Below are 115,343 nucleotides of genomic sequence, written 5' to 3' on the forward strand. Positions count from 1 at the left end.
GTGAGTTATCAACCACGAATTTAAGCTCAGGCATAATGCGAGCACGAATACGCTTACCTAATAACGAGCGAATATACCCAGTCGCTTCATTAAGTACTTTGGCACTTTGCTTAGCGGCGTTTTCATCTTCAGTATTAAATACCGTGATAAATACTTTGGCATAAGACAAGTCACGTGATACTTCAACGGCCGATACCGTCACCATGCCTAAACGTGGATCTTTAATTTCGCGTTGTAATATAACAGCAATTTCTTTTTGAATTTGCTGAGCAACACGATCAGTGCGAGAAAATTCTCTCATTGTTCTTTACTCTAATTTTATAACTTATTGAGAAACAAGAATAAGTTAATTTAATAATGGATACACAAATGGGGGCTGAGCCCCCATTTATCATCTTAATATGCTAACAATTAAAGTGAACGTTGTACTTCAACTGTTTCGAATACTTCGATTTGGTCACCAACGCGAACGTCATTGTAGTTCTTAACGCCGATACCACATTCCATGCCATTACGAACATCTTGAACGTCGTCTTTAAAGCGACGAAGTGACTCAAGTTCACCTTCGTAAATAACCACGTTTTCACGTAATACACGAATTGGTGCGCTACGCTTAATAGTACCTTCAGTAACCATACAACCAGCAATTGCGCCAATTTTTGGAGACTTAAATACGTCACGTACTTCAGCAAGACCAATGATCTCTTGCTTAAACTCAGGAGCAAGCATACCAGACATGGCTTGCTTAACTTCTTCGATTAAGGCATAGATTACGCTGTAATAACGAAGGTCTAGGTTTTCAGTATCAATTACTTTACGCGCTGATGCATCAGCACGAACGTTGAAACCAACTACGATTGCGTTTGAAGCCGCAGCAAGTGTCGCATCAGTTTCTGTGATACCACCTACGCCAGAGCCAACAATCTTCACTTTTACTTCATCAGTAGAAAGCTTAGTTAGTGAATCTGAAATTGCTTCAATTGAACCTTGAACGTCAGCTTTAAGTACCACGTTAACTTCTGATACATCGCCTTCAGCCATGTTAGTAAACATGTTTTCAAGCTTCGCTTTTTGCTGACGAGCCAATTTAACATCACGGAATTTACCTTGACGATAAAGAGCAACTTCACGCGCTTTACGCTCATCTTTAACAACAGTCGCTTCATCACCTGCAGCTGGGATACCAGAAAGACCTAAAATCTCTACTGGGATAGATGGGCCAGCAGACTTAATGTCTTTACCGTTTTCATCTTTCATTGCACGTACACGGCCGTATTCTAAACCACATAGTACGATATCACCTTGGTTAAGCGTACCTGACTGAACAAGAATAGATGCAACCGGACCACGGCCTTTATCAAGACGTGATTCGATTACAACACCTGCTGCCATACCTTCACTTGGTGCAGATAGCTCAAGAAGCTCTGATTGCATAAGAACAGCTTCTAACAGCTCATCAATACCTAAGCCTGTTTTAGCTGAGATATGAACGTACTGCGTATCACCGCCCCAATCTTCAGGGATAACGTCTAGCTGTGCTAATTCGTTCTTAACGCGATCTGGATCTGCGCCTTCTTTATCCATTTTGTTTACAGCGATAATTAAAGGAACGCCAGCTGCACGAGCATGCTGTACTGCTTCTTTAGTTTGTGGCATTACACCATCATCTGCTGCAACCACTAGGATTACGATATCAGTCGCTTTTGCACCACGTGCACGCATTGATGTAAACGCGGCGTGTCCTGGTGTATCTAAGAACGTGATCATGTTGCCGTTAGTTTCAACGTGGTAAGCACCAATGTGCTGCGTGATACCACCGGCTTCGCCTGATGCAACTTTCGCTGAACGAATGTAATCAAGTGTTGATGTTTTACCATGGTCAACGTGACCCATTACAGTAACAACTGGTGCACGTGGCTCTGACTTACCATCTTCATGGCGGTCATTTAGCACTGTTTGCTCTAATTCGTTCTCTTTAACGATGATAACTTTGTGACCCATTTCTTCAGCAACAAGCTGTGCTGTTTCTTGGTCAATCACTTGGTTAATGGTAACCATGTCACCCATTTTCATCATTGTTTTAACAACTTCAGCGCCTTTAACTGCCATGCGTGATGCAAGCTCAGCAACTGTGATTGTTTCGCTAATACGCACTTCATTTTTAACGTCAGCAGTAGGTTTTTGGAAACCATGCTGTAACGACGTTGGTGCTTTTAGCTTGCCTTTACGGCCTTTAGCTGCAGCAAACTTATCTTTTGCTGGCGCCTTTTTCTTTTTCTTCGCACGGCGTGAACCCTGCTCATCACGCGCATCAGCAACATCTTCTGCTTCACGTGCGTAGGTAGAAGTCGTAAGATGGTGATCCGCAGTTTCTTCGCGTTTCTTACGTTCTTCTTCTTCTTTCTTCCAGCGCGCTGAATTCTCTTCAGCTAGCTTTCTTGCCTCTTCTGCTTGACGTTTCGCTTCTTCTTCAGCTTTCTTCAATGCGGCCTCTTCTGCTTCTTTTTGCAGACGCTCAGCTTCGATGCGATCTTTCTCAGACTTAGCACTTTGCTCAGGGGTCATCTGCTTCTGTTTTGCTACACGTTCAGCATCTGCTTTACGTTTAGCTTCCTCTTTTGCTTTACGATCAGCTTCTTCTTTAGCTTTACGTTCTGCATCTTGTTTCGCTTTAAGTTCAGCGGCTTCTTGAGCAGCTTTTTGCTCAGCTTCACGACGTGCTGCTTCTTCAGCGGCTATGCGTGCTTGCTCTTGCTCCTGCTCAATTGCACTCTTCTTAACATAAGTACGTGTTTTACGTACTTCTACTTGCACTGACTTTGCTTGACCTGTAGAGCCGGTCACACTTAATGTGCTTTTGCTCTTACGTTGCAACGTCATGCGAGCTGGGCCTTCAGAGCCCGTGCCACCATGTGACTTGCTTAAATGATCGAGTAACGTTGCTTTTTCTGCTTCAGTTACATTATCACCTGCTTTTTTGGTAATACCGGCTTGCGATAATTGTTGAAGTAATTTATCAACAGTTGTACCAATATCCCCGGCTAGTTTTTCAACATTTACTTCTGCCATAGTTTCTAATACCTCCGTTAATAAATTACTCGTCTGCGAACCAACAAATGTTACGCGCAGCCATAATCAGTTCACCTGCTTGTTCAGGTGACAGCTCAGTGATATCAACTAATTCGTCAATTCCCTGCTCTGCTAAATCTTCAAGCGTTACTACACCTTTACTTGCCATTACAAATGCAAGGTGACGCTCTAATCCTTCAAGTGCTAATAAGTCTTCAGCAGGCTCAGCACCTTCTAGGCTTTCTTCAGTTTTCAATGCTTTAGTTGTTAACGCATCTTTTGCACGAGAGCGTAACACATCAACTGTTTCTTCATCTAGGCCGTCTATTTCTAAAAACTCTGACGCTGGTACGTAGGCTACTTCTTCAAGCGTTGAGAAACCTTCGTTAATAAGCAATGTTGCAAAGTCGTCATCGATATCTAAGTTTTCAGTGAATAAGTTAATTAACTTATCAGATTCAGCTTCATTCTTCTGACGCATGTCTTCAACAGTCATAACGTTTAGTTCCCAACCAGTTAACTGGCTAGCAAGACGTACGTTTTGACCATTACGACCAATTGCTTGCGCTAGGTTATCTGCTTCAACAGCGATATCCATTGAATGCGTGTCTTCGTCCATTACGATAGACGCCACTTCTGCAGGTGACATTGCATTAATAACAAACTGTGCTGGGTTGTCATCGTAAAGTACGATATCAACACGCTCACCGCCCAACTCTGTTGAAACAGCTTGCACACGTGCGCCACGCATACCAACACACGCACCAACTGGGTCAATACGTTTGTCGTTAGATTTAACAGCGATTTTAGCACGAGAACCTGGATCACGCGCCGCTGCACGTAATTCAATCATCTCTTCGCCAATCTCTGGCACCTCAATGCGGAACAGTTCCATTAGCATTTCTGGCTTCGAACGCGTTACAAATAACTGCGCGCCACGTGCTTCTGGTTTTACTTCGTAAAGTAGACCACGGATACGGTCGCCTGGGCGGAAGTTTTCGCGTGGTAACATGTCGTCACGGTAAATAACCGCTTCTGCGTTGTTACCTAAGTCAAGCACGATTGCATCACGTGTTGCTTTTTTAACAACACCCGTTACAAGCTCGCCTTGCTGATCTTTGTATGCATCTACAACTAAAGCACGCTCAGCTTCACGTACTTTTTGTACGATTACTTGCTTAGCCATTTGTGTTGTAATACGGTCAAATTTGATTGACTCGATTTGCTCTTCAACAAAATCACCAAGCTGCAAGCTTTCATCTTCAACTTGCGCAGCTTCTAATGTAATTTCACTGTATGGGTTTTCTAGTGAACCATCTTCAAGTACTTCTGCAATTTGCCAGCGACGGAATGTGTCGTAGTCACCGGTTTTACGGTCAATTGCTACACGTACTTCGATTTCACCTGTGTGTTTTTTCTTGGTCGCAGTCGCTAATGCGAACTCTAACGCTTCGAAAATCTTTTCTTTTGGAACCGCTTTCTCATTGGAAACGGCTTCAGCAACCAATAATATCTCTTTTGCCATGGGTAATGCCTCGCTTGCCCTATTCCTTCGCACTCGAACTAAAACTTTGCGATGATGTTCGCACGTTCGATGTTACTAAGCATGATCATATGCTCAGCACCATCACTTGATAGTGTGATCATATCACTGCTAACTGATACTAAGTCGCCTTTAAAGTTACGACGACCATCTTGTGGAAGCTTAGTACGTACACGTACTTCCTCTCCTTGCGCCTTCTCGTAGTGATCTTGTTTGAATAATGGACGATCAACACCAGGAGACGATACTTCCAAATCATATTCATTTGTAATCGGGTCTTCGACATCTAAGATTGCGCTTATTTGACGACTTGCGTCAGCACAGTTATCAACCGAAATCCCCGCTTCATGGTCAATATAAACCCTAAGCGTAGAATGGCGACCAGCTTGTACAAACTCAAGACCATGTAGTTCAAAGCCTAACATTTCAACAGACGGTGAAAGCATGGTTAGTAAATCTTGCTCAAGTTTTGTCACGAAAATCCTCCATACAAACAAAAAAAGGGCTTATAGCCCTAAAATACTTAGCTTATTTTTTGGTAAAAAACCAAGTGGTGCAGATACAACAACGCCCCGAACCAAGCGGGGCGTCACACCTAAAGCATAAAACTGTGTGGCCATGGGCCAAGCTTGGCTGCGGGTAGCTAACGCCACCTAAATAAACCTAATAGCTTAAACGCAAAACGCGCATTACTTAGAATGCGCGACTTCAATTTGGTAACAATAAAATCGCTACTCAAAAGTTTGGTTTTAAAATATGACCTTATGTAGTAAAACAACATAACAATCTTAAAACATTCTAATGCTAACCAAATAAAAAATTGGTTGCGGGAGCCGGATTTGAACCGACGACCTTCGGGTTATGAGCCCGACGAGCTACCAGACTGCTCCATCCCGCGCCAACTGATATCAATATCGCTTTAAAAAGCTGTTTGATATCTATTTAGCAATTACAAAGTAAGCTAAACAATGGCGGCTATTATAAAGACTATTGACATAATTAGCAACCAAAAACCTGTAAAGAATTAGCCTCTTTTAAGGCCCTCTTAATAGTACAAAATAACGCCAATCTAGTTCCTACTCACCCTATTTAGCCCCCCAACAGATAAAGAAATTGAAAGACGAAACGAATGAGGTATTACCTAAAATGTAAAGATTTGTGAATATAAAATTAGTTTTTAAACAAGACGATATTTCCCAATACCAGCTCTAAGATGCGTTATTGCTGAAAAAACCTCAGCACTTTAAGAGTTACAAGCTATAATTAGCGAGGTTGAAACAGCCTAACTAGCGGGGGGATTATGAAATTTAATACAGAAATTAAAAAACAGTTACTGAGAAGTATTAATATAATCAAACCAAACTTTCATTGTTTTACATTTACTTTTCAGATGCAGCTAAAACGACAGCCACTGTTAATGCAATGTCCATCTAGTGAGGCATTGAATGAAAATAGTTATTTACTGTACTGTGCATTAGAGCGAACAATTATGCATATAGATAATTTACGTTCAGTGACACCGTTTATTCATCATCATGCAAATAATTTAAGTAAATTGGGAATAAGCCACCAAGACGTTACTTTATTGTGTAATGCATTTTTAGCAAGTTTGAAAATTCACTTAAAAGATTACATGACGCCAACACTTGAACAAAATTGGCGCCAAGCAATACGTATTTTTACTAATATAATAACAAGCTATTTGTTTAAAACCAGTAACGTGGTGTCACTAACTGACTACTCGCAAAAACAACTTAGCTCCTAATTGCTATTGTAGCTGCGCCATTTCATCATGAAGCCTGTCGATTTGGCGCTGCTCAATTTCAATTAAAGTATTATATTTTGAGGTCAAGGCCGTCATTTTCCTGGATAATGAATTATCATAAGTAGCATCAGCTAAATTACTCGGTTGATTTTTAGCCTCTGAATCTAGAGTATTTATTTGCTGATTCATTTGAGCTTGATAGGTATCAATTTTAGACTCTCTTTCTTCAACTTCACGCTTGATAGCTTGTCTACGAATGAATGAATCTATTTCTTTACTCTCTTCGCTTTGTTCAATAGTTGTATCAACCTGAGCTTGGCCTTGCTGTAATCGTAACTTTTCTTTTTGCAGCCTATCAATATCGCGTTGCTCCCGCTCAATCTGTAAATCGTACCTTTGTGTCACATTCACCATCTGGTTGGCAATAGCCGTTTCTTTTTGTGCGCCTGTTAGATTATGCAACTGAGCATCTGATTGATTTTTTAACCCACCTATCTCTTTATTCATTTTAGCCGTTAAAGTATCTATCTTGTCTTGATGTTGGTTAATATCTACATCAATCTGCTTAATACGAATATAACTATCAATCTGCGTGGTATCCATTTTTCCATTAGTCACAATTTCACTTGGCGCGCCTGGATTTTGTTCTTCCACAGTAATTTTTTTAGCGTCTTTACCGCACGGAAACTGACTGAACTCAACTACCCCTTCTTTCTCGCATTTGTACACATTGGCATTGGTATTAGTAGCGCCAAAAAGTGTAAAAGCAATGAGTGAGTAAATAGTTAAATGGTGGTTAAAACGTAATATATTTTTCACTGAAACACAGTCCTTTGTTTGAAACTGATCTAGATATAGCACGGTTAAAAATAATAATAAATCAGATCTAATCAACTAAGTATGGCGTATAATTTAAATTTGGTCAGATTATATGGCATACAAAACCTTACGATTTATTTTTGGTGATCAACTAAACCCCAGCCATAGTTGGTACAAAGAGCCGAATCAAGAACACGTTTTATACGTCATTGCTGAGCTAAAACAAGAAACAGACTATGTAAAACATCATATCCAAAAAATTACAGCGTTTTTTTGCGCCATGAAAAACTTTGCCTCGGCGTTACAGCAAGCTAATTTGAATGTTCTGCATTTGACCTTAGATGACACCCACAAATATACATCTTTAAGTGATTTACTTAAACACCTAGCAGATCAATATCAATGCACACAAATTCACTACCAATATCCTGACGAATACCGCTTAAAACAGCAAATGAATCAACTTCACTCTACCAGCAACATAAAAATCATAGGGTTCGACAGTGAACATTTTTTACTGCCCTTTGATGAAATTAAAACGCACTTTAAAAAAGATAAACATGTAAAAATGGAGTTTTTTTACCGCATGATGCGCAAGCGCTTTGATATATTAATGAACGGCGACTCCCCTCTCGGTGAACAGTGGAATTTTGATCAAGCTAACCGTAACAAACTCAAAAAAGCTGATTTAGCTCAAATACCAAAAGCAAAAACGTTCCGCAATCCAGTTGGTACAACTATCAAACGAATTGAAGCCCATAATATTAATACCTTCGGCCATTGCCCTGAAAACCTGCTTTGGCCGACAAGCCGTAGTCAGGCCAAGCAATTATTGGCATATTTTTGCGAACATTTATTGCCATCTTTTGGTCAATTCCAAGACTCCATGACTTGTCAGAGTACAGAACAATGGAGTTTGTATCATAGCCGAATATCATTTGCGCTTAACACTAAAATGCTCCACCCGATGCAAGTCATAAACCTAGTGCTTAAAGAATTTGAATCGCGTCCCGATGATATCAACCTTGCACAAGTTGAAGGATTCATTCGGCAAGTCCTAGGGTGGCGTGAGTATGTACGTGGTATTTACTGGCAAAACATGCCCGACTACGCATCTAAAAACGAATTAAACGCTAGCCGCTCTTTGCCTGATTATTTCTGGTATGGAAACACCAATATGAATTGTATGAAACATGCAATTAACCAAAGTTTAGATACCGCATATGCCCATCATATTCAGCGTTTGATGATAACCGGTAATTTTTGTTTATTAACTGAGATGGACCCAGCCCAAGTAGATAGTTGGTATTTGGGCATTTATATAGACGCTATTGAATGGGTGGAAATGCCTAATACCCGAGGTATGAGTCAGTTTGCCGATGGAGGCCTTATTGCAACTAAACCGTATGCGGCCAGTGGTAATTACATAAATAAAATGAGCGATTACTGCAAGGACTGTCATTATAACGTAAAAGAAAAAACTGAAGATTCTGCATGTCCATTCAACAGCTTGTATTGGCACTTTATGAATAAGCATGAAGAACGATTATCTCGAAACCCGCGTATCGGTATGGTGTATAAAAATTGGCAGAAGCAAGCTCCAGAACAACGCCAAGCCACCTTAGACAGAGCTAAATGGTGTTTAGATAATATTGAAAGCTTATAGCCAATATCTATTACTGAACCAGTAACAAAAAAACCGCCTCAAATGAGGCGGCTACTAAAAATAACAAGTCAATTAGGGGAAATAATGTTTAAGGGTTGGTTATTTCCCTTCTAGCAAGTTACCACTGCCAATTTCAATTTTGCGTGGCTTTAATGCTTCTGGTATTTCGCGTTCAAGGTCGATACTCAGTAAGCCGTTAGCTAAATCTGCGCCAAGTACTTTAACATGGTCGCCTAACTGAAATTTCCGCTCAAAGTTACGTTCGGCAATACCTTGATGAATAAATTTACGCTCATCAGATTCACCTTTATCGGCTTTTATACCAGCAACTTTTAAGGTGTTATTTTCTGACTCAATGGTCAGCTCATTGTCACTAAAACCGGCTACAGCCATAGTGATACGGTATTTGTCTTTATCAAGCGCTTCGATATTGTATGGAGGAAAACTCGGCTGCTTGTCTGTGCGAGCCGCGGCATCCATTAAAGATGCTAAATGATCGAAACCAATGAATGAACGATAAAGTGGTGATAAGTCTACTGTACGCATAATAATATCCTCATATTTAAGCGATATATTGCATGTGCTTTTCTGTCGAACAAGCGCAGGCAAAGTTAAATTAATAATATAAATTTCAATTACTTCTGTTTAATTTGGGACCCATCAGGCGTCCTCACTAAACTATATATGGACGGTAAAAATGTTTTCAAGTAAATAAATAAAAAAAGTTTAAAAATAATCATGAGGCATGCTTAAACATGCCTCATGCGCTAGTTATGACGCAAATGTGCCACGAATTGGATAGTCGTTTTCGCGGATGAATTTAATACCAGAAAGCAGCGCACTCAAATCAGGACGTGAGAATGGTGCATTCGACTTATCTAAAATCTGAATTTGATTTTTTTCATTAAGTACAAATATTGCGGGCTCTGAAAATGGGTGATCGGTCTCATTTTCATTACGCGGCTCACTAATATAAACGCCTAAATCTGTCATTTGCTCAAGTGTTAAGCCAGAATAAAGCGGGAAATTAACCTCTAAGTCCTGCAAATGTCCGCTCAGCTGCTCTTGGCTATCAGCACTGACGGCGGCAATCTCGATACCAGCCTGAGTGTAGTCATCTTTTATAGATGCCAAAGCGTTTAATTGCTTAGTACATAACGGGCAATGCTTACCACGATAAATAACTATCATCTTCCAAGGAAGCTCAGTTTGTCGCTCAGTTAAATCAACAGATTTGCCATCAATATCATTTGCCGTCAATGTAGGCATTATGTTTGCTGGTGCTGTAGAGTTGTTCATAATCATGATCTCCTTTGTAAAGTATAAATCTAAACATCTTCATGGTTTCCATTAATAGAGCTTAGGGTTAAACTTCATAATTCAACCACGAAAATGTAACTCAGTTTGGAGATATGCTTGAAGCTCATTCGCAGTACACTGATAAACATAGTTTTAGCAGCAATAATCTTTTTTCTGGTTAGCGCATTCCAAGAGCGTAATTTACTAAAAGCAGATAATAGCCCCGCGCCCTACTTTAGTTTGGCATTGCTCAATAACATCGATAACCGTGTGAGTATCGCTGAACTTAAAGGCAAAACAACTGTTATTTACTTTTTCGCGCCCTGGTGCACGGTTTGTAAATACAGCATGCCAAATTTAGAAGCTGCAATTAAAGGCCGTGACATTAATGCAATTGGTATTGCACTTGATTATAAAAGTACAACGCAAGTAGAAGAGTTTGTCAGTGATTTAGCGCTGACAATGCCAATATTGCTTGGCAATGATCAGACTCAAGCTAACTATAAAGTATCCGCTTTTCCTACCTATTATATTATCAATGAACAACTGCAGATTAGTGCCAGCTCTATGGGTTACTCCAGCCAATTAGGGATTAGATTAAGAACGTTGTAGTGTAATCATTTAAATAGAATCAACTAATCGTTTTTTTACACTGTTTATTTTGCTCTAGTTAGATAAGATAGACGAAACCAAATCGAGGAGAGCGATATGTTAACTGTAATTTTTGGCCGTGAAGGCTGCCCATTTTGTGTTCGTGCAAAAGACGTTGCACAAAAACTAGCTGATGAACGTGATGACTTTAAATTCCGTTATATTGATATTATCAAAGAAGGCATTAGCAAAGCGGATCTAGAACAGTCAGCTGGTAAGCCGTGCCCGACAGTTCCACAAATATTTGTTGATCAAGAACACATCGGCGGATTCACTGAATTTGAAGCTTACGCAAAAGAAAATCTTGGCTTATACAAATAAGTATTGCGCTATCATTATTAACCAGCTTAATTTGAACAAATATTAAGCTGGTTAAATTTCAATCAACATCAAGCACATACAAATTAGTTGTAATTTATACAAGCAATTGCCTCGTATTTCCTATACAATGCGCGCCTCTTTAAATTCGTTGAGGCGTATTAATGTCAGAACCAGTCACGTTTGAATCTCTAAATCTTTCTCCTGCAATTTTAAAAGCAGTTGAAGAGTTGGGTTACAAGACACCATCTGAAATCCAAGCTCAATGTATACCGTTATTGCTAGAAAGAAAGGACGTACTGGGACTAGCACAAACGGGTACAGGTAAAACAGCAGCATTTGCACTGCCATTACTAAACAATATTGACCCGTCTGTGAAACAGCCACAGATCCTTGTACTCACACCAACACGTGAGCTTGCGATCCAAGTTGCTGAGGCATTTGAACAATATGCAAAACACACTCGTGGTGTAGAAGTATTGGCACTTTATGGTGGCCAGAGCTACAGCATCCAATTAAGTGCACTTCGTCGTGGCGCGCAAATCATTGTCGCTACACCGGGTCGCTTAATCGATCACATTAACCGCGGTACAATCAAGTTTGATGCTTTACAAGCACTTGTACTTGATGAAGCCGATGAAATGTTACGTATGGGCTTTATCGATGATGTTGAAAACATCATGGAAAAAACGCCGCGTGAAAAGCAAACATGTCTTTTCTCTGCGACTATGCCTAAGCAAATTCAAAACATCAGTAGCAAATATATGAATAACCCTGAACAGGTTCATATTTCTGCACGTAACTCGACTGTATCTTCAGTTGAGCAAGTATTTTGGAATGCTCACGTACATAAGAACAAAGCTATCGTTCGCTTCTTAGAAGCTGAACAATACGAAGGTGCTATCGTTTTCGTACGTACACGTAATGACACGGTTCAACTTGCTGAATTATTAGAGCGCGAAGGTTTCTCTGCAGCTCCTCTTAATGGTGATATGAACCAGCAAGCGCGTGAACGTACTGTTGATCGCTTAAAAAGCGGCATGCTAAACGTTGTTATTGCAACAGACGTAGCAGCCCGTGGTCTAGATGTTGACCGCTTAAGCTTAGTTATCAACTACGATATTCCACAAGACTCAGAAGCCTACGTTCACCGTATCGGCCGTACAGGTCGTGCTGGTCGTACTGGTAAAGCAATTTTATTCGTTAAGCATAACGAGCGTTATTTACTTAAAAATATCATTCGTCATACTAAATCTGAAATTGCCCAAGTTGAACTACCAACAGCTAAAGTTGTTGAAGAAAAACGTATCAATGCATTACAAGAAAAGCTTACCCTTGCTCTTGAAAATAAAGATATCACTTTCTTCAATGAAGTTGCTGCTAACATGGCACAAAAACTTGACCTTGCTCCTGAAGACTTAGCGGGTGCATTACTGTGTTTAGCACAGCAACAATCGCCAATCAAAGTTGAAGAAGTTAAGATTCAACCACGTGAGCGCAATGAGCGTAACCCACGCAATGAACGTGGTGACCGTGGTCGTCGTAACGAACGTGGTGGTGAGCGCGCTGAGCGTAAACCTCGCGAGCGTAATAGCCGTGATGCAGGCCCTATGGATACTTACCGTATCGAAGTAGGTCGTGAACATGGTGTTCAAGTTAAGAACATTGTGGGTGCAATCGCTAACGAAGCTGATATCTCAAGCAAGTTTATTGGTGACATTCGTCTTCACGACAGTCACAGTACGGTACAATTACCGCAAAACATGCCTAAAGATGTACTTGATCACTTCCAAAAGGTGTTTATTTGTAAACGCCCAATGGGTATGACATTGACTCAAGATCAAGGCCCATCTGAGTCACGTGGCGAACGCTCTGAGCGCCCTAGCGGTGACAGAAAGCGTAACTTTAACAAAGACAACCAACGCGGTGATAAGCGTGGCGGTCCTCGTAAAGAACGTCGTCCAGTGAGCTTTACTTCTAACTAAACCTACCGTTTAGATTGAAAGTTAAAAACCTCGTCATGTAAATGCCGAGGTTTTTTTGTGTTTGGAGTAAAGAGCGAGTTGGCGAGTTGGCGAGTTGGCGAGTTGGCGAGTTGGCGAGAGTAAAGCTACTAGAGGTTAAGTTTGCAAGCATTACTGCGAATCTAAGGGTTATAAATGTAAAAGATCCACCTTCTAAAGAAGGTGGCTTTGAATTAGCCCCCTAAAAGGGGGCGTTGTTTACTCCAGTGTTAACTGAGCTTGCTCTTGCCTCTCTTCTTTCTGCTGATGCCTGACATATCTTCGTATTACTTCTTCATTTATGCCAACCGTGTCAACAAAATACCCTCGCTGCCAAAAATGATTACCCCATAACTTATTCTTTCTTAAATACGGATATTTACTAAACATTTTTAACGCTATTTTACCTTTCAATGCTCCCATTAATTTTGAAATTGACAGCTTTGGTGGCACTTTTACTACTAAGTGTACGTGATCTATTTGTACATTCAGCTCAACAACTTTGCATCCAAGCTGTTCACAATAGACCTGAATGCATCTGTATACATCCCTGCCTACTTTGTTTTTAAGGATCCTAAATCTATATTTCGGTGTCCAAACTATATGATATTGACATCGCCAATACACATGCGATGCTTTCTCGTATCTACTCATGTTTTTTCCTTTTGTGACTTCGCTAAAAATCAACTTAGGAATTAACATGAGTACTTTTTACAGGCAAAGCCTATTTGATGATAACCACCTACTGAAGTAGGTGGTTTAGGGGCTGAAAATAAAAAAGCCCGCAATTGCGGGCTCAGTTGTAACAACTTACGATTATAACTATTTACCAAACTCAGAAGGTGCAGCAGGCACTGTTAGCGGCTTTTTCGGGTTCGCTTTAAGCTCTTTTAGCAGCTCTTTCACAGCACGCTCTATCGATGGGTCCTGCCCTGCTTGAATAAGCTCAGGGCGGTCAATCACTTCGATATCAGGGCTTACGCCTTCATCTTCAATTATCCAATTACCATCGTTATCAAGTATTCTGAAGGTCGCTGCAATCACAGAGCCTCCATCAACAAGGCCTGGGTTACCTGAAATACCGATTAACCCACCCCATGTACGAGTACCAATTAACTTACCTAAACCCGCTTGGCGAAAGTAATACGGTAGCGCGTCGCCACCAGAACTTGAGTAGCCATTAATTAACATGGCTTTAGGTCCATCATGGGCAAACTGGGGGGTTTTGGTAGGTTCAACACCACGACGTTTCCAATAATTAAGTGGCTTACGCGCAAGCCAAGTGATCATATGCTCAGGAATAAAGCCACCGCCGTTATAACGGTCGTCGATTATCATGGCTTCTTTAGTGGTTTGCGGTAAAAAGTTTTTGAATAACGAACGATTTCCCTCGTAATGAGTATTTGGTAAGTGTACGTAACCAATACGACCATTTGAGAGTTTATCTACGTAATCAGCACGCGATTGTGCCCATTGTAAGTAACGTAAACCGGTTTCACTGGCGGTTGGTTTAACGGTTACTTTCCAGCTTTTTGTCAAGCTAGGTGATTTACTCAGTAATAGTTCTACAGGCTTTCCTTGGGTGTTCTCAAGTAGCTCATAAAAGTTAACCACGCCTTTTACCGACCGGCCATTCACTGCAACAATATAATCACCCACACTTGCATTAATACCGGTTTCGTTAAGTGGAGAGCGGAAGTTCTCGTGCCAGTTCTCACCTTTAAAGATGTTCTCAATTTTCACGAAGCCTGATTTATGAGCGCTAATTTCTGCACCGAGTAAGCCATGCTGTAAGCGTTCAGAGCGGGGCATATCACCTGAATTTACATAAATGTGGCCGGAGTTTATCTCCCCTGCTATTTCACTTAGTACATAATCAAGATCTGCTCGGTGTGCGACAGCATCAGCCATAGGTTGGTAGCGTTTTAAAATAGCGTCCCAATCTTGTCCATGGTGGTTTTCATCATAAAACCAATCACGCAGAGTACGCCAACCTTCGCGGTACATTTGTGCCCACTCAGTCTGTGGATCAATTTTTAATACCATGTCTTCAAGGTTTAGCTCTGAAGCTTTTAAATCTTGTTTAGCTGCGGGCTTAATAACACTAAACTTATCCCCTGCACGGGCAATAATATGCTCACCATTTGCTGACACTTTATAACTGCTGACGCCAGCGGCTACAGTTGCAACCTCGCCATCAACCGCATGTGGAATTAACTTAAGCTCACCACCAGTGAGTGTTAATACGCCCTCTTTTACGCCTACTAAGGCGTTATAGTTTCCTGCTGGCGCATTAAGTGCTACAACGCGCTCCATAAAGCCCTTACTTTCAAACTCTGTATTGGCTTTTTTTGCTGACTCTTTGTCGTCTTTTTTCGCTTTAGCGTCAACAATACTGATTTCATCTGTCAGTGGCGTATTTAGTGGTTTAATTTTATTATTTACTGCAACCGAATATAAACGGGTTGCATTGTTAAACATGTAATCAAACTCATAGCTACTAAAGGTTAAATTAAAATCACGCTCTGAGGTAAAATACAGATGCTGACCATCCGGCGAAAACGCTGGATTTCTTTCGCTGCTCATATCATCGGTTAAACGTGTCACGTCTTTGTCGTTAATATTGTAATGCCACAATGATGCATAACGGTTTTCGTTATTCTTAACAAATACGATATCTTCACTATTTGGTGACCAGATATACGAAGTTAAACTGTCTTCATTAAATTTTGCAGTATCAATTTTACGCTGCTTGCCGGTTTTTATATCAAGCCACCAAAGCGTATGATTTTGATCAGCAAACAATAGCTTCTTACTGTCTGGCGACCAGAGAGGATCAAAGCGCCAGATACTGCCATTACTGGTCAACTGTTTTATTTTATTGTTGTTTGCTCTATCTTGCAGGTAAATCTCATATTCGCCGCTTTCATCACTCATATAAGTAATATAACGGCCATTAGGAGACCACGACGCAGCAATTTCCCGCCCTTTTGGTGTGTGCGTTAAATTGCGGGTTGGTCCATGTTTAACGGGCACTGAAAAAACGTCACCTCGGGCACTAAATACCACGCGTTTACCGTCATGTGATACGTCCATTGAATCAATAAAGTTACTCACGTTTTTAGTATAAGGCATGGTGTATTCTCGGTTGCCTTGCACATTGATTGTAAGCTTTTCATTGCGCCCTGTCGCATCATCAAAGCGATACAAATAACCGCCATTTTCATACACGATAGCTTGTGGCCCTGCTGATGGCCAAAGTACGTCAAAGTTTTTATGGTTGGTGACTTTTTGTGGCGCTTTGCCTTCTTGATGCTTATAGAGGTTTAAGGTGTAATCCCTATCTGAGACATAATAAATATTATTATTCACCCAGGTTGGTTGCTGATCAGTCGCTCTATTGGTGGTTAGCCGCTGAGATTTATTGTTCTCTAAATCATACACCCAAACATCTTGAGCACGGCCACCACGGGTGCGCTTCCATGTACGAAACTCACGGTCTATTGGTGTATAAACGTATTTTTTACCATCTGGCGATAACATACCGCCGCCTGATTCTGGGATTGCTAACGGTTGTTCTAGCCCGCCATCAGCTGGCACCATATAAGGCCTGCCAACACGCTTACCAAACGGTGTGCGGTTAGCTCTGAACACGATATGCTTACCGTCAGGTGTCCAGTCAAGCACTCTGTAGTCAAATCCTCCACGCGGTGGCATAACGCCTACATCATTATAATAAGTTAATTGCTTTAGCTGCGAACCGTCACGGTTCATCACATATACTTGACGACTGCCGTTGTATTGCGCTGAAAACGCGATACGCTTACCGTCAGGCGAAAACTTCGGAAACGTTTCAAAGCCAACATGATCCGTTAAGCGTGTGCTTTTGCCCGTTTTTGTATTAGCGATGTAGATATCGCCCGCATAGACAAAAGTGACCGATTCTTTATGAATGTCGGGAAAGCGTAATAAACGCGTATCTTGCGTTTCATAGGCGAGCGCGACAGATGAGATTGCAGGCGTAACTGCAACAGCGATTGCCGTTAATAAAGTACGTAGTTTCAACGTGACCATCCTTCTATGCTCAACTAATGAGCTGTTGTTATTTTATATCATAATAACAACTTAAAGATGGATTGCAGCTTTGTTCGACGAAATACTGTAACAGAGTGTAAATGTCGTTACGCTCGCTTTAAAAATTATACTCTTCGTTATCTCGCTGTTTCAGCTCAGTGATTACCATATCGATCATCTGTTGCTTAACTTGTGCTTGTTTAGATTGCAGTTCATTGAGCTGCTTGAGCAAAATATCAACTTGCTCTTGTTGTTGAGAATCACGATATCGTTTAACGCCGGTGTGCTCAGACTGCATTGTTAGGCTTTGGCTTTTATTACTGCTTTGCGAGACTTGGTTGTGACTTTTAAGCTGTAACTGGCGCTGGATAGGGTCTTGATTGAGTTTACTAATTTGCTCTTGCAGCACATTAATCTTGCGCTCTAAATCATCGTAAACTTTTTCTAAGTTCTCATAATGACCTGCAAAGCTGGCATCTTCGTCACTGAATTGTTGCGCTTTGGCATCTAAAAACTCAGATAAAACATACTCAGGCTGATCATCCTTGGATTGCTTTTGCTCCAACCGCTTGTCGCTATTAGTTTGAAAGCCCTCAGTTTTAGGTAAGTTTATTACGGGTGATATCTTCATTATTTCATCCTGAAATGGTCCTAATAAAGGTATCGGCATTAAATAACAAAACTTTAAGATAACTACTTTGCCACTAAGCAATAAAATTAAAGGCAATGATTTAAATCGCCGCCTTTAAAAACCCGTTAAGATTCTATTTTCAGCAACTCTACTTCAAATATAAGCAATGACGCGGGTGGAATGCTCCCCACTCGCTTTTCGCCATACGCAAGCTGATGCGGAATATAAAAAGTGTATTTATCGCCTTCGCTCATCAATTGTAAGCCTTCGGTCCAGCCTTTAATTACTTGATGCAGACCAAAACTAATGGGGGTTTTTCGCTCAACAGAGCTGTCAAAAACACTGCCATCAAGCAAAGTACCGTGATAGTGAACGTTCACCATGCTTGTAGGATTTGGTTTTACATCAGAGCCACTGCTGTGCTCAATTCTATATTGTAGCCCTGAAGCGGTCTCTGTTATGCCTTCAACTTTACTGTTGGTGGCTAAAAAATCACTACTAAGCTGCGCATTCGCAAGGGCTTGCTGCTTCGCTTTTTTACTATTTTGAAAGATTAAATAGCAAAATATAGCGATAATTATCACTAAAATAATATTAATCATGACTCTTCACCCTGTTGTTCTTTTTCATCTTCATCACTATCACCATTTACGATACCGGCGATATTATTTAATCGTGCTAAGGCAATGCCATTTACTGAATCTTCAGGGTAATGACCATCAACCAGCTCACCGGCGTCTATATCCATTAACGCGTTAAGAGCTTGATCTACCGTTTCAACGGCATAAATGTGGAACTTACCTAGCTCGACCGCTGCAAGTATTTCGTCATCGAGTACTAAATTAACTTGGTTAGATTTGGGCACAATTACGCCTTGCTGACCGGTTAAACCGCGCATTTTACACAGTTTGAAAAAGCCTTCTATTTTCTCATTTACGCCACCAATGGCTTGTACATCACCATGTTGGTTTATTGAGCCTGTCAGCGCAATTGACTGGCTAATTGGTAAATTAGTAATAGCCGAAATCAGTGCACATAGCTCAGCTAGTGACGCGCTATCTCCATCTATGTAGCCATAGCTTTGCTCGATAGCAATATTCGCACTGAGCGTTAAACTAAATTGCTGAGCGTATTTATTACCCAAGTAACCCGTAAGTAACATCACACCTTTAGAGTGAATTGCTTTACCGAGCTCAGCTTCACGCTCTACGTCAATCACGCCATCAGCACCTGCGTACACTGTGGCAGTAATACGTGCAGGCGTACCAAACGATGTATCGCCAATGTGCAACACGGTTAAGCCATTCACTTTACCAACGGCTTGGCCGTCAGTGGCGATTAAGGTGTGCCCTTCTTTAATATCGCTGAGCATGTTTTCGCTAATTTGCCCTGTGCGGTACTGTTTCCCCTCAATCGCTTCATCAATATGGTGAGCGTCAATTAAGCTTAAATTATCTTGTTTGGTGTAAAAACTTGCCTCTGCTACCAGCTCTAGTACATCAGCAAAACGCGCTGATAGTTTATTGTGGTGCTCAGCTTGGCGATAACTAAATTTAAGTAGCCGTGCCATAGCAGATTCAGTCAAGCTGCATTTAAGCGTATTTTGGCAGTACTCAGTTACTTTAGTAATAAACTGATATTGCAGTTTATCGCTACTAGGTAGGTAGTAATCAAAATCTGCCAGTACTCTAAATAGTTCAGCAAACTCTTCATCATACTCACCAATGGTGTAGTACAAATCACGCGAACCTAACAAAATAATTTTCACGTCAAGGGGTATCAACTGCGGACGAAGTGTAAAGCTGCTGCCTACTGCACTGTCTTGATACGGTAAATCATTTTTGATTTGATGAGTCTTTAGTGACAGCTTTAGTCCATCCCACACTTGTGGGTTTGCCATCACTTTTTCGGCGTCCATAATCAAGTAACCGCCATTAGCACGGTGAAGTGCCCCGGGCTGGATTGACCGATAGCTAGTGATCAATGAGCCTTGCGACGCGGCATACTCTATTTTGCCAAAAATATTGCCAAACGTTGGGTTGGGCTCATAGACGACCGGTGCGGCATCACCTTCTTTAAATTCTACTAAGATATTGGGCGCAAAAAAGTCGGTCAACATACCTTTGCTATCAAAATCTTCTTTGTTTTCGTCGCTTACATCTTCGTCATCTAGCCACTCAAGAACTGCATCAATAATTTCAACTCGAATATCTTTTAAATAACGTAGTACACCAATATGGGCGGCATACTTATGTTCTAGATCTTTTAACAGCGGTTTAGTCGCAAGCTCTGCGGTGGATTTTTTTAAATTACGTAGTTTTTCTGAGGACTCACGCTTCCAACGTGGTAATTCAATTAACGCTTCAATCAAAGCATCTTCGAGTTTTTCGATAACCTCATAAAATTGCTCGCGTAAGTCATCATCAAGAGCTGCAAACTCAGCATCACTTAATTGTTTACCATCAATTAATGGCGCAAAGCCAACAACGCTTTTTTCTTCAATCAAAGCAACGCTTTGTTCAAGTGCAGCAATTTCAACTTCGGTGATTGCAGCGTCATAAGCGTCATTAAATTCACGGTCTATTTTTTTCTTTTTGCGCTGATAAGCAGGGTTATCAAATGCTGCTGGAAAGGTGTCGAGTACCTCGTCGATAAACGAGTCGATATCATCGGCCAATTGCTTGCTTTGCCCTGCTTGTAAAAATAGTGCGATTGGCTCACGGTGATCGTCGTAATTATTAACGTACAACCACTCGTTTGGCGTCGGCCGACCTTTACTGTGTGCCTCTAATTTGTCTTTTACTAAAGTAAAACGACCATGCGCAGCTTCACCCATAACATAAACATTATAACCAGGTAGTTCCATGCCTAATGAGAAGTCCAGCGCGCTTTGTGCGCGCTGTTGACCAATAAAAGTCAGTGTTTCAGGGTAAGGGTTACTCATGCAAGTTTGCACGTGATTGAGTGAAATCGTCGGCGCAAGGGCAGACACAGGTAATGGCAGCAATTTTTTCGTCATTCTAACTTCTTTTTGTATCAGCTAATTGGCTGATTTATTTAAATGCGCTCAACATATCTGTTGTGCACTATTTTACGGTTGTAATGCTCGGCGGGTAAAGTAGATGCCGTTACATTCTGAACAAGCTCTAATTTGCGCGGCATGATAAATATCATAACTATGGCTGCAATTCTTACACACTAATGTGCCCATGGCTATCCATTCACCTTGGTGATAAACACCATTGTGTTTAAAATCTTGATTTAATGCGTGCCATTCTAACTGGGTTTTATCTTCTATATGTGACAATTCAAACCACAAAGACTCTTTAAGCTCTTGCCATGCAAGAGAATCGTAATGTTTATCATGCTCTTGAATATGCTCAATATCACGCTTTAAATAGTTGCGATATAATTCCAGTTTTTCTTGGCCAAGGCTTTTTAGCGCTTGCTCAGATTCCACAAATTTGTCCATTGCATCTTTAAGCTCGTGATCTTTTACATCTTTAAGCCAGTCAGTTAAATCGGTTAACCAAGTTTTATAATCAGCCATTTTATACTCCTTCAAAACTGCGTTAAATCAAGTAATCAACATACTTGAGTATAGGTTAACCTGCCCTGAAAACTAATTTAGTAGTGAAATTATAAAATCCGTTTATTTGCTGCTGTGATTAGCGTTTATTTTGGGTTATCCTATTTAACAATTTTTTATTAGTTTGCAAGAAGTCTGGAATCGTTGATGCAAGAGCAATATAACCCGCAAGACATAGAGTCAAAAGTCCAAGCCTACTGGGAAGAAAACCAAGTATTTAAAGCCACCGAAGACGAGAGCAAAGAAAAGTATTATTGCCTTTCTATGTTCCCATACCCAAGCGGCCGACTGCATATGGGTCATGTGCGTAACTACACCATTGGTGATGTTGTTTCTCGCTTCCAACGCTTGCAAGGTAAAAATGTAATGCAACCTATGGGTTGGGATGCGTTTGGTCTACCAGCAGAAAATGCGGCTATTAAAAACAAAACAGCCCCTGCAAAATGGACCTACGAAAACATTGATTACATGCGTACCCAGCTTAAGCAATTAGGTTTTGGTTATGATTGGGATCGTGAAATCGCAACGTGCCACCCTGACTACTACAAGTGGGAACAATGGTTTTTCACCAAGCTTTACGAAAAAGGCTTAGTGTATAAAAAAATGTCGACGGTAAACTGGGATCCAGTTGACCAAACAGTACTTGCTAACGAGCAAGTAATTGATGGTCGTGGTTGGCGTTCTGGTGCAGTGGTTGAACAAAAAGAAATCCCACAGTGGTTTATTAAAATTACCGACTACGCACAAGAGCTACTTGACGACTTAGACAAACTCGAAGATTGGCCTGAGCAAGTAAAAACCATGCAGCGCAATTGGATTGGCCGCTCTGAAGGTTTAGATATCGAGTTCACGCGCACTGATAACAACGAAAAATTCAGCGTATATACGACTCGCCCTGATACTTTCATGGGTGTCACTTATCTTGCGGTTGCAGGTGCGCACCCTATTGCTCAAGAAGCGGCTAAAAATAGCGACGCTGTGGCAATGTTTGTTGAAGAATGTAAAAACACCAAAGTTGCTGAAGCAGACATGGCAACCATGGAAAAGAAAGGCATCGCTACAGGCTTTTATGCAACCCACCCACTAACGGGTGAGCAAGTACCAATTTGGGTTGCCAACTTTGTATTAATGCATTACGGCTCTGGCGCTGTAATGGCAGTACCTGCACACGATCAACGTGATTATGAATTCGCGACAGCGTACGGCCTAGATATAAAACAAGTTATCGCGCCTGTTGCGGGTTCTGAACTTGAAGTAAACCTTGATCAAGAAGCGTACACTGAAAAAGGCATATTAGTGAACTCAGGTGAGTTTGATGGCCTTGACTTTGACGGTGCATTTAACGCGGTTGCAGATAAGCTTGAAGCACTGGGTGTAGGCGAGCGTAAAGTCAACTTCCGCTTACGTGACTGGGGTGTAAGCCGCCAGCGTTACTGGGGTTCGCCAATCCCAATGCTTAGCGATGAAGATGGTAAAGAACTTGCTGCTACTGAAGATATGCTACCAGTGCGTTTACCAGAAGACGTGGTAATGAACGGTGTAACATCGCCAATCAAAGCTGATCCACAGTGGGCTAAAACCACGGTTAACGGACAACCTGCGTTTCATGAAACAGATACCTTTGACACCTTTATGGAGTCGTCTTGGTATTACGCACGCTACTGTAGCCCACGTCATGATGAAGGCATGTTAGACCCAGCAGCTGCTAATTACTGGCTACCAGTTAACCAATACATTGGTGGTATTGAACACGCAATTTTACATTTATTGTACTCGCGCTTTTTCCATAAATTATTACGTGACTTTGGGTTAGTAAACTCAGATGAACCGTTTGACCGCCTACTTTGCCAAGGCATGGTACTGGCTGAAACTTTCTATCGTAAAGATGAGAAAGGCGGCGATGTGTGGATTTCGCCAAGCGATGTTGAAACCGAAACAGACGACAAAGGCCGTGTAACAAAAGCATGGCATAAAGACGATGGCGAGCCGGTGTTCTCATCAGGCATGAGCAAAATGTCAAAGTCGAAAAACAACGGTATCGACCCACAACAAGTTATCGCTCAATATGGCGCTGATACTGTTCGTTTGTTTATGATGTTTACCGCACCACCTGAGCAAACACTTGAATGGTCTGACTCGGGTGTTGAAGGCGCACACCGTTTCATTAAACGTGTATGGAAATACGCGGTTGATGTAAACACAGTAGGTTACCAAGCACTTGATAAATCAGCGTTAACAAATCCACAAAAAGTACTTCGTCGTGAGCTACACAAAGCAATTGCAAAAGTGACTGATGATGTTGAACGTCGTCAAACATTTAATACTGCGATTGCCGCTATCATGGAAATCTCAAACAAATTGTTAAAAGCCCCTCTGGCTGATAAACAAGATGTTGCGATTGCTAACGAAGCACTTGAAGCACTATTAATAATGCTTGCACCAATCACACCGCATTTGTCACATCAATTATGGCAAGAGCTTGGCAAAGAAGGTGACATTCTTGATGCCGCTTGGCCAACAGTTGACGAGTCTGCTTTGGTTGAAGATGAGAAGCTTATCATCGTGCAAGTAAACGGTAAGTTACGTGCAAAATTAACCGTGCCGGCTGATGCAACTAAAGAGCAAGTTGAAGCACTTGCTTTTGAAGAGCCTAACGTGACTAAATTTACTGACGGTGTAACAATCCGTAAAGTTATTTACGTACCGGGTAAACTACTTAACGTGGTTGCTAACTAATATGGCATCATTCAATGCCTTTAAAAACGGACTAGCCTTAGTGCTAGTCTGTTTTTTACTTACCAGCTGTGGCTTTCACTTAAAAAAAGCATCGAGCTTGCCGGATGATCTAAAAATTATTACCCTCACCGGTGATGATGAAAAATCAGCACTATTCGCCATGCTTGAAAAAGAACTTACCCTCAGTAAAGTGGAGTTACTTTCAGCGCCGGAAAACAATGTCGCACAACTGTATTTATCAAAAGACCGTTTAGAGCGCCAAATTTTATCGCTATTTAAAAACGGACAAGTGGCTGAATACGAACTTGCATACAGTGTTGCTTACACATTAAAACGCCCAGGCCTTGATCCTATCAATCAAAGCTTTGAGCTGTATCGTAATTATCAAGACGATCCTGATAACGCTTTGGCAAAAGCAAAAGAGCTTGATTTGCTGCTAAATGAAATTCGTATGCAGGCAAGTCGTCGTATAGTACGAGAGCTTTCGCAACTATAATGCGCTGTTACGCTAATCAACTACCTAATGAGTTAAAAAAAGCGCTACAGCCTTTTTATCTAGTGTTTGGTGAAGAACCTTTTCAAATAGCACAATGTGCCCAGCAAATTCGTACATGTGCAAAACAGCACGGTTTTGACGAAGTAATAAAGTTTACATTAATGCCCGGCTTTGATTGGCAAGAGCTGATCGCGCAATATCAAAGCATGTCACTATTTAGTGCCCGTACTTTAATTGAGCTTGATCTCAATGGTCAAAAGCCAGGCACTGTTGGCAGCCAAACATTTAAAAAGCTCGTTGAACTAACAAATCCAGATACCCTACTAATTGTCACAGGCGCTAAAGCAAGCCAAGATATTCAACGCAGTGCATGGTTTAAAGCGCTAGATAAACACGGTGTATTTGTACCTTGCTACCCGCTTAGCGGTAATCATTTGCAGCGTTGGTTAGATGAACAATGTGCGCGACTCGCTATTAATATGCAACCTGATGCAAAGCGAACCTTAATTGACGCCACTGAAGGTAACTTACTGGCCTGTTTTCAAGAGCTCGAAAAACTGTCTTTACTGCATGGGAATGCTTTAATTGACCAACAACGAGTACTGCAAGGCTTACTTAATCAAGCTAAGTTCGATATTTTTGATTTAAGCGATGCTCTGCTTCAGGGAAATAGCCGCCAAGCAATTAAAGTTTTGACTAAACTCTCTGGTGATAACACCGAGGCAGTCAGCATTTTATGGACTATTAATAAAGAAGCTAACACCCTATTGAGTCTTCAATTAGGGTTGCAACAAGGCGAGAACCTAACGGCCTTGTTTAAACAAAAAGCCATTTGGAAAAACCAACAAGGGCCAATTAGCCAAGCGCTTAATCGTTTAACAGTACACACCCTTGAACATATTATTAGTTTATTAGCACAATTTGATGCCAGCTATAAGCAAGGTAATTTAATTAAACCCTATCAAGCCTTGGCTCATATATGTTTGGTTTTTTGCCAACCCGTTGCTGTTGCACTTCCTGCTCACCCGTTAGATCCATAACCAGGAGCTGAAGATGATTGCACTATTTGGTGGCACTTTTGATCCAGTTCATTTAGGCCACCTTAACATGGCGCAGCAATGTGTTGAGCATCTAAAGCTTTCACAATTGCGCTTTATGCCCTGCGCTATTCCCGCTCATAAAGCCCAACCGGGCATTAGCAACTCACATCGTATTGCCATGTTAGAAGCCGCTATAGCTCCTTTTCCCAGCTTCTCATTGGATTTACGCGAACTAAAGCGCAAAGGGCCTTCTTATTCATTGCTTAGTTTACAAGAGCTGCGCGATGAATATCCCAACGAGCCTATTCTATTTTTAATTGGCCTTGATTCATTTAACACCCTAGATAAGTGGTTTGAATGGCAAGCAATTACACAACTATGCCACATTGTGGTGTATCAACGGCCAAATCAAACAACCAATTTAAGTGCACAACTGCAACAATACCAAACTAACGCACAAACCACCTCGTTAGATACCTTGCACAGTGAGCTTGCTGGCAGACTGTATTTTTTACCTGGTCAAGTTATGGATGTGGCATCGAGTGATATTCGCCAGAAAATAAAAAAAGGCCAACTTTGCCGGGAACTTCTGCCAAGTACTGTGAGTCACTATATACATAGCCATGAACTTTATCTAAGTGATGAATAAAACTCATCAGCGTGATAAAATAGTAACTATTCCCTTTTTTAATGAGATAACACTTTGGATTCGAAACAACTACTCGCCTTTGCCTTAGACAAAATTGACGATATGAAAGCCCGTGATGTGGTTCAGCTTGATGTAAGAGGCAATTCTGACATTACTGACTACATGCTTGTGTGCTCTGGTAACTCTAAACGCCATGTACAATCGATTGCTGATCATGTTGCCAAAGAAGCCCGCCACGCAGGTGAAGAGCCGCTGGGATATGAAGGTCAAAACGAAGGCGAATGGGTACTGGTTGATTTAGGTGATGTAGTTGTGCATGTTATGCAAGATCAAGCACGTAGCTACTACGATCTAGAAAAGCTTTGGAGCTAACGGCAGCTATTTTAATCTGAGTTTGGAAGTACACGCGTGAAAATACAAATGATTGCCGTTGGTACCAAAATGCCAGCATGGGTTGAAACGGGTTTTGCTGAATATCAGCGCCGTTTTCCAAAAGATATGGCATTGGAGTTAATTGAGATCCCAGCAGGTAAGCGTGGCAAAAATGCCGATATAAAGCGGATTCTACATATCGAAGGTGAAAAAACCCTTGCTGCGATACCGAAAGGCAATCGGATTGTTACTTTAGAGGTAACAGGTAAAGCTCTTGATACCCATCAATTAGCAAAAAACATGGAAAAGTGGCAATTAGATGGCCGCGATGTCAGTTTGCTTATTGGTGGCCCAGAAGGACTGGCACCAGAATGTATCGCTGCTTCTGAGCAAAAGTGGTCGTTATCAAACTTAACCCTACCACACCCTTTAGTACGCATCATAGTGGCTGAAAGCTTGTATAGAGGATGGAGTGTAAACAACAACCATCCTTATCATCGCGAGTAATCATCTATGCTCAAAAGAAGACCCACAATTCGAGATCACTCAGCAGAAGCTAATCTGTTTGCTCGTCGCGCGTTTGTGGGTTTTGTTTTTGTCACTATTTTAGTCGCTGTATTGTTGTCTAACTTATACACTATACAGGTTGACGATCATCAAGATTATCAAACTCGCTCCAACGACAACCGCATAAAAGTCATTCCTATCGCGCCAAATCGTGGGCTTATTTATGACCGTAATGGTGTATTACTGGCAGAGAACAAACCGGTTTATAACCTTGAAGTAATACCTGAAGACGTTGATGATCTTGACACTTCTCTTAGCGAAATGAGTAAGCTAATTGATATTTCAGAGCAACAACGTAATGACTTTATAAAGGATATAAAGCACAACCGCCGTTTTAAAAGCCAAGTATTAAAAGCTCGCTTAAACGAGCAAGAAGTCGCAAAGTTTTCGGTTAATCAACATAAGTTTCCTGGTTTTAGTATCGAGGCACGGTTAGCTCGTTATTACCCTTATGCCGATACCCTCACCCATGCTTTAGGCTATGTGGCTAAACTAAACCGTAAAGAGCTCACTAAACTTGAATCACAAGACCAAGCAACTAATTACCGTGCTACCCACGATATTGGGAAATTAGGTATCGAAAAATACTACGAGCAATTGCTGCATGGTCAAGTGGGCTCCCAACGTGTTGAAGTAAATAACCGTGGGCGCGTAATTCGCACTTTAAGTATGACCCCGCCAGAGCCTGGTCACGACCTCGTGCTCACTCTAGATATTGGCTTACAGCAAATAGCCCAGCACGCGCTAAAAGATATGCGCGGTGCAATTGTGGTTATGGATGCAAAAGATGGCGGAGTACTCGCCTTGTATTCAAACCCAAGCTATGACCCAAATTTATTTGTGCACGGTATTAGTAGTAAAAATTATAAAGCCTTACTCAATCCAGATCGCCCATTAATAAATCGAACTACGCAGGGTCGATATGCCCCTGCATCAACAGTTAAGCCTCATATGGCCATTCTTGCTTTAGAAGAGGGCTTAGTCACTGAGCATACAAAAATGTGGGATCCGGGCTTTTTTCAAATCCCGAATGTAGAACACAAATGGCGTGACTGGAAGCGTTGGGGACATGGCCATGTGGATGTTTATAAAGCAATTGAAGAATCCTGCGATACTTACTTTTACGATGTCTCTTATCGATTGGGGATTACTAAAATCAGTGACTTTATGGCGCAATTTGGTTTTGGTGATTTAACGGGCATTGACATACACGAAGAAACAACAGCAATCTTACCCTCTAAAGAGTGGAAAGAAGGCCGTTTTCGTGAGTCTTGGTGGCGTGGCGATACGATATCTGTGGGCATCGGCCAAGGTTATTGGACAGCCACACCAATGCAAATAGCCAATGCAACCAACATTTTAGTTAATAAAGGGCTTAATCATCCCCCTCATTTAGTCCAAGTTGCGAAAAAAGAAAACGAAGTAACGCAAATTAACAATGACGAAAAGCCCCCTGTTGTTTTAAAGAACCCAGATCACTGGCGTATTTCGCTAGACGCTATGCATAACACGGTAAAAAAAGTAACCGGTACTGCCCATAGAGCTTTTAAGGGCGCAAACTACGACCCTGCAGGAAAAACCGGTACAGCTCAAGTGGTGAGTATTGCCCAAGGTGAACGCTATGATGCTAAATCTCTCAAGGAGCGCCAACGTGACAACGCCATTTATATTGGTTTTGCGCCATTTGACGACCCACAAATTGTGGTATCTGTGGTGGTAGAAAACACCGGTGGCGGTAGTTCTGTCGGTGCACCAATTGCACGCCAATTAATGGATTACTATTTTTCAGCGAACCCTGTAACCCTTGCTGGGAGTGCAAAACAATAATGCAATTAAACGATAAGCGCTCAATTTGGGACAAACTTCATTTAGATTTGCCATTGCTCATCGCCTTACTTGCCATGATGGGGGCAAGCCTTGCCATTGTTTATAGCGCTAGTGGGCAAAACTCCGCCATGATGGTACGTCACGCAACACGAATGGCCGGCGCAATTATTGGCATGTTTATTTTAGCTCAATTTAGCCCCGCGACCCTAAAGCGACTCGTCATCCCATTATACTGCGCAGGTTTACTGATGCTCGTTGGCGTATTGTTATTTGGTGTAAGCTCGAAAGGAGCACAGCGTTGGTTAGATTTGGGGGTGACGCGTTTTCAGCCGTCTGAACTGATGAAAATCGCCGTACCAATGATGGTAGCTTGGTACATAGGACGTAACCACTTACCCCCAAGAGCGTTACATTTGGTGGTTGGTTTTACCATTGTAATGTTACCAACCCTACTCATTAAAGAACAACCTGACTTGGGCACATCGATATTAATTGCCAGCTCTGGCGTATTTGTCCTGTTTTTATCTGGCTTGAGTTGGCGGCTAATCGGCTTTTTAACTGGCTTAGTTGCCCTTGCAGCATGGCCATTTTGGCACTACGGCATGCATGCCTATCAAAAACAACGTGTACTCACTTTGTTCAATCCTGAAAGCGATCCACTTGGTTCTGGTTATCATATTATTCAATCTAAAATAGCGATAGGCTCTGGTGGCATTGAAGGTAAGGGTTGGCTACAAGGTACCCAATCACAATTAGAATTTTTACCTGAGCGCCACACTGATTTCATTTTCTCCGTACTCAGCGAAGAGTTTGGTTTATTTGGCGTATGCATATTGCTGTGTATGTATTTATTTATCATTGGTCGCGGCTTATACATTGCTGTGAATGCCCAAGACGCCTTTGGAAAATTACTGGCAGGTGCACTTACGCTAACATTTTTCGTTTACGTATTCGTCAACATTGGCATGGTATCAGGGCTCTTACCGGTTGTCGGTGTTCCTTTACCACTCATTAGTTATGGTGGTACGTCAATGGTTACACTCATGGCTGGCTTTGGCATAATCATGTCAATTGCAACCGATAAAAGGATGCTTTTAAAATAATGAAGTGGATGTTGAAGTATATTAGTTTAGTGCTCTTTAGCATTGTTTTAAGTGGCTGTAGTAGTTCAGGCAGTAAAACGGATCACAGCAGCCGTTACAGCATGAAACATGACGCTGCACCTTTACGTGCGCCAACCGTGTTAGAGATGCAAGATGCTGTTGTAACTGAAGTAATAAAAAGTGCCAGCGCAGGCCGCCCTTATACTGTACTTGGTAAAAATTATACCCCCATGCTGGATGAAACTGGTTACAAAGAAGAAGGTATAGCCTCTTGGTATGGGCGCAAATTTCATGGCTACCACACATCAAATGGTGAAACCTATGATATGTTTGCCATGACTGCCGCACATAAGACACTGCCCCTACCGAGTTTTGTTCGGGTAACCAATACGGCTAACGGTAAATCAGCCATTGTACGAGTGAATGATCGTGGTCCATTTCATGATGATAGAATCATAGATTTATCATACGCTGCAGCTTATAAGCTTGGTTATTACAACCATGGTACAGCCAAGGTTAAGCTTGAGGCTATTACACTATCGGATTCGCCCACACGTCCAAGTTATATCCAAGTTGCAGCGGGCAGTACATTAGCAAATATTGAAGCCCTCGCCTCAACCTTGCGTCAGCAGTACCATTTACCTACAAGTATTGTAGAAAAAGATGCCATTTATAGGTTGCGACTAGGACCAATTAAAGACGCTGAACAAGCTCAGCTAGTGCTCGAAAAATTAAAACAAAACCAATTTCAAAACGCGTTCTTGCTTTACGGTCAATAACACCTTTAGAATAGCTCTACGCGAATCTTTAACTTTAACCATTAATGAGTATGATGAAATCATTTAAATACAAAATTCTCAACGGTGTGTGCGGCTTAGTCTGTTCTGCTGCCATTTTCTCCGCAACTGCACAAATCATCCCTGCGCCTCCACAAGTTAATGCAAAAGGTTATTTCCTTGTTGATTTTACCACTGGTAAAGTCATTGCTGAAGGTGAGCCAGATACTCGTCTAGCACCAGCTAGCTTAACAAAAATGATGACCAGCTACGTAATCGGTACCGAAATTGAAGCCGGCAACATTGCCCCTACTGACATGGTCACCGTGAGTGAAAAAGCATGGGCTAAAAACTTCCCTGATTCTTCTAAAATGTTTATCGAAGTAGGTAAACAAATTAGTGTTGAAGATTTAAACCGTGGCATTATCATTCAATCAGGTAATGATGCCTGTGTTGCTATGGCCGAGCACATTGCTGGTAGCGAAAGTGCTTTTTCTGATTTAATGAATGCCCACGCTGAAAAATTAGGCATGAGTAATTCTCATTTTATTAATAGCCACGGCTTAGATACTAACGAGCACTTTACTACACCACGTGATATGGCAACGTTAGGAGCGGCGCTAATTCGTGATGTACCTGAAGAGTATGCACTTTACGCTGAGAAATCATTTACCTTCAATGGCATTAAGCAATACAACCGTAATTCACTATTATGGGATGAAAGCTTAAATGTTGATGGTATTAAAACGGGTCATACATCAGAAGCAGGCTACAGCTTAGTTACCTCAGCAACGAAAGACGACATGCGTTTAATCGCTGTTGTTATGGGCACTTCGAGTGAGCGAGCGCGTAAAGTTGAAAGTAAAAAATTACTAAATTATGGCTTCCGCTTTTTTGAGACAACCACTCCTTATAAAGCGGGTGATAGTTTTGCCGAGCAACGTATTTGGATGGGTAACAAAGAAAATGTGTCGCTGGGTATTTTAGAAGATACACCTATTACGATACCACGCGGTCAACGTAAAAACTTAAAGGCTAACTTCGAATTAGACAAAACGCTAGAGGCACCTCTAGCTAAAGGCACGAAGGTAGGTACTTTGTTCTTACAGCTAGAAGGCGAAGAAATAGCTCAGTATCCGCTTGTAACGCTTGAAGAAGTTGAAGAAGGTAGTTTCTTTAGCAAAATTTATGATTACTTACGTTTACAAATAATGTAAAAGTAATCTAAGCGCCTTGCACTGCAAGGCGTTTTTTTTTGCCTGAAAAATGCTAGAATGCGCACCATATCTAACCTACAAGGTCGAGTGTAGGTTTATTAGTCAGTTATTAGAGCATTAAGTGAGGAGTCATCGTCGTGGCTACACCTGTAGAAAATACTAAATTTGATGAGTACTTAGAGTACCCTTGCCCGTTTACATTTAAAATCATGGGCTTAGCAAACGTTAATTTAACTGACCAAATTCTTGAAAAGTTACAGCCGCTTGCGCCTGGTGATTATGCACCTAAAGTAAAACCAAGTAGCAAAGGCAATTATGAATCAGTGACCCTCGTTGCAACGGTAACAAGTGGCAAGCACATCGAAGAAATCTACAACGTGATCAGCAATATCGATGACGTCCGTCACATGCTTTAAGCCATAATTGGAGTTTGCAGTGAGCGAAAATACGCTAATCGTACGCCAACTAGGCCGCCAGCGTTACATGCCGATATGGCAAAAAATGCAAGAGTTTACCGACACTCGCGATGACGCAATTGCCGATGAAATTTGGCTAGTTGAGCACGAGCCTGTATTTACCCAAGGCCAAGCAGGTAAAGAAGAACACTTACTTGCCCCAGGCGATATTGAAGTGATCAAAGTTGATCGTGGTGGTCAAGTAACCTATCACGGTCCAGGTCAGCAAATGATGTACGTATTATTTAATTTACGCCGCTTAAAAATTGGCGTGCGTGAATTAGTAACTTGGCTTGAAGAATGTATCATTGATACATTAAAAGAATATGACATCGATGCATACGCAAAAGCCGATGCGCCTGGCGTGTACGTAAACGATAGTAAAATAGCATCGCTGGGTCTTCGCGTTCGTCGCGGCTGCTCATTTCATGGCCTCGCCTTAAATGTAAGTATGGATTTAAGCCCATTCTTACGTATTAACCCATGTGGTTATGCAGGTATGAACATGGTGCAAACAACTGATTTAAACGGTCCACAAAGCCTAGATCAAGCGGGCAATGGATTAGTTAAACATATGATCAAAAAGCTTAACGCAACACAGGTTAAGCATACTGAAGGGTTTGAAAACGAATGAATAAACCAGTCAAGATGGAACCAGGGGTAAAACTACGCGACGCAGAAAAAATGGCGTTGATCCCAGTAAAAGTATTACCGACTGAAAAAACTGAAATGTTGCGCAAGCCAGAGTGGCTAAAAATACGTTTACCAAAATCAACTGAACGTATCGACGGCATTAAGCAAGCAATGCGTAAGCACGGCTTACACTCAGTGTGTGAAGAGGCGTCATGCCCTAACCTGTCTGAGTGTTTTAACCACGGTACCGCAACATTTATGATCTTAGGGGCAATATGTACTCGTCGTTGTCCGTTTTGTGATGTAGCACACGGTCGCCCTTTGAAACCTGATGCAGCTGAACCTGAAAAGCTTGCCCTGACTATCAAAGATATGAAGCTAAGCTATGTCGTTATCACATCCGTTGACCGTGATGATTTACGTGATGGTGGTGCACAACATTTTGCTGATTGTATCCGTGAAATTCGTAAGCATAATCCAACTATTACCATCGAAATCTTAGTGCCTGATTTTCGTGGTCGTATGGACCGTGCACTAGAGATCTTGATTGAAACGCCACCTGACGTATTTAACCACAACCTTGAAACTGCGCCGCGTTTATACAAACTTGCGCGACCAGGTGCGGATTATAAATGGTCATTAGAGTTACTTCGCCGCTTTAAAGAAGCGCACCCAGAAGTGAAAACTAAATCGGGTCTAATGGTAGGCCTAGGTGAAGAAATTAGCGAAATCGAAGAAGTATTACGTGATTTACGTGAACACAACGTCGACATGCTAACTGTAGGTCAATATCTACAACCTTCTAAACATCACTTGCCAGTAAAACGTTACGTGCCACCTGCAGAGTTTGACGCGCTTAAAGAATACGCTGATGAAATTGGCTTTACTCATGCAGCTTCTGGCCCGTTTGTTCGTTCAAGCTATCACGCTGATCAACAAGCCGCCGGTAAAGAAGTAAAATAATTACTTTTTATAGCATTGAAAAATCGTTAGTTATGTACTTTTAAAAGCATAGCTAACGGTTAACAAACCACAATTTTCACCTATGTTACTCGAGACTAATACGACTAACGTTTCGAAGCATTGTTTCTCAGTTGTGCCGAAACATTATCGTTTAACTTAAGCCAATTGGTTTCATAATCCCATGTTCCTTTAAAGTCTTCATTACTTCTTAAGGTTTCTAGCATTTCTCTAAAATCAAAAACTTCAGCAAAATTACTTTCATTTACGCGGTAATTACCCCACCCCCTAGGCTCCATCTTAATATACTTTAAATAATTAGCCTTAAAGTCATTAACAGCAGTGACTAACTCTTCATTACTATTTAGTTTTCTGCAATGATTGTCTTTTCATCATTAACAGAACCAGTTACTGTAAGCTCACCTGACTCATTGATAGCGATGCCCCAACTTTTATTTGCTAAAGAAGGTTGTTCATTTCTTAATTCAGCCATGACCTTATCATAGGGTGAAAGCATTTTTTCAACCGCTTTAGGGACTTCACCGCCTGGCATATACAAATGAGCTGTAGCAACTCCAATATCATACATAACATCTTCAATTTACGCGTACCGAATCACAGTCACAGTGTTTGCGAGCCTAATGTAAATTCATAAAAAACAATCAAGGTTTTATGTTTGGAACCGATAAAGGTAGTGACGCTAAGATTTTTCGTTATAAATGGAATTAAATATGAACATAGCCCATAACACTTTAACTAACATAGCAACCACACAGCATGAGAATGAATCAAAGCCCGTTAATGTTGGAAAATTGTCAGATAATCTCCCCGATGAAAAAATTAATAAACAGCAAAAGTTTACTAATGATATTTACCATAAAGATGAACATATCCCAAAAAATCAGAGCACTTATGAGAGGCCCCTTGGTATAACTGCCCATAAATCTGAATCTGAACTTTTAGATAAAATGACTAATACAATAAGTTTTGGTGAACTACCCAAAAAGTTAAGTCAACTTAGACCTAAATATGAAAGTTTCCTGAAAGAACTAGAAATATCATCTCCATCATTAGCTCAAAAAGATTGGGGGTTCTCTATTAATAGTGATGATAAATTAGTTGTTTCAGGTGATATTACTGATGAGGAAAAATCCTATCTTGAGGACAAGCTCAATGCAGATAAAGATGTAGTAAGTTTAGTTAAAGAATTACCTGACATTTTAATAAAAGGACAAGAGTATGACCGTGGGTATGATGGGAAAGGGAAATATTGGGGAAAATATGATGTTACCCAAGAAAATTTTAAAGACAATATTGATATAAAGGCACTTTTAGATAGTTCATACGGACCCAATGCAAAAGCATTTGATAATGGTTTTGATATATTTTCATACCAAGAAAATTTGCGCAGCCAATTAGCAAGTAAAGCAGAAGTTAAATATGCTTATTGATAAATTACTTTCGCTCTGCATTTCTTCTAAGTTGAGATGAGATATTATCGTTTAACTCAAGCCAGCTAAAGTCCTTATTCCAAGCCTGTTTAAAGCTTTCAGTGCCTTGTGAATTATCCAGAATTTCTTTTAAATCAAATGTTTTTGAGAAATTATCTTCGTTTACGTCGTAACTTGACCACCCCCGAACGCCCATGTCAATGTGCTCTAGCATGCTCGATTTAAATTTCTTAGCTGCGGCCACAAAATCCCCGTTGTCATTTAATTTTTTAGATATAAGACTTTTCTCTTTATCACTAATGGAACCTGTAACTTCTAGCTCACCTGATTGACTGATTGATATACCCCAGTCTTTATTCGCTAATGATGGTTGTTCGGCCACTATTTCAGCCATAATATCGTCATACTGGGTAAACATCTTTTCCACAGACTGAGATACTTCACCACCAGGCAGGTAGAGATTCACAGTAGCGAATCGAATATTAGTTAATGCTTTTTCTTCTGCTGCTCTAGATGTTAGAACGTGATTTGTTGCAATAGTCATTGGCTTATCATAGGTCGCTTCAGGCTCTTTAGGCTGATCTTTATGGTATGTATCCTTCGCTAGGCGCTCCATTTCACTATTTAATTGCTCTTTACTATTGACAGATTTATTGACTTTCACTTCTGAACTAGTCGATATAAACTGAGATGCTAAATTGGTATTATTTGAATTAACTTCCATATTATTTTACTTGTTAATATCGCTATTAGTTTATATCGGCTGTCAGCGCATTTTATTTAGCAAGCTATTACTATTGTGCCAAGGTACCTTTTTTAATCGAAAAGTCGGCGAACCTTACTTGCTCTTCTTCTGCTCTGAGGCTATCTGTTTCAACAATAGAGCGATAGATACCCCACTTAGGGCGAGCAAAGTCTTGCGCTAAAACACCACGCCACATATCAATGTGCTGCTCACTGATATTAAATATTTCTTCATTATCACTTAGCCGGGTTAATGTCATATCAAACTTACCATCTTCACTGAAAGTCGCTTGTACGAAAACGTGTACCCACTCATCTGTAATAAGTGACCAGTCAGTTTCAATTAGGTTTTTATCAAGCCCAGTACTGTTACCGTTTTCATCAAATCCAGCACTGTAACGGACCTGCAGTTGATTACCTGTACTGTTTTTTTGTGCACCTGAGAGTGTGATGATTGGCTGGTCGTCATTTCCGTTGCTGTTGTCATTATTGTCATTACGGGCTTTTAGTTGAAAAAAATGACTAAATTTACTCGTCAGTTCAAGCTCACTACTTACTTTAAACTTCCAACTATACTGAAAAGTATCTCCTTTATAAGCCAAGGTCTCTTGGGGGGATTTATCGTACGCTTTTATTTCATTACGTTGTCTGTCACTTAGCCCTTTATCTTTGTCTTGATCTGTATCTCTGTGAGCTAAAAATACAAAGTGATTGCCAATTACATCATCGGTATCTTCAATAATGTGCAGCACACCTTGATGATTGCCTTCATACATATCAGGGGCTTCTATCGCGCCTTGTGAAAATACATTCTCGATAAGCGTGTATGCATCAAGCCCAGTATTAGCCCCATCGGAATTAAGCGTCACTTCTGATGACATTACAAACCCCGTTGCTGATAGTTGTTTACTACCATTAATAGTAATTAACACTGTTGCCGTTGTGCCATCAAGCGAGCTAACGAGTATGCTATCTTGTAATGTATCCCCCTCGAGTAACTGTACAATACGGCTATCATTAATATTTAAGTTGTATGACCAATTACCTATACTACTTAAGGTAAAAGCACCATACTCAGTGCTAAAATTAGCTTGCTCTACAAATGCGGCTTCGTCACTTTGTTCATCCGTAACATTTAATTTCCCACTAACCGACACCGTTAATAGCGCTGTAATGCTCGAGCTTAAATCTCCCGTAATAGTCGCAGGAGCTTGGGCCGATACTTCGGCTTCTGCGTTGGTTTGAGTCGATGAACCCGAACTACCACATGCCATTAAAGTACTTGCTATAAGCAATGTAACTGACGCAGTTTGTAATTTAGATTTATAGTTGTTCATAGATAACCTGCAACATTTTGGTAAGAACAAAACCGAAAATACAAATTACCAACTAGCACTTTAAATAACCACAAAAAATCAACCAATTTATCGTATTTTTTACAACATTGAGTTTTCAGTAAAGTATTTAGTTGGTTTTTAATTAATCACTAGGTCAATTGAGGTTTCCTTGAGATAATTAGGGCAATTATTTTAAAACATGGTTTATTATGAAACTATTAGTTAGAAACCTTGCCCGCACAACAACTGAACAAGATATTCGTACTTTATTCACCGCTTATGGAAAAGTAGCTGAATGCACACTGGTACTTGATAAAGAAACGGGTAAATCAAAAGGCTTTGCGTTCGTTGAAATGCCAAATGAAGCCGAGGCTTCAGGTGTTATAAAAGCACTAAATCAGAGTAATGTTGATAAAAACAAAATCCGCGTAAAGTTAGCCGACTCTTAATAGATTAGAAACGATAAAAACCAGCACTAAGCTGGTTTTTTTATCTCTTCGATTTGATAGCGCACTGAAAACATGAGAGCAGTTTGTTGAACTCTTTTATCCCCATCGACTATATTTGGCTCATCCAGCTTTGACTCCACTTTGAACGTCAAAAACGTTTGCTGGAAAAGTTAATTTATTTAATTAATTAGCTTTACTTTGGCGCTGAGAGTTAAGCAGTAATGTCTCAGCCTTAGCGCCAAGGTAAACGTAAACGGCTAGAGCAACGAGTAAACCGACCACTGCAAGCATCATATAAATAGCAGGCAACAAATACTGAGATTGACCCAACGCTGCTTTAAACATCGTCAGTAATGCCTCTATGGAGACGGCGATTAAAATAGTCGAAATAAATCGTGTGATAGTTCGCCGTGTTGAGCTATGCCTAAAGATATCTTTATGCATCAAAATTTCTTCTTCAAGTATGGTTTTACCTAAATCAAAAATAGCCAAAGCCAGTGTTATAAAAATTATTATACTAAACGCCTCTAGTGGGTCATCCTCCATAGAGCTATTGAATAAGAGGGTATATATATCACCAAATACTTTATAAAGTAAAAACAGCACTAAGCAAAACAAACAACTAACGATAATACCGTAACCAGCCTTAAAAAATGGAGTCATATTGGCACGCGTACGATCCCCCATTATAAATTCAATTAATTGCGTTAAGCACACATCCACCACCAAATAACCTTGCTCGCTCTGAGGTGCACGCAGTGGCTTTATTGCAGAAATACATAAATGTTGTGTGGCAATGGAAATATAAGGCGCAGTAAAGCAGGTTTGCTGATGTGCGAGAATTTCTTGAAAGTAAGGACGATCACTTAAATCCTGCGCGTTCCCTTTGTTATTAAGCACTTTCATATACTCACGTTTAAAACAAACGTTATCACCTTGCTGTAAACCATCTTTATCTAAGCAATATTGTAATTCTAAAAACGGATATTGAGCTACCAGCAAACGGTTATCTTGCTGCTTTTTAATGCCATCTTCTAAGGTTGCGAGAATCGAGTTTAGTAAATCATGGATCACTGTTTGATATTCTTGATAACGCTCAACACTACTTATATAGCTCATTCTTGCCATAGTTGCTTCTCCAAACCGCTGTACAGAAGAGGTAGCAATAACAGAACCAACTTTTTAAAGCTAATATATATCAATGCATTAGCTTTATAAAAGTGAATGTATTTAGTTATATTGCACCGTATCTGTGCGGCTATGGTGCATTTTCGCAGATAGATTAAGGCCTAATACTGATATTTTTAACTGCAACTACCGCTTTGCCACCCATTGCATCCTTTAAATCTGGCACTAAATAAACTGCGTCAACATGCTCTTTTATTATACCTTTATCTACTGAACTGGTAGGCGTCCAGTTTGGGCGAGAGAAGTCGCTTAGATTAATACATTTAGTTTGCCAATGAGTTTGTGCCGGCAATGTATATTGATAATGAGCATAACTTTTATCGCCCTCACCACCATAGTCTTGTTGCGATAGTTTAACGACGAGATCGGTACTACTTTTGTATTCAAGCATAATGCCTGATTGACCTGCGAGGGTTTTATTCGGTAAGTCATAGATCAATTCAACCCAGGAGTTATTTTTAGCGTCGACCCGAGGCACCCTACTAAAAGCTATCCATACTTGTTCTTCGTGTAGTAATGCTTTTTTAATGGATGCTGTACTACCATGAGGGTCTGTCGCATAGCGCCAGTCACTGTCATTGAGGGGTTGGTTATTGTTTTTAGTAAAGCCACAGCTTTGTTTGGCCATTACTGAGAATGGAAGCAGCGAGCTCAAAACTAACACAGGTAAAATTCTAATGAGCATATCAATTCCTTTTCAATTTTTCACAAGCTTACCCTAAACTCGGTTTTATTTCAGACACAAAAAATGGGCACTCAAGCCCATTCCTTTAGCAATGAAAGCAGTTATTGCTTAATCATCTGCTTCGTCATCAAAATCATGTGACTGGCGCTGTGCTGGCCTTGCAATGATTTCGACATAAAAAGACGATAAACCCTGCTTTTCAATTTCGCTGATACAATTATTAATTTCGGCAACATGCACAATTTGCGCTTCTTCTACTGTGTTACCAAACTTACAATCAAATGCCCAATAATCAGCATCGAACGGCAACGTTTTGTTACGCTCTCTTTTCAAATATTTTTTCACTTCATGCTTTGCAGCGTCGACCATGCGAGGGTATTTGATTTTCTCGTGATTCAGCGTGAATGTTTTCTTCATTACTTTCCTAAATTACCTTGGTTTAATGATAATGGCATTTTTGAATCCCATTTAAGGGCATTATAGCAACTGCATATAAATTTGGGTGCTTTTTTTACACTTAACGAAATAAATTACTTTAACGACTAATTATTACAATACAGTGTCATGCTTGCGCTAAGTGAAGGGGCTGATGTAGGGCATCATTATTGAGGCTATCATAAAAGGCTGCTGCGTCCATCTGGGGGTTATCTAGTTGGGTTTCTTTATCAAGGTGGCGCTTACGAACCACGGGTTCACAGTTATCAATGATATGAAGTGGGATGTGATTTTTATCGTCTCGAACAGCAAGTGGCTCTGGTGATAAACAACTACGTAAGCGTATGTCACTCATGCCTGCTTGTTGCAAACGTTGCGCGTTATGCTCACCAATGAGCATATCAAACTCATCTGGGGCAAGTGGTTGTTTAGGTCCGGCCCCTAATTCTGCGCGCAGTTGTGATTCATCATATTCTTTTACATCAGCGCCAAATGGGGTTTTAGGTAAATGAAACTGACTAAAATCCAGAGCATCATGAGATAACATTGCTAAAAGTAACGCAAACTCGCCACGACGTGATTCACTCACGCTTTTCGCGAGGCGATTGTCGAGCTGACTCTCTGTGATTAACAATCCATCGATTTGCATAGACTTTAGCCGATTATGTTCATGAATAGATATTTATCGGCATTATTTGATATTTCTTTAGCTTTTTTCTTTACTTAAATAATAAGTTTGCTATTATCGGCGCCGTTGCATTGGAGGGGTTCCCGAGCGGCCAAAGGGATCAGACTGTAAATCTGACGGCTCAGCCTTCGCTGGTTCGAATCCAGCTCCCTCCACCACTTTTCTTACCGCTAAGTTAAGTGGGGCCAAATGTAACAAAAATAGTGTGGAGGGGTTCCCGAGCGGCCAAAGGGATCAGACTGTAAATCTGACGGCTCAGCCTTCGCTGGTTCGAATCCAGCTCCCTCCACCACTTTCCTACTAAGTATTATTTATTATCATTCACTTCTTCTATTTTATATCTCAAAAAAATTAATTAACTATTTAGTACATCCCTCAATCAGTTCTCTAAACCAGCCTATTGCAACTAAACAATTGAAACACTTTCTTAAGCGCATATGTTTTAACTCACTCAAATGGCGCCACCAAAACCACCCTAAGCCTTTCTATGCCTAGTTTGCTATATTCTATTTTACGATTACTTTAATCTGTCTCACACGGCCTCTGAGGCTGAGTTTACATTTGAGACACTGGTTGGTTCTAATTTAAAAAAACGGACGGGGATAAAATACAGCTTAAAAGCGTATTACGTATTTAGTGGATATTAATTGATGGAATAGATGTGGTTTACTCGACTAGCTTTACTTTTGCTAACTGCTTTAAACAATCACAGCTAAAGCTTGTTCCTACGGGGCTATTTCAACTCGCTAACTTTACTCTCGCACCCAAAAACCAAAACAGGTTGTAACCCGAAGGCTACAACCTGTTTTATCTGCGTTGATAAACAGCGCGTATTAGTTAAGTTTTTCTCTAATACGTGCAGATTTACCAGAACGCTCACGTAGATAGTAAAGCTTAGCACGGCGAACTGCACCGCGACGCTTAACTGCTACGCTATCGATAAGAGGGCTGTGCGTTTGGAATACACGTTCAACACCTTCACCGCTCGAGATTTTACGAACTGTGAATGCTGAGTGAAGACCACGATTACGCTTAGCGATTACAACACCTTCAAAGGCCTGTAGACGCTCTTTAGCACCTTCTTTTACACGCACCTGTACAACTACTGTATCACCAGGGCCGAATGCTGGTACGTCTGTTTTTAGCTGCTCATTTTCAAGCGCTTTAATAATATTTTGGTTTACTTTTGCCATTATGTTTCTCACTTTCCTAGGTGTAACTGTCTTCTAGCCACAAGCTTTTTGGTACTCTTGCTGAAATTTTGCGAGTAATACCGCTTGCTCCTCAGTCAGAGCTAGGTTATGCAACAAGTCAGGACGTCGTAACCAAGTTCTGCCTAGTGACTGCATTTGCCGCCATTTAGCTATCTCTTGGTGGTTTCCACTGAGTAATACAGCAGGAACCTGTTTGTCGTCCAATGTTTCTGGCCGTGTATAGTGAGGACAATCTAGCAAGCCATCCGAAAATGAATCTTGCTCTGCTGATTGGTTATGCCCTAACACACCTGGCACTAATCGCGCTACTGCATCAATTAATGTCATGGCTGGTAGTTCACCACCACTCAAAATAAAATCACCAATTGACCATTCTTCGTCAACGTATGACTCTATTATTCTCTCGTCTATACCTTCATAGCGACCGGCAATCAAAATCAGCTTTTCAGAGTTTGCGAGTTCGCTCGCTCCTTGCTGATCTAATTTGCGCCCTTGCGGGGACATATAAATTACTTTTGCACCATCACCTGCCGCTTTTTTTGCGTCAAGAATGGCTTGTTTCAATGGTTCAACCATCATTAACATACCCGGCCCGCCCCCGTAAGGACGGTCATCAACGGTTCTATGCTTATCAGTTGCATAGTCTCGCGGATTCCAGCAGTTAAAGTCGATTAAACCACTTTTTACTGCACGACCTGTTACACCTTGCTGTGTAATGGCATCAAACATGTCCGGGAAAAGGCTGATAACCCCTACCCACAACGAACTCGTTTGACTCATTAAAAGCCAGGATCCCAGTCTACGGTAATTTCTCTCGCTTCGTGTTTAACTTCTTTAATAACTGAATCAGTTAAAAATGGAATTAAACGCTCAGCTTGGCCAAATGCATCTTTATTATTTGCTTTCACAACTAATACGTCATTTGAGCCTGTCTCCATCAGGTCATCAACAGTGCCTAAGTTATAACCTTTATCAGTTACAACCGACATGCCAATGAGATCTCGCCAATAGAATTCACCTTGCGGTAATTCTGGTAGCTGCGCTGAATCCACAGAGATTTCAACATTGGTATACGCCATTGCTTGGTCTCTGTCGTTTACTTGCGCAAACTTAGCGATAAAGCCTTTGTTGTGGCGACGCCAGTCGACCACTTCTAAGGTCTGCCATTTACCTTGCTGCCCTATCAACCACGGGCTGAAATCGAAGATCCCTTGGGGATCATCAGTAAATGAATGTACCTTAAGCCAGCCCTTTATACCATACGGGGCACCGAGCTTTCCTACGACAATTATTGATGAGGTGTTCTCTTGACTCATGGTTACACTTACGCCTATTAAGCCGCTTTACGAGCGTCTTTAACTAACTTAGCTACACGATCTGAAAGACCTGCGCCTTGACCTACCCAGTGATCAACACGAGATAAATCTAAACGAACTTTTTCTTCCTGACCTGAAGCAATTGGGTTAAAGAAACCTACTTTCTCGATGAAGCGACCGTCACGCGAGAAACGGCTATCCGCAACCACAATTTGATAGAAAGGGCGTTTTTTAGCGCCACCACGTTGCAAACGAATAGTTACCATACCGTCCTCTAAATAGATTGACTGTTTTCATTAATAAGATTTACTCCCCAGTATGGGGAGCTGGGGAATTGTACGAGTTTTTAGCAACAATGCAAGTAAGAAGTGATCTAAAATTCCAGTTTAGTAGATTAAACACTGATCTGTGCGTCAAATAAGGAGTTGTAAGCAATTGAATGCATAAATTATCCACAAAAAAAGAGGCGTTTCGCCTCTTTTTAAAATTAATTTGCCTGTTTATTATGCAAAATTAACTACTGTATTAAAATTTAGGTCCGCCGCCGCCCATCATACCCGGTGGCATCATGCCTTTCATACCGCGCATCATTTTTTGCATACCGCCCTTACCTTTCATCTTTTTCATCATTTTTTGCATTTGGGTAAACTGTTTGAGCAATTTATTGATTTCTTGTACTTGCGTACCTGAACCTGCTGCGATACGCTTTTTACGCGACCCTTTGATGATTTCTGGACGCGCACGCTCTTGTTTTGTCATTGAGCTGATGATTGCTTCCATTTGAATTAAGGTTTTATCACCCATTTGGCCTTTGACTGCATCAGGTAAATTAGCCATTCCTGGTAATTTATCAAGCATTGACATCATGCCACCCATATTTTTCATCTGCTTTAATTGCTCTGCAAAATCATCCAGGGTAAAGCCGTTTCCTTTAAATACTTTTTCAGCAACCTTGGCTGCTTTTTCCTTATCGACTTTCATTTCGACTTCTTCGATTAATGAAAGTACGTCACCCATACCTAATATACGTGACGCGATACGGTCAGGGTGAAAAGGCTCAAGTGCATCAGTGCGCTCGCCCACACCCATAAACTTAATTGGCTTACCGGTAATGTGGCGAATAGATAAAGCAGCACCACCACGTGCATCACCGTCGGTTTTGGTTAAAATCACACCAGTCAGCGGCAATGCTTCATCAAATGCTTTAGCTGTATTTGCCGCATCTTGACCTGTCATTGCATCGACAACGAATAAGGTCTCGATAGGATTAATCGCACTGTGCAGCGCTTTAATTTCATCCATCATGTCGCTATCAACATGTAAGCGACCCGCGGTATCGACTAATACAACATCAATGAATTTCTTTTTCGCATGAGAAATTGCCGCATTGGCAATATCGACCGGTTTTTGTGAAATATCACTGGGGAAGAAATCGACATCAACTTCAGTTGCTAATGTTTCTAGCTGTTTAATCGCCGCAGGACGATACACATCGGCACTCACTACCAGAACAGACTTCTTCTTGCGCTCTTTTAAAAACTTCGCCAGTTTACCCACACTGGTGGTTTTACCCGCACCTTGAAGGCCTGCCATCATTACGACTGCTGGAGGTTGGGCATTTAAGCTTAATTCTTCGTTTGCCTCACCCATGGCTTTTTCAAGTTCTTCTCGTACTATTTTTACAAAAACTTGGCCTGGGCTTAAGCTTTTAGTGACTTCAACACCAACAGCACGTTCTTTTACTTGTTTTACAAACTCACGAACAACAGGTAACGCAACGTCAGCTTCTAAAAAAGCCATGCGCACTTCACGCAGCGTGTCTTTGATATTATCTTCTGTTAGGCGTCCGCGGCCGCTAATATTTTTTAAGGTTTTACCTAGTCGTTCTTGGAGATTCTCAAACATATAAAGGGTCCGATAAAACGTGATACCGATAGCATGTGAATCATGTAGCTCAAATTGTGAGCCAAAATTTATGCTTATCAGTATTAATTTAAATTTTAATTAAAAACAGTATACCGTAAATCTAGGCGCACAATACAGTATTCAAGTACTCTGTTTGAGTTTCTTTTTACAAAGTCTAGGCTTTTGCCTTGCTATAAAATACAATGGGCTAACTTTAACAAGGATTATTTGACTCAAATTGAGTGGCCAAAGCACTATGCTGATTATTAGTTTAACTATTATTGCCAGTTTATTTTACGTATTAGCGACATCTCATGTGTTGTCTCGGCTGTTTCATCAACAAGGACCGAGCCAAAAGCTCACTGTCATACTCAGTACAGTGGCAATCTTAGCGCATATGCTGTTGTTAGTTAATTCTGTGTTTCGTGCTGATGGGCAAGATTTAAGTATTGTTAATGTTGCTCTGCTTACATGTTGGGTCATTGTGGTTTCGGTCACAACTGTATCACTTAAATTTCCTGCAACACTTTTACTCCCCGTTGTTTATGGCTTTGCGGCAATTCTGACCTTTGCTAGTTTGTTTATTCCTCACCACATTTTACTGCAAAGCATTGAAGTAGAAATCGCTCTAGTCACCCATATATCACTGTCCTTATTAGCCTATTGCGTCCTGATCATTGCGACTTTATACGGTGTGCAATTTTACTTTATTGATAAGCGCTTAAAACGCAAAGACCTAGCGATTGTTCACAGCCACTTGCCGCCTTTAATGGTGGTTGAACGCCAGCTCTATCATTTGCTAACATTGGGCACTGTTTTATTAAGCGCAGCACTGCTTTCAGGCTTTTTATTTTTAGATGGCATGTTCGCTAGTGAGTTTATCCATAAGACTATTTTGTCATTAATTGCATGGGCAATATTTGCTATTGTAACGCTAGGGCATATAGTTAAAGGCTGGCGTGGAAAACCAGTTGTACTGGCTATTATGGTCGCGGCATTTGTCCTGACCCTCGCTTATTTTGGCAGCCGTTTTATACAAGAAGTTATTCTGAATAAGTTTTAACTTGACTCAGGCTGCTCACTACCGCTTAATACGCATTGATTTATAATAAAAGGATCCTTCTTTGGACAGCATATCGACGAGTGTTTTATTTATAATACTCGGTATTCTAATTTTATGTTCTGCATACTTTTCTGGCTCTGAAACGGGCATCATGTCAATAAACAGAATTCGTCTGCGCCACCTCGCTAAAGAAAATCATCGTGCTGCCAAACGCGTTAATAAGCTGCTGAGCCGTCCTGACAGACTCATCGGCTTGATCCTAATTGGTAATAACCTCGTTAATATCGCTGCTGCTCAGGTTGCCACTATCATTGGTATTCGTTTGTACGGTGATTTAGGTATCGCTATTGCAACTGGTGTACTTACACTTGTTGTACTTATCTTTGCTGAAGTTACGCCAAAAACCCTTGCTGCTCTCTACCCAGAAAAAGTCGCTTTCCCAAGCTCGGTAGTACTAAAAGGGTTACTTAAAATTTTGTTCCCGTTTGTTGTCGTAGTCAATTGGATGACCAACGGAATGTTACGCTTATTTGGTATTAGCGCTGAACAAATAGACGAACACAGCATGAGTAAAGAAGAGTTAAAGTCTGTATTAAATGAGTCCGGTGCACTAATCCCCGCTCGCCACCAGAGCATGTTGACCTCTATTTTAGATTTAGAGCAAGTCACCGTTGAAGATATTATGATCCCGCGTAATGAAATTATTGCTATCGATATCAATGACGACTGGAAACTAATTAGTAAACAGTTAACACACGCCCAGCATACCCGCGTGCTGTTATACCGCGATCAAATTGATGACGCTGTTGGCTTTATTCATTCACGTGATGCGCTACGCCTACTAACTAAAGAACAATTTGATAAACCCTCTTTACTACGGGCTGTTCGTGAAATTTACTTTATTCCTGAAGGTACATCTCTCAATACACAGCTGTTTAAGTTCCAACAATCAAAAGAACGCATTGGCTTAGTGGTTGATGAATATGGTGATATTCAAGGCCTCGTTACGCTTGAGGACATATTAGAAGAAGTGGTTGGTGATTTTACTACAACACAAACGCGAACCCCTAGCGAAGAAATTGTGCCGCAAGAAGACGGCTCATTCTTAGTGGATGGCAGTGCCAATGTACGTGATCTGAATAAAGAAATGGATTGGGAATTCCCGCTTGATGGGCCTAAAACTCTCAGTGGTTTAATTATTGAATACTTAGAAGACATTCCAGATACTAACTTAAGTTTACGTATTTCAGGCTACCCTATTGAAGTCGTTGAAGTTAAAGAAAACATGATCAAGTTAGTACGCATTCAAGCCAATAAACGTAACGTATAAGTCTCTAAAGTAGAGTAGTGAAATACTACTCTACTCCTCTTCACTTTAAAATTTCTGAATTTTCCGATCCAATTACTCATTTAAGTCATAAATATTAGACTATTATAGACTCTGCTAATTTTATGCTTAACGGAGAATCCTTAATGGACGAAATTTCTATCGAAGTCATTTACACCCAAGCTATCGAAATGCTGATGTTGTATGGCCCTAAATTTTTACTCGCAATATTTGTTTTAATTATTGGTTGGTGGTTTATTGGTCGCATTTCAAATATGGCTGAAAAATCAATGGCGCGAGTTAAATTTGAAGCAGGACTGACACACTTTTTAGTGTCGTTTATCTCTGTTATCTTAAAAGTATTATTGCTGATCTCAGTTGCCTCTATGATTGGCATAGAAACTACCTCATTTATAGCGATGCTCGGTGCTGCTGGGCTTGCAGTCGGTATGGCGCTACAAGGTAGCTTGGCTAACTTTGCCGGTGGTGTTCTTATATTGTTCTTTAAACCATTTAAAGTCGGCGACGTTATTGAAGCGCAGGGTCATATGGGTAAAGTGGTTGAAATACAAATATTTGTTACTGTGTTACTAACTTATGATAACGAAAAAATCATCATTCCAAATGGAGCACTATCAAATGGCTGCGTTAAAAACAAGTTTGCAGAGCCTACCCGCCGCATTGATATTGAGTTTGGTATCAGTTATGGCGACGATATTATAAGAGCTCGTGAAGTACTTATGAGCGTATTAAATGACTATGATTTAGTACTAAAGGAAGAGAATAAACAACCTGTGGTACACGTTAGCCAACATGGCGACAGTCATATAGGTATGTTGGTATGGGCTTGGGTTGATTCTGATAACTTTTGGCCAGTCTATTTTGGTTTATACGAACGCGTTAAAATTGCCTTCGATAAAGAAAATATCACCATCCCATTCCCACAACGAGATGTGCATATCCACCAGTTCCCTGGTAAGTAATTTTACTAGGATAATAATAAAGCCCGCAACTGCGGGCTTTTCGTTAACTTAAACTTGATAAATCAGCTAAATAAACGCTCTAACCAGCTTTTATCTAAATCATCTTCACATTTTTGTAGTTGCGCACCGTAGCGGCTGGCACGATTTTTAACTTTGTTAGCCACACTCATCAGCCACTTTTTCTTTTTATAAGTGCCACGCTTATAACCACCCCAGCCTTCGTGGTAGTTAAGGTATTGAGCGTAGGCGTCCCATTTTGATACCCCATTTACCTTATTGGTTTTATAAACAAACCATGCCATAAAATCGATAGCGTCATCAAAGTCATCACGATCAGCCCCACTATTCCCCGTCTCGCGAATATAATCAGACCACGTCGGTGTTTTTGCTTGTGAATAACCATAGGCAGAACTTGCACGACCGGTTGGAATTATCCACAAAAAGTATTCCATTGGTGGCGCTGCATCATGACGAAACGAGCTTTCTTGGTACATCATGCTCATAAGTACATGTTTTGGCGATCCCCATTTATCTTGAGCATCGCGTGCATCATAATACCAATCGTTTTTTTCTTCAAAAATTTTACAGATATCATTAGGTTGCTTGGGGGGAGCTGTGGCGCAACCAGTTAAAATAGCTCCCAGCGATAAAATAATTAATTTTTTTTTCATTTTTTTGAGTACTCGCTGAACTTTTTGTAAAAGTATGAGTCTTATTTTTTGAATGCGCAGTTTAGCATTGTTTCATCCCTGAAGAATTTTTACGCAGCCACCTTAGGCTGCGTTTTTTTGTCTGTTAATTAGCTTTAAAATAATCCGCTAAAAATGACTTAAACGACACACTATCAGCCGCGCTAATCGCTTTCTCATCGGCCATTGATTGTATAGCTTGTTGCTGTAAATAAGCATCGGAATAAACATGATAAGGCGTTACTTGATGGCTTTGTTTATACTTTTGGGCAAGCGCTAAAGCAAAGTGTCCATTATCAATGTTTGCGTCTTTTAGCTGATCAACGTATTGGCCTGAATAAGTTAAAGATGAATCATGTAACCATGTTTTTAAACGGTTCACGGTTGTTACATAATGCTCGGTACCATATGCATTATCCATATATGCAGCAACATCAGCTAACTGGCTAAATATTTCTTCACCCCAGTGTACTAAACTCGTTGCAACACCTGATTTATTTAACTCTAATGAGCTATCGCGCCCATTGTTCACAACGGAGTCAAGGTTTTCAGTGCTTCGAGTTTGCGAATCCCAATCCATATCTGGAGAGTCTTTTAACAAGCAATAGGTTAAAAACACATCTAAAAAGTGAATCTGCTCTAATGAAATACCCGTTTCACTAAATGGGTTAACATCCAGTGCTCGGATTTCAATATACTCGATACCACCGCGTAGTAATGCATCTGTTGGTGTTTCACCACTTTTTGCATTGCGCTTAGGACGAATTGGCGAGTAAAATTCGTTTTCTATTTGCAAAATATTTTTATTTAATTGCTTGGGTTGCTCGCTTTTATAGTCATCAATACTTTCGTAGATATCAGACGGTGTATTGATTGCACGTTTAAGCCCTGCGACATACTCTTCTAAAGAGTTATACATAACCTTTAACGACGATTGTGCGCTATTGGTATAACCTAAGTCTCCCAAACGCAAAGCAGTGCCTGTTTCTAAGTATAAAGTACCTTTACCTAATTTCTTAAATGGCAAATTGGTTTTACGCCCTTGTAAAAAGGAATTACATAGCGCAGGAGATGCGCCAAATAAATAACTTATAAGCCAAAGCTCTCGTTTGAAATTACGAATAAGGCCTAAGTAACCCGCTGATATAAAATCATCTAAAGAGCCTGAATCAGCTTTAATTGTTTGTAAACTTTGCCAGAAACTAGTCGGAAATGAGATATTAAAATGCACTCCAGCAATAGCTTGCATCATACTGCCATAACGATTTTTTAAACCTTCACGATACAAGGTTTTCATTCGACCAATATTTGATTCACCAAATTGCGCCAGAACTATATCGTCTTGATGTTCAATAAAGCATGGCATGCTAATCGGCCAAAGTAATTCGTCACCCATTTGCGATAAGGTGAATTTTTGTAAGTCTTGCAACTGCGCTAATGTTTCTTGGGCAGACTCACTAACAGGGGTAATAAACTCTAATAACGCTTCTGAAAAATCTGTGGTTATATGGCCATTTGTTAATGCACACCCTACGCCTTTGGGATGACCTTGCTGCGAAATAACTCCATTAGGCTTAATCCTTAGAGCTTCTCTTTCAATGCCACGTTGAATACCTTTAATTGCGTATTTATGTTGTTCTGGAGATAACGCTGTTAACGTTGAAGTTAGATCATGTGTTGTCAAAAAATGTTTCCTCGAGCCACGTGGCTTAATCCTAAGTCTATGGGGGCAAAATGATAATACTCAAGGCTTAATAGTTAAGAACACTCTCATTCCCACTATTTAGCATAATAACTATTATGCGTATTACAGCAAAATACTGACATTGCCAACACAATACCCAAAACCATTCAGAGCAGTTTGCTTCATTGTAGTAATCTTGCCATTGAAAAGGTGATTATACAATTGCTTTAATTGCACCACTGCTATGCGTTAAAATTATCTAGATAAGACAGACCGGGTAATAACCTATAACTGTTCAAAGTATTACTACGAGAGCTAAATAAATTTACTCCTTTATTGTTTCAGATCAGTAAACCTGCAATTAGTTACTTGAAAGCATTATATTTAGGTATTTTTACTTTATAAACTAAGTATTAACTTTATAATTGGCGTTAATAAAAAAGTATGTTTAAGGAAAGCCCATGCGTCGGGGTCACGAATTAATAAATGAAGAAGTTTCTTTTTCACAACAGCAAGAGCTCGTTTCTACAACGGATTTGCGTGGGGTAATCACCTACGCTAATGAGGCTTTTTGTGACATTGCAGGTTACAAATTAGAAGAGTTAGTAGGTAAAAACCATAACATTGTCCGTCACCCTGATATGCCCAAAGATGCATTTAAAGAAATGTGGGAAAAACTAAAAGCAGGTCATTCATGGCGTGGCATGGTGAAAAACCGCTGCAAAGATGGCCGTTATTATTGGGTTGATGCTTTTGTAACGCCTATTTTCGAAAACGGCCAACTTGTTGGCTACCAATCAGTACGAACGAAACCTTCAGAACAACTAAAACAACGAGCCATTGCGCTATACAAAAAAATAAATGAAGGTAAATCCGTCACCTCATTCAGAGAGCAAGTTGGAATCAGACAGCTACTTTGCGTTATTTTAGCCATCGTAAGTTTGCTAGCACTCGCTGTTTACACATCTATAGCAGTAGCACTTTTTGCGACGTTTTTTTTAGGTTTAATTATTTTACTCAATTACGACGAGCTAATTGTGACGCCACAGGCTTTAAAGCAACAAAAAGCAGAGTTTGACTCAGTCTCTCGCTATATTTACGTTGGTGTTCACCCTTTTAGCATTAGTGAGTATAACCGTGAAATGCTAAACGCCAAGTTACGAACCGTACTTGGTCGTGTAAAAGATGCCACGGTAACCTTTAATGCGATAGCCCAAAACTTAGATAATCAATCATCGCTTACAGAGCAAGGTATCTCAGCACAAGGTCAGCGTTTAAGCCAAATTGCTACCGCGATGTCGCAAATGAGTGCCACCATTGGTGAAATATCTAATAGTACTCAAGACACCGCCGAGAAAGTAAATGTAACTTATCAAAGTTGCTCTGATATAAAAGCCCACATAGCTGATAATAGTTCCATGGTCTCAGATCTGGCTTCTCAAGTGGAGCAAGCTGCGAGTACTGCAAATGCGCTGGCCACGGAAGCGGATAAAATTGGTCAAGTAATGACTGAAATTGAAGGTATCGCTGAACAAACGAATTTATTAGCTCTCAATGCAGCCATTGAAGCCGCAAGAGCGGGTGAACATGGCCGAGGTTTTGCTGTTGTTGCTGATGAAGTTCGTGCATTATCGTCTCGTACCCAACGCGCTACTTCACAAATCCACAGTTCAATTAAAGAAATTCAAGATACCTTATTTAATTGGTCTACAGTGATGAAAAACACCAAGGCACAAGCTGATGAATGTGTTAATACCACTGGACACACTCAAGTTGAGTTAGATAGCATTTTTGCGCAAATCAGTGAAATATCACAACTAGCAACACAAATATCCACTGCCGCAGAGCAACAACAAACAGTGAGTAGTGATATTGGTATTAATGTAGAGCAAATTAAAGGCTTTAGTGATGAAAACTTAAATTTGAGTTTTAATGTCGCTAAAGATGCAGCTCATTTGGTAGAAGGTTCACGTAAGGTGAAAGACATTTTACTTACTTTTAAAGTATAAAGTGTGTTACTAATCAATTAGCTCAATTGTAGTAGGCTAATAAAAAATCAGCCTACTGCTCCTTTATATTAATCGAGTACTTTTGCGTCATTTGCTTTATTAAGTAAGCTGCGGCTTTGAGTTAAAAAGTGCGCCGTTGAATCTGAGAAATACGCTTTTGCTTGTGCAAATGCATTCATCAATGCTTCTTTATCTCCTGCTTTTAACTTCTCTAAAGTTTGTGCGAAGGTATCTTGGTATTGAGCTAATAACTCCTCCACATTATCAAACTGCGCCAGCATAATATCTGAATACAACTCTGGTGATTGAGCAAATAAACGCCCGACCATCATTAATTCCAATTGGTAAATAGGCGACGAACAACTGCGAAGCTCCTCAAGTGTATGACCTTGTTTTGCTAAAAACTGTCCATAAACAAATGTAGTTAAGTGACGCATAACCTGAATTATCTGCATCGCTTCATCATGTTTCTTTGCGTTAAGCTCTACTAATTGACAGCCCCAAACTTGTAACTGCTCAAGTAAGCCTTTCGCTATGTGATGATCTCGCCCTTCACACACCACGACAGTTTGCTTCACCCAGTGTGATATATCAGGACCAAACATGGGGTGTAATCCAACAACTGGGCCACTATGGGCGGCTTTTAAAACGGCTAGCGGTGCCTGTTTCACTGACGTGATATCAACTAACAGACAATCTTCATCAAGCTTAGGTAGTGCCTTTACTACGGTCTCTAATGCATTGATTGGCACACTGACCATAACCAATTTAGCACCACGCAAGATCTCAGTAGCATTATGTTGCTGTGATTTATCGAGTATTTTTACTTCATAGCCAGAGCGCTGAAATTGCTTTGCAAATAATTGCCCCATAGCGCCTTCGCCACCCACAATTACGATCGGTGATAAGTTAGGTGCAGCGCAAGCAAGTTTAGCCTGTTGATTTTGATAAGCTTCGCGCATCATGCGCCTTAATATATCTTCGACTAATTCAGGGTTCACACCTTGATTTATTGCTTCTTCGCGGCGTGCAGCAAGGAGTGCAGCTTCACGATCAGGCGCGTGTAAAGGCGCACCAGTTTGTTGCTTAATCGCGCCGATTTGCCCAGTTATACTGTTACGTTTCGCCAGTAATGCCACTAACTGCGCATCACATTCATCAATCCCTGCTCTTAATTGATCTAAATCTCTTATATCTGCCACGAACTCTACCACCTATAAAACACCCAAACGCAAACTTAAGTTTACATAAAAGTAAACTAATCAATACGATGAATACTAACAGGATCGCTTACTTGATAAAAGTGAAAGAAGTAAAAATAACAACGGGTATGAAGAAGAGATTTATAACTGCAAGGTTAACCAAATAAAGAGGAAGAAGTTAACCTCGGGCATGCTTACTCACGCAACAAGTGTCTGGGCTCAGTAAATGCCCAGATAAATCAATCTTGCAGTGCAATTGATGCCATAACCATAACACTGGCAAATGACTCTGCACCTGCGATAAATAAACCATTATGGCAAAAAGTTGCATCTTCTAAGCCGGTCACAGCTTGAAATTCATCACCAGATAAACCAGCCCACTGCTGTGGTAATGGTTTTCTATCTTCGAAGGAACCAGGTTCTACCGGCACGGTTTGAATAATCCACTTACCCGAATGAGATGGATAAACCATATACAGAGCCTCATTTGATAAACTGTGAACTGTTTTTTTCCACGGCGTATATTGCTCAAGTACAATGACACGGGGATCATCTGCATCAGTAATAGCCTTAGCAACTATTTTTTTAGCGTCCGCACTACCATTTGCAGAAGCAATAAACCGTTTAAGTAAACGCACTGCAAATTCTACAGCTTCATTAAAGCAGCTATCAAAATCACTGTTTTCTTGCCACGTAGGATTAAACATTGAAATAGTTTGGCTTAAGCTAATCCCTTGCTCTACACCTTGAACATAACCGCAATCTATCGCATCAATAGTAGATACCAATCCAGCATCAACTGAATCTGCAACGGTTTGATTCCCTTGGCACAGATCTAAACCATATTTTTGCCAGATTAAGCCAAACGATGAAAAAGGAATACCGTTTTCGCGTGCCCCAGCTCCACCCCGTTGATGATGATCAAAGCGCCCTTTATCCGGGTCATATTCATTACCCACATCAATGACAATATCAGCTTGGCTAATTATTTTGGCATCTCGGGTGCGAATTAAATTAAAAGAAGGGAAAATAATTTTAAGTGCTGCGATGCTAAACACGTCATCGGCATGAAAATTACCATCGTGCGTAACTATTGTAATATCGGTCATTAATTCATCATTATAGAAGAGAAAAGAATTTTACTTATTTAAGTAAACGGACGCAGACAGTATACCCAAGCTAAAAGATAAAAACAGCTTTGTGTATACCCAAACCACCTTAAGATACGTGTTTCAGTTGGAATTAAAAGCGATTTAGGCAAGGCATTGATTGCAAGTAATAGTGGTTCTATTGTTAAAATCAATAACGCAGTATAAATCGCTTTTAAACCAACCCTTTGGGCGTTTCACAGAGACTTACTCTCATCGTTGTTACTTCTTAAAAGGGAGTGCCATTGTTGCAAAGTAACGCCTTGATATTAAGCCCCTGTTGAAACGCTGAATTCCGCATCTTGAGGTGGTTTGGGTATAATTATTCAAACACCCACTGCAAACTTGCACCATGTTGTTTTAACCATTGCGTTGCATGTTTATAATCAGGATAAAATTCACTAACACGGTGCCAAAATTGCTGGCTGTGATTCAAATACTTTAAGTGAGCAAGCTCATGCACAACAACGTAATCAATGACCCAATGTGGCGCACCTACCAGTAATAAATTAAAAGTCAGTTCACGACGTTGATTACAACTACCCCACCGGCGCTTGTAAGTGGTTATTTTTAAATTACTCGGTAACGCTTCGGCCATTTTCGAACAATAATGCTGTAACCGCATTTCAATATAGCCTTCTAACTGCTCGCGCATAAAGTCTTCAAACTGTGTTTGATACATAGCAGTATGTTTTTTAACGCGGCCGGAACAACTAACCTGTAACTGCGGTGGATTCATATTAGCAAAAAACTGCCAGCAGCTTGTTTTGTTTATTTCAAAGTGCAGTGTCAATAGCTCATCAAACAAACGAATTTGTAAACTATCCAGTGGAAACTGACGGAGATCCTGGTGCTGACTTTGCTTATATACTTGCTGATTAATCCACGCTTGTTTAGTCGCCAACCATTGCTCAATATATGCTATAGCAACGCCGTATGGCGCATAAACGGTTAATGATTGTTGGTGAACCTTGATAGCCACGGTTTTACGACGGCGACTGCGCTTTAATGTGTATTCGATCAATGCCAACTCTTAAACTGATTAATATAAGAAATTTACTACTTGTTATAATACCTTGCTCAATAACTGCTAATCTATAAATTTGTGGTTGTTTTTGTTAAGCAGATGACACGATAATTATTAAAAAAAATAAAACAATTATTAAAAAACAAACTGTAATTTTAGTTATTAATAGTGCTACAATTATAACCAATAACACTTAGTAACTTGATTCCATTGATATTTTACTTCTGTTAACCTATGGTTATCTTAAAGGTAACAAAAGCCTACATAAATATGTAATTAATTATTCCTATGAATATACTTCACAGTCATTACTTTCACTGATTGTAAAGTTTTGAGATTGAGCCACTATGCTGTCAGCTTTTTTTATCACCGATCAAGATCCAAGCCTCATAATCAATGGGGTTTATAACCCATATCTTGTTACTTTATCTGTCATGACAGCTATCTTTGCGGCTTATTTCGCAGCGTTATTAATCGATCTTGCGAAAGCAACTCGATTTCAAAGCTACCAAAAACTAGCAAACTCAACAGCAGCATTAGTTCTTTCTGGCGGCATTTGGAGTATGCACTTTATTGGTATGCTAGCGTTCTCATTATGCACAAATATTAGCTATGATCCGACACTGACCTTTTTATCTTTTATTCCTGCATTTTTAGCTTGTTGGACTGCAATATCGATGTTGGTCAGAAGTGACAAAACGATGTTGCAACTCATTGTTCCATCCATTTTACTTGGCGCTGGAATTGGAACGATGCACTACAGTGGCATGGCTGCCATGGAATTAAGCCCATTACTACGTTATGACCCATTAACTTTTGCTCTATCAATCCTTGTAGCAGTCGCGTTGGCTTATATATCATTGTATATGCGCTTTAATGTTAATAAATTTTTCTCAAAGCTAAGTGAAGTACAAACTCGGTTTATTAGCGCAATAGTACTAGGGTTTGCAGTTGCAGGCATGCATTACATGGGCATGCTAGCGACGCGTTTTGTTGCCGTATCGCCGATTCTCAATGACAGTCAAGACTCTGAACTAACCTTGATCGCTATTAGCGTTGTATTTTCTACAATCATTCTTACCGCAATTGTGGCGATTATAAATGGTATCGTTCGTTACCGTATGTTGCTTGAGGATAAGACAAGTAACGAATCTCGCTTGCAGGCAATTCTTTCAACAGCCATCGACGGTATTATCACTATTGATCACAAAGGTCATATTTTAAGCTTTAACAACGCTGCTGAACTCATTTTTGGCTGGAATAAGCAAGATGTTAAAGGTAACAATGTCAAAATGCTAATGGCCGATGATATTGCTGCACAGCATGATGGTTATCTATCAAAAGCAGGACATATTGATTTTGGTACTGTCATTGGTGTTAACCGTGATGTATTGGCAAAGCACAAAGATGGCCACTTATTCCCTATTCGCCTTGGCGTTGGTGAAGTAGATCAACCGGGCCAAGAACCACTCTATGTTGGGTTCATCACAGACTTAACTGAACAGCGAAAACTACAACAAAACTTGATAACTAAAGAGCAACAGTATCGCTCACTCATGGATAATATGCCTGGTGTTGTATTTCGTTGTGAGATTAATGAAAAGTGGAGCATGATGTTTATCAGCCCTAACATCTTTGAAATGACCGGTTATATCCCTAATGAGTTTATAAATAAGAATATCGAATACGGCGATTTACTATTCAAAGACGATATACCGCATATAAACAAAGCTGTTGAGCAAGCTATTACTAAAAAAGAGCACTACTCTATTGAATACAGAGTGCGCCACCGTAACGGCAAACTTGTGTGGATACTTGAAAAGGGCAGCTTTGAATTTAATAAACAAGGCGAAGCAATTTGGATTGATGGCGTTTTAGTTGATATAAGTGAACGACGCGAGTACGAAGACAAGCTAAAACAGGCCAAAGTTGCAGCAGAGGAAGCAGCTCAAGCTAAACAATCATTTATGGCCAACATGAGTCATGAGATCCGCACTCCTATGAACTCGATCATTGGTTTTAGTGACTTGCTGATGGATACGCCTCTCGATCAAGAGCAACAAAAGCACTTAGTAACGGTTAATAATGCCGCGCGGTCACTGCTGAGGTTATTAAACGAGATACTTGACTCTGCCAAACTTGAAAAAGGAAAGTTAACCATAGAACCTGTGCATTTTAATTTGCAACCTGTGCTCGACAGTATCATTTCAACTTTTTGGTTAGAGGCTAAGAAAAAGGACCTTGAAGTAACGTTAACAATTAAAGAGTCTGTCCATAAAGCTTATTATGGCGACCCCGATAGAATTCGCCAAGTACTAACAAACTTAATTGGCAATGCGATTAAATTTACTGAGCAAGGTTCAATCCAGGTCACAGTGAGTACAACACAAAATAATCATCTGTTTTTTGAAGTGCAAGATTCAGGTATTGGTATTGCACCAGAGCGAATCAAGGCTATCTTCCAGCCCTTTGAGCAAGCTGATGGCACGACGACTCGCCGTTTTGGTGGTACAGGCCTTGGTACAACAATCAGTAAACAATTAGTTGAGCTAATGGGCGGTACTATCAGCTTAGTAAGTGAAGAAAATAAAGGTAGCTGTTTCTTTTTCGCGCTTCCGTTAGAGCCTGGCGATGAAAACCTAATTAACTACTTTGACGGTTTACATACGCAATTACCAGCTCTGCGTATATTAGTTGTTGATGATATTGAACAAAATGTAGAGCTGCTGCGTTTATTGCTTTCTCGTGATGAGCATAAAGTCAGCACGGCGAGTAATGGCTTTGAAGCTTTAGAAATTTTTGAGCAGCAAGACTTTGATGTCATTTTGATGGACATTCATATGCCACAGTGCGATGGCATAACTGCAACCCAAAAAATACGTGAAATTGAACAACATAGACAGCTAAAAAACACCCCTATCATCGCACTCACCGCAAGTGTACTACAGCAAGATAAGTTGACAGCTAAGAAAGCTGGAATGAATGGTTTTGCTAATAAGCCTGTAGATATCAATCAATTAAATCAAGAAATATCTCAAGTTCTCGGCTATGGCCTGAAAAAAGAAGTGCTTATTGAACAAAGTGATCCTCAAGCGAAACATATCGACTTTAAAAAAGGTAAGCAGCTTTGGGGTAGTAAGTGTAAGCAAATAAACGAGATACAGCGCTTTATTGATGAGCAGCACACCTTATGTACGGTACTATTTGCTCATGGTCTTAGCGCATTAAATGACGTGCAAGGCAAGCTACACACACTTAAAGGGCTTGCTGGGAATTTAGGCTTGCCAACTATGATGTCGTTATTTTCAGAGCTTGAAAAATCAAGCTCTCAAGAACAGCAAGAAAAAGTTATTGCACAATTAGAAGTAGAGTTAACCGCTGTATCTTTATTGTTAGCTGAAAAAACTTTAACGTGTGTGCCAAGTGTTAATAAGCACGAATCTCAAGATGCACCGGCATTGTCGGCAACTGAATTTAAAGCGCTTTGTGAACAGTTATATATAGACGCTGAAAACGCTGAACTTAATGATGAACTGCTTGCAACAATTGTAACTAATGCGCCTACAAATTATAAAAATGATATCGATAATATTGTTGAATGTTTCGAACAATTTGATTTTGATACCGCCCAATCAAACCTAGAGTCGTTAATATCTTTACTCAAACAAGCACAAACAATGGAGGCAAATTAATGGATTTAAATATCGAACGCCCACGAATTTTAATCGTTGATGATGAGCCTGCTAATCTTAAGGTTATGCGTGAAGTATTGAGTAACCAATACCGATTATCGTTTGCAAAATCAGGCGAAGCTGCCCTTGCCTTAATTGAAAAAGAGCCACCTAAACTCATTTTGCTCGACATTATGATGCCAGATATGAACGGCTTTGAAGTTTGCCAACGATTAAAAGAAAACCCGCAAACCCAGCATATACCTATAATTTTTGTTACAGCCCTTGCTGACGAAAGCGATGAATTTAAAGGGTTTGAGATAGGTGCTGTTGACTATATAACCAAACCTATCAGTCCTGCAATTGTGCGCTCTAGGGTTAAAACACACCTATCACTGGTGCAAGCTGAGCAACTCAAGCTCGCTCATGTTGATTTGGTTCATCGCCTTGGCCGAGCGGCTGAATATAAAGACACGGATACTGGCGAACATATAATCCGAATGAGCAAGTACAGTAAAATTTTAGCTCTCGCTTATGGTATGGGTGAGCAACATGCTGAACTGCTCAAACAAGCAGCCCCGATGCATGACATTGGTAAAATTGGTATTCCTGATGCGATTTTATTAAAGCCAGGCAAGCTCACCTCTGATGAGTTTGACTACATGAAACAGCATGCTGAAATAGGTGCTAAAATCTTAGCAAACTCTTCGTCACCGTTATTGCAACTCGCTTATATTCTAGCCATGGAACATCATGAGAAATGGGACGGCACGGGTTACCCGAAAGGCTTACAAGAAGAAGAAATATCAATAGAAGGCCGGATTGTTGCTATCGCAGATGTATTTGATGCACTTACCTCTAAACGCCCTTACAAAAAAGCATGGAGTGTTGATGAAGCACTCTCGCACATGCGTGAACAAGCTGGTAAACACTTTGATCCACAGCTTATCGCTCTTTTTGAAGGCCAGTTTGATGCCATTATGAAAGTCTACTCAGCCTATCAAGATTGATTTATCGATAGATTGGCTAATATAGCTGTAATCATGAGAGGTTATCTCATGATTATTGCCGCTGTTATCTTTAAAATACATAGAAAACGTCACTCCGTGATCAGCAACAATCGTTTTGATTTTATGTGATTCAAAATGACTCAGCCAAGTAATAAATTGCTCACCTGTTGCACCAAACGCAACCCCTTTACTGACACCCGCGCGTTCAAACAATGCTAACCGTGTTGTTGCAGCGTCGTCTTCGAGCGTGAGCGGGCCTTTGCCCTCATCCCAAAAGGCAAGCTCAGGCACAATATTAAAACCGAGCACCTCTTTATACCACACAACAGCTTCGGCCAAGCTTTCTACATTAAGATGGCAATGATCTATACCTGATAATAATGGCGTGGCCATATTACTCACCTATTTCTGATTTTAACTGCTCGATAAATGCCAACATATAATCAGTGCGGCGCTGCGCTTCAGCTTTAGCTGACGGTGTATTCATGCTGTTGGCGACATGGAGTAGCTTGATAAAAAAATGATCAAGCGTATAAAGTTTGTCGTCTGCTTCGCGGTTTTGGCAAAAAGGGTCTTGTGGGTGATATAAATGGCGGCTTATTGAGCCCCCTACCTTCATACAGCGACTCACACCGATTGCGCCCAATGCATCCATTCTGTCTGCATCTTGAACAATTTGCGCTTCAACTGATTGTACTTTTATATTAGCACTGAAGCTATGAGCTGCAATTGCATGATGAATTGCATCAAAGTAACTCTCGTCATAGCCAATAGAAGTTAAAAAGATAATCGCTTTATCTGCGGCCATGGTTGAAGCTTTTGCACGATCAGGGTGATTTTTTGCCACTGCAACACAATCGTGTAACCATGCAGCAGGAAGTACCACGGCCATCTCGGCCTGCTCTGCAATACATAATTGTTTGGCTACTCTCACAACTCGCTCAATATGCGTTATATCATGCGCTACATCGGCGCAAATAAGTGACGAAATAAAACCCCGACATTCATTTTCAAGTTCTTGTAGTGACGCTGATAACGCTATTTGCTGTTCCATAAATTTCGCTGTTTCAATGTAAAACAATATATTACGGCTACTTTACCGCGGTTATAGGTCGTTGTGCAAAACATTCATTGTATGTTCGACCTTGCTTTACTAAAATAGCCGCTAATTAATCTGTCATGAGTATGCCAATGTCATCTGCTATTTACCTGCAAGCTGGTCGCGAAAAGTCGTTAAAAAGAAAACATCCGTGGTTATTTTCTAAAGCCATAAAAAAAATGAAGGGCAAACCGGGTCTAGGTGACACTGTTACTATTCACGATAGCGAAGGTAAGTTTTTAGCAACTGCGGCATATAGTCCACATTCACAAATTCGTGCACGTGTATGGAGTTTTGACGAAAAAGAGGTTATTGACCAAAACTTTTTTGAACGCCGTTTACGTCGTGCGCTTTTAGCCCGTGCACAAGTCATTGAAGAAGGTGGTTTAACAGGGTTTCGTTTATGTGCCGCTGAGTCTGACTTTTTACCGGGCGTAACCATTGATAAGTTTGACAACGTACTAGTCTGTCAGCTACTAAGTGCCGGTGCCGAGCGCCACAAGGGCGAAATTGTAGCTGCTCTTATTAGTATTTTTCCAGGTTGTGATGTGTATGAACGCTCTGATGTTGACGTACGAAACAAAGAAGGGCTAGAGCCAACAACCGGTGTACTTTGGGGCAATAAACCCGCGCAACCAGTATTAATAGAAGAGAATGGCTTAAAGCTCGAGGTCGATATTATCGAAGGCCATAAAACTGGCTTTTACCTTGATCAACGTGATAGTCGTGCTGCGCTAGAGCGCTTCTCTAAAGATAAAAAAGTACTTAACTGCTTTAGTTATACTGGTACTTTTTCACTTTACGCATTACGTGGAGGCTGTGAGCATGTTACTAACGTAGATGTATCACAACCTGCGCTTGATACAGCGAAACGCAACGTTGAACATAACAACCTTGATTTAAATAAAGTCGACTTTGTAAAACAAGATGTGTTTAAGCTATTGCGCCAATACCGTGAAGAAGGTGTTTTATTCGACACCATCGTTATGGACCCGCCAAAGTTTGCAGATAACAAAGCACAACTGACTGGCGCGTGCCGTGGTTACAAAGATATCAACATGATTGCCATGCAAATACTTAAACCCGGTGGCACATTACTTACATTCTCGTGCTCAGGCTTAATGGAACAAAACCTATTTCAAAAAGTGGTTGCCGATGCGGCCCTTGATGCGGGTAAAGATTTATTGATTATGGAACGTTTAAATCAAGCAGCAGATCACCCTATTGCAGGTAGTTATCCTGAAGGGTTTTACTTGAAAGGTCTTATCTGCAAGGTATTCTAGCTAGTTAAACTGCATAATCTCAAGTCCTGCGGTGATCGTGCCATCATCTTCTTTAGAAGCACGTATCACCTTCGCTGTTGCATCTAACGGTGCAATCGCAGGGCTTGTTGAATCAATATTTACTTTTACTATCGTACCAACTTCTAATAAATCATCTAAATGCAAGGATAGGCCTGTAGCACTTAAATCAACACACAATGCTTCATATTGCTGGTCTGGTATCGGCTCGAGCGTAATGAGCGTCGCCTTAGCATTAACTTGCATGCGTCTGAAATTGCGTTGGTCTTCATTAAACATATAAGCTCCTAGACAACTGTATTTATTTTATCAAGTAACCCAACCACTGAAAACGGCTTGATAACATAGGCATCGCACCCAGCTTCAAATCCAGCTTGTTGTTCTTGTTCTGATTCTAACCCTGACACCATAACAACAGGAATGTTATTCGTCTCTGGGGTGTTTTTTAGCATTCTACATGTATCGTAACCATCTAGCCCTGGCATACACACATCCAACAGAATAACATCCGGTGGGTTAGCAATGGCTGATGCTAAACAACTTTGCCCTGAATCGGCATAGCTTAACTCAAAGCTATTTGTTAGAGCTGCTTTGAGCATTTCAAAGTTAAAGTACTCATCATCGACAATAAGTAGACTTAACTGTTTATTTGCGGTTGTACGCATAGTAAGTGTCAGTTCCTTCTTTATTATTCCAATTTAGTCACATTCTTTTAATGCATTTAAAACCCGTTTAGCTGAAATAGGATAAGGCGTGCCTAGGGTTTGCGCAAAAAGCGATACGCGAAGCTCCTGTTGCATCCAAAAAATATCAATCAACGCCTGTGGTACTGGCAATCCCGGCGCTACTTTTTTAAGCTGTTTTTGATATTCTTGTGCGACCTTGTCTAATTCTAGTACACATAATCTGTCACGATTTGGGTCTACTGGCAACTTTTCTAAGCGTTTTTCTATGGCTTTTAGATAACGAATTAAGTCTCCTAGTTTTTCTGCGCCATGAGAAGAGACAAAACCTTTAAACACCAGCGACTCTAATTGGCTTTTTATATCGCCATGTGCGGTGATCATGGTTAAGTCCACTCGCCCTTTCATTTTTTTATGTAAAGCGTGCGCAATACTTAGCACTTGCTCAACTTGCGTTGCTATCGCAACAACGGTATCACCTAGTTCACCACGTACTTGCTCTTTAACTTGCTCAAATGCTTGCTCGGTTCTCACATCACCTAAGCTTTTAAGTAAGCTGTCTACGCCTGCGGCAATACAATCATCGATTAAATCAGCCACTTTACCAAATGGGTTAAAGTAAAGGCCGAGCTTGGCTTTATTAGGCAAATTTTGTTGTAAATATTTTATTGGCGAAGGTACATTTAATAACACCAAACGGCGTAGCCCTTGCTGGTGTGCTGCGTGTGCTTTGATTTCATTGTCAAATAACTCAACTGCGGTAGATGATTTTTTATCCACCAGCGCGGGATACGCTTTAATTTCGTACTGGCCTTGTTTTTTCACATATGAAGCGGGAAGCTTACCAAAATCCCACTGCGTTAAATCTGTTTTTTCAATTCCTTTATCAGCTACTTTAGACAGTGTTTGCGTTACTTTACCTTGTAGCTGCGCTTTTAGCTTAGCTAAGTCCATACCACGCGCAAGCAGAGTATTTTTATCATCACGCACTTCAAACTGAAACCGTAAATGAGTCGCGAGGGTTGATAAATCCCATGCATCAGGCTCAACGCGCACCCCCGTCATACGTAACAGCTGATGACTAAGCGCTTCAATGAAGTTACCTTGCATTGGCGTAATGGCTGCAAGCACAGCGTCGGCGTAATTTGGAGCTGGAACAAAGTTACGACGTAACGATTTCGGCAACGATTTTATTAAACCAGTAATAAGCTCATGGCGAAACGCCGGAATGTGCCAATCAAAACCTGTTTCTTCAACCTGATTTAGTAAAGCGACGGGTATTTGCACCGCAACACCATCGACGGCTTGGCCTGGATCAAAATGATAACTCAGCGGCAGCATTAAATTGTTTTGCTGCCAAACATCTGGATAATCAAACTCGGTGACACTGTCAGCACCGTGTTGCATTAAATCATCACGGGTCATATGTAAAAAGCGCTTATCTTGCTGCTTTTTGGTTTTGTACCACTTAGTGAATGCCGCACGGTTATTTATATCTTGCGGGATTTTTTTATCGTAAAATTCATAAAGCGTTTGCTCATCAACGAGTATGTCGCGGCGGCGGCTTTTGTTCTCAAGCGTTTGAATATCTTCTATCAGCTCACGGTTAAACTGTAAAAACCCTTCATTTTGACCCAACTCTTGTTCGACCAGGGCACTGCGAATAAATAGCTCACGGCTCACTTTTGGGTCAATATTGCTATACACACAACGGCGTTTAGAGACAATAATCAGTCCATAAAGCACTTGTTGCTCAAACGCGATAACAGCGCCTGGCTTTTTCTCCCAATGGGGTTCACTGTAGCTACGTTTAACTAAATGTTGCGCAAACGGTTCAACCCAATCAAGGTTAATTTTAGCGTTGATGCGCGCATAAAGCTTACTGGTTTCAACCAGCTCCACCGACATAATCCATTTAGGGCTCTTTTTAAATAACCCTGAACCTGGAAAAATATGAAACTGACTATTGCGTGCACCTTTATACAACTGCTTTTCGTCTTTAAAACCAATATGGCTTAGCATACCGCTCAATAACGCTTGGTGAATTTTATCGCCGTCAGCTACATTTGTAGTGGCTTTCATTCCCATTTCGTTACAAACCGTGCTTAATTGATAAACAATGTCTTGCCACTCACGGATGCGCATATACGCCAGCATGTCTTTTTGGCAAAGCTTTCTAAACTGACTGTTACTGAGCTCACTTTGCTGCTCTTCTAAATAATTCCACAAGTTTAAAAACGCAATAAAATCGGAATCTGGGTCGTCAAAACGCCCATGCTTTTCATTCGCTGCAGCGCGTTTTTCTTGCGGGCGCTCACGAGGGTCTTGAATAGACAGCGCTGCAACAATAATAATCACTTCGCGCAGTGCACCAAGCTTTTGCGCAGTCAGTACCATTTTTGCTAAACGCGGGTCTACTGGGAGTCTGCTTAAATCCATTCCCGATTTAGTTAATCGTGTTTCTTGATGGCGCTTGCTAGGTTTAACCGCTTCGAGCTCTTCGAGTAGAGTTAAACCATCATTAATATTGCGACTATCCGGTGCTTGTACAAATGGGAAGTTAGCCATATCGCCTAAGCCTAAACCAAGCATTTTTAAAATAACCGAGGCTAAGTTGGTACGCAGTATTTCAGGGTCGGTAAACTCAGGCCGCGAATTAAAGTCTTCTTCTGCATATAAACGAATGCATATCCCCGCCTCAACACGGCCACAACGCCCTTTACGCTGATTGGCACTTGCCTGTGAAATCGGTTCAATAGGCAAGCGCTGTACTTTGGTTCGGTAGCTGTAGCGGCTAATACGCGCAGTACCTGGGTCAATAACATAGCGAATTCCCGGTACCGTTAAAGACGTTTCAGCCACGTTGGTCGACAAAATAATATGGCGGCGATTATGCGGGGCAAAAATACGGTTTTGTTCAGCATTTGATAGTCGCGAATACAGCGGTAGTACATCGGCTCCCTTAAGGTTACGCTTACTAAGTGCATCGGCGGTGTCGCGAATTTCCCGTTCACCGTTTAAAAAGATTAAGATATCGCCAGGGCCTTCTTGGCACAATTCATCTACTGCATCAAAAATGCCTTGCAGTTGATCCCCTTCAGCCTCCATATCGTCTTTATCAATTTCAACTAACGGTCTGTAACGAACATCAACGGGGAAAGTGCGCCCTGAGACTTCAATAATCGGTGCATCATTAAAATGTTTTGAAAAACGCTCAGGGTCAATGGTTGCAGAGGTAATAATGACTTTTAAATCAGGGCGTTTTGGTAATAGGTTTTTTAAATAACCTAAAATAAAATCGATATTAAGGCTACGTTCGTGGGCTTCATCAATAATGATGGTGTCGTATTGATTTAAAAAACGGTCTTGTTGAATTTCAGCTAACAAAATACCGTCAGTCATCAGCTTGATATAACTATTATTGGACACTTGGTCGCTAAAGCGAATTTTAAAACCCACCTGTTGACCAAGTTCGCATTGCATTTCACTGGCAATACGATCAGCAACGCTGCGCGCTGCTAAACGCCTAGGTTGGGTGTGACCAATATAGCCATCAACGCCACGACCAAGCTCTAAACACATTTTAGGGATTTGCGTTGTTTTACCTGAACCGGTTTCGCCAGCGATGATAACCACTTGGTTATTGGCAATCGCTTCTTTAATGTCGTCTTTTTTCTGACTAACCGGAAGTTGCTCTGGGTAGGTCACTTTTGGTAGTTGAGCTAAGCGAACCTCACGCAACTGTTGGCTACGTGTTATATCTGCGGTTATTTTTTCTATAACAGCCGCTTGCTTTGCTTCATCGGATATTTTTTTTATGCCATGAAGGCGCTTTTTAAAGATGAATTGATCTTTTCTTAAACACGTTTTGAGTTCACCAAACAATTGACCTAGGTTTACCACCCGCGACTTCCTTAATAATTTTGAATAAAGACACCCAATTGTATCAAACTTTGCAGCAATATAAATTTTATCTATGAGTGCCGATTTTGGCTGAGCCTCTAATCAGACAATGCTATGCTTGGCGCTTACTTATCCAAGGTGTTTACTATGAGCTTAAAAAGTTTGATCCAACTATTTGCGCTTGCGGCTATTTGGGGCGCATCATTTTTATTTATGCGAATGGCAGCAACCAGTTTAGGCCCCGCTGTACTGATTGAATTTAGAGTCGGCTTTGCAGCCCTTACATTGTTTTTAGTAGCACTGTACATTAAACGCCAATCTGTTTTTAAGAGCTTAGCGTTTAAAGCCCATCGTAAACATTTTTTTATTATTGGCGCACTTAATTCCGCACTGCCCTTTTTACTCTTTGCGTATGCAGCCCAAACAATCAGCGCATCAACGTTATCTATATTAAATTCAACAACCCCTATTTGGGCAGCATTAGTAGGCGTAATATGGGCTAAAACAAAACCAACAAAGAGTATGATTTGTGGTTTAGTGCTTGGCTTAATTGGCGTTGTACTGCTTGTAGGGCAAGATAACTTTAGCCCAAGCTCAAACTCACTGATAGCTATTATTGCGGCACTTTGCGCATCATTAAGCTATGCCATTGCATCTCATTACACTAAACATGCACCTAAGTTAACACCTTTTAATAATGCACATGGCTCGATGTGGGCAGCAAGCATATTGGTATTGCCGCTCGTTTTTTTCATGCCGATTCGAGAAGTCCCATCCTCAGACATCATGTTAGGGGTTGTTGCTTTAGGCGTGATTTGCACTGGCGTTGCCTATATTTTGTTTTTTAATTTAATTGAAGAAATAGGCCCAACGTCGGCACTGACCGTGACGTTTCTAATTCCACTTTTTGGTATTTTTTGGGGTCATATAGTGCTTGATGAACAGATTGGTTCAAACACCTTGCTTGGTGCATTGTGTGTAATAAGTGGCACTATGTTAGTCACTGGCTTTTTACCTAAAAAACTGCCACTAGGCTCACCAAAAAACACGTAAAAAAAGGTGCATTTATAATGCACCTTTTGTCCTATGGGTAAAACAGGATTAGTTATAGCGCAGCAAAAACTTCGTCAGTTTTAGCTGCACAAATAAAATCATTTTTATGCAGACCTTTAATTGAATGGCTCCACCACGTTACCGTCACTTTTCCCCATTCAGTTAATAAACCTGGGTGATGGCCTTCGTCTTCAGCCATATCACCCACTTTGTTAGTAAAGGCAATAGCTTGTTTAAAGTTTTTAAATTTATAAACACGCTCTAACTGCATAATGCCATCGCGTACTTCTGGCACCCAGTCTGGGATCATTTTAATTAGTTCTGCTAGCTCTTCGTCTGACACTTTTGGAGCATCAACATGACAGGCTTCACACTTTTGTGCGCTTAATGATGACATTTTAAATCCTTAACTTGCTAATTTTTCTTTAGGAGGAAATTTTGGGTCGTGTAACCCTAATTCTTTTGCTTGCTCAACTATCGCCATAATATCCAACTGTGAAATATCAAATAAATCATGGATAGAGTTTATGGTGTAGTACAAAGGCTGCATTATATCAATGCGGTACGGTGTGCGTAATACATCAAGTACATTCATTGGGTTAATTTCTGGCGTATCAGAGTACACGTATTGTGTCTCGCCGGGGCTTGATAAAATACCACCACCGTAAATACGTAGGCCGTCTTTGGTTTGCATCAAACCAAACTCAACAGTAAACCAATACATACGCGCCAAATAAACTCTGTCTTTCTTTTGCGCCGCATAACCTAACTGACCATATTTATGAGTGAACTCAGCAAAATCAGGGTTAGTGAGCATCGCGCAATGGCCAAATATTTCATGGAAAATATCTGGTTCTTGTAAATAATCAAACTCTTCACGTGTTCTTATAAAAGTCGCTACAGGAAACTGCTTGTTCGCCAATAAACGAAAGAACTCATCAAAGTCAATCAATGCAGGCACCGGGGCGACTTGCCAACCTGTGGTTGCTAGCAACACTTCGTTTAACTCGCTTAGTTGCGGGATGCGATCATGAGGAAGGTTTATTTTTTTTAGCCCTTCCATGTATTCATTACACGCTTTGCCTTCGATGCATTTTAATTGACGGGCAACGAGTTCTGACCATATTTTATTTTCTTCATCGCTCCAATGAATCACCCCATTTTCATCGGGTGTTCTAGAGGTGTACTTGCTTGCTTTAGCCATAATTACCTTCTTGCTGTTAAACCGAATATCGGTATCAACGTGTTACCCAGATACTAAGCAAATGTAAGGCAAAGTTTAATAGCTGGGTTCACATCAGCCAATGGCCACAACGCCTATATTGTAAAGTTAAAATTACGATTTTAAAGCAAAATATTTACACCCCTAATTATAAAGACCCTAAGACCAACCTAAGTGTACACTTAAAGTTACATTCTACATAATTTGAGTAAATGCATGGTTGAGATCGTTAATTATGTCGTTAACATCTTCAAGCCCAACAGATAGTCGAATTAAGCCATCGCTTATACCCGCAGCCGCTCTTTCCTCTGGTGTATAGGGCGAGTGAGTCATAGAAGCAGGGTGTTGTATCAAGGTTTCAGCATCACCTAAGCTCACCGCTAATGTGCAAAGCTTGGTGCTATTAATAAACTGCTCGCCATCTTTTAAGCTGCCTTTTAACTCAAATGCGATAACCCCACCAGCCGCTTTCATTTGCGTGCCTATAAACTTATTACCCGGGTGTGACTTCAAACCTGGGTAATAAACGGTGTTGACATGTGGGTGTTGCTCTAAAAATTCAGCAACAGTTTGCGCGCTTTCACAATGGCGTTGCATTCGTATTGCTAATGTTTTTAAACCACGGTTTATTAGCCAAGCATCATGGGGACTAATGGTTGCCCCAATGTCTTTAAGTACCGTCATTTTGATTAAGTTGATATGCTCATCGGAGCCACACACTAAACCCGCCACTACATCGCCATGGCCGTTTAAGTATTTTGTTGCGCTGTGTACGATTAAATCAATGCCATAGTCAGTTGGTTTTTGCAGCAGCGGGGTTAAAAAGGTATTGTCGATAACACTAATAAGCTGATGCTGTTTGGCAACGTCGCTGATCAAATTTAAATCCATCACCGCCATTGTTGGGTTAATGGGGGTTTCAGCAAAAATCATTTTTGAGTTTGGTTTTATCGCCTCACGTAATGCTTGCTCATTGGTCATATCAACAAAGCTTACCTCAATTCCCCAGCGCGGTAGCATATGAGCAAAAAAAGCAAATGTGCAGCCATACAAAGCACTTGATGCAACAAGGTGATCCCCCTGTGAAAGAAAGCTTAACACCGATGCTGACACAGCCCCCATTCCGGTTGCTGTGGCCGCAGCGGCTTCGCAGTTTTCTAGTTGAGCAACCTTTTGCTCAAGCTCAGTGGTTGTTGGGTTACCTAAACGGGTATAAATATAACCGGGCTCTTCTCCTGCAAATCGAGCTGCACCTTGTGCTGCATCAGTAAAATGAAAAGTAGAGGTTTGGTATAGAGGGGATGTTAACGCACCATGCGGGTCGTTCGCTTTTTTTGGCCCATGAATACATTGACTGTCGATGTGGAGTTTGTTCATTGTTTGATCTTTTTTGATTATTATTAATATAATAATCAAAGCGCATCAGCTGGTAGATAACAAGCATGCCGGATGCACAGATGGCTATTTAGTGTTAAGCACCTAATAGCCACTGTACAGATATGTTGTCAGTTTTATTAGTCACCTTGCTCTTGGCTTGTCTTTTTACGAGACACAATTTTACTGGCAATAAGCTGGGCGGTGCCTTTGAGCAAGCTGCGTTTATGCTCTAAACGCGGTAACGGACGGCTCAACTCCATTGCTTTATAACCAATACGCGCGGTAAATATGCCAGCACTTAAACCTTGCGCCGCGCGACCAGATAACTTACCAAGTAACTCAGCGCTAAGTGCGGTTGCCGCTAAATCAGAGACCAGCTCTGCACTACCGACAAACATCACCTGCTTTATCAACATTCTATAAAGCTTAATACGGCTTGCGTAACCAAAGCCAATGCCATAAATGCGCCCTATTTGATCTATTAATTTAGTGCCGCGCCAAAGCACGGCCATCATATCAACTAATGCAAGCGGGCTAAGTGCCACCAGCAAGCCTGACTCTGTCGCAAAACGGTTAATTAATTTTTTTGCTTGAGCATCTTGTGCGACTAATAAGTTATCAGCGTACAAGGTCATGATTTCTTTATCGGTATGGTGCGTTGCAACACTTGCTTTAAATTCAGCAAAGCCTGTTAATTGCTGATGCTTATTAAGCTTTTCAAGCCAAGGTAATGCACCACCCACTTGTTCTGAGTTAAGTAACCTAGCGGCTTCGTGACGGTGTAATTGATTGCGCTTTAAACTGCGTAACATGCGGTATTCACGCCATAACAAGCGGCCAATTAGCAAAAAGCCAGTAACAACGGCAATCGAATAAACAGTGCCTAAAATAATGGATTGTTGAAATGCAACCACTAATGAAAATGCAAATTCCATCAGCACTAACGTTAAAAAGCTGACAACGAATAAGCCCTTTAGGGTTTGCCATTTAGATTTTTTATAAACCGGTGCTAAGTCAATACCCTCTTCTAACTCAGGCTCTTGCTCTTCTTGGTGCTCAAATTCACCGTGTTCAACGATTTTTGCAGTAACTAAATTTAATTCAGGATCGGCAACCGGCAGCTCTGACTCAATACGCCTTCCCGCTTGAAATGAAGTTGATTCACTCATGTAAGTTTATCTCCTAATAGGTACTGCATAACATGATCTAACCGAATATGCTTTAATTGTTTATCTGGGCAAGGCATAGGTGAGAATGACAAAAACTCAAACCCATTTGCAGGCCACTCTGCTTTAGTCAACATACGTGATGGTGGCTGTGGCGGTAAGTAAGTTAGCCATTGCTGCTCATTTAATGGTTTGCCATAAATACAATTTAGGGGGTTGCCTTGCTCAGTAATTTTTCGAGGTTGCGTCGCCGCGATAGAAGACATCGCGATGGTCTCTATTTTCACCCCGTCAAACTTTAGATGATTTGCTTGCTCATGCACCAATGAATCCAGTAATAAGGCTAAATCTTTATGGTGTTCACCACTGATATGATCTGATTTATTAGCCGCAAACAATAATTTATCTATATTGGGTTTGAACAAACGCTTTATAAAGCTATTTTCACCATAGTTAAAATGCGCCATTAATTGCCCAATAACAGCGCTTTGCTCATGCAGCGTTTCAGGCCCTTCATTTAATGCACTCAGTACATCCACCAGCACTATCTGACGGTCAAAATGACGAAAGTGCTGGGTATAAAATGGTTTCACCACTTCTTTTACATAGGCGGTAAAACGCTTATTTAAATGTGCCAAATTTGAGCCGGGTATTACTTCAGAGTCATATTCAGCCACAGGGAAAAACAACAAAAGTGGTGCCCCTTGCAGTTCACCAGGCATCAACATGCGCCCCGGTTGGAGCATGGCAAGTTTAGTGTCTTTTTTTAATCCAACTAACAAGCTTTGGTAGAGCTTGGCAAGTTCACTCAATGCATGCTCATCGACAGGTGCATTCAAATCAAGATTATTGAGTGCGGATAAAAAATCTTGCGCTTTATCAACACGAGGCTGCTGCACTAGTAACGTGTATTGTTGCTCACACCACTGCTGATAGCTTTGCTCAAGCATAGGTAAATCGAGCAACCATTCACCAGGGTAGTCAATAATATCAAGGTATAATGTTGATTGTGGTGCAATGTGCGAGCGTAAACCCGAGCCACTTTGGTATTTAATAGCCAAGCGTAAGGTATTTATGCGTTCAGTTGAGGCAGGCCACATAGGTTCGCCATCATGAGGCAGTAATGCCCCTAACGCATTTTGATAAGCAAACGTTGGGATAGTTAGCGCTTGCTGCGGCACTACCTTAGTCGCGATATGACGTTTTTGCTGCATAACATCAAAAAAAGGTAAGTTTTTATCGTCAGCTTGGCTGGTCAAATGTTTTACAAGTGCAGTTATAAATGCTGTTTTACCGCTACCACTTAAGCCTGTTACGGCAAGCTTTACATGTTGGTCTAAACTTCGGTGGACCGCTTTTTCAGCTTTCCCTTTGAGTTTATTGAAGGCTTTTTTAGCAGATGAAGTGTTTATCATAATGAGTGAGCACTTTATCTACTTACTTTACGAGTCTGATAAAGTGCTATTAAATCCTTTAAAGCTTATTGATTTCACGGCTAACCGTAAACTCTGTTGAAGTAACGTAACGTTCCATCTCTTGTAAGCGAGAATCTACACGGCCTAAACGATCTTTGAGATCTTGTAATGCGCGACGTGGTGGCTCACCTTTTTGCCATACTTTAAATTTGACTTCAAGTGGATCTTCATGCTGTGTTGCATAAGAGCTTGCCGGTGAATTTGCAGGTTTTTTATCTAAAATAAACCATGCTGCAATATACGCGACCACAAATAAGGGACCGCCGGCTAATAAAACTGCGGTGACAAAAATGATTCTGACTAACCACAATTCCATATTAAAATAATCACTGAGTCCTGCACATACACCGGCAATTTTGCCGCGTACTGGGTCTCTTAACAGTTCGCGTTTAGTATTCATACTTTACGTCTCCACTGTGGTGCCTCTTGATCAAGTAGTGCTTCTAGTGTTTCTACTCGGTCTGCCATTTTATCGGCTTTTTGCGCAAGCTCTAATAACTGGTGGTGTTCATGTTCACTCAAGCCTTGGCTTACCTGCTTTTTGCTACGATAATGTAAAATTAACCAAAGTGGCGCCACCACAATCATAAAAATGATAATTGGGGCAACCAGCACATCTGCGTCAATCATAACCTTCTCCTGCACAATCCGTTTATTTGTTTAAGCATAGGGGGAATGCTCCCCCTTAATTATTATATTTTATTTGTCTGCAAGCTTCTTTTTAAGCGCTGCTAATTCATCATCAATCTTCTCATTTTGCTGTAAATCAGCAATTTCATCAGACAATGATTTTTTGCCTAAGTCGTACGATTCTACTTGAGATTCTAGACCATCAATTTTAGTTTCGTAACGTTCAAAGCGATTTAATGCATCTTCAACTTTTGAGCTATCTAATGCTTTTTTCACTTCTAGGCGCGACTCAGCCGAGCGTTGACGTAAGATAATTGCTTTTTGACGTGCTTTAGCGTCAGCTAGTTTATCTTGTAATGTGCTCACTTCTTGTTGCAGTTTCTCGATGTGAGACTCAACATGAGTCAGTTCATCTTCAACGGCGGCTACAGCGTCTGCTGATTTTTGCTTTTCAAGCAATGCTGCACGCGCTAGGTCGTCACGATCTTTACTCAGTGCCAGCTCTGCTTTTTCTTGCCACTGCGATACTTGTGCTTTTAATGTATCAACGCGACGTACTAACTCTTTTTTCTCAGCGAGTGTTTTAGCTGATGTTGAACGAACTTCAACTAACGTGTCTTCCATTTCTTGAATGATAAGACGAACCATTTTTTCAGGATCTTCTGCTTTATCCAAAATGGCATTGATATTAGAATTAACAATGTCTGCAAAACGTGAAAAAATTCCCATAACATTTACCTCTGTGATGTTTAACTTAATTGGTCTGCACTCACTGTTACAATATGCTTGCCAACTTTATAAAACATAAAATACAGTAATATTTTCATAAAGTTAAACTAAAAATACAAATTCCTTTAGTTCTCCCGAATTATGAAATACACTAACTGTTAGTAAAAATGACTAAGAGTTAGGGAATATGAGCCAATTTCGTCAACAGGATAACTTACTCGGCCAATCAGACAGCTTTTTAGCTGTACTGGATCAAGTATCGCAGCTGGCAAGTTTAGATAAACCAGTGCTAATTATTGGTGAGCGCGGTACAGGTAAAGAGTTAATTGCTGCTCGTTTACATTTTTTGTCAAAACGCTGGGAGCAAAACTATATAAAGCTCAATTGCGCAGCATTAAACGAGAACTTACTTGAAAGCGAATTATTTGGTCATGAAAGTGGCGCATTTACCGGTGCCAGTAAACGCCATGAAGGTCGTTTTGAGCGTGCCAACTCCGGTACTCTGTTTTTAGATGAATTAGCAAACACCTCTGCCATGGTGCAAGAAAAGCTGTTACGAGTCATTGAATACGGCGAGTTTGAACGAGTTGGGGGCAAACAAACGGTTAAAGTGGATACCCGTTTAGTCTGTGCTACCAATGAAGACCTGCCCTATTTGGCCGAACAAGGCGAATTTAGAAGTGATTTACTCGACCGACTCGCCTTTGATGTAATTACTCTGCCGCCGCTACGTGAACGTCAAGACGACATAATGCTACTGGCTGAACAGTTTGCCATTAATATGGCTCGCGATTTGGAGTGGGAGTTATTTAGTGGCTTTACCCGAAGCGCCGTTGAAATACTGCAAACCTATGACTGGCCAGGTAACATCCGTGAGCTGAAAAATGTCGTGGAGCGTAGTTTATATCGTCATGGCAATGAACATATTCCCGTTCACCAGATTATTTTAGACCCATTCGAAAGCAAGTTTAGACCCAAGCAGCGAATTAAAGCACCACTAAAATCAGAGCAAACAGAGATAGTGGCCCCAAGCACAGTCGAAGTTGCCCCTGTGAATAAACCTGCGCAACACACCTTTCCATGCAGTTTAAAAGATCTCTCTAACGAGTTTGAAATTGATTTAATAAAAAAAGCACTCGAATTCAGCCAATTTAATCAAAAGAAGACTGCAGAAGTACTTGGTTTGACGTATCATCAACTTAGAGGCTATTTGAAAAAATATAATTTACTAGATCAACAACAATAGTCAGAGGTTGAACCGGTGTATAAATTATTACTTGGGCTATTTTCGCTGAGCTTAACAGGCTGCTTAGATACGAAAGAACCAACCCTAGAAGAAAAAAACCAAGGCTTAGTTTATTGTGCTGAGGCGAACCCTGTGTCGTTTAATCCACAAGTAACGACCACAGGTTCAACAATCGATATCATTGCTAATCAGCTTTATGACCGTTTGATTAGTATTGACCCTATAACGGCAGAGTTTCAAAGCGAGCTGGCAACCGATTGGAAAATCAGCCCTGACGGAAAAGCCGTCACCTTTACCCTGCGTAAAGGGGTTAAATTTCATAGCACCAACTATTTTACACCTACTCGTGATTTTAATGCCGACGACGTTATTTTTACCTTCAGTCGTTTATTTGATGTATACAACCCTTATCATTTTGTTGGTGATGCAAATTATCCTTATTTTCAAAGTGTGGGGATTGATCAACTTATTCGCCGTATAATACGTGTATCGGACTACCAAGTTCGATTTGAGTTATTTAATGCTGAGAGCAGTTTTTTAGCCAATATGGCAACAGATTTTGCAGTAGTATTATCCCGCGAATACGCAATGCAATTAAAAGCCCAAGAACAACTCGATTTATTTGATCAATACCCAATTGGCACTGGCCCGTATGTTTATAAAGAATACCGTCGTGATCATTTAGTTCGTTATTATCGCAATAACGCCTACTGGAAACACAAAGTCGACCTTGAACAATTGGTTTACGATATCACTCCTAATGGCACCACACGTATAGCCAAAATGCTCACCAAAGAATGTGATGTTACTGCACACCCAAGCAGTGCACAGTTAAGTATTTTAGCGAACCGCGCCGATATAAACGTGCAAAAAGAGACTAATCTTAATGTAGGTTATTGGGCGTTTAATACTGAACGCCCCCCATTTAACGACATCAAAGTCCGCCAAGCACTCGCTCACGCCATCGATATTGAAAAAATAATGCAAGCGGTGTTTTACGGTAATGGTATCCGTGCACAATCAATTTTGCCGCCTACCTCTTGGGCTTATCAATCTCAAGGTAACATGCCTGCGTTTGACCCCGAACTTGCCAAAAAATTGCTTAACGAAGCTGGTTTAGAAAATGGCTTTGATATGACAATTTGGGCTATGCCTGTCAGTCGTATCTATAACCCCAACGCCCGAAAAATGGCTGAGTTGATGCAAAGTGACTTACGTAAAATCGGAGTCAATGTCAGTATTGTTGAATATGAGTGGAATACCTTTATCCAACGTATTGGGGAGCACCGCCACGATAGCGTACTACTAGGCTGGGCGGCCGATACACCTGATCCTGATAACTTTTTTAGCCCATTATTAAGTTGTTCAGCCACATTTAGCGGTAAAAACCCAGCTAACTGGTGCAACCCAGCATTTGACTTATTACTCACTCAAGCACTTGATAGCACAGATTTAGAAATGAGGAAACGCTATTATCAACAAGCACAAGCTATGTTGATAAAAGAGCTGCCCTTATTACCATTGGCACATGGCATGCGCTTTCAAGCCAGTAGCAGTGATGTAGAAGGTATCCCGCTTGGCCCATTTGGCGCAATATCACTGGCTAATGCGAGGAAAAAATAATGGTGTTAGATTATTTTTTACGCCGCCTAGGCTTGTTACTATTTATGATGCTCACCTTGAGTATTTTTACGTTTTCATTAAGTTATTTGTTTCCCGGTGATGCGCTCAGTAATTTAAGCGGCATTACCAATACCAGCTTTTCGCAAACTAGCGAACTACAAGAAAAATATCACTTTAATGATAATTACATTACTCAATATTTTGCATTTTTAGAACGCATTTTTTTGGGTGATTGGGGCCTATCTTTTGCCTCAGGTGATAACGTATTTAACCATATTATTGATTTATTCCCTGCAACACTCGAATTAAGCTTATACGCGCTCATTATTTCAGTAGTCATTGGTGTGCCTGCGGGTATTTTAGCCGCGGCTTATCATAAAAAACTGCCTGATAAACTCATCAACTCAGTCACATTAGCAGGCTACTCAATACCTGTTTTTTGGCTTGCGTTATTATTAATCATGGTGTTCTCACTGCAATTAGGTTGGTTTCCTATGTCGGGCCGTATGGGGTTACTTTATGAAATCCCCCCGCAAACGGGGTTTATTTTAATTGATATTGCACTCGCTGAGTTTCCTTATTCGGGTATGGCGATGTTCGATGCCCTGCATCATCTGACTCTGCCAACCATCGTACTGGCAATGTATCCTACCACGGTATTAATTCGCTTTACCCGTGAATCCATGCTCCATGTGCTTGATCAAAACTTTATTAAAACGGCGCGAGCCAAAGGCCTTAACCGCGCACAATTAATTGTGCACCATGCACTGCGCAATGCTTTATTACCCGTGATCAAACAAATCGGCTTACAGTTTAGTACTTTGATCACTCTTGCTATGATCACCGAAGTTATTTTTTCATGGCCGGGCATAGGTCGCTGGCTCATTGATAGTATTTATCAACGTGATTATCCTGCTATACAAGGTGGTTTATTAGCGGTCTCTATGTTTGTTATTTTAGCCACTATTATTGCTGAACTGACCTACACCCTGTTCGATCCGCTTTCTCGGAACCAAGCACATGGCAAAGTTTAATTTATTTTCTGAAGAATCAAACAAAGCGCCTCTGGCGCGGTTTTGGCGCAAGTTTAAATCAAATCACCCAGCTTTAGTCGGGCTGTGGGTGTTTATTGCATTTGCGATATTAGCTGCAGCTGCGCCTTTTATTGCCCCCTATGGTGTGAATCAGCAGCACAGCGATGCTCTTCTTATTCCTCCCTCATGGCATGAAATGGGCGATGTGCGATTTTTACTCGGAACAGATGATCTTGGACGTGATGTGTTATCACGGTTAATGAATGGTGCAACCTACACATTTGGTTTGTCTGTTATTGCTGCACTTATTACCACTGTGATTGGCGTGTTAGTCGGTACTTTTGCCGGTATTAGTCGCGGCTTACGTTCAAGCTTTTTGAATCACTTACTCGATATCACTTTATCAATTCCTTCATTGCTGCTAGCAATTATAATAATCGCAATTTTAGGCCCCGGCCTAATGAATACAGTGTGGGCGATTATTTTAGCGCTACTGCCGCAATTTATTCACTCGGTGCGCAATTTAATTGTGACCGAGCTGGGTAAAGATTACATTACCGCTTTTAAGCTTGATGGTGCCTCTAATTGGCATATCCTCTCTCGTGGAATTTTTCCTAATATTTATGAACATATTGTGGTTATTTTTACCATGGCGCTTTCAACCGCTATATTAGATATATCAGCCCTTGGCTTTTTAAAACTCGGTGCGCAGCCTCCAACCACAGAATGGGGCGCTATTTTGGCAGAGAACTTAGGCTTGATATACTTAGCACCGTGGACAGTAGGATTACCTGGGGTGTTACTCTTTTTAGCCGTGTTATCAACTAATTTAGTTGGCGATGGTCTTCGCCAAGTGTTAAAAGCACGTAAGGCAGATTAAATGCAATTACTCGACATACGAAATTTAACTATAGAGCTGCAAACACCCGATACAGTGATACGTGCAGTAGATAGAGTAAGCTTGAGTTTAAAAGAAGGTGAAGTGCATGCGCTGGTGGGTGAATCAGGCTCAGGCAAAAGTCTCATCGCTAAAGCCATTGTTGGGGTATTAAATAAACGCTGGCATATCACAGCCGACCGCATGCACTGGCGCGGTGTTGACCTTATGCGTTTATCAAACGAGCAACGCCGTAAAATTGTAGGCCAAGATATCGCCATGATTTACCAAGATCCTAGCCGCTGCCTAGACCCAACAGCAAAAATTTTTGATCAAATAGCCGAGACACTTCCCGAAATTCAAGAAAAAGGTTTTTTCTTAAAACGTAACCGCCAACGCAAAGATCGGGTAAAAGCACTGATCCATAAGGTGGGAATTAAAGATCATGAAAAGGTCTTAACCAGCTATCCTCATGAACTCTCAGAAGGCGTGTGCCAAAAAGTAATGATTGCCATGGCCATTGCCCGTACACCAAAGCTATTAATTGCCGATGAGCCCACCACAGCTCTAGAAAGCACCACCCGCGCCCAGGTATTCAGATTACTTAAAAGCTTAAACCAGCTAAAAAACATGTCGATATTAATGATCTCTCACGAACTAGAAGAAATTATTAATTGGTCCCATGGCATGCACGTATTATATTGCGGGCAAATGGTAGAAGCTGGCCCTACAGCTAAAATATTTAGCCAGCCACGTCACCCGTACACTCAAGCACTATTAAAAAGCTTACCCGATTATGAGCAAGGGCTTGCTCATAAAGAACCTTTTTACGCTCTCAAAGGGACGATCCCAACGTTGCAGCATTTACCAATAGGGTGTCGTCTTGGCCCTCGCTGCCCACAAGCACAAAGAGCTTGCGTGGTCACCCCAAAGTTAACTAAACAGCATGGTCACAGTTATGCGTGTCATTTCCCTTTAATTAAGGCAATGAAATAATGCAACCTCTATTGAAAGTACAAGCCTTATCAAAAAGCTTTAACCTTCGTGCTGGGATCTTTTCACGTAAACGCTTTGCAGTATTAAAAAACATTTCGTTTTGCTTAGAACAAGGAGAAACCCTGGCTATTATCGGCGAAACGGGCTCTGGAAAAAGTACCCTAGCAAAACTGCTTGCCGGTGCCGATCATGCAGATAGCGGGCAAATTCTACTCGATGGCAACATTATCGAAAACAATGGCATTCGCAATCAGCAATGCCGTCATATTCGAATGATTTTTCAAGACTCAGAAGCCTCGCTAAACCCAGGACTGACTATTGGCGACATGCTCGACGACTGCCTGCAATATAATACCTCATTAGATAAACAAACGCGCGGCGAAAAAATAACCACAACCTTATCTAAAGTTGGTTTGCTTAACGACCATCAACATTATTACCCACACATGTTCAGCGGCGGTCAATTACAACGTATTGCCCTCGCCCGTGCATTAATTCTTGATCCAAAAGTAGTGGTACTCGACGAAGCGCTATCATCACTAGACCCATCAGTACGGGCGCAAACAGTCAATTTATTACTAAAGCTACAACAAGACACCGGCTTAAGTTATATCTTGATCACCCATCACCTAAGCCTAGTACGCCACATCAGCGACCAGTTAGTGGTACTCGATCACGGTGAAATAGTCGAGTACGGCAAAACCGAAGATATTTTCCAAGATCCACAATCTAACGTAACCCAGAAATTGTTGAGTTGTTAAAGATAAAGGTTCTAGGTGCTAGGTGAAAGGTTCTAGGAAAAGCCAGAGCAGCTCGGCGTTAAACTTATCACCGTAGGTTGTGGTTGAGAGCAACGAAACTCAACATTTAGTGTGAGATCTGAGCGATGCTCTAGAGCGAAAAACTGGCGGTCGGGTAAACTCGTTTTTGGACAAAACGTTTTAGGTCGTCGGCTATATTAGGTGAATTTCGTATAAAAATTTTATGGGCTAACTCCTGATTAATCGGTAAAACAGCTTGGCTGTTTTATTGCGCCGTTTGCAATTAAAAATGACAAGCTAGTTTGAATAAGTCCTAACTTGAACTGCCAGATTTGATTTCTAGAGTTGAATCAAATCAGGCAATGAATAGCCGATTTAAAACATATTTATCTGTTTCGTCCTAAAAGCTTTTCTAACTTTTGCTCCGCTACTTTATCATCTAATGATAGAGCCTTATATTCATCAATAAGCTTTGTTAAACCTGAATTTTTTTCACCACGAAAATATTCAATATTACGTTCGATTTTCTTCAAGATCTTAATTAGGCTAACATCATTAACTAGAGAAACCTCTTCTTTGTCAGCAAATAGGTTTTTCTCTTGCGGGAAGTTCACAAAGTAACGTAAACCACGTTTACCTTCACCTGACGGGTAAAGTAAGCCATTATCAACTAATGACTTTAAATCCCTCGTTGCGGTTGCTGGTGGCGCCCCGGTAATAGCTCGATATTTTTCATTAGTTAAACCATCACGCACAAAGCCGTCAGAGCCTACAGTGAAGATTTTTTTCATCACCTTCTCTTGGCGTTGGTTGAGTTTGACCTCTTCATATTCTGCCCAAAATTTTGATTTTTGCAAAACAAATTCAACAGACTCAAGCGACTTGTCTTGAGAAGTTCTAACTAGCTCAACAAACCACGCTATCCACTCATTAATTTGTAAACCATAATTAGTATCTCTAAGCTTTTGATAATAATCCATTCGATTAGTATTAATCATGCTCGACATACTAAAAAGCGGAGGTCTCGAAAAGTCTTGAAATAACGCATGCTCGGCTATGGCTCTACCAACACGGCCATTACCATCTTGAAACGGATGAATAGCGACAAACCATAAATGAGCAACTGCTGCTTTTATAGGACTTGAACAATTGGCGCTGTTATACCACTGTATGAAAGCATCCATTTCATGTTCAACCTCAATGCGGTTATTACCTGGTGCTTTGTAGATGATTTCACTGTCGCCGTATAAGTCTTCTCTTATTATATCAATGGGCGAGTCTCGATAATCGCCTTTAGTAATAGGCTTTACATAATAATCTTCACTACCGTGTAATAGCAGTGTGTGCCAATGACAAAGTAAGGTTTTAGACATAGCGCTTTTAATGCTTTTACGCACATCAACAAGCATCGCCGCAATGCCTTTTTCTTTAGGGAAGTAACCACCACACTCTGGCTCTTTTAACCCTAGGAAACGAGCAACCGATGAGCGCACCTCTTCACGGTTAAGTTTTTCACCTTCAATGGCACTGGTGCTTAATGCTTCTTCCACCAGTAAGTGGACAAATGCATCGTTATGGTCATTCGACGGTATTTGAGATAATGCCCCTTCAATGCTGTAAGCTTTATTTGAATACTCGCTGACACTTGCCTCAAAGCGTGTCACATCATATTCAAATTTAGGCCAATTTTTTTGTTGCCAATGATACATGTGATTTAAATCTTTAATATTTATAAATCATTTTATATCAAATTTTGATTTAAAAATCCATATTTTATGAATCACATGGAGAGCAGTTTTAATTTATAAAGTGAAGATGTATGAATCAACTCAATCCTTTTAAGCAGAATTGAGTCATTCAAACGTCCACTTTTTGCTCAACACAGATCTTTAGACTATTTGCGTTAACACATTTTGGGGCAGAAACGAGTTACGCCTAACACTCTGCAATTGGCACTAGGCGATCTAATTTTCACCTCAATGACGGATATATTTTTAATATCTTTTAATAAGCGGAGCGTCTCTTAATCTCTTTGTGAATAAATCACTTAAAAGTCTCTACACCTGAATCTGGTTGCTTTTAGTGCGACTGAAAGTTAGCATTAAGCTCCATCCTAAATAATCATGGACGAATTTTGAAAGCTTGGCTTCTCCTCTTTTTGTGTATCTTTTCTATTGCTAGTCATGCTGTTATCAAAAGGCATGATGTTCCCGCTGAAAACTACTCATTAAATATTACTCCAGAATACCTCGTTGATTTGCCTCACGAGGGGCACGGAGTATTAATTAGAGAATAATGAAAAATTTAACACACCTATTTATGCTAGTGCTTTGTATTTTCTTTTTGTCAGGATGCACTTCTATCGGGAGTTACGTCATGTCTAACCCTGACGTATACCTTTCTGAGGCTGAACTTATAAAAGTAAAGCCAAGTGAAATTGGTTTTGAAAAAAACACTTTTTGCTCCGCTAGTTCGTTGCAATGCATTACATACTTGGCTGCTTCAGCTTATCAAACTTCTGATTTTCCAACTGGAAGTGCCCCCTATTACAACCTTCATGCGACAGGTAATGGTGTTGAAAATACTATTACACATAGAATGCCACCTGCTACATTTAATCGGTTTAAAGGCACCGCATTGCTACTACATGGTTATGGTGGTAGCAAAGAGGTAATGATGGCTACGGCTATCTATTTTAGAGCTCTTGGCATGGACGTTGTGATCCCAGACCTGTTTGGCCATGGGGAATCAACAGAAGCTTTTGCCTTCGCTGCAAAAGAACATACTATTTTAAACGAACTACTTGCACAGCTGTATTTAAAACAAGCAGATAAGCGTATTATTGCAGTAGGTCATTCTATGGGGGCGCTTACAGCTACAAACCTGTTATCTTCACAATACATTAACGCAGCTATTTTACTGGCGCCCATGATGAGCTTTGAGCTGGCCGTCAGAGAATACTTACCTTACAAGTCTCCTCTACTGAACAAACTGTTTCAAAATCAGCTAGATGATATTGTTAATCAAACGATGACTAACGCGAAAGTAACGGTTCAAGAAACTGACTTACTTTATAAGATAAAAAACACTGAGAAGCCTGTACTGCTAATAAATTCAAATTTAGATACCCTTTCACCCCCAGCTTATTTTTCGTCAATTCAAAATAAACTTGTAGAGAAAATAGTATTTAAAAATCGATCACACTCAAGTTTAATGGTGTTTGATAGTAATGATATAAATGAAGTTGAACGCTGGTTGATGAAGTTATAAAAGCAATTTCGTTGGGTTTTCGTTGCTCTTAATCTCTTTGTGAATAAATCACTTAAAGGGTTTTGCCAAAATTCAGAATACATCGAAGAAATAAAACACTCGATAATGCAGTGCATTGGTGCAGACTGACAGGGTATTTTATCGTTGGGTTTCGTTTCACTCTACCCAACCTACGTGTGTTACATAAAAGCAGCGCGAGATAAACTCAAGCTTACAAGCTACACTCACCTAGAACCTAGTTACCTAGCACCTTTAACTTTTAACTTTTATCTTTGTACCTATACCTTCCGCTCACAAAAAAAGCGCCATTAGGCGCTTTTTAGTTTGCTTAATTAAGCTTACTCAGCAGGTGTTGCTTGTGCTGGTAAGTTTAACTCTGCTTTAGCTTTTAATGCATCGATGAACACCATGTAGTTTTTATTTACTTGGGCCATTGTGATGTTTTGCTTTTGCTGTGCTTCAAGCTCGCCTTCAACTGATGCGTTAGTAACAGACTTAAGTGCGACGATTGCTGCGTCACCATTGCTAAGCTCTACTTTATCAACCACTGGCGTGTCAGTAGGGTGAGCCATTTTAAACACTTGCTGTACGATTGCAGGAGACACCGCATACGCTTGGCGCGTTAATGATGCTTCTTGACGTAGCTCTAGGCCTTGCTCTGATGCAACTTCAGTTAAGCTCTTACCCGCTGAAATATCAGCAAATAAGGTTGTCGCTTTTTCTTTTGCAAGTTCAGATGCTTTTTGGCTCACTAAACGTGTTTTGATTTCATCAGATACATCGGCAAGTGCTTTTGTGCTTGCTGGCTTATGCTCGCTTACACGTACAATTACAACGTGCTCGTCACCTACTTCAACAACTTCTGAGTTCATGCCATCTTCAAGTACATCTGGTGAGAAGATTGCGCTGACAACAGCTGGCGTATTAAGCGGTGCTGGTAATTCATTGCGAGCAACAAGTGGCGTGGTCGTTACTTCAACGCCTACAGTCTCTGCTGCATCAACTAAGTTGTCAGACATTTCAAATGCAACTTCGCTCATTTGTGTTTGCTTTTCATAAAAAGCATTCACTTTTTCAGTACGTTCTAGTTCAGCACGTAAGTCAGCTTTAACATCATCGTATGGTTTTGTTTGCTGGCTTTGAACATCAGTTAGTTGAATGATGTGATAACCAAACTCAGATTCAACAACGTCAGAAAAGTCACCTTTTTCATTAAGTGCAAATGCAGCTTCTTCAAAAGCTGGATCCATCATGTCGCGTTCAATCCAATCTAGATCACCGCCCATTTCAGCACTGACGATATCATCTGATGATGATTCAGCTAATGCTGCAAAGTCACTACCTTGTTGCAATTGCGCTAATAAGTCTTCAGCTTTGCTTTTCGCAGCATCGTCGTCTTCGCTATTATCTATTAAGATATGTGATACACGGCGTTTCTCAGGCTCTATATACTGTGCACTATTTTGCTCGTAGTAAGCTTTTACTTCTTCTTCGCTTACATTGCTCTGTAAGTCTAGGTTTGCTGCATTTAAATCAATGTAACTTACCGATACTTGCTCTGGCGCTAAAAACTGTGACGTATTTAGGTCGTAATAATCAGCAATTTCTTGCTCAGTTACTTCAACCCCTTCTTGTAACGACTCTTTATTTACTACCACGTAATCAATGCTACGCGTTTGTTGTTGTAACGCCACTGCACTTGCTAATTCGTTATCAAGGGCAAAGTCAGTGCCTGCAACTGCTGAGATTAGCTGACTACGAGTCATTTCTTCACGTAAGTATTCACGAAATGCATCCGGTTGGAAGTTCATTTGACGAATAACTTGTAAGTAGCGGTCGTTATTAAATTGGCCACCGATTTGGAAGTATGGCAATTCTAAAATTGCTTTTTTAACACTTTCATCACTTACGCGTAAACCAAGTTCGTGTGCTAGTTGAGTTTGCAGTTCTTGTTGTACTAGACGGTCAACGACACCTTGGCGAATTTGTGCCATGTAATTTGGATCTGCAGTAATTTGTGCAAAGTATTCACCAAATTGTTGTTCTAAGCGGTTACGCTCATTTTGGTACGCGCGGTTAAATTCGGTTTGACTAATTTTAACTCCATTTACTTCAGCAACAGGCTGCTCTGTGGTTTGACCTAAGTAACCACCGATCCCTGCTAAAGCAAAAGATAAAATCACCGCGCCTAAAATAACTTTGGCTACCGGTCCTTGCGAACCTTCTCTGATTTTCTCAAGCATTTATATATCTCTATTCTATTCTGAGGCAGAAATCGCCTTGCTAATGTAAAAAAAGCGTATCTTACCAGATACGCTTTTTTTGTTGAAGCAATTGGCGATAAAGATAGCTATTTGTGCTAAAAAGCAACGAGCTTCTTACACTGCCAAAACTAATTCACATAAAACAGTGATTAGCTATTACATGCATCTTTAAGCGCTTTACCAGCTTTGAAAGCAGGGATGGTCGCTGCAGCGATTTGAATTGTTTCGCCAGTTTGTGGGTTACGGCCTGAACGTGCTGCACGCTCACGTACTGAGAAAGTACCGAAACCTACTAGTGCAACTGAATCGCCGTCTTTAAGAGCGCCCGATACAGACTCGATGAATGAATCTAGTGCACGACCTGCAGCCGCTTTAGAAATGTCAGCGTCAGCTGCGATTTGATCGATTAATTGAGATTTATTCACAATATCATCCTCTTTCATTGTTATTATCAAGAGCGATTGTTTTTTAAACTAACATCACTATTTTGAAAATTTTAGAGCAAACTATTTCATGCTCGTACGATTGTAATTTTTCTTCAGCCTAGGCCACATAAGGCCTAGGCTTGAAAACCAGTGCTTAACTTATCATACCATCTAGATTTGAAAAGCCCTTTAAAGCACTTTTTTTCGGTTTTTTAGTGCTTTTTAGCCGTTTCGACTGAAAAACTCTCAACTGGGTGTACTAACGCCAGTTCTAAAACCTCATCAATCCAAGTAACTGGGTGAATATCAAGGCCTGCTAATACATTGTCAGGGATCTCTTTTAAGTCACGTTCGTTAATTTTTGGAATAATAACTGTTTTAATGCCACCACGATGCGCAGCTAATAGCTTTTCTTTTAAACCACCAATTGGCAGTACTTCTCCACGTAGCGTAATTTCACCTGTCATGGCAACATCTGCGCGTACAGGGTTACCCGTTAAGCTAGAGACTAAACCTGTGACCATCGCCGCACCTGCACTTGGGCCATCTTTCGGCGTAGCACCTTCTGGTACGTGCACGTGAATATCACGTTTTTCGTAAAAATCGTTATTAATACGGAACGTGTCTGCACGGTTGCGTACTACCGTCATCGCCGCTTGAATCGACTCTTGCATTACATCACCTAGAGAACCTGTATAGCTTAACTTGCCTTTGCCTGGCACAGCTGCGCATTCGATTGTTAATAAATCGCCGCCCACTTCTGTCCACGCTAAACCGGTCACTTGACCAATGCGGTCACCATCTTCGGCTTTGCCGTAATCAAAACGTTGCACACCTAAGAACTCTTCTAGGTTTTGCTCATTAATAGTGACTACTTTTGTTTCTTTCTCAAGCAAGATGTTTTTCACCGCTTTACGGCATAACTTAGACACTTCACGCTCTAAGTTACGTACACCGGCTTCACGGGTGTAGTAACGAATAATACCGACAATTGCGCTGTCTTCGATAACCACTTCGCCATCTTTTAAGCCATTACGCTTAACTTGCTTAGGAATTAAATGCTGTTTAGCAATATTGAGTTTTTCATCTTCGGTGTAACCCGATAAACGAATCACTTCCATCCGGTCTAATAACGGACCTGGAATATTAAAGCTGTTCGATGTTGCAACAAACATAACATCAGATAAGTCATAATCAACTTCTAAGTAATGATCCGCAAAGTGACTGTTTTGCTCAGGATCAAGTACTTCAAGTAATGCTGATGCAGGATCGCCACGCATATCTGATGACATTTTATCGATTTCATCTAATAAGAATAATGGGTTTTTAACGCCCACTTTACTCATGTTTTGAATCAGTTTACCTGGCATAGAGCCAATGTAAGTACGACGATGACCACGGATTTCAGCTTCATCACGTACGCCACCTAGTGCCATACGAATATACTTACGACCCGTTGAGCGAGCAATCGATTGCCCTAGTGAGGTTTTACCAACACCAGGAGGACCGACTAAACATAAGATTGGGCCTTTAAGCTTATTAGTACGTTGTTGAACCGCGAGATATTCAATAATGCGCTCTTTCACTTTATCTAAGCCGTGGTGATCGCTATCTAAAATCTTTTGCGCACCGGCTAAGTCTTTCTTCACTTTTGAGCGCTTTTTCCACGGTACATTGATCAGCGTATCTATGTATGAGCGTACAACGGTGGCTTCAGCCGACATGGGCGACATCATTTTTAATTTAGCTAATTCTGAATTGGCTTTTTCTTGTGCATCGCTGCTCATGCCTGATTCTTCAATACGCTTTTTCAGCGCTTCGAATTCGTCAGGTACGTCGTCAAGCTCGCCTAATTCTTTTTGAATGGCTTTCATTTGCTCGTTGAGGTAATACTCACGCTGCGATTTTTCCATCTGCTTTTTAACGCGGGTACGAATCTTTTTCTCAACTTGCAGTAAATCGATTTCGCCTTCCATTAACGCCATTAAGTATTCAAGACGTTCGGTTACGTTTGCGATCTCAAGTACTTTTTGCTTTTCTGGCACTTTTAATGGCATGTGAGCTGCCATAGTATCAGCAAGGCGCGGGGCTTCATCAATACCACTGACCGAGGTGAGCACTTCAGGTGGAATTTTTTTATTAAGTTTTACATAGCCTTCAAACTGGCTAACAGCGCTGCGGATAAAGATATCTTGCTCTTGCTCATCAATTTCTTCAGAACTAATAAACTCGGCATTCGCAACAAAAAAGTCATCGTTATCAACAAAGCTTTCAAGTTTTGCGCGTTGAATACCTTCGACTAGCACTTTTACAGTGCCATCAGGAAGTTTTAATAGTTGCAGCACAGTTGCGATAGTACCTACGCGGTAAATATCGTCTTGCTCTGGCTCATCGACTGTCGCGTCTTTTTGCGCAACAAGAAAAATTTGTTTGTCTTTATCCATTGCCGCTTCGAGGCATTTAATAGATTTTTCGCGGCCTACAAAAAGCGGGATCACCATGTGCGGGTACACCACCACATCGCGCAATGCCAGCACGGGGATTTCGACTCGATCTGTTCTCTCAAGCGTCATTATATTTCTCTTCGCTCTTCATTTATTTTAAAGATTACTCAAGTATATGGGGATAACCTAAGTAAAGTTCAACAATTTATGTCATTTGTAAGAAATAAATTATAAAAAAAGGAGCCATTGGCTCCTCTTTGTAATATCAGTGATTAAAATTTATTCTGATGCTGCTTTATCTTGGCTAGCACTTTGATAAATCAAAATTGGGTCTGATTCACCTTTGATCACGGTTTCATCGATAACCACTTTGCTGACTTCTTCCATTGAAGGAAGTTCATACATGGTATCAAGTAATACAGCTTCAACAATTGAGCGAAGACCACGTGCACCTGTTTTACGCTCCATTGCTTTATGGGCAATTGCACGTAATGCATCTTCACGGAATTCAAGCTCAACGTCTTCCATACCAAATAATGCGCTGTACTGCTTAGTCAGTGCGTTTTTAGGCTCATCTAAGATTTGCACTAGCGCAGCTTCGTCTAGCTCAGTTAACGTAGCAACAACGGGTAAACGACCAATAAACTCTGGGATCAGGCCGTATTTTACTAAATCTTCTGGCTCTACATCTTTAAATGTTTCACTTAAAGAGCGGCTCGATGCAGATTCTTTAACGCTAACACCAAAACCAATACCGGTATTTTTATGGCTGCGTTGCTCAATCACTTTATCTAGCCCTGCGAATGCACCACCACAGATAAATAAGATCTTAGAGGTATCAACCTGCAAAAACTCTTGTTGTGGGTGTTTACGACCACCTTGTGGTGGTACTGATGCAACAGTGCCTTCAATCAGTTTCAGTAAGGCTTGTTGTACGCCTTCGCCTGATACGTCACGGGTAATTGATGGATTGTCTGATTTACGTGAGATTTTGTCGATTTCATCAATATAAACAATACCACGTTGTGCTTTTTCTACGTCGTAGTCACACTTTTGCAGCAGCTTTTGAATGATGTTTTCAACATCTTCACCCACATAACCGGCTTCGGTTAGTGTGGTTGCATCGGCCATTGTAAATGGCACATCAAGTAAACGTGCAAGTGTCTCTGCAAGTAATGTTTTACCACTACCTGTTGGACCTATTAGCAAGATATTACTTTTACCGAGTTCAATATCAACTTTAGTACTTTGATTACGTAGGCGCTTATAGTGGTTATAAACCGCTACCGACAATACTTTTTTGGCGTGATCTTGGCCGATAACATAATCATCTAAATGGTTACGAATTTCTTTAGGTGCAGGCAGTTTATCAGACGTATTGTGCTTTGGCGCAATGTCTTTGATCTCTTCCCTGATAATGTCGTTACACAGCTCAACACATTCATCACAAATGTATACTGAAGGCCCTGCAATGAGTTTACGAACTTCATGCTGGCTTTTGCCACAAAAAGAGCAGTATAACAATTTATTACTTTTGTCGCCGTCTGTAGGAGTGTCAGACATTCAGCTACCTCATCTTATACGTTGGCTGCTAAACTTCTTAGCAGCTATTTCAATACGCTTAACTATACCAAAAATTATTGGCTTTCACAGTGTAAACAATTCAAGTGAGTACCGTTAGCACTCACTTAGTCTTTTTACTTACTGTCGCGATTAGTAAATACCGAGTCAACTAGGCCGTAGTCAACGGCTTGGCTTGCGCTCATAAAGTTGTCGCGGTCTGTATCGCGTGAAATCACATCTAATGGTTGGCCAGTATGCTCTGCCATTAAACGATTAAGCTTGTCTTTAATAGACAGGATTTCTTTAGCATGAATTTCAAAATCAGATGCTTGACCTTGGAAACCACCTAAAGGTTGGTGAATCATCACGCGTGAATTAGGCAAACAGTAACGCTTGCCTTTTGCACCAGCTGTTAGTAAGAATGCACCCATGCTCGCCGCTTGGCCAACACAAATAGTACTTACATCTGGTTTAATAAAGTTCATGGTATCGTAAATTGCCATACCCGCTGTTACAGAACCACCTGGTGAATTGATATATAAAAAGATATCTTTTTCTGGGTTTTCTGATTCTAAAAATAGCATTTGCGCTAAAATTAGGTTCGCCATGTTGTCTTCAACTTGACCAGTTAAAAAAATGATTCTCTCTTTTAATAGTCTCGAATATATATCATACGAGCGCTCGCCTTTCGCTGTTTGTTCAACAACCATTGGGACTAATGCATTTAGAGGATCTGTCATACCAGTGTTGTTCATACTTATTTTATTCCTTATGCGCTTATACTTATCCTGAATATAAGAAAAGCATAGTTATCTTTTTGGCAAAATTGAAGGCCACAAACTAAAATGGCTCGGGCACACTGCAAAATACAGAGTAACACGAGCCATTTAATCGTTAGCGAGGGCTTAAGTCAATGACTTATTAAGCACCTTGCTGTGGATTCATGATGTCATCAAATGCTTTTTCAACATCAGAAACGTCTGCTTTAGCTAAAATAGCTTCTACAGCTTGCTCTTCCATTGCAACATTACGCATTTGCTGCATAAGTTGATCATTTGCTTTGTAGTATTCTACTACTTCAGTTGGATCTTCGTATGCAGAAGCAACTGTAGCAATTAATGCTTCAACTTTAGCGTCATCAACTTTGATCTCGTTCGCTTTAATTACTTCACCTAGTAATAGGCCAGTTTTAACGCGAGTTACTGCTTGCTCGTGGAACAACTCAGCTGGAAGCTCAGGCATGTTTTTAGCGTCGCCACCAAAACGTTGTGCAGCTTGCTGACGTAGTGCATCAATTTCTTGATCTACTAGCGCTTTAGGCACCTCGATTTCGTTGTTAGCTAAAAGACCTTTGATTGCTTGGTCTTTCACGTTAGCTTTAACCGCTTGATCAAGCTCACGTGTCATGTTCTTTTTCACTTCTTCTTTAAGTGCGTCAACGCCACCTTCAGTTACACCGAACTTAGTTGCGAATTCTTCGCTTAGTTCAGGTAGCTCTTGTGCTTCAACTTTCTTCACAGAGATAGTGAATTGAGCAGCTTTACCTTTAAGGTTTTCAGCGTGGTAATCGTCAGGGAACGTTACATCAGCAACTACTTCTTCGCCTGCTTTTTTACCTACGATGTTATCTTCAAAACCTGGGATCATACGACCTTGGCCAAGTTCTAATGGGAAGTCTTCAGCTTTACCGCCTTCAAATACTTCGCCGTCGATAGTGCCTTCGAAGTCAACTGTTACGCGATCGTTCTCGCCAGCAGCAGTGTCTACTTCAGCCCATGATGCATGTTGCTTGCGTAGCGTTTCTAGCATGTTAGCTAAATCTTCGTCAGTAACTGTTACAGCAGGCTTTTCTACAGTGATTTTGTCTAAACCTTGAACTTCAACTTCAGGGTAAACTTCAAACGTTGCAGAGAATTCTAAATCTTTACCAGCTTCAAGCGCTTTAGGAGCGAAAGTAGGTGTACCCGCTGGGTTGATTTTTTCAGCTACGATTGCTTCGTAGAAGTTACGTTGCATTAATTCGCCAGCAACTTCTTGACGAACTGCGCCACCGTAACGTTTGTTGATTACAGACGTTGGTACTTTACCAGGACGGAAACCATCAATACGCTGGGTTTTAGACAGTTGTTGTAAGCGTTTTTTTACTTCGGTCTCAACGTTCTCTGCAGGAACGGTGATAGTCAGACGGCGCTCAAGGCCTTGAGTCGTCTCAACAGAAACTTGCATGATATACCTCAATCTTCAATTTTGGCGACTGTTCGCCTTCCTTACAAACACGGTGATCACTATACGCTTGATACGTTAAAAGCCACTTAGGGGCGTTTAAACTCCATCTTCACTATACGATACCAATGCTGCTCTGCCCTTCGGGCACTATGTTAAACAATAGACGCGGCATTATAACCTAATATTTATGATAGTCGAGTCTAGGGGGAAATTATTTGGTTAGATCACGGATTATAGCGGGTAAATGAGTGAAAAGTAGGCGGTTCAACTGCAAGTTAGCAAGTTAGCAAGTTAGCAAGTTAGCAAGTTAGCAAGTTAGCAAGTTAGCAAGTTAGCAAGTTAGCAAGTTAGCAAGTTAGCAAGTTAGCAAGTTAGCAAGTTAGCAAGTTAGCAAGTTAGCAAGTTAGCAAGTTAGCAAGTTAGCAAGTTAGCAAGTTAGCAAGTTAGCAAGTTAGCAAGTTAGCAAGTTAGCAAGTTAGCAAAATTTTAGCTTTAGAATTAAGTTTTGCAATATTAGTTTTGAATTTTATTAGTTTTGAATTTTTTTGAAAAGTGGTCGGCGATGCAGGATTTGAACCTGCGACCCCTTGGACCCAAACCAAGTGCGCTACCAAACTGCGCTAATCGCCGATATTGAAGTATGAAACTTCGTTTTCTATTTTGAACACTTAAACGGTGAGTTTAAGACCACTTTAAAGAAAGTGGTCGGCGATGCAGGATTTGAACCTGCGACCCCTTGGACCCAAACCAAGTGCGCTACCAAACTGCGCTAATCGCCGATATTCTTTTTGTAAATTGGGGTGACTGATGGGGCTCGAACCCACGACAACCGGAATCACAATCCGGGGCTCTACCAACTGAGCTACAATCACCACGGCATTTACATGTTTTCGAAATGGCGCACCCAGAAGGATTCGAACCTTCGACCGACGCCTTAGAAGGGCGTTGCTCTATCCAGCTGAGCTATGGGCGCATCGAAAACTTCATAGTTTACCAATAAGCCACTCTATTATAAAAAATTATAAATGAAAGTGGTCGGCGATGCAGGATTTGAACCTGCGACCCCTTGGACCCAAACCAAGTGCGCTACCAAACTGCGCTAATCGCCGATGCTTACTATTGTCTGCGAGTGACCTCGTTGACAACGGGGTGCATAATAGTGATTTGACTGGGTTAGGTCAAACCTTTTTTTAAGAAAATAAATCAATCGGTCATTTTTAGTTCACAATGTCTAAATATTGTAAATATAAGCTGAAATTCGACCGTTTTTTATAATAGTGTGGTTTATATAAAAAAAGCAACTTGGCGCTTTGGCGCTTTTCTGCGAAAATAGCACAACTATATAGCAAGGCAAAATTAGGCTGAGTAAAATCAGTCACGTTTACCCCTTTTAAACGATAATCTCTTGCTAAGTATCAGTTTCAAGTTAACTAACCCCAATTAAAGGTCACCCATGACGGCAAACATCATCGATGGTAAGGCAATAGCTAAACAAGTACGAAGTGCTGTAGCAGAAAAAGTAAGTGAACGCGTAGCCAAGGGCTTACGTGCACCAGGACTTGCAGTTGTGCTTGTAGGACAAGACCCTGCAAGCCAAGTTTATGTTGGTTCAAAGCGTAAAGCCTGCGAGGAAGTTGGTTTTGTATCAAAATCATTTGATTTACCTGCAGATACCTCAGAGCAAGCACTACTCGACCTAGTAGATGAACTGAATAACGACCAAACAGTCGATGGTATTTTAGTTCAGTTACCATTACCTGAGGGGCTTGATGCAGAAAAAATTCTTGAGCGTATTACGCCACTAAAAGATGTCGATGGTTTCCACCCTTATAATATCGGCCGTTTAGCACAGCGTATGCCTGCCCTTCGCCCTTGCACACCAAAAGGTATTATAACCCTACTAAATTCAACCGGCGTTAAATACAAAGGCATGCATGCTGTAGTGGTCGGTGCATCAAATATCGTTGGTCGCCCTATGGCGCTAGAGTTACTCCTTGCTGGCTGTACAACAACAGTGTGCCATAAGTTTACTCAAGATTTGGAAACTCACGTACGCCGTGCTGATTTACTAGTTGTTGCGGTAGGTAAACCTGAATTTATACCGGGCGACTGGGTGAAAGAAGGTGCGATGGTTATCGATGTAGGCATCAACCGTTTAGATACGGGTAAATTAGTGGGTGATGTACAATATGACGTTGCTGAGCAAAAAGCACATTTCATTACACCTGTCCCAGGCGGTGTTGGCCCAATGACGGTAGCAAGCTTAATTGAAAATACACTAGAAGCGTGTGAGAAATACCACAGTTAGTTTATTTAAAGTATTAAAAAAACCGCACAACTTACGTTAGTGCGGTTTTTTTATCTACGCTAGCTGTTTACTTACAAACGTCTGCTACAGCGTTTGAGAAGTATTCGATATTTGCTTGGCTAATACCGGCTACGTTTACACGGCTAGAACCAACAATATAAATTCCATACTCTTTTTGTAAGCGCGCGATTTGCTCTTTATTAATGCCAAGGAATGAGAACATACCATTTTGACGGTCAATAAATGAGAAGTCTTGTGCAATGTCTTTCGCTGCTAAGCTGTCTTTGATTAACGTACGAAGACCATTAATACGATTACGCATTTCATCAAGCTCACTGTGCCACTCTTGCGTAAGTTCTGCACTGCCTAAAATAGTGTTTACGATATCGGCACCATGTGCTGGCGGCATAGAGTAAATACTACGTACTACACTTAACATTACTGAGTTAGAGATATCAGCAGTTGCGCTATCTTTGGCAATAATTGAACATGCACCAATACGCTCACGGTATAGGCCAAAGTTTTTAGAACAAGAAGAACAAATGATCAACTCTTCAACTGCGTTAGCTAAAATACGCAAGCCGTTAGCATCTTGCTCAAGGCTTGAACCAAAACCTTGGTAAGCAATATCAACAAGTGGTGTAAAACCAACTTCTTTTGCAAGCTCTGCTACTGTTTTCCACTGTGTTTCGTTTAAGTCCATACCGCTTGGGTTATGACAACACGCATGAACAAGAACAACATCACCTTTTGGTACTTGCTTGAGTGTATTGATCATGTCATCAAATAACAGATCTTTGTTTTCATAATCGTAATACGGGTATTCTTTGACTGTTAGGCCTGCCGCTTCAAATAAGCTGATGTGATTTGCCCATGTTGGGTTTGTGACCCAAATAGTTGCACTTGGGTTACAACGAGCAATAAACTCAGCCGCTACACGAAGCGCGCCTGTACCACCTGGTGCCTGCGCGGTACGAACACGGTTTGCAAGGAGTGCTTGGTGCTCACCTAATAAAAGGTTTTCCATTTTTTGACAAAAATCTAAATTACCCGCTAAACCAATATATGATTTACTGGTTTCATTTTCGAGGCGGAATGCTTCTGCCTTTTTAACGGCGCTTAATACCGGCGTATTACCTTGTTCGTCTTTATAAACACCAACCCCTAAGTCAATCTTATTTGGGTTAGTATCTTGCTTATAGGCCGCCATAAGGCCAAGAATAGGATCTGTTGGTAATGGTTTTAATTCTGAGAACATTGACTATCTCTTATCATTATTTAGGGGTTAGCTGTTGCACTTAGCTTAACATAAAATGTGACTAGCATGGCTAGTGTTATTTACACTAAAAAGTGAGGAATTTTAATACAGCATGCAATTAGTAGTGCTAGCGTTTGCTGATCAAAAAAATCATTATTGAACGCCTCACCATCGACTATGCCAACACAATTGTTTTGCTCATCAAATAAAGGTAAACATGCCTCTGCTTTTACTTTAGGATCGCAAGTATAATACTCGCCACCCGCTGCCAAGTATTGCTCAACATTGTTAATCACTCGGCCCTTTGTACTCAATGCCACTTGAACATTATTACTTCCTGCAGCAAATTCTTTGGTCAATGGAAATAAAGGTCTGCTAGGTGCGCCAAAGTAGGCTAATTTTAACAACTGTGCACCTTCATCAGTGGCAGTGTTTTGATAAATACCATACCAATCCACCCCAGTTTGCTCTACGACATAATTTACGATGCGTTGTAACTGTGTCAGTTTTTCAGTGGTATGTGAGTCTTGCTTTAAATAATCGGTTAACTTAAATGGTGTTTCTTGTAGGTAACCAAATAAACTACAGGCGCCGCCTTCACCTAACTCAGGTATTTGATATTCCCAGTTTATTGCTGGGCGATCATTGTTTGATAAATAACTCTCAAGCTTGGTAAGCTCTGAAGACACTAATTGCTGCGGCACATCAAGTTGTGCAAGTAATAAATAAGAAGAAACCATCTAGCCGTCCAAACATCTAAATAAAGCAAAATAATAGCATGTCATTAATCACTCTACTAGTGTTGAATCTAAGTTAGCTTATAACACATTTCAATTTGGTTACCTGAAGCGTTATAACCTACGTGTTCGGCTATTTCCTCTAGCAATGACAGCCCTCTGCCATGTTCACGCGCTAAGCTTTGGGCGCGATGATTGTTGCAAGTAAAGCCATTGCCTGAATCACAAATGGTAAAATATAAACACAAAGATTCAGGACAATAGCGAATCTCAATAATGATCATTGCTCCTTGTAAGCTCGCCAGGGCCGCTTCTCTTTGCTGGTAAAACTCAAAAAAGCCATCGTCATGATTTTTTATATCAGAATCAAGCCCAAGTAAGCCATGATCAACGGCATTATTATACGCTTCTGATAAAAGTAAAAAAATATCCGAGCGATGTGCTTTTAAACCACTGACCCGGGTAATAACATCAACAACTTCAAGTACAGGATCTGTTTGTTTGATTTGCGCAGAGTTTAAGCTCAGTGAGAAATTAAAAGGGAGCGGCGAGTAAGTTTCAGCTTCGGCTTTGCTTGATGGAACGGGTAAACAATTAAAAAGCACCAAACTTAAGTCATCTTGTTGCTTAGAGCCTTTAGCAAACTTAGTAACTTGTTCAATTATATCATGACAGCTTACTTGCGTTTTGCTGCCTAGCACTTGAATAAATCGTTGCTCACCAAAGTATTCATCTTCGTCATTAGCGGTTTCAATTATGCCGTCTGTCGCTAAAACAATTCGCGTTGTATTATCCACTTCAAAATGAATTAACTCTCGCTCGAATTCATCAGCATCCAAAATCCCGAGCGCCATATGCTGTGATTCTAATGTTTTTAGCACCTTACCTTGCTGATCAATCACATACGCATCAGGTAAACCGCCAAGCCAAGCTGAGATGCTTTTTCCTGAGCTACTTAATTCAATGATGGTCGCCGCGCAAAACATATGACCAGGCAGTAACTTGGCTAATACCGTGTTGACTTCATGAGCGATATCGTTAACCGCCATGCCTTTATTGACCATGGTGTAGAACACTTTAGATGCAGGCAGCGCGCCAACAGCAGCAGCAAGCCCATGGCCGGTAAAATCACCAAGCATACAATACAAACTACCAATTGGGCTTTGCGCAACTAATAACATATCACCATTAAACATAGAGGCAGGAGAGAGATGAAAGTCGATGTTGTTACTAAATTCATTTTGGTTTTCTAACGCATTATTAAAAATATGTTCAACAATTTCGTGTTCACGCTCAGTTTGATTGTAATGGTATTCTAGCTGTGCATTTTGTTCGTGGGCTTTTAGACTAAGTTGGCGAGTACGACTGTGGGCTTTTATTTTAGCGGTTAAGATAACTTTATCAAACGGCTTATGAATAAAATCATCGCCCCCAACGGCTAAGCAATGCTCTAAACTATCTTTGTCTTCTAACGAGGTGATAAAAATAATCGGTAAGTAAACATCTTCACTACGCTGTTTTATTTTTGGGGCAGTTTCATAGCCATCCATTTCTGGCATTAATACATCAAGTAGCACGATATCAATCGACTGGCTATCTATTACGGCTAATGCCTCAATACCATTGTTTGCTGTCGTTACTTGATATCCTTGTTGCTTTAGCATTACGCTAAGCAATGAGCGGTTTAGAGCCTGATCATCAACAACGAGTACATGCATCAGTCGATATCAAACTTTTTATCAAACCGTGAGATTTGTAATATCTTTTTTAATTGCGGCTGACAATTACTAATATGAATGGCATCAACGGAAGTACCTAATGTTTTTTTCATATTTAGTAACATGCCCAAAGCAGAGCTATCCATGTAATCTGTTTCGCGAAGGTCGATAACAACTTTTGCAGTTTTATCGCCGATTTCAGCATAAGCTTGTCGAAATGACTGCACCAAATTAAAATCAAACTTACCTTTAATTTGGATAGTTAATGTTGTGCCATCTGCTGAGGCTGTCTTACTTAAACTCATACTTAATTCCTGATTAGATTATCCATTCTATAGAGTTAATATAACCTTTTAAGACTAAATTCGCCAAAAATAAAAGCGTCTTGTTGTAAATTTGTTATTATAGAAGTCATTGTTTATATAACTTTTTCATTGCAGGTTTAGTATGAGTGACAATAATCTCGTTTATTCAACAGAAACTGGTCGTATTAGCCAACCAAAAGCAACAAAGGAAGTTGCTGGCAAAGTATTTAAAGATGGCGCTCTGCGAATTGAACGCCAAACTAAAGGCCGTAAAGGCAAAGGCGTAATGCTAGTAACCGGTATTGATAGCGAACAACATGACCTAAAAAAACTGGCCAAAACAATCAAAAGTAAAATGGGCCAAGGCGGCGCAGTAAAAGACGGTATCATCGAAGTACAAGGCGATGACCGCGATAAACTCAAAGCCATACTTGAAGCACTTAAATTTAAAGTGAAAATTGCCGGGGGCTAAGCCCCTACTTTGATGGCGTTTAGTAGTATTTAATGAGTGATTCATAACAGTCTGAGCGTCGGGTTTGAGCGAGAACCGGTCATTGAGATTGGCTAAATATCGTCGTTAATTGATTCGTTAAACTGCTCTTTGTGCATATATTCATGAAAATGAGCGCTGCGCGCATATTGATTCGCTTAACTTTACCTAAAAAATTTAGAATACTTAGTGATAGTGATACCTTAGGTTATTTGTTAAAAGTAGATAAGTGAGCGTGGCGTCAGCAGAAATATGCGCGATGAGCGCACTATTAAATTATTATATTCCTAGTGTTTCATCAACATGGAGAGTTATAAATGAGAGTATCGTTTTTTAGTTTTGTTTTACTTTGTTCACAGTTTTCATATGCATCAGATTTGATGTTAGCTGAAGAAATTAAGTTGCAGTCCAATTCACTTGGTGAAAAAAGAAACTTATTAATAAAGCTGCCAAAGAAATATCATGATGAAGATAATTCATATCCAGTACTATACGTACTGCACGGTCAATGGGATATGCTTTCAACTTTATCGACTATTGATTTATTAGAAGATCAAATTCCAAACTTTATTGTTGTCGGTATCGAAAGTAGAGGAAAAGAACTTAGCCCTGAAAACGGAAAAACAACGCCCTTTGCTAACTTCCTTGCGAAAGAAGTCGTTTCCTTTGTTAATGATAAATACCGAGTTGCACCTTATACAATTTTATCTGGGCACTCTAATTCAGGCCGTTTCGTCTTAGATTATTGGTTAAGTAATAATCCTGCTTTTTCAAAATACTTCGCTTTCAGTCCTTCTCTTGATGATAATTACATCTTAGATATGGTATCCAAATCAAAAATTAAGGCTTTAAAAAAGAAAGCTCCTCTTACGATCACCATCGCAAATGAAGGTGAACATATGCAAGAGCCTTTTACTAAATTGTCTCAGAAGTTAAGTAGCTTATCTGAAGGTTCTTTTGAATTCCAAAAATTCCCAGAGCAATCTCACAGAACCACTAAACACTCTTCTATGCAATATGCTTTACAATCAACATTTACGGGCTGGGAACCAACCTACGAAGTAAAAACTTCAGGATTAGATGGTTTAAAAAAACACTATACAGATTTATCTGAAAAATTTGGGTTTAAGGTTTCTGTTCCTAACGAAACCTTGCAAAGGCTAACAGCTCATTATGCAATTTCTGAAAATGCTACAGAAGAACTTCACAAGCACATAGCTTTCACAATTAATCAATCTTCAGATGGCATAGACTCATTGTTTGAAATATCTGACTATTTGTCTAGCAATGGATATAAAGATGCTGGTGAGAGTATTTTTAGTGAAATATGCAATCAGGTTAAAGGTGACCAAAGGTGTAATGGCTAGAGCGTGTTATAACAAGTGACTAAAGTTATGAGTGTCCGTAAATGGCACAGTGAAGACAATCGATAATTCTAATTCCTAGTTTACGCCAAGCATTGTTATTAGCTGTCAGCAATTAACGTATATTTTTACAAAATGCCCAAAGCGCAAGATAAACTCGCGCTTACAACACACTCCCCTAGCTCCTAGTTACCTAGCACCTAAAATCTAGTTACCTAGCCCCTAAAACCTTTTGTAACTGGGCTTCGCTATGCTCAACCCAACCACAATCGCTTAATTTAACGTCGCGCAAGCTTACGGCTAACCACTTACAGCTAAAATCAAAACACCATGGCTTTGCCGCGACCCGACGCTTCTGAGCCTGCATCAAGTTTGCCATCACGCTCAATGATCACATGCATATCACCAAAGCGGCGTTCATCTAATGTGTAACCCATTTTTTCAAGTGCACTGATAACATCAGCATCTAAACCACTGTGATGGCGAATCACATTTTTAGGCCATAGCTGGTGGTGAAAACGTGGGCTATTCACCACTTCTTCTGCGCTCATATTAAATTCAACCGCGTTTAAAATCGATTCATACACTGAGCTGATAATCGTCGTGCCGCCAGGTGAGCCGGTGACCATTTTTACTTTATTGTTTTTAAGTAAGATAGTTGGCGTCATTGAGCTGAGCATACGTTTATGTGGCTGTATTTCGTTGGCCTTGCCACCAAGCGCGCCAAAAACGTTCATCACGCCTGGTTTTGCACTAAAGTCATCCATCTCATCATTAAGTAAAAAGCCAGCACCTGCAACAACGACGCCACTGCCGTACCCTAAGTTAATCGTTGTGGTGTTTGACACTGCATTCCCCCACTTATCTACAATTGAAAAGTGAGTGGTTTGTTCGCTTTCATACAAACCTGGTTTAATGCTTTCGGTGGTTGATATTTTATCAAGGATAATCGTGCTACTGCGCTTTTTAAGGTATTCACTGCCAATCAGCTCTGTTTGTGGTACGTCAAAAAAGTCTGGGTCACCTAAGTACTCTGCCCTATCGGCAAAAACGCGTTTACCTATTTCAGATAGTAAATGGATATAGCCAGTAGAATTATGCTCAAAACCTGCGCTTGGCTTAGTTAATTCATACATTCTTAGCCATTGTAAAATAGCAATGCCGCCTGAGCTTGGAGGAGGTGATGTTAAAACTTCATAACCGTTCCAACTGGCTTTAATAGGAGTCCGTGATTTTGCTTGATAGCCTTTTAAATCGGCTTGCGTGATTATACCGCCATGTTGCGCCATAAAATCAGCGATAATTTTAGCGGTTTCGCCTTCATAGAACCCTGCTTTACCATTATCACGAATGCGCTTAAGTGTCGCGGCAAGCTCTGGCTGCTTAAAGTTTTGCTTTGCTTTAGCGCTGGCAAAATAATCAGCAAAATTAATCGAAACGTCTTTTTTAGCCATACGAGCTATATAACGCTCAATGCTGCTGGCAAGCTTTGGGTGTACAATAAAGCCATGTTCAGCTAATTTAACGGCGGGTTCAACTAAGGTTTTCCAAGCAAGAGTCCCGTGTTTTTTATGAGCAAGCCACATACCTGCAACACTGCCAGGCACACCGCTGGCATGAATACCATACACAGAACGATGCTTAATAACATTACCCTGCTTATCTAAATACATATCGCGATGTGCCGCACTCGGTGCTGTTTCACGATAATCAATAAAGTCACTTGCGCCGTCTTTTTGGATCAGCATAAAACCACCGCCACCAATATTCCCAGCCTCAGGTAGGGTTACAGCCAATACAAATTGTGCCGCGATAGCCGCATCAACGGCATTACCGCCTTGCTCTAGAATAGCCCTTGCGGTATCACTACTATAACTGTCAGGCATGGCAACCGCAGCTTGGCTCGTTTTTTCTGCAGCACTCAGCATTAGATTTAGCTGAATTACCATGAAGCACAATAAAAGCAAAATTTTACCACGAGAAAACATAGTTCATTCCTTTTTAATTTTATTTTTTAACTAAATTATTTCACCATTAATGCATACTGTACCGCACTAGGTCAAACGGCAATTAAACTAACTTTCGATATAGCACAGCAGGTAGCTCACCTTCCTCATCTATATGAGTGTAATTTTTAATAAATTTCATGGCTAACTTTTCCATAACTTTAATTGAAGCTAGATTGTCTTGTAATGCTGTCGCACTAATAGCATGCACTTGAGGCTGCTGGGCAATACAATCAGCTATTGCTATAGCCGCTTCACTAGCAAACCCTTTGCCCCAGCTCGAGCGTTTAAAACGCCAACCAATCTCAATGTCATTATAGTTAGGTGATTTAGTAAAAAAATCCATCGGCCTGCTCAGTACCCAGCCTATAAACTCACCTGTTTGCGTAATATTCACCTGCCATAATCCCCAGCCCTTCTCAGCATTGCGATACGCTTGCATACGTGGGACAAATACCTCTTGAATTGTCTGCATGCTACTCACTTTCCCTCGTGTTAGGTACTGCATAACTTGCGGATCATTATCTAATTCATACAATAGCGGTGCATCGTGCTCATCCATTAACCGAAAACTAAGTCGAGCTGTTCTAGATACGTTCATATTTTTACCTGTATATTGCATGTTTTTAAATTATTACTAAAATTACTTTACCTAAGAATGACGGTCTTAGGAACACTCCCCCTTTTAACAGAGAACAAATATGAAAAAAATCGCGAGTTTAGTTTTGTTAGGTTGCGTTATTCTCAGCGGATGTGAAGACGCTAATGAAGTAAAAGAAGATGCAGCAGAAGCCAAAGCCGAAATGAAAAAAGCATTAGGTGATGCGTGGGATGAGGTAAAAGATACCACTAATGAATTCAAGGATGAATCACTTGACGAGCTATTAGCTGAAAGTAAAAAGCTTGGCTTAGACATGTACGATGATGGTAAAGAAGTTGCCCTTGACGCATGGCTCGAAAGTAAAGAAGCTGCAGGTGAGTTAACTGAAAAAACCAAGCAAAAAGCACAAGAACTCGCCCAAGAATTACGTGAAGCCCGCGAACAGCGCGAGCAAGATAACGATAATTAAAACTCAAGCTTGGTAACCTGCCTGCTTTACAACCGTGCCTGTAAAGCTTTCAAATAAGCTTTGCGGGCGATCAACTCTTCCAATTTACCTTGGTATGAATACACTTTACTAATATCAGCAAATGATAGGCGCCCTTTTATTATAGACATTGAACAGCTTATGTTTACCCAGTTAAAATATAAAAGTAACGTCTGTAAGCCATCGGTTTGTACCTGGTTAAAGCCCACTTTTTGTGCTGTTTTAGGATTAATAATATAACTGGTCGCCTTAATGGTTATATTTTTATGTTGTTGCTGCTCATAATGTTCAATTAGTTTAATTAACCCCGCAACATAGCCGCTTAAGACCTGTTTTTTTCGTTGCTGGGCGGTTTGGCTTGAATCTAGAACAAAGTAGTAATCGAATAAACTCCCACCATGTAAAGCCAAACTGTTATTTTTTACTTTTTCCGCAATGAGTAACGGTGAGTAATAAATTAAGTTCCCTGCTTTTATGCCACTTGGTACATCAATAAAAGGGGCTAATACAGACAAGCTTACTGACAGTACAAATAAAGTAACAAAAGGGACTCCAAGAAAAGTAAACACACTTCCTAGCAGAATATTTAAAAGAACATACAAGCCTATTAGCTTTAGTTGAAAGCGCCGTTGCTGCTTATCACTAAGCACATAAAACCTATGTTCCACTGTGGCTACCCTCAATTGTTATTTTTATACGGTATGGTGCTGTTAAAACACCAATAAATAACAACAATATAACTGGCACTAGAACTGCGCAAGTTCTTATCTTTAAATACCACACCTTTAAAGAGTTTTTTACGATGCCACATAACCTAAAAAGAACGTTAAGTTCGATGAGCAGCCACCTCAGGAAGAAGGTTATAGTTATTTGGTTGAATTAGGTATGATTTAGCTGGATAAAATTAAAAATCTAATAAAATTATTATAAATTAGTCTAACATATGAAATAATCCACCTTATCTATTCTGAATTTTCACTTCTTAAAATTGGCCTTAACTACTTTATTTACCGATAGCGTCGCTAAGTCGCTCTTTTACTACTAGAATATCTTTGAAATCAACATTTCTTTAAATATTAGGATACACAATGAAAAAACTTCCTATCGCAATTGCTCTTTGCGCTGTATGTGCGTCTGCAAGCTCATATGCAGAAGTGCGTATCAATGGTTTTGCCTCTATTGTTGGCGGTAAAACATTAGACGATGATACAACTTTATATGGGTATGATAACGATATATCTTTTAAAAATGAAAGCGTGTTTGCGCTGCAATTATCTGCTGATCTGCAAGATAAATTAAGCGCAACAGCACAAATAGTAGCCCGTGGCGAAAATGACTTTGACGCTGAGTTTGAATGGGCGTACTTAACATACGAGTTTACCGATGAGCTGCAACTCAGTGCAGGTAAAATGCGCGTACCTTTTTATCGTTATTCAGACTTTTTAGATGTTGGCTATGCATACCGCTGGGTAAGGCCACCTCAATCAGTTTATAACCTTCCTTTTTCAACCTATGAAGGTTTAAGTTTATTATATTCATCACAAATTGGTGATTGGGACTCGACACTTCAAGGTATTTATGGAAGCTACGACGGTACAATTGCCGTTGTATCAGTTAATGGTGACACTGAGCTTAATGATATAGCAGGCGTTAACTGGACACTAAGCTACGACTGGTTTAGTGCTCGCGCAGCCTACTTTATAGCTGATACATCTATAGCAATTGAAAATGATAACGCAACAGCTGTCGCACTCAATGAGTTAGAAACAAAATTACGAAACGCAGGGTTTGTTGATCAGGCTGATAACATCGCTGTCGATGAAGATGACGGATCATTCTTAGCACTTGGTTTCTCTATTGATTATAACAACGTGTTATTCGATGCTGAATATACGGAGTTTGAAGTAGATAACAGTGCATTAGCTAAGCAAACTCAATACTATACATCTGTAGGCTATCGTATAGATGAGTGGACTGTTCATTTGACTTATGAGAATAACGACGATAAGCATGAAAAAAGCCGTTATAATGCGCTACCAGCCGTTCCTGATTTAAATCAAGGTATCAACTTGGTATTGGAGGGATCAAAAGCGAAAAGTAATGTATACACTATTGGCACTCGTTATGACTTCCACCCTTCTGCAGCTTTAAAGGTAGACTTTAGCCGCTTTAAAAACGATATCACAGATACTGAGACTGATGTTGTTGCTGTCGCTGTAGATTTAGTATTTTAATTGGAGTTTGTGATGAAAAAATTATTTTTAGCCGCTGCACTGACTGTTTGCTCATTGAACACATTTGCAGAAGTTGCTGTAATCGTAAACCCTGCAAATGCGAATCAAATTGACGCTAATACCATTAAAAAAATCTACTTAGGAAAAAGTAAATCTTTTGCTGATGGTATGAAAGTGAACCCAGTTAACCAAGATAGTAATAGTGTAGCAGATGAGTTCAACGACAAAGTGGTTGGTAAGTCTGGCAGTCAACTCAATGCTTATTGGTCAAAATTGATATTTACCGGTAAAGGAACTCCACCTGAAAAACTTAGTAATGATCAAGCTGTGATTGATTTCGTTAGTAACAACAAGGATGGAATTGGCTACATTGATAGCGCAAAGGTGACTGATAGCGTAAAAGTTATTGGCAAATTTTAAAAATTATTTATTTTTCAATTGAATAACCACCTCAAACGAGGTGGTTTTTTATTATCTACTTAAATATTTTAAAGTTTAGATTCGCCTTTATTCAACTTTAAACTTCGCAGTCGCATCTAATAAGTTATCTGATAAATAATGTAGATTTTTAGCAACATCCCTTACAGCGGCAAGTGATTGCATTGTATCTTCGAATGACGTATGCATGTTAGAGACATTCTCGACAACCATCGCAGCAACGGAAGTTTGCTCTTCAGTGGCCGCTGCTATTTGCGAGTTCATTCCATTAATCTCAAGCATTTGTTCGGCAATTTTTTCAATTGAAACACCGGTATTTTCTGCTGCAATGGCATTATTAGTCGCCATATCCCGTGCCGAAGTCATTGCATTTACCGACTCATTTGCAGCTGTTGTCAGTATATTTAATAGTTCTCGGATTTCATTTGTTGATTTAGCTGTACGTGATGCAAGCTCTCTAACTTCATCGGCTACTACCGCAAAGCCTCGGCCCTGCTCACCAGCTCGAGCTGCTTCAATAGCGGCATTGAGTGCTAACAAATTTGTTTGTTCAGCAATCGACGTTATAACATTTAAAATCTGTGTTACATTTTTAGTGTCATCAGCTAACTTATTGATTGTAGTTGCCGCATGATTTATTTCATTGCTCAGCGTTTTAGATTCTGAAACCGATGTTTGAATCTGGCTACGACTTTGTTCTACTTCTTGCTCCGCTGTTTGTGCAGCACGAGATGCGTTAGCAGCCGATTGAGAGATATCACCCACACTCTGCTTCATCTCTTCCATCGACTGTTTAACAATCTCTGCATCTGAAGTTTGTTTACTGGTTGCCCGCTCAGCTTGCTCCATACCTTGAACTAAGCGTGTTGAATTTTCCATTAATGGCTCACATACAGCCATTACATCTAAAACTGAACCTCGTAATAAAGCTATAAACGTATTGAAATTGATTGCTACTTGACCAATTTCATCTTCAGATCGTACTGTTAGCTGCGTACTTAGTGAGCCTTTACCTTCGCCTAGTAAACGTAAATTTCCTGCCGCCTCACTCGCTGCAGACCCAATACCTCTTGCAATCCAGACAGCCATAAATAAAAGTAAAACCAAAGACACTAAAGACACGACGAACATCAAAGTTAAAGCATTATCAGAACGAGACTTAGTATCTTTAACTAATTCAAAAAAACGGTCATCAGCACGTTGCTGCGCATTTTTAAAACTCTCTAAAACAGAGTTATACATCTGTGTTTTAGACTGAGCTTGCTGTTGGATCTTACTAAAATCAGCAGTACCTTTTATCATTCCAATCGCTATTTCAGAAGAAACCTTAGAATAACTATTAAGTTGGATGCGTGTTTGAGAGTCGATGTAACTACTGTTAATAGCTGTGATTTTTTCAAGGTTAACGGTTAATTTTGCATATGTGTCACCGGCTTTGTCTACCAGTTCTTGTTCGCCAAACGTTACAGCTTGCGTATAGAGTTCGTCTAGTTTTTCTAATAGAACAACATTTGAAGATGTTAACTTAACCACCTGGTAAGAGGTTTTCTCTAGCTCATCCAATGAACCTCGGTTGTCATCCATAGCAATATAATTTATCAGCACTATCACTATAAAAGCGACCACTGCAATACTAGTAATTGCATGGATTTTTTTAGTGATACTGATATTTTGAAAAGACATACTTGACGCCATTCGATGTACCTTAATTTTTATAACTATGTGTGTTATCGGCTAGATGGCCTAATATTTTAACTATATTTATAATTTATATAGCTTTTCTATATATAATCATCTCATCAATACGTAATCAATCAGAGTTTTAACACTATTTGTTAGGATTTACTTACATCCTCTATTTATAGGCTATTATTAGTTAATTGCAATTCTCTTTTGTTGTAATTAATTGTTTTAGCATTAAATATAAAGAAAATTTTATTAAACTCACCAATTTAACTCAAACCTCACCTAAGTTTATTAAAAAAAGTGACATCTTTGCTATAAGATAACCTATTTGATACTAAATATTGTTTAATACAATGATGGTAAGTTTAGCAGCTTGCATCTGATTCAAACTGACTTACCCAAGAGCAGTTGCACAAAAGAATAGACCGCATTGATTGACACGGTCAAAAAACACCAGTTCTAGCTAAATATCAAGCCTTTTAAAATGCAGTATTTGTTCTGAAATTTCAATTAATCAACGACGATCATACATTTGCAATTAATAAAGAGTAAACAATCGAAGACTTTACTCAGCTAGATAACAACAAAAACAACAGCCAGGGGCTAGCTTTAGCCTCTATTAATTAATAACGGAGAGAATTTCATTGAGCAAGCACGACAACCTAGTAGTGATGTGTTAGCTAATAAACAGTGAGACAAAACTTGGCAACAACTTTTCATTTAGCTAGACTGATAGCCAATCAGCTGTAAAGGGCTAATACCCGGTACTGACATTGATAATATCTGTAAATTACAGCTAACTAACTGAATGTATGAGTATAAAAAAACCGGTAACATCGCTGTTACCGGTTTCTTTGATATGGTGCGGTTGGGGGGACTTGAACCCCCACGCCCGAAAGCACTACCCCCTCAAGGTAGCGTGTCTACCAATTCCACCACAACCGCATTTTTAAAGCTTTCACTTTTACCTGTTAAGCTTGTTAGTTTACTTGAGGAATGTAAACCGCTTAACAATATTCTATAAATTAATTTGGTACGTCAGATTTTTCTTTCGTAGATGTTACTGGAACATCGCTATCAGCCGGTGTTACAGTTTCAACTGCAGGAGCTGCTTCTAAGTTTTCCCACTCATCACTTTGCTTAATTTGATTCGCGGTTAAATTACCTAGCACAATACTTAGCACAAAAAAGATTGTCGCTAAAATTGTGGTTGTTTTTGTCATGAAGTTACCCGCACCTGATGAACCGAACACAGTCCCTGATGCGCCAGCGCCAAATGACGACCCCATGTCTGCGCCTTTACCTTGTTGAATTAAAACCATACCAACAAGTGCAAGCGCAACAACTAAATAAACTACTAATAAAATTTCGTACATCTTATACGGTCCTTTTTGCACTATTACAGATTGCAGTAAACGAATCTGCTTTTAGACTAGCGCCACCAATCAGGCCACCATCTATATCTGGCTGTGCAAATAATAATTCGCTATTTTTTTCATTAACGCTGCCACCATAAAGAATGGTCAGCCCTTGTGCTAAATCGCTGCTTAGAGTAGCAATTTTATCACGGATAAATTTGTGCACGCTTTGTGCTTGTTCAGGCGATGCAGTCTTACCTGTGCCAATGGCCCAAACGGGCTCGTATGCTATCACAGAATCTTTCAGTGCTGCTAGACCTAATTTATCAATTACTGCATCAATTTGTGCAGCAACCACTAATTCAGTTTGTTCTTGTTCACGTTGTTGCTCACTTTCACCTACACATAATATAGGGGTTAAGCCTACTTGCTGTGCACGTGCAAATTTATTAGCAACTGTGTCATTACTTTCACCATAAATACTACGGCGTTCTGAGTGACCAACCAATGTATACTTAGCACCTAAGTCTTTAATCAGTTGTGCGTCCACTTCACCGGTGAAAGCGCCTGGCTCATTTTCCGATACAGTTTGCGCACCTGTTGTTACACCTTGTTCAATTAACGAAGATAACAACGGGTAAGGAGGAAATACTACAACATCTAAATCAACTGATTTGACGTTATTTACTGCAACAGATAACTGATTAACAAGCTCTAAAGAGCCATTCATTTTCCAGTTCCCAGCTACCATTGGCTTGCGTGTTGCCATTTTTCCACTCCAGATTAGAAAGCGGGCGAGATAGTAACTCGACTCGCCCAAAGTTACAAGAGGTTATTGTTATCAATCAGTTTGTTTGCTCATAGATTCGACAACTGCAGCAATTTTGCTTGCGCTATCAAGTACTACTTTTTCTTCTTCAGCCTCAACCATTACTCGCACTACCGGCTCAGTGCCTGACTTACGTAGTAAAACTCGACCTTTGTCGGCCAGTTTAGTTTCAACTTCCGCAACTGCAGCAAGTACTTCTGGTGCTTGGGTTGGATCCGTGCCCGCTTTGTAACGCACGTTAATCATTTTCATTGGGTATTTAGTAAAACCGGCACCTAAATCTTTCAACGTGCGGTTTTGTGCAACCATTGCGGCTAATACTTGTAAGCTTGAGATAATACCATCGCCGGTGCTAATAAGGTCTAAATTCAATACATGCCCAGAGCTTTCGCCACCTATTTTCCAGCCTTTTTCTTGCAATAGTTCCATTACATAACGGTCGCCAACTTTACTACGTTCAAATGCGATACCTTTGGCTTTTAATGCGTTTTCAAGACCCATATTAGACATAACCGTACCAACAACACCACCACCTAAAATATCATCTTGGGCAGCCTGACAAGCTATAATGTAAACAATATCATCGCCATCAAATACACGGCCATTATGATCAACCATCATGACACGGTCACCATCACCATCATAGGCAATACCCACGTCAGCGTTATGCTCAAGTACTTTACGTTTGAGTGCATCTACATGAGTTGCACCACACTCTAAATTGATATTGACACCATTTGGTTCACATGCATGACAAATAATTTCAGCACCTAGCTCACGCATTACTGATGGTGCTATATGGTAAGTGGCTCCATTAGCGCAATCTAATACAATTTTTAGCCCTTCAAGTGATAAACCTTGCGGGAATTGGCTCTTACAAAACTCAATATAACGCCCATCAGCACTTTCTAGACGGCGTGCTTTACCTAGCTTATCAGAGGCTACACACGTCATAGGCTCGTCAAGCATAGCTTCGATTTGCAGCTCAACATCATCACCGAGTTTTAATCCTCGGCCACAGAAAAACTTAATACCATTATCGTGATAAGGATTATGTGAAGCGCTGATCACAATACCCGCTTCAGCACGAAATGTTTGAGCAAGGTAGGCAACAGCCGGTGTTGGCATTGGCCCTAGTAAAACCACATCAATACCAGCGGCAATTAAGCCAGCTTCGAGTGATGTTTCAAGCATATAGCCCGATATCCGCGTATCTTTACCAATAATAACTTTTTTAGTGCCATTTTGTGACAGTACACGACCAGCTGCCCAACCAAGTTTAAGTGCAAATTCAGGGGTGATTGGAAACTCCCCAACCATGCCACGTACACCATCGGTGCCAAAATATTTTCTATTGCTCATTTGATATTCCTTGTTCGCAAGCTTGCCAAACAGCAAGCACATCTGCGGTTTCTTTTACATCATGTACTCGAATTATTTTTGCGCCACGTTGCGCTGCTATGAGTGCCCCAGCTAAACTGCCGGCAAGGCGCTCATCCGTTGTTCTATTTAGTAAATTACCAATCATTGATTTACGTGAAAGCCCTGCCAACACCGGTAAATTAAATCGATTAAATTCATCAAATCGTGCTAACAATTGATAATTGTGAGTCAAACTTTTTCCAAAACCAAAGCCTGGATCTAGAATAAGTTGCTGTGGCTTAATGCCCGCTGTTTTACAAGCATCAATACGTTGCTGGAAAAAATGATTAATATCTGCAAATAAATCATTGTACTGCGGGTTACTTTGCATGGTGCGAGGCTGGCCTTGCATATGCATCAAGCAAATAGCGACATCTTTAAACTGGGCTGCTACGTTAAGCGCATCAGGCTCTTGCAGAGCCCGCACATCATTTATAATATCAGCACCAGCAAGTACTGCCTGGCGCATAACTTCGCTTTTGCTGGTATCAATTGAAATGATACATTCATTAACAGTTAAATCTGAATGAGCCCTTATTGCTTTTATTGTGGGTATTACACGACTTAACTCTTCTTCAAGCGTGACATCAGGCGCACCTGGGCGCGTCGACTCACCACCAATATCTATTATGGTCGCACCATCGTTAAGAAGGGCTTGAGCTTGAATGACAGCGCTGTCCTTTTGATAGTATGAACCACCATCTGAAAAGGAATCAGGAGTAACATTTAAGATCCCCATAATGATTGGGGTGTTGAGGTGCAACTTACGACCTCGAGGTAAATTAACTGTGGTCATTTTTCACCTTCAATACATCCATCGTATTGATTATTCTTTTTAATACAAAAAACCCCGGTGGCCCGGGGTTTTTAGATAAGCTATTTTAACTATTATTCAGCTTTGTCATCAAGGTTTGTTTCATCTTTTTGCGATGATTCTTGATCTTTATTCTCAGGTTCAGCTTTTACTTGGGCTGGTTCTGGCTTTTTATCGTCTGTGTCACGTCTGTCATGCGCATCGCGAGGCTCGCGCACTGGTTGACGTGCCATTAAGTCATCAATTTGTTTTGCATCAATTGTTTCATACTTCATTAATGCATCTTTCATCGAATGTAAGATATCGATATTCTCTTTAAGAATATCCTCAGCACGTTGGTAGTTTCTATCAGAAAACAAACGTACTTCAGTATCAATTACTTTTGCAGTTTCATCCGACATGCTCATAGCACGGCCTCCGCCGCCACCCATGTACATT

General features: G+C 40.6%; 106 protein-coding genes and 9 tRNA genes (2 of these 115 cut by a window edge). 43 read left to right on the top strand and 72 right to left on the bottom strand.

Annotated features, from left to right (window positions below; translation table 11 throughout):
• The 6 genes from rbfA to QMA12_RS06235 all read right to left on the bottom strand — a co-directional run.
• Positions 1-301: the 5' portion of a 30S ribosome-binding factor RbfA gene (gene rbfA / locus QMA12_RS06210; RefSeq protein ID WP_087530718.1), read on the bottom strand. The gene continues 107 nt to the left of window position 1, outside the view; the window shows 301 of its 408 coding nt (coding positions 1-301); the start codon lies at positions 299-301; its stop codon lies off the left edge, out of view.
• 110 nt (positions 302-411) lie between these two features.
• The gene (gene infB, locus QMA12_RS06215) at positions 412-3,069 is read right to left on the bottom strand and encodes a translation initiation factor IF-2 (RefSeq protein ID WP_290209588.1); all 2,658 of its coding nucleotides are present in this window, start codon (positions 3,067-3,069) and stop codon (positions 412-414) included.
• Between the two features lie 25 nt (positions 3,070-3,094).
• A complete protein-coding gene (gene nusA, locus QMA12_RS06220) occupies positions 3,095-4,594 on the bottom strand; it encodes a transcription termination factor NusA (RefSeq protein ID WP_087530720.1) in 1,500 nt (499 codons plus the stop codon).
• A 38-nt stretch (positions 4,595-4,632) separates the two neighbouring features.
• Positions 4,633-5,088: a ribosome maturation factor RimP gene (rimP, locus tag QMA12_RS06225; RefSeq protein ID WP_058561276.1), complete on the bottom strand. Its 456-nt coding sequence runs from the start codon at positions 5,086-5,088 to the stop codon at positions 4,633-4,635.
• 30 nt (positions 5,089-5,118) lie between these two features.
• Positions 5,119-5,265 (bottom strand): hypothetical protein, encoded by a 147-nt coding sequence (locus tag QMA12_RS06230; protein ID WP_290209589.1) that lies wholly within the window; start codon positions 5,263-5,265, stop codon positions 5,119-5,121.
• 168 nt (positions 5,266-5,433) lie between these two features.
• Positions 5,434-5,510: transfer RNA gene (locus tag QMA12_RS06235), tRNA-Met, on the bottom strand.
• Positions 5,511-5,912: 402 nt separating this feature from the next.
• Here QMA12_RS06235 and QMA12_RS06240 point away from each other — a divergent pair.
• A complete protein-coding gene (locus tag QMA12_RS06240) occupies positions 5,913-6,377 on the top strand; it encodes a globin (protein WP_290209590.1) in 465 nt (154 codons plus the stop codon).
• A 3-nt stretch (positions 6,378-6,380) separates the two neighbouring features.
• Here QMA12_RS06240 and QMA12_RS06245 read toward each other — a convergent pair whose 3' ends face one another.
• Positions 6,381-7,196 (bottom strand): hypothetical protein, encoded by an 816-nt coding sequence (locus QMA12_RS06245; protein ID WP_290209591.1) that lies wholly within the window; start codon positions 7,194-7,196, stop codon positions 6,381-6,383.
• A gap of 112 nt (positions 7,197-7,308) precedes the next feature.
• On the opposite strand from QMA12_RS06245, the gene QMA12_RS06250 reads away from it, so the two are divergent.
• On the top strand, positions 7,309-8,862 hold the full coding sequence (locus QMA12_RS06250) for a cryptochrome/photolyase family protein (protein WP_290209592.1): 1,554 nt from the start codon (positions 7,309-7,311) through the stop codon (positions 8,860-8,862).
• A 99-nt stretch (positions 8,863-8,961) separates the two neighbouring features.
• Here the strand turns inward: QMA12_RS06250 and QMA12_RS06255 are convergent, their stop codons facing one another.
• Positions 8,962-9,408 (bottom strand): Hsp20 family protein, encoded by a 447-nt coding sequence (locus QMA12_RS06255; protein WP_087530724.1) that lies wholly within the window; start codon positions 9,406-9,408, stop codon positions 8,962-8,964.
• A gap of 225 nt (positions 9,409-9,633) precedes the next feature.
• A complete protein-coding gene (locus QMA12_RS06260) occupies positions 9,634-10,161 on the bottom strand; it encodes a peroxiredoxin-like family protein (protein WP_087530725.1) in 528 nt (175 codons plus the stop codon).
• A gap of 117 nt (positions 10,162-10,278) precedes the next feature.
• Here QMA12_RS06260 and QMA12_RS06265 point away from each other — a divergent pair, with 117 nt between their 5' ends.
• The 3 genes from QMA12_RS06265 (at position 10,279) to QMA12_RS06275 (ending at position 13,115) form a co-directional block, all read left to right on the top strand.
• A complete protein-coding gene (locus tag QMA12_RS06265) occupies positions 10,279-10,773 on the top strand; it encodes a TlpA disulfide reductase family protein (protein ID WP_087530726.1) in 495 nt (164 codons plus the stop codon).
• A 96-nt stretch (positions 10,774-10,869) separates the two neighbouring features.
• Complete coding sequence (locus QMA12_RS06270; RefSeq protein ID WP_087530727.1) at positions 10,870-11,133, top strand: GrxA family glutaredoxin; 264 nt, start codon at positions 10,870-10,872, stop codon at positions 11,131-11,133.
• 161 nt (positions 11,134-11,294) lie between these two features.
• The gene (locus QMA12_RS06275; protein ID WP_290209593.1) at positions 11,295-13,115 is read left to right on the top strand and encodes a DEAD/DEAH box helicase; all 1,821 of its coding nucleotides are present in this window, start codon (positions 11,295-11,297) and stop codon (positions 13,113-13,115) included.
• A gap of 237 nt (positions 13,116-13,352) precedes the next feature.
• On the opposite strand, the gene tnpA is transcribed toward QMA12_RS06275, so the two are convergent.
• The 6 genes from tnpA to QMA12_RS06305 form a co-directional block, all read right to left on the bottom strand.
• The gene (gene tnpA, locus QMA12_RS06280; RefSeq protein WP_087532237.1) at positions 13,353-13,787 is read right to left on the bottom strand and encodes an IS200/IS605 family transposase; all 435 of its coding nucleotides are present in this window, start codon (positions 13,785-13,787) and stop codon (positions 13,353-13,355) included.
• Between the two features lie 168 nt (positions 13,788-13,955).
• Complete coding sequence (locus tag QMA12_RS06285) at positions 13,956-17,207, bottom strand: S41 family peptidase (protein WP_290209594.1); 3,252 nt, start codon at positions 17,205-17,207, stop codon at positions 13,956-13,958.
• A gap of 118 nt (positions 17,208-17,325) precedes the next feature.
• Complete coding sequence (locus QMA12_RS06290; RefSeq protein WP_290209595.1) at positions 17,326-17,838, bottom strand: hypothetical protein; 513 nt, start codon at positions 17,836-17,838, stop codon at positions 17,326-17,328.
• 125 nt (positions 17,839-17,963) lie between these two features.
• Positions 17,964-18,440, bottom strand: a complete 477-nt coding sequence (locus QMA12_RS06295; protein WP_290209597.1) for an FKBP-type peptidyl-prolyl cis-trans isomerase — start codon at positions 18,438-18,440, stop codon at positions 17,964-17,966.
• Positions 18,437-20,857, bottom strand: a complete 2,421-nt coding sequence (locus tag QMA12_RS06300) for an AAA family ATPase (protein ID WP_290209598.1) — start codon at positions 20,855-20,857, stop codon at positions 18,437-18,439. The genes QMA12_RS06295 and QMA12_RS06300 overlap by 4 nt, the downstream gene beginning before the upstream one ends.
• Before the next feature lie 72 nt (positions 20,858-20,929).
• The gene (locus QMA12_RS06305) at positions 20,930-21,388 is read right to left on the bottom strand and encodes a hypothetical protein (protein WP_087530733.1); all 459 of its coding nucleotides are present in this window, start codon (positions 21,386-21,388) and stop codon (positions 20,930-20,932) included.
• A gap of 186 nt (positions 21,389-21,574) precedes the next feature.
• Here QMA12_RS06305 and leuS point away from each other — a divergent pair, with 186 nt between their 5' ends.
• The 13 genes from leuS (at position 21,575) to lipA (ending at position 34,261) form a co-directional block, all read left to right on the top strand.
• On the top strand, positions 21,575-24,163 hold the full coding sequence (gene leuS / locus QMA12_RS06310) for a leucine--tRNA ligase (RefSeq protein ID WP_290209599.1): 2,589 nt from the start codon (positions 21,575-21,577) through the stop codon (positions 24,161-24,163).
• 1 nt (position 24,164) lies between these two features.
• The gene (gene lptE, locus QMA12_RS06315) at positions 24,165-24,659 is read left to right on the top strand and encodes an LPS assembly lipoprotein LptE (protein WP_290209600.1); all 495 of its coding nucleotides are present in this window, start codon (positions 24,165-24,167) and stop codon (positions 24,657-24,659) included.
• Positions 24,659-25,699: a DNA polymerase III subunit delta gene (gene holA / locus QMA12_RS06320; RefSeq protein WP_087530736.1), complete on the top strand. Its 1,041-nt coding sequence runs from the start codon at positions 24,659-24,661 to the stop codon at positions 25,697-25,699. The genes lptE and holA overlap by 1 nt, the downstream gene beginning before the upstream one ends.
• A gap of 13 nt (positions 25,700-25,712) precedes the next feature.
• Entirely contained in the window at positions 25,713-26,348 is a 636-nt protein-coding gene (gene nadD / locus QMA12_RS06325; RefSeq protein ID WP_087530737.1) for a nicotinate-nucleotide adenylyltransferase, read from the top strand.
• A 54-nt stretch (positions 26,349-26,402) separates the two neighbouring features.
• The gene (gene rsfS / locus QMA12_RS06330; protein ID WP_290209601.1) at positions 26,403-26,720 is read left to right on the top strand and encodes a ribosome silencing factor; all 318 of its coding nucleotides are present in this window, start codon (positions 26,403-26,405) and stop codon (positions 26,718-26,720) included.
• A 36-nt stretch (positions 26,721-26,756) separates the two neighbouring features.
• On the top strand, positions 26,757-27,227 hold the full coding sequence (rlmH, locus tag QMA12_RS06335; RefSeq protein WP_087530739.1) for a 23S rRNA (pseudouridine(1915)-N(3))-methyltransferase RlmH: 471 nt from the start codon (positions 26,757-26,759) through the stop codon (positions 27,225-27,227).
• Positions 27,228-27,233: 6 nt separating this feature from the next.
• Positions 27,234-29,114: a penicillin-binding protein 2 gene (gene mrdA / locus QMA12_RS06340; RefSeq protein WP_087530740.1), complete on the top strand. Its 1,881-nt coding sequence runs from the start codon at positions 27,234-27,236 to the stop codon at positions 29,112-29,114.
• Positions 29,111-30,217 (top strand): rod shape-determining protein RodA, encoded by a 1,107-nt coding sequence (gene rodA, locus QMA12_RS06345; RefSeq protein WP_290209681.1) that lies wholly within the window; start codon positions 29,111-29,113, stop codon positions 30,215-30,217. The genes mrdA and rodA overlap by 4 nt, the downstream gene beginning before the upstream one ends.
• Entirely contained in the window at positions 30,217-30,996 is a 780-nt protein-coding gene (locus tag QMA12_RS06350; protein WP_290209602.1) for a septal ring lytic transglycosylase RlpA family protein, read from the top strand. The genes rodA and QMA12_RS06350 overlap by 1 nt, the downstream gene beginning before the upstream one ends.
• A gap of 53 nt (positions 30,997-31,049) precedes the next feature.
• Positions 31,050-32,210 carry a serine hydrolase gene (locus QMA12_RS06355; RefSeq protein WP_290209603.1) on the top strand — a complete coding sequence of 387 codons (1,161 nt, stop codon included), beginning with the start codon at positions 31,050-31,052 and terminating at the stop codon, positions 32,208-32,210.
• A 137-nt stretch (positions 32,211-32,347) separates the two neighbouring features.
• Complete coding sequence (gene ybeD / locus QMA12_RS06360) at positions 32,348-32,626, top strand: DUF493 family protein YbeD (protein ID WP_087530743.1); 279 nt, start codon at positions 32,348-32,350, stop codon at positions 32,624-32,626.
• Positions 32,627-32,645: 19 nt separating this feature from the next.
• Positions 32,646-33,299, top strand: a complete 654-nt coding sequence (gene lipB / locus QMA12_RS06365) for a lipoyl(octanoyl) transferase LipB (protein ID WP_290209604.1) — start codon at positions 32,646-32,648, stop codon at positions 33,297-33,299.
• Positions 33,296-34,261, top strand: coding sequence for a lipoyl synthase (lipA, locus tag QMA12_RS06370; protein ID WP_256826986.1), 966 nt, complete (start codon positions 33,296-33,298; stop codon positions 34,259-34,261). The genes lipB and lipA overlap by 4 nt, the downstream gene beginning before the upstream one ends.
• 104 nt (positions 34,262-34,365) lie before the next feature.
• Here the strand turns inward: lipA and QMA12_RS06375 are convergent, their stop codons facing one another.
• Both QMA12_RS06375 and QMA12_RS06380 read right to left on the bottom strand, forming a co-directional pair.
• On the bottom strand, positions 34,366-34,557 hold the full coding sequence (locus tag QMA12_RS06375; RefSeq protein WP_290209606.1) for a hypothetical protein: 192 nt from the start codon (positions 34,555-34,557) through the stop codon (positions 34,366-34,368).
• 65 nt (positions 34,558-34,622) lie between these two features.
• A complete protein-coding gene (locus tag QMA12_RS06380; protein WP_290209607.1) occupies positions 34,623-34,847 on the bottom strand; it encodes a hypothetical protein in 225 nt (74 codons plus the stop codon).
• A gap of 142 nt (positions 34,848-34,989) precedes the next feature.
• Between QMA12_RS06380 and QMA12_RS06385 the strand changes: the two genes are divergently transcribed.
• Positions 34,990-35,709: a hypothetical protein gene (locus QMA12_RS06385; protein WP_290209608.1), complete on the top strand. Its 720-nt coding sequence runs from the start codon at positions 34,990-34,992 to the stop codon at positions 35,707-35,709.
• A 4-nt stretch (positions 35,710-35,713) separates the two neighbouring features.
• On the opposite strand, the gene QMA12_RS06390 is transcribed toward QMA12_RS06385, so the two are convergent.
• Together QMA12_RS06390 and QMA12_RS06395 are read right to left on the bottom strand one after the other, a co-directional pair.
• Positions 35,714-36,433: a hypothetical protein gene (locus tag QMA12_RS06390; RefSeq protein ID WP_290209609.1), complete on the bottom strand. Its 720-nt coding sequence runs from the start codon at positions 36,431-36,433 to the stop codon at positions 35,714-35,716.
• Positions 36,434-36,503: 70 nt separating this feature from the next.
• Positions 36,504-37,790: a VCBS domain-containing protein gene (locus QMA12_RS06395; protein ID WP_290209610.1), complete on the bottom strand. Its 1,287-nt coding sequence runs from the start codon at positions 37,788-37,790 to the stop codon at positions 36,504-36,506.
• A gap of 209 nt (positions 37,791-37,999) precedes the next feature.
• Here QMA12_RS06395 and QMA12_RS06400 point away from each other — a divergent pair, with 209 nt between their 5' ends.
• The gene (locus QMA12_RS06400; protein WP_290209611.1) at positions 38,000-38,239 is read left to right on the top strand and encodes an RNA-binding protein; all 240 of its coding nucleotides are present in this window, start codon (positions 38,000-38,002) and stop codon (positions 38,237-38,239) included.
• A 183-nt stretch (positions 38,240-38,422) separates the two neighbouring features.
• On the opposite strand, the gene QMA12_RS06405 is transcribed toward QMA12_RS06400, so the two are convergent.
• From QMA12_RS06405 to QMA12_RS06420, 4 genes are all read right to left on the bottom strand, one after another.
• Positions 38,423-39,367: a general glycosylation pathway protein gene (locus QMA12_RS06405; RefSeq protein ID WP_290209612.1), complete on the bottom strand. Its 945-nt coding sequence runs from the start codon at positions 39,365-39,367 to the stop codon at positions 38,423-38,425.
• Positions 39,368-39,521: 154 nt separating this feature from the next.
• The gene (locus QMA12_RS06410; RefSeq protein ID WP_290209613.1) at positions 39,522-40,112 is read right to left on the bottom strand and encodes a carbohydrate binding domain-containing protein; all 591 of its coding nucleotides are present in this window, start codon (positions 40,110-40,112) and stop codon (positions 39,522-39,524) included.
• A gap of 108 nt (positions 40,113-40,220) precedes the next feature.
• A complete protein-coding gene (locus QMA12_RS06415) occupies positions 40,221-40,529 on the bottom strand; it encodes a DUF6172 family protein (protein WP_290209615.1) in 309 nt (102 codons plus the stop codon).
• Positions 40,530-40,674: 145 nt separating this feature from the next.
• Positions 40,675-41,196, bottom strand: a complete 522-nt coding sequence (locus QMA12_RS06420) for a VC2046/SO_2500 family protein (protein ID WP_290209616.1) — start codon at positions 41,194-41,196, stop codon at positions 40,675-40,677.
• A 112-nt stretch (positions 41,197-41,308) separates the two neighbouring features.
• On the opposite strand from QMA12_RS06420, the gene QMA12_RS06425 reads away from it, so the two are divergent.
• Together QMA12_RS06425 and QMA12_RS06430 are read left to right on the top strand one after the other, a co-directional pair.
• A tRNA-Tyr gene (locus QMA12_RS06425) sits at positions 41,309-41,393 on the top strand.
• 49 nt (positions 41,394-41,442) lie between these two features.
• Positions 41,443-41,527 (top strand) — tRNA-Tyr (locus QMA12_RS06430).
• A gap of 541 nt (positions 41,528-42,068) precedes the next feature.
• Here the strand turns inward: QMA12_RS06430 and rplS are convergent.
• The 5 genes from rplS to ffh all read right to left on the bottom strand — a co-directional run bounded on the left by rplS (position 42,069) and on the right by ffh (position 45,670).
• Entirely contained in the window at positions 42,069-42,428 is a 360-nt protein-coding gene (gene rplS / locus QMA12_RS06435) for a 50S ribosomal protein L19 (RefSeq protein ID WP_087530754.1), read from the bottom strand.
• Between the two features lie 33 nt (positions 42,429-42,461).
• Positions 42,462-43,229, bottom strand: a complete 768-nt coding sequence (gene trmD, locus QMA12_RS06440) for a tRNA (guanosine(37)-N1)-methyltransferase TrmD (RefSeq protein ID WP_087530755.1) — start codon at positions 43,227-43,229, stop codon at positions 42,462-42,464.
• A complete protein-coding gene (gene rimM, locus QMA12_RS06445) occupies positions 43,229-43,765 on the bottom strand; it encodes a ribosome maturation factor RimM (RefSeq protein WP_290209618.1) in 537 nt (178 codons plus the stop codon). Before rimM ends, trmD begins: the two co-directional genes overlap by 1 nt.
• A gap of 17 nt (positions 43,766-43,782) precedes the next feature.
• Complete coding sequence (gene rpsP, locus QMA12_RS06450) at positions 43,783-44,031, bottom strand: 30S ribosomal protein S16 (RefSeq protein WP_058561214.1); 249 nt, start codon at positions 44,029-44,031, stop codon at positions 43,783-43,785.
• A 259-nt stretch (positions 44,032-44,290) separates the two neighbouring features.
• Positions 44,291-45,670, bottom strand: a complete 1,380-nt coding sequence (gene ffh / locus QMA12_RS06455) for a signal recognition particle protein (protein ID WP_087530757.1) — start codon at positions 45,668-45,670, stop codon at positions 44,291-44,293.
• A 256-nt stretch (positions 45,671-45,926) separates the two neighbouring features.
• Between ffh and ccsA the strand changes: the two genes are divergently transcribed.
• The 3 genes from ccsA to QMA12_RS06470 all read left to right on the top strand — a co-directional run bounded on the left by ccsA (position 45,927) and on the right by QMA12_RS06470 (position 49,043).
• Complete coding sequence (gene ccsA, locus QMA12_RS06460) at positions 45,927-46,733, top strand: cytochrome c biogenesis protein CcsA (RefSeq protein ID WP_087530758.1); 807 nt, start codon at positions 45,927-45,929, stop codon at positions 46,731-46,733.
• Between the two features lie 61 nt (positions 46,734-46,794).
• A complete protein-coding gene (locus tag QMA12_RS06465) occupies positions 46,795-48,063 on the top strand; it encodes a CNNM domain-containing protein (protein ID WP_140394288.1) in 1,269 nt (422 codons plus the stop codon).
• 143 nt (positions 48,064-48,206) lie between these two features.
• Positions 48,207-49,043 carry a mechanosensitive ion channel domain-containing protein gene (locus QMA12_RS06470; RefSeq protein ID WP_087530759.1) on the top strand — a complete coding sequence of 279 codons (837 nt, stop codon included), beginning with the start codon at positions 48,207-48,209 and terminating at the stop codon, positions 49,041-49,043.
• Between the two features lie 62 nt (positions 49,044-49,105).
• Here the strand turns inward: QMA12_RS06470 and QMA12_RS06475 are convergent, their stop codons facing one another.
• Both QMA12_RS06475 and gshA read right to left on the bottom strand, forming a co-directional pair.
• Positions 49,106-49,714, bottom strand: coding sequence for a transglycosylase SLT domain-containing protein (locus tag QMA12_RS06475; RefSeq protein WP_087530760.1), 609 nt, complete (start codon positions 49,712-49,714; stop codon positions 49,106-49,108).
• 124 nt (positions 49,715-49,838) lie between these two features.
• Positions 49,839-51,416, bottom strand: coding sequence for a glutamate--cysteine ligase (gene gshA / locus QMA12_RS06480; protein WP_087530761.1), 1,578 nt, complete (start codon positions 51,414-51,416; stop codon positions 49,839-49,841).
• 461 nt (positions 51,417-51,877) lie between these two features.
• Here gshA and QMA12_RS06485 point away from each other — a divergent pair, with 461 nt between their 5' ends.
• A complete protein-coding gene (locus QMA12_RS06485; RefSeq protein ID WP_087530762.1) occupies positions 51,878-53,425 on the top strand; it encodes a PAS domain-containing methyl-accepting chemotaxis protein in 1,548 nt (515 codons plus the stop codon).
• A gap of 68 nt (positions 53,426-53,493) precedes the next feature.
• Here the strand turns inward: QMA12_RS06485 and tyrA are convergent, their stop codons facing one another.
• The 3 genes from tyrA to QMA12_RS06500 all read right to left on the bottom strand — a co-directional run bounded on the left by tyrA (position 53,494) and on the right by QMA12_RS06500 (position 56,796).
• The gene (tyrA, locus tag QMA12_RS06490; protein WP_290209619.1) at positions 53,494-54,627 is read right to left on the bottom strand and encodes a bifunctional chorismate mutase/prephenate dehydrogenase; all 1,134 of its coding nucleotides are present in this window, start codon (positions 54,625-54,627) and stop codon (positions 53,494-53,496) included.
• A gap of 239 nt (positions 54,628-54,866) precedes the next feature.
• Positions 54,867-55,736 carry an MYG1 family protein gene (locus QMA12_RS06495; protein ID WP_290209621.1) on the bottom strand — a complete coding sequence of 290 codons (870 nt, stop codon included), beginning with the start codon at positions 55,734-55,736 and terminating at the stop codon, positions 54,867-54,869.
• A 361-nt stretch (positions 55,737-56,097) separates the two neighbouring features.
• Positions 56,098-56,796 (bottom strand): SprT family zinc-dependent metalloprotease, encoded by a 699-nt coding sequence (locus QMA12_RS06500; protein ID WP_290209682.1) that lies wholly within the window; start codon positions 56,794-56,796, stop codon positions 56,098-56,100.
• A 353-nt stretch (positions 56,797-57,149) separates the two neighbouring features.
• Here QMA12_RS06500 and QMA12_RS06505 point away from each other — a divergent pair, with 353 nt between their 5' ends.
• Together QMA12_RS06505 and QMA12_RS06510 are read left to right on the top strand one after the other, a co-directional pair.
• Positions 57,150-60,494, top strand: coding sequence for an MHYT domain-containing protein (locus QMA12_RS06505; protein ID WP_290209622.1), 3,345 nt, complete (start codon positions 57,150-57,152; stop codon positions 60,492-60,494).
• The gene (locus tag QMA12_RS06510; protein ID WP_087530766.1) at positions 60,494-61,483 is read left to right on the top strand and encodes a two-component system response regulator; all 990 of its coding nucleotides are present in this window, start codon (positions 60,494-60,496) and stop codon (positions 61,481-61,483) included. The genes QMA12_RS06505 and QMA12_RS06510 overlap by 1 nt, the downstream gene beginning before the upstream one ends.
• On the opposite strand, the gene QMA12_RS06515 is transcribed toward QMA12_RS06510, so the two are convergent.
• Together QMA12_RS06515 and QMA12_RS06520 are read right to left on the bottom strand one after the other, a co-directional pair.
• On the bottom strand, positions 61,466-61,876 hold the full coding sequence (locus QMA12_RS06515) for a VOC family protein (protein ID WP_290209624.1): 411 nt from the start codon (positions 61,874-61,876) through the stop codon (positions 61,466-61,468). The genes QMA12_RS06510 and QMA12_RS06515 overlap by 18 nt on opposite strands.
• Before the next feature lies 1 nt (position 61,877).
• Positions 61,878-62,537, bottom strand: a complete 660-nt coding sequence (locus tag QMA12_RS06520) for an HD domain-containing protein (protein WP_290209626.1) — start codon at positions 62,535-62,537, stop codon at positions 61,878-61,880.
• A 137-nt stretch (positions 62,538-62,674) separates the two neighbouring features.
• Between QMA12_RS06520 and QMA12_RS06525 the strand changes: the two genes are divergently transcribed.
• The gene (locus tag QMA12_RS06525; RefSeq protein WP_087530936.1) at positions 62,675-63,865 is read left to right on the top strand and encodes a class I SAM-dependent methyltransferase; all 1,191 of its coding nucleotides are present in this window, start codon (positions 62,675-62,677) and stop codon (positions 63,863-63,865) included.
• On the opposite strand, the gene QMA12_RS06530 is transcribed toward QMA12_RS06525, so the two are convergent.
• From QMA12_RS06530 to hrpA, 3 genes are read right to left on the bottom strand one after another with little or no spacing between them, the layout of a single operon-like run.
• A complete protein-coding gene (locus QMA12_RS06530) occupies positions 63,866-64,162 on the bottom strand; it encodes a PilZ domain-containing protein (protein ID WP_087530769.1) in 297 nt (98 codons plus the stop codon).
• 8 nt (positions 64,163-64,170) lie between these two features.
• Positions 64,171-64,548: a response regulator gene (locus tag QMA12_RS06535; protein ID WP_290209627.1), complete on the bottom strand. Its 378-nt coding sequence runs from the start codon at positions 64,546-64,548 to the stop codon at positions 64,171-64,173.
• Between the two features lie 33 nt (positions 64,549-64,581).
• Positions 64,582-68,469, bottom strand: a complete 3,888-nt coding sequence (hrpA, locus tag QMA12_RS06540; RefSeq protein ID WP_290209629.1) for an ATP-dependent RNA helicase HrpA — start codon at positions 68,467-68,469, stop codon at positions 64,582-64,584.
• A gap of 147 nt (positions 68,470-68,616) precedes the next feature.
• Between hrpA and QMA12_RS06545 the strand changes: the two genes are divergently transcribed.
• Positions 68,617-69,522, top strand: a complete 906-nt coding sequence (locus QMA12_RS06545) for a DMT family transporter (RefSeq protein WP_087530772.1) — start codon at positions 68,617-68,619, stop codon at positions 69,520-69,522.
• A 52-nt stretch (positions 69,523-69,574) separates the two neighbouring features.
• Here QMA12_RS06545 and QMA12_RS06550 read toward each other — a convergent pair whose 3' ends face one another.
• The 8 genes from QMA12_RS06550 to pspA form a co-directional block, all read right to left on the bottom strand.
• Positions 69,575-69,919, bottom strand: coding sequence for a 4a-hydroxytetrahydrobiopterin dehydratase (locus tag QMA12_RS06550; protein WP_087530773.1), 345 nt, complete (start codon positions 69,917-69,919; stop codon positions 69,575-69,577).
• A 9-nt stretch (positions 69,920-69,928) separates the two neighbouring features.
• Positions 69,929-70,726, bottom strand: coding sequence for a phenylalanine 4-monooxygenase (phhA, locus tag QMA12_RS06555; RefSeq protein ID WP_290209630.1), 798 nt, complete (start codon positions 70,724-70,726; stop codon positions 69,929-69,931).
• Positions 70,727-70,939: 213 nt separating this feature from the next.
• Complete coding sequence (gene megL / locus QMA12_RS06560; protein ID WP_087530775.1) at positions 70,940-72,121, bottom strand: methionine gamma-lyase; 1,182 nt, start codon at positions 72,119-72,121, stop codon at positions 70,940-70,942.
• A gap of 137 nt (positions 72,122-72,258) precedes the next feature.
• A complete protein-coding gene (locus tag QMA12_RS06565; protein ID WP_290209631.1) occupies positions 72,259-73,290 on the bottom strand; it encodes a TIGR01620 family protein in 1,032 nt (343 codons plus the stop codon).
• Positions 73,287-74,702: a YcjX family protein gene (locus tag QMA12_RS06570; protein ID WP_290209632.1), complete on the bottom strand. Its 1,416-nt coding sequence runs from the start codon at positions 74,700-74,702 to the stop codon at positions 73,287-73,289. Before QMA12_RS06570 ends, QMA12_RS06565 begins: the two co-directional genes overlap by 4 nt.
• A gap of 58 nt (positions 74,703-74,760) precedes the next feature.
• Complete coding sequence (gene pspC, locus QMA12_RS06575; protein ID WP_087530777.1) at positions 74,761-75,162, bottom strand: envelope stress response membrane protein PspC; 402 nt, start codon at positions 75,160-75,162, stop codon at positions 74,761-74,763.
• On the bottom strand, positions 75,159-75,392 hold the full coding sequence (gene pspB / locus QMA12_RS06580) for an envelope stress response membrane protein PspB (RefSeq protein ID WP_087530778.1): 234 nt from the start codon (positions 75,390-75,392) through the stop codon (positions 75,159-75,161). The genes pspC and pspB overlap by 4 nt, the downstream gene beginning before the upstream one ends.
• A gap of 69 nt (positions 75,393-75,461) precedes the next feature.
• Entirely contained in the window at positions 75,462-76,121 is a 660-nt protein-coding gene (pspA, locus tag QMA12_RS06585; RefSeq protein ID WP_087530779.1) for a phage shock protein PspA, read from the bottom strand.
• Positions 76,122-76,308: 187 nt separating this feature from the next.
• Between pspA and pspF the strand changes: the two genes are divergently transcribed.
• From pspF to QMA12_RS06615, 6 genes are read left to right on the top strand one after another with little or no spacing between them, the layout of a single operon-like run.
• Complete coding sequence (gene pspF, locus QMA12_RS06590) at positions 76,309-77,367, top strand: phage shock protein operon transcriptional activator (RefSeq protein ID WP_087530780.1); 1,059 nt, start codon at positions 76,309-76,311, stop codon at positions 77,365-77,367.
• Between the two features lie 15 nt (positions 77,368-77,382).
• Positions 77,383-78,990, top strand: a complete 1,608-nt coding sequence (locus QMA12_RS06595) for an ABC transporter substrate-binding protein (RefSeq protein WP_087530781.1) — start codon at positions 77,383-77,385, stop codon at positions 78,988-78,990.
• Positions 78,990-80,024, top strand: a complete 1,035-nt coding sequence (locus QMA12_RS06600) for an ABC transporter permease (protein WP_087530782.1) — start codon at positions 78,990-78,992, stop codon at positions 80,022-80,024. Before QMA12_RS06595 ends, QMA12_RS06600 begins: the two co-directional genes overlap by 1 nt.
• Complete coding sequence (locus QMA12_RS06605) at positions 80,011-80,904, top strand: ABC transporter permease subunit (RefSeq protein WP_087530783.1); 894 nt, start codon at positions 80,011-80,013, stop codon at positions 80,902-80,904. The genes QMA12_RS06600 and QMA12_RS06605 overlap by 14 nt, the downstream gene beginning before the upstream one ends.
• Positions 80,905-81,897 carry an oligopeptide/dipeptide ABC transporter ATP-binding protein gene (locus QMA12_RS06610; RefSeq protein ID WP_087530784.1) on the top strand — a complete coding sequence of 331 codons (993 nt, stop codon included), beginning with the start codon at positions 80,905-80,907 and terminating at the stop codon, positions 81,895-81,897.
• Positions 81,897-82,658, top strand: coding sequence for an ATP-binding cassette domain-containing protein (locus QMA12_RS06615; RefSeq protein ID WP_087530785.1), 762 nt, complete (start codon positions 81,897-81,899; stop codon positions 82,656-82,658). The genes QMA12_RS06610 and QMA12_RS06615 overlap by 1 nt, the downstream gene beginning before the upstream one ends.
• A 386-nt stretch (positions 82,659-83,044) precedes the next feature.
• Here the strand turns inward: QMA12_RS06615 and QMA12_RS06620 are convergent, their stop codons facing one another.
• Positions 83,045-84,367, bottom strand: a complete 1,323-nt coding sequence (locus tag QMA12_RS06620) for a Fic family protein (RefSeq protein ID WP_290209633.1) — start codon at positions 84,365-84,367, stop codon at positions 83,045-83,047.
• Between the two features lie 667 nt (positions 84,368-85,034).
• Here QMA12_RS06620 and QMA12_RS06630 point away from each other — a divergent pair.
• Positions 85,035-85,928: an alpha/beta hydrolase gene (locus tag QMA12_RS06630; protein ID WP_290209634.1), complete on the top strand. Its 894-nt coding sequence runs from the start codon at positions 85,035-85,037 to the stop codon at positions 85,926-85,928.
• Positions 85,929-86,266: 338 nt separating this feature from the next.
• On the opposite strand, the gene ppiD is transcribed toward QMA12_RS06630, so the two are convergent.
• The 11 genes from ppiD to QMA12_RS06685 form a co-directional block, all read right to left on the bottom strand.
• A complete protein-coding gene (ppiD, locus tag QMA12_RS06635; protein ID WP_290209635.1) occupies positions 86,267-88,171 on the bottom strand; it encodes a peptidylprolyl isomerase in 1,905 nt (634 codons plus the stop codon).
• A gap of 170 nt (positions 88,172-88,341) precedes the next feature.
• Positions 88,342-88,644, bottom strand: coding sequence for an HU family DNA-binding protein (locus QMA12_RS06640; RefSeq protein WP_290209683.1), 303 nt, complete (start codon positions 88,642-88,644; stop codon positions 88,342-88,344).
• A 185-nt stretch (positions 88,645-88,829) separates the two neighbouring features.
• Positions 88,830-91,190 carry an endopeptidase La gene (gene lon / locus QMA12_RS06645; protein ID WP_290209636.1) on the bottom strand — a complete coding sequence of 787 codons (2,361 nt, stop codon included), beginning with the start codon at positions 91,188-91,190 and terminating at the stop codon, positions 88,830-88,832.
• A 150-nt stretch (positions 91,191-91,340) separates the two neighbouring features.
• Positions 91,341-92,624 carry an ATP-dependent protease ATP-binding subunit ClpX gene (gene clpX / locus QMA12_RS06650; protein ID WP_087530792.1) on the bottom strand — a complete coding sequence of 428 codons (1,284 nt, stop codon included), beginning with the start codon at positions 92,622-92,624 and terminating at the stop codon, positions 91,341-91,343.
• Between the two features lie 134 nt (positions 92,625-92,758).
• Positions 92,759-93,379 (bottom strand): ATP-dependent Clp endopeptidase proteolytic subunit ClpP, encoded by a 621-nt coding sequence (clpP, locus tag QMA12_RS06655; RefSeq protein WP_087530793.1) that lies wholly within the window; start codon positions 93,377-93,379, stop codon positions 92,759-92,761.
• Positions 93,380-93,545: 166 nt separating this feature from the next.
• Positions 93,546-94,850 (bottom strand): trigger factor, encoded by a 1,305-nt coding sequence (gene tig / locus QMA12_RS06660; protein ID WP_087530794.1) that lies wholly within the window; start codon positions 94,848-94,850, stop codon positions 93,546-93,548.
• A 553-nt stretch (positions 94,851-95,403) separates the two neighbouring features.
• Positions 95,404-95,480 (bottom strand) — tRNA-Pro (locus QMA12_RS06665).
• Between the two features lie 72 nt (positions 95,481-95,552).
• A tRNA-Pro gene (locus QMA12_RS06670) sits at positions 95,553-95,629 on the bottom strand.
• A gap of 17 nt (positions 95,630-95,646) precedes the next feature.
• Positions 95,647-95,722, bottom strand: a tRNA-His gene (locus QMA12_RS06675).
• 24 nt (positions 95,723-95,746) lie between these two features.
• Positions 95,747-95,823 (bottom strand) — tRNA-Arg (locus tag QMA12_RS06680).
• A 59-nt stretch (positions 95,824-95,882) separates the two neighbouring features.
• Positions 95,883-95,959 (bottom strand) — tRNA-Pro (locus tag QMA12_RS06685).
• Positions 95,960-96,303: 344 nt separating this feature from the next.
• Between QMA12_RS06685 and folD the strand changes: the two genes are divergently transcribed.
• Positions 96,304-97,158 carry a bifunctional methylenetetrahydrofolate dehydrogenase/methenyltetrahydrofolate cyclohydrolase FolD gene (gene folD, locus QMA12_RS06690; RefSeq protein WP_290209637.1) on the top strand — a complete coding sequence of 285 codons (855 nt, stop codon included), beginning with the start codon at positions 96,304-96,306 and terminating at the stop codon, positions 97,156-97,158.
• Between the two features lie 67 nt (positions 97,159-97,225).
• On the opposite strand, the gene QMA12_RS06695 is transcribed toward folD, so the two are convergent.
• The 4 genes from QMA12_RS06695 to QMA12_RS06710 all read right to left on the bottom strand — a co-directional run bounded on the left by QMA12_RS06695 (position 97,226) and on the right by QMA12_RS06710 (position 101,176).
• Positions 97,226-98,416 carry an amino acid aminotransferase gene (locus tag QMA12_RS06695; RefSeq protein ID WP_290209639.1) on the bottom strand — a complete coding sequence of 397 codons (1,191 nt, stop codon included), beginning with the start codon at positions 98,414-98,416 and terminating at the stop codon, positions 97,226-97,228.
• A gap of 80 nt (positions 98,417-98,496) precedes the next feature.
• Positions 98,497-99,156: a GAF domain-containing protein gene (locus tag QMA12_RS06700; protein WP_290209640.1), complete on the bottom strand. Its 660-nt coding sequence runs from the start codon at positions 99,154-99,156 to the stop codon at positions 98,497-98,499.
• Positions 99,157-99,224: 68 nt separating this feature from the next.
• Positions 99,225-100,871 (bottom strand): fused response regulator/phosphatase, encoded by a 1,647-nt coding sequence (locus tag QMA12_RS06705; protein WP_290209641.1) that lies wholly within the window; start codon positions 100,869-100,871, stop codon positions 99,225-99,227.
• Positions 100,871-101,176, bottom strand: coding sequence for an STAS domain-containing protein (locus tag QMA12_RS06710; protein ID WP_087530799.1), 306 nt, complete (start codon positions 101,174-101,176; stop codon positions 100,871-100,873). Before QMA12_RS06710 ends, QMA12_RS06705 begins: the two co-directional genes overlap by 1 nt.
• 142 nt (positions 101,177-101,318) lie before the next feature.
• On the opposite strand from QMA12_RS06710, the gene QMA12_RS06715 reads away from it, so the two are divergent.
• A complete protein-coding gene (locus tag QMA12_RS06715) occupies positions 101,319-101,648 on the top strand; it encodes a stress response translation initiation inhibitor YciH (protein WP_087530800.1) in 330 nt (109 codons plus the stop codon).
• Positions 101,649-101,983: 335 nt separating this feature from the next.
• Positions 101,984-103,033, top strand: coding sequence for an alpha/beta hydrolase-fold protein (locus QMA12_RS06720; protein ID WP_290209642.1), 1,050 nt, complete (start codon positions 101,984-101,986; stop codon positions 103,031-103,033).
• 317 nt (positions 103,034-103,350) lie between these two features.
• On the opposite strand, the gene ggt is transcribed toward QMA12_RS06720, so the two are convergent.
• Positions 103,351-104,979, bottom strand: a complete 1,629-nt coding sequence (ggt, locus tag QMA12_RS06725; RefSeq protein ID WP_290209684.1) for a gamma-glutamyltransferase — start codon at positions 104,977-104,979, stop codon at positions 103,351-103,353.
• Positions 104,980-105,100: 121 nt separating this feature from the next.
• Positions 105,101-105,637 (bottom strand): GNAT family N-acetyltransferase, encoded by a 537-nt coding sequence (locus tag QMA12_RS06730; protein WP_290209643.1) that lies wholly within the window; start codon positions 105,635-105,637, stop codon positions 105,101-105,103.
• A gap of 100 nt (positions 105,638-105,737) precedes the next feature.
• Between QMA12_RS06730 and QMA12_RS06735 the strand changes: the two genes are divergently transcribed.
• On the top strand, positions 105,738-106,106 hold the full coding sequence (locus QMA12_RS06735) for a hypothetical protein (protein WP_087530804.1): 369 nt from the start codon (positions 105,738-105,740) through the stop codon (positions 106,104-106,106).
• A gap of 26 nt (positions 106,107-106,132) precedes the next feature.
• Here the strand turns inward: QMA12_RS06735 and QMA12_RS06740 are convergent, their stop codons facing one another.
• On the bottom strand, positions 106,133-106,792 hold the full coding sequence (locus QMA12_RS06740) for a hypothetical protein (RefSeq protein ID WP_087530805.1): 660 nt from the start codon (positions 106,790-106,792) through the stop codon (positions 106,133-106,135).
• 420 nt (positions 106,793-107,212) lie between these two features.
• On the opposite strand from QMA12_RS06740, the gene QMA12_RS06745 reads away from it, so the two are divergent.
• A complete protein-coding gene (locus QMA12_RS06745) occupies positions 107,213-108,358 on the top strand; it encodes a porin (RefSeq protein ID WP_290209644.1) in 1,146 nt (381 codons plus the stop codon).
• A gap of 12 nt (positions 108,359-108,370) precedes the next feature.
• Positions 108,371-108,778, top strand: a complete 408-nt coding sequence (locus tag QMA12_RS06750) for a phosphate ABC transporter substrate-binding protein (RefSeq protein WP_087530807.1) — start codon at positions 108,371-108,373, stop codon at positions 108,776-108,778.
• Between the two features lie 87 nt (positions 108,779-108,865).
• Here the strand turns inward: QMA12_RS06750 and QMA12_RS06755 are convergent, their stop codons facing one another.
• From QMA12_RS06755 to ftsH, 7 genes are all read right to left on the bottom strand, one after another.
• Positions 108,866-110,491 carry a HAMP domain-containing methyl-accepting chemotaxis protein gene (locus tag QMA12_RS06755; RefSeq protein WP_290209645.1) on the bottom strand — a complete coding sequence of 542 codons (1,626 nt, stop codon included), beginning with the start codon at positions 110,489-110,491 and terminating at the stop codon, positions 108,866-108,868.
• Between the two features lie 851 nt (positions 110,492-111,342).
• A tRNA-Leu gene (locus QMA12_RS06760) sits at positions 111,343-111,427 on the bottom strand.
• A gap of 80 nt (positions 111,428-111,507) precedes the next feature.
• A complete protein-coding gene (secG, locus tag QMA12_RS06765) occupies positions 111,508-111,858 on the bottom strand; it encodes a preprotein translocase subunit SecG (protein ID WP_087530809.1) in 351 nt (116 codons plus the stop codon).
• A 1-nt stretch (position 111,859) separates the two neighbouring features.
• Positions 111,860-112,609 carry a triose-phosphate isomerase gene (gene tpiA / locus QMA12_RS06770; RefSeq protein WP_290209646.1) on the bottom strand — a complete coding sequence of 250 codons (750 nt, stop codon included), beginning with the start codon at positions 112,607-112,609 and terminating at the stop codon, positions 111,860-111,862.
• Between the two features lie 72 nt (positions 112,610-112,681).
• The gene (gene glmM, locus QMA12_RS06775) at positions 112,682-114,031 is read right to left on the bottom strand and encodes a phosphoglucosamine mutase (protein WP_087530811.1); all 1,350 of its coding nucleotides are present in this window, start codon (positions 114,029-114,031) and stop codon (positions 112,682-112,684) included.
• Positions 114,021-114,887: a dihydropteroate synthase gene (gene folP / locus QMA12_RS06780; protein ID WP_290209647.1), complete on the bottom strand. Its 867-nt coding sequence runs from the start codon at positions 114,885-114,887 to the stop codon at positions 114,021-114,023. Before folP ends, glmM begins: the two co-directional genes overlap by 11 nt.
• 92 nt (positions 114,888-114,979) lie before the next feature.
• A protein-coding gene (ftsH, locus tag QMA12_RS06785; RefSeq protein ID WP_290209648.1) for an ATP-dependent zinc metalloprotease FtsH crosses the window boundary here: on the bottom strand, positions 114,980-115,343 show its 3' end. 1,577 nt of this gene lie beyond the right edge of the window; 364 of the gene's 1,941 nt are visible here — the last part of the coding sequence; its start codon lies beyond the right edge, outside the window; its stop codon occupies positions 114,980-114,982.

This window comes from Pseudoalteromonas sp. APC 3893, assembly GCF_030408095.1.
Classification (GTDB): domain Bacteria; phylum Pseudomonadota; class Gammaproteobacteria; order Enterobacterales; family Alteromonadaceae; genus Pseudoalteromonas.

What these genes read in the sequence shown, in the direction of transcription:
- QMA12_RS06620 (WP_290209633.1), bottom strand. Translation starts at nt 84,367, where the DNA reads ATGTATCATTGGCAACAAAAAAATTGGCCTAAATTTGAATATGATGTG.
- QMA12_RS06250 (WP_290209592.1), top strand. Translation starts at nt 7,309, where the DNA reads ATGGCATACAAAACCTTACGATTTATTTTTGGTGATCAACTAAACCCC.
- clpP (WP_087530793.1), bottom strand. Translation starts at nt 93,379, where the DNA reads ATGAACAACACTGGTATGACAGATCCTCTAAATGCATTAGTCCCAATG.
- rplS (WP_087530754.1), bottom strand. Translation starts at nt 42,428, where the DNA reads ATGGCAAAAGTAAACCAAAATATTATTAAAGCGCTTGAAAATGAGCAG.
- QMA12_RS06270 (WP_087530727.1), top strand. Translation starts at nt 10,870, where the DNA reads ATGTTAACTGTAATTTTTGGCCGTGAAGGCTGCCCATTTTGTGTTCGT.
- QMA12_RS06715 (WP_087530800.1), top strand. Translation starts at nt 101,319, where the DNA reads ATGAGTGACAATAATCTCGTTTATTCAACAGAAACTGGTCGTATTAGC.
- rimM (WP_290209618.1), bottom strand. Translation starts at nt 43,765, where the DNA reads ATGAGTCAAGAGAACACCTCATCAATAATTGTCGTAGGAAAGCTCGGT.
- QMA12_RS06505 (WP_290209622.1), top strand. Translation starts at nt 57,150, where the DNA reads ATGCTGTCAGCTTTTTTTATCACCGATCAAGATCCAAGCCTCATAATC.
- QMA12_RS06720 (WP_290209642.1), top strand. Translation starts at nt 101,984, where the DNA reads ATGAGAGTATCGTTTTTTAGTTTTGTTTTACTTTGTTCACAGTTTTCA.
- QMA12_RS06255 (WP_087530724.1), bottom strand. Translation starts at nt 9,408, where the DNA reads ATGCGTACAGTAGACTTATCACCACTTTATCGTTCATTCATTGGTTTC.
- pspB (WP_087530778.1), bottom strand. Translation starts at nt 75,392, where the DNA reads ATGATTGACGCAGATGTGCTGGTTGCCCCAATTATCATTTTTATGATT.
- QMA12_RS06705 (WP_290209641.1), bottom strand. Translation starts at nt 100,871, where the DNA reads ATGCATGTACTCGTTGTTGATGATCAGGCTCTAAACCGCTCATTGCTT.
- ppiD (WP_290209635.1), bottom strand. Translation starts at nt 88,171, where the DNA reads ATGCTTGAGAAAATCAGAGAAGGTTCGCAAGGACCGGTAGCCAAAGTT.
- QMA12_RS06405 (WP_290209612.1), bottom strand. Translation starts at nt 39,367, where the DNA reads ATGGCAAGAATGAGCTATATAAGTAGTGTTGAGCGTTATCAAGAATAT.
- QMA12_RS06305 (WP_087530733.1), bottom strand. Translation starts at nt 21,388, where the DNA reads ATGGCTGATTATAAAACTTGGTTAACCGATTTAACTGACTGGCTTAAA.
- QMA12_RS06385 (WP_290209608.1), top strand. Translation starts at nt 34,990, where the DNA reads ATGAACATAGCCCATAACACTTTAACTAACATAGCAACCACACAGCAT.
- nadD (WP_087530737.1), top strand. Translation starts at nt 25,713, where the DNA reads ATGATTGCACTATTTGGTGGCACTTTTGATCCAGTTCATTTAGGCCAC.
- QMA12_RS06710 (WP_087530799.1), bottom strand. Translation starts at nt 101,176, where the DNA reads ATGAGTTTAAGTAAGACAGCCTCAGCAGATGGCACAACATTAACTATC.
- QMA12_RS06285 (WP_290209594.1), bottom strand. Translation starts at nt 17,207, where the DNA reads ATGGTCACGTTGAAACTACGTACTTTATTAACGGCAATCGCTGTTGCA.
- QMA12_RS06475 (WP_087530760.1), bottom strand. Translation starts at nt 49,714, where the DNA reads ATGAAAAAAAAATTAATTATTTTATCGCTGGGAGCTATTTTAACTGGT.
- trmD (WP_087530755.1), bottom strand. Translation starts at nt 43,229, where the DNA reads ATGAGTCAAACGAGTTCGTTGTGGGTAGGGGTTATCAGCCTTTTCCCG.
- tig (WP_087530794.1), bottom strand. Translation starts at nt 94,850, where the DNA reads ATGCAAGTTTCTGTTGAGACGACTCAAGGCCTTGAGCGCCGTCTGACT.
- QMA12_RS06550 (WP_087530773.1), bottom strand. Translation starts at nt 69,919, where the DNA reads ATGTCATCATTAAGCGCACAAAAGTGTGAAGCCTGTCATGTTGATGCT.
- QMA12_RS06570 (WP_290209632.1), bottom strand. Translation starts at nt 74,702, where the DNA reads ATGATAAACACTTCATCTGCTAAAAAAGCCTTCAATAAACTCAAAGGG.
- QMA12_RS06605 (WP_087530783.1), top strand. Translation starts at nt 80,011, where the DNA reads ATGGCAAAGTTTAATTTATTTTCTGAAGAATCAAACAAAGCGCCTCTG.
- QMA12_RS06485 (WP_087530762.1), top strand. Translation starts at nt 51,878, where the DNA reads ATGCGTCGGGGTCACGAATTAATAAATGAAGAAGTTTCTTTTTCACAA.
- lptE (WP_290209600.1), top strand. Translation starts at nt 24,165, where the DNA reads ATGGCATCATTCAATGCCTTTAAAAACGGACTAGCCTTAGTGCTAGTC.
- tpiA (WP_290209646.1), bottom strand. Translation starts at nt 112,609, where the DNA reads ATGGCAACACGCAAGCCAATGGTAGCTGGGAACTGGAAAATGAATGGC.
- QMA12_RS06415 (WP_290209615.1), bottom strand. Translation starts at nt 40,529, where the DNA reads ATGAAGAAAACATTCACGCTGAATCACGAGAAAATCAAATACCCTCGC.
- QMA12_RS06510 (WP_087530766.1), top strand. Translation starts at nt 60,494, where the DNA reads ATGGATTTAAATATCGAACGCCCACGAATTTTAATCGTTGATGATGAG.
- folP (WP_290209647.1), bottom strand. Translation starts at nt 114,887, where the DNA reads ATGACCACAGTTAATTTACCTCGAGGTCGTAAGTTGCACCTCAACACC.
- phhA (WP_290209630.1), bottom strand. Translation starts at nt 70,726, where the DNA reads ATGGCTAAAGCAAGCAAGTACACCTCTAGAACACCCGATGAAAATGGG.
- ggt (WP_290209684.1), bottom strand. Translation starts at nt 104,979, where the DNA reads ATGGTAATTCAGCTAAATCTAATGCTGAGTGCTGCAGAAAAAACGAGC.
- QMA12_RS06535 (WP_290209627.1), bottom strand. Translation starts at nt 64,548, where the DNA reads ATGCGTACAACCGCAAATAAACAGTTAAGTCTACTTATTGTCGATGAT.
- QMA12_RS06395 (WP_290209610.1), bottom strand. Translation starts at nt 37,790, where the DNA reads ATGAACAACTATAAATCTAAATTACAAACTGCGTCAGTTACATTGCTT.
- clpX (WP_087530792.1), bottom strand. Translation starts at nt 92,624, where the DNA reads ATGTCTGACACTCCTACAGACGGCGACAAAAGTAATAAATTGTTATAC.
- nusA (WP_087530720.1), bottom strand. Translation starts at nt 4,594, where the DNA reads ATGGCAAAAGAGATATTATTGGTTGCTGAAGCCGTTTCCAATGAGAAA.
- QMA12_RS06275 (WP_290209593.1), top strand. Translation starts at nt 11,295, where the DNA reads ATGTCAGAACCAGTCACGTTTGAATCTCTAAATCTTTCTCCTGCAATT.
- glmM (WP_087530811.1), bottom strand. Translation starts at nt 114,031, where the DNA reads ATGAGCAATAGAAAATATTTTGGCACCGATGGTGTACGTGGCATGGTT.
- lipA (WP_256826986.1), top strand. Translation starts at nt 33,296, where the DNA reads ATGAATAAACCAGTCAAGATGGAACCAGGGGTAAAACTACGCGACGCA.
- holA (WP_087530736.1), top strand. Translation starts at nt 24,659, where the DNA reads ATGCGCTGTTACGCTAATCAACTACCTAATGAGTTAAAAAAAGCGCTA.
- pspF (WP_087530780.1), top strand. Translation starts at nt 76,309, where the DNA reads ATGAGCCAATTTCGTCAACAGGATAACTTACTCGGCCAATCAGACAGC.
- QMA12_RS06240 (WP_290209590.1), top strand. Translation starts at nt 5,913, where the DNA reads ATGAAATTTAATACAGAAATTAAAAAACAGTTACTGAGAAGTATTAAT.
- QMA12_RS06290 (WP_290209595.1), bottom strand. Translation starts at nt 17,838, where the DNA reads ATGAAGATATCACCCGTAATAAACTTACCTAAAACTGAGGGCTTTCAA.
- lon (WP_290209636.1), bottom strand. Translation starts at nt 91,190, where the DNA reads ATGACGCTTGAGAGAACAGATCGAGTCGAAATCCCCGTGCTGGCATTG.
- QMA12_RS06695 (WP_290209639.1), bottom strand. Translation starts at nt 98,416, where the DNA reads ATGTTCTCAGAATTAAAACCATTACCAACAGATCCTATTCTTGGCCTT.
- infB (WP_290209588.1), bottom strand. Translation starts at nt 3,069, where the DNA reads ATGGCAGAAGTAAATGTTGAAAAACTAGCCGGGGATATTGGTACAACT.
- mrdA (WP_087530740.1), top strand. Translation starts at nt 27,234, where the DNA reads ATGCTCAAAAGAAGACCCACAATTCGAGATCACTCAGCAGAAGCTAAT.
- pspA (WP_087530779.1), bottom strand. Translation starts at nt 76,121, where the DNA reads ATGGGAATTTTTTCACGTTTTGCAGACATTGTTAATTCTAATATCAAT.
- megL (WP_087530775.1), bottom strand. Translation starts at nt 72,121, where the DNA reads ATGAACAAACTCCACATCGACAGTCAATGTATTCATGGGCCAAAAAAA.
- QMA12_RS06380 (WP_290209607.1), bottom strand. Translation starts at nt 34,847, where the DNA reads ATGTATGATATTGGAGTTGCTACAGCTCATTTGTATATGCCAGGCGGT.
- secG (WP_087530809.1), bottom strand. Translation starts at nt 111,858, where the DNA reads ATGTACGAAATTTTATTAGTAGTTTATTTAGTTGTTGCGCTTGCACTT.
- QMA12_RS06755 (WP_290209645.1), bottom strand. Translation starts at nt 110,491, where the DNA reads ATGGCGTCAAGTATGTCTTTTCAAAATATCAGTATCACTAAAAAAATC.
- QMA12_RS06520 (WP_290209626.1), bottom strand. Translation starts at nt 62,537, where the DNA reads ATGGAACAGCAAATAGCGTTATCAGCGTCACTACAAGAACTTGAAAAT.
- ccsA (WP_087530758.1), top strand. Translation starts at nt 45,927, where the DNA reads ATGCTGATTATTAGTTTAACTATTATTGCCAGTTTATTTTACGTATTA.
- QMA12_RS06615 (WP_087530785.1), top strand. Translation starts at nt 81,897, where the DNA reads ATGCAACCTCTATTGAAAGTACAAGCCTTATCAAAAAGCTTTAACCTT.
- QMA12_RS06545 (WP_087530772.1), top strand. Translation starts at nt 68,617, where the DNA reads ATGAGCTTAAAAAGTTTGATCCAACTATTTGCGCTTGCGGCTATTTGG.
- ffh (WP_087530757.1), bottom strand. Translation starts at nt 45,670, where the DNA reads ATGTTTGAGAATCTCCAAGAACGACTAGGTAAAACCTTAAAAAATATT.
- QMA12_RS06525 (WP_087530936.1), top strand. Translation starts at nt 62,675, where the DNA reads ATGTCATCTGCTATTTACCTGCAAGCTGGTCGCGAAAAGTCGTTAAAA.
- QMA12_RS06420 (WP_290209616.1), bottom strand. Translation starts at nt 41,196, where the DNA reads ATGCAAATCGATGGATTGTTAATCACAGAGAGTCAGCTCGACAATCGC.
- QMA12_RS06745 (WP_290209644.1), top strand. Translation starts at nt 107,213, where the DNA reads ATGAAAAAACTTCCTATCGCAATTGCTCTTTGCGCTGTATGTGCGTCT.
- QMA12_RS06630 (WP_290209634.1), top strand. Translation starts at nt 85,035, where the DNA reads ATGTCTAACCCTGACGTATACCTTTCTGAGGCTGAACTTATAAAAGTA.
- QMA12_RS06355 (WP_290209603.1), top strand. Translation starts at nt 31,050, where the DNA reads ATGAAATCATTTAAATACAAAATTCTCAACGGTGTGTGCGGCTTAGTC.
- QMA12_RS06750 (WP_087530807.1), top strand. Translation starts at nt 108,371, where the DNA reads ATGAAAAAATTATTTTTAGCCGCTGCACTGACTGTTTGCTCATTGAAC.
- QMA12_RS06610 (WP_087530784.1), top strand. Translation starts at nt 80,905, where the DNA reads ATGCAATTACTCGACATACGAAATTTAACTATAGAGCTGCAAACACCC.
- pspC (WP_087530777.1), bottom strand. Translation starts at nt 75,162, where the DNA reads ATGAATACTAAACGCGAACTGTTAAGAGACCCAGTACGCGGCAAAATT.
- rpsP (WP_058561214.1), bottom strand. Translation starts at nt 44,031, where the DNA reads ATGGTAACTATTCGTTTGCAACGTGGTGGCGCTAAAAAACGCCCTTTC.
- QMA12_RS06515 (WP_290209624.1), bottom strand. Translation starts at nt 61,876, where the DNA reads ATGGCCACGCCATTATTATCAGGTATAGATCATTGCCATCTTAATGTA.
- QMA12_RS06350 (WP_290209602.1), top strand. Translation starts at nt 30,217, where the DNA reads ATGAAGTGGATGTTGAAGTATATTAGTTTAGTGCTCTTTAGCATTGTT.
- QMA12_RS06730 (WP_290209643.1), bottom strand. Translation starts at nt 105,637, where the DNA reads ATGAACGTATCTAGAACAGCTCGACTTAGTTTTCGGTTAATGGATGAG.
- QMA12_RS06375 (WP_290209606.1), bottom strand. Translation starts at nt 34,557, where the DNA reads ATGGAGCCTAGGGGGTGGGGTAATTACCGCGTAAATGAAAGTAATTTT.
- QMA12_RS06390 (WP_290209609.1), bottom strand. Translation starts at nt 36,433, where the DNA reads ATGGAAGTTAATTCAAATAATACCAATTTAGCATCTCAGTTTATATCG.
- QMA12_RS06260 (WP_087530725.1), bottom strand. Translation starts at nt 10,161, where the DNA reads ATGAACAACTCTACAGCACCAGCAAACATAATGCCTACATTGACGGCA.
- QMA12_RS06600 (WP_087530782.1), top strand. Translation starts at nt 78,990, where the DNA reads ATGGTGTTAGATTATTTTTTACGCCGCCTAGGCTTGTTACTATTTATG.
- QMA12_RS06565 (WP_290209631.1), bottom strand. Translation starts at nt 73,290, where the DNA reads ATGAGTGAATCAACTTCATTTCAAGCGGGAAGGCGTATTGAGTCAGAG.
- QMA12_RS06735 (WP_087530804.1), top strand. Translation starts at nt 105,738, where the DNA reads ATGAAAAAAATCGCGAGTTTAGTTTTGTTAGGTTGCGTTATTCTCAGC.
- QMA12_RS06300 (WP_290209598.1), bottom strand. Translation starts at nt 20,857, where the DNA reads ATGACGAAAAAATTGCTGCCATTACCTGTGTCTGCCCTTGCGCCGACG.
- QMA12_RS06530 (WP_087530769.1), bottom strand. Translation starts at nt 64,162, where the DNA reads ATGTTTAATGAAGACCAACGCAATTTCAGACGCATGCAAGTTAATGCT.
- QMA12_RS06495 (WP_290209621.1), bottom strand. Translation starts at nt 55,736, where the DNA reads ATGACCGATATTACAATAGTTACGCACGATGGTAATTTTCATGCCGAT.
- leuS (WP_290209599.1), top strand. Translation starts at nt 21,575, where the DNA reads ATGCAAGAGCAATATAACCCGCAAGACATAGAGTCAAAAGTCCAAGCC.
- tnpA (WP_087532237.1), bottom strand. Translation starts at nt 13,787, where the DNA reads ATGAGTAGATACGAGAAAGCATCGCATGTGTATTGGCGATGTCAATAT.
- QMA12_RS06700 (WP_290209640.1), bottom strand. Translation starts at nt 99,156, where the DNA reads ATGGTTTCTTCTTATTTATTACTTGCACAACTTGATGTGCCGCAGCAA.
- QMA12_RS06295 (WP_290209597.1), bottom strand. Translation starts at nt 18,440, where the DNA reads ATGATTAATATTATTTTAGTGATAATTATCGCTATATTTTGCTATTTA.
- folD (WP_290209637.1), top strand. Translation starts at nt 96,304, where the DNA reads ATGACGGCAAACATCATCGATGGTAAGGCAATAGCTAAACAAGTACGA.
- QMA12_RS06470 (WP_087530759.1), top strand. Translation starts at nt 48,207, where the DNA reads ATGGACGAAATTTCTATCGAAGTCATTTACACCCAAGCTATCGAAATG.
- QMA12_RS06410 (WP_290209613.1), bottom strand. Translation starts at nt 40,112, where the DNA reads ATGCTCATTAGAATTTTACCTGTGTTAGTTTTGAGCTCGCTGCTTCCA.
- QMA12_RS06400 (WP_290209611.1), top strand. Translation starts at nt 38,000, where the DNA reads ATGAAACTATTAGTTAGAAACCTTGCCCGCACAACAACTGAACAAGAT.